The organism is Streptomyces sp. NPDC001492 (assembly GCF_053597275.1).
This window is the reverse complement of the sequence record NZ_JBSFHW010000003.1, coordinates 289,374-402,907: the sequence shown is the minus strand read 5'-3', so window position 1 is coordinate 402,907 and position 113,534 is coordinate 289,374. Positions and strand designations below refer to the sequence as shown.

The 113,534-nt window shown below is 70.9% G+C and carries 100 protein-coding genes and 2 pseudogenes (2 of these 102 cut by a window edge); 54 read left to right on the top strand and 48 right to left on the bottom strand.

The window, feature by feature from the left end; all coding sequences use genetic code 11:
• From ACWC1K_RS05965 to ACWC1K_RS05950, 4 genes are all read right to left on the bottom strand, one after another.
• Nucleotides 1–418, bottom strand: the beginning of a protein-coding gene (locus ACWC1K_RS05965) for a carbohydrate ABC transporter permease (protein WP_450829020.1). The gene continues 452 nt to the left of window position 1, outside the view; the window shows 418 of its 870 coding nt (coding positions 1–418); its start codon is at nt 416–418; its stop codon lies beyond the left edge, outside the window.
• A complete protein-coding gene (locus ACWC1K_RS05960; RefSeq protein ID WP_450829047.1) occupies nt 415–1,389 on the bottom strand; it encodes a carbohydrate ABC transporter permease in 975 nt (324 codons plus the stop codon). Before ACWC1K_RS05960 ends, ACWC1K_RS05965 begins: the two co-directional genes overlap by 4 nt.
• Nucleotides 1,390–1,423: 34 nt before the next feature.
• On the bottom strand, nt 1,424–2,701 hold the full coding sequence (locus ACWC1K_RS05955; RefSeq protein WP_450829019.1) for an ABC transporter substrate-binding protein: 1,278 nt from the start codon (nt 2,699–2,701) through the stop codon (nt 1,424–1,426).
• Nucleotides 2,702–2,765: 64 nt separating this feature from the next.
• Nucleotides 2,766–3,800 (bottom strand): carbohydrate kinase family protein, encoded by a 1,035-nt coding sequence (locus ACWC1K_RS05950; protein ID WP_450829018.1) that lies wholly within the window; start codon nt 3,798–3,800, stop codon nt 2,766–2,768.
• 129 nt (nt 3,801–3,929) lie between these two features.
• On the opposite strand from ACWC1K_RS05950, the gene ACWC1K_RS05945 reads away from it, so the two are divergent.
• The 4 genes from ACWC1K_RS05945 to ACWC1K_RS05930 all read left to right on the top strand — a co-directional run bounded on the left by ACWC1K_RS05945 (nt 3,930) and on the right by ACWC1K_RS05930 (nt 10,391).
• Entirely contained in the window at nt 3,930–4,694 is a 765-nt protein-coding gene (locus tag ACWC1K_RS05945) for a DeoR/GlpR family DNA-binding transcription regulator (protein WP_450829046.1), read from the top strand.
• Nucleotides 4,691–6,028 carry a 6-phospho-beta-glucosidase gene (locus ACWC1K_RS05940; RefSeq protein WP_450829017.1) on the top strand — a complete coding sequence of 446 codons (1,338 nt, stop codon included), beginning with the start codon at nt 4,691–4,693 and terminating at the stop codon, nt 6,026–6,028. Before ACWC1K_RS05945 ends, ACWC1K_RS05940 begins: the two co-directional genes overlap by 4 nt.
• A gap of 64 nt (nt 6,029–6,092) precedes the next feature.
• Nucleotides 6,093–9,137 carry an alpha-mannosidase gene (locus tag ACWC1K_RS05935; protein WP_450829016.1) on the top strand — a complete coding sequence of 1,015 codons (3,045 nt, stop codon included), beginning with the start codon at nt 6,093–6,095 and terminating at the stop codon, nt 9,135–9,137.
• Nucleotides 9,138–9,140: 3 nt separating this feature from the next.
• Nucleotides 9,141–10,391 carry an alpha-L-fucosidase gene (locus ACWC1K_RS05930; RefSeq protein ID WP_450829015.1) on the top strand — a complete coding sequence of 417 codons (1,251 nt, stop codon included), beginning with the start codon at nt 9,141–9,143 and terminating at the stop codon, nt 10,389–10,391.
• Nucleotides 10,392–10,398: 7 nt separating this feature from the next.
• On the opposite strand, the gene ACWC1K_RS05925 is transcribed toward ACWC1K_RS05930, so the two are convergent.
• The 3 genes from ACWC1K_RS05925 to ACWC1K_RS05915 form a co-directional block, all read right to left on the bottom strand.
• Nucleotides 10,399–11,136 carry a hypothetical protein gene (locus ACWC1K_RS05925; RefSeq protein WP_450829014.1) on the bottom strand — a complete coding sequence of 246 codons (738 nt, stop codon included), beginning with the start codon at nt 11,134–11,136 and terminating at the stop codon, nt 10,399–10,401.
• 131 nt (nt 11,137–11,267) lie between these two features.
• The gene (locus ACWC1K_RS05920) at nt 11,268–12,953 is read right to left on the bottom strand and encodes a carbohydrate binding domain-containing protein (RefSeq protein ID WP_450829013.1); all 1,686 of its coding nucleotides are present in this window, start codon (nt 12,951–12,953) and stop codon (nt 11,268–11,270) included.
• A gap of 213 nt (nt 12,954–13,166) precedes the next feature.
• Nucleotides 13,167–14,288: an ATP-grasp domain-containing protein gene (locus tag ACWC1K_RS05915; protein ID WP_450829012.1), complete on the bottom strand. Its 1,122-nt coding sequence runs from the start codon at nt 14,286–14,288 to the stop codon at nt 13,167–13,169.
• A gap of 267 nt (nt 14,289–14,555) precedes the next feature.
• Here ACWC1K_RS05915 and ACWC1K_RS05910 point away from each other — a divergent pair, with 267 nt between their 5' ends.
• Together ACWC1K_RS05910 and ACWC1K_RS05905 are read left to right on the top strand one after the other, a co-directional pair.
• On the top strand, nt 14,556–15,416 hold the full coding sequence (locus tag ACWC1K_RS05910) for a metallophosphoesterase family protein (RefSeq protein WP_450829011.1): 861 nt from the start codon (nt 14,556–14,558) through the stop codon (nt 15,414–15,416).
• Nucleotides 15,413–16,096, top strand: a complete 684-nt coding sequence (locus ACWC1K_RS05905; protein ID WP_450829010.1) for a 4'-phosphopantetheinyl transferase family protein — start codon at nt 15,413–15,415, stop codon at nt 16,094–16,096. The genes ACWC1K_RS05910 and ACWC1K_RS05905 overlap by 4 nt, the downstream gene beginning before the upstream one ends.
• Before the next feature lie 13 nt (nt 16,097–16,109).
• Here the strand turns inward: ACWC1K_RS05905 and ACWC1K_RS05900 are convergent, their stop codons facing one another.
• Nucleotides 16,110–16,337 carry a hypothetical protein gene (locus tag ACWC1K_RS05900; RefSeq protein ID WP_450829009.1) on the bottom strand — a complete coding sequence of 76 codons (228 nt, stop codon included), beginning with the start codon at nt 16,335–16,337 and terminating at the stop codon, nt 16,110–16,112.
• A gap of 222 nt (nt 16,338–16,559) precedes the next feature.
• On the opposite strand from ACWC1K_RS05900, the gene ACWC1K_RS05895 reads away from it, so the two are divergent.
• Nucleotides 16,560–17,603 (top strand): alpha/beta fold hydrolase, encoded by a 1,044-nt coding sequence (locus ACWC1K_RS05895; RefSeq protein ID WP_450829008.1) that lies wholly within the window; start codon nt 16,560–16,562, stop codon nt 17,601–17,603.
• A 194-nt stretch (nt 17,604–17,797) separates the two neighbouring features.
• Here ACWC1K_RS05895 and ACWC1K_RS05890 read toward each other — a convergent pair whose 3' ends face one another.
• Nucleotides 17,798–18,328 (bottom strand): toxin-antitoxin system, toxin component, encoded by a 531-nt coding sequence (locus ACWC1K_RS05890; RefSeq protein ID WP_450829045.1) that lies wholly within the window; start codon nt 18,326–18,328, stop codon nt 17,798–17,800.
• 32 nt (nt 18,329–18,360) lie between these two features.
• A complete protein-coding gene (locus ACWC1K_RS05885) occupies nt 18,361–19,014 on the bottom strand; it encodes a helix-turn-helix domain-containing protein (protein ID WP_351468443.1) in 654 nt (217 codons plus the stop codon).
• Between the two features lie 223 nt (nt 19,015–19,237).
• On the opposite strand from ACWC1K_RS05885, the gene ACWC1K_RS05880 reads away from it, so the two are divergent.
• Nucleotides 19,238–19,900 carry an MmyB family transcriptional regulator gene (locus tag ACWC1K_RS05880; protein WP_450829007.1) on the top strand — a complete coding sequence of 221 codons (663 nt, stop codon included), beginning with the start codon at nt 19,238–19,240 and terminating at the stop codon, nt 19,898–19,900.
• Between the two features lie 6 nt (nt 19,901–19,906).
• On the opposite strand, the pseudogene ACWC1K_RS05875 reads toward ACWC1K_RS05880, so the two are convergent.
• The 3 genes and pseudogenes from ACWC1K_RS05875 to ACWC1K_RS05865 form a co-directional block, all read right to left on the bottom strand.
• Nucleotides 19,907–20,262, bottom strand: a pseudogene (locus ACWC1K_RS05875) (hypothetical protein); the annotation flags it as partial.
• A 54-nt stretch (nt 20,263–20,316) separates the two neighbouring features.
• Nucleotides 20,317–20,844 (bottom strand): hypothetical protein, encoded by a 528-nt coding sequence (locus ACWC1K_RS05870; protein WP_450829006.1) that lies wholly within the window; start codon nt 20,842–20,844, stop codon nt 20,317–20,319.
• Nucleotides 20,845–21,342: 498 nt separating this feature from the next.
• Entirely contained in the window at nt 21,343–24,228 is a 2,886-nt protein-coding gene (locus tag ACWC1K_RS05865; protein ID WP_450829005.1) for an AAA family ATPase, read from the bottom strand.
• A 945-nt stretch (nt 24,229–25,173) separates the two neighbouring features.
• On the opposite strand from ACWC1K_RS05865, the gene ACWC1K_RS05860 reads away from it, so the two are divergent.
• The 14 genes from ACWC1K_RS05860 to ACWC1K_RS05795 all read left to right on the top strand — a co-directional run bounded on the left by ACWC1K_RS05860 (nt 25,174) and on the right by ACWC1K_RS05795 (nt 41,970).
• Nucleotides 25,174–27,207, top strand: a complete 2,034-nt coding sequence (locus ACWC1K_RS05860; RefSeq protein ID WP_450829004.1) for a WD40 repeat domain-containing protein — start codon at nt 25,174–25,176, stop codon at nt 27,205–27,207.
• A 450-nt stretch (nt 27,208–27,657) separates the two neighbouring features.
• Nucleotides 27,658–28,065: a hypothetical protein gene (locus tag ACWC1K_RS05855; protein WP_450829003.1), complete on the top strand. Its 408-nt coding sequence runs from the start codon at nt 27,658–27,660 to the stop codon at nt 28,063–28,065.
• A gap of 255 nt (nt 28,066–28,320) precedes the next feature.
• The gene (locus tag ACWC1K_RS05850) at nt 28,321–29,472 is read left to right on the top strand and encodes an NAD(P)/FAD-dependent oxidoreductase (protein WP_450829002.1); all 1,152 of its coding nucleotides are present in this window, start codon (nt 28,321–28,323) and stop codon (nt 29,470–29,472) included.
• Nucleotides 29,469–29,771: a (2Fe-2S)-binding protein gene (locus ACWC1K_RS05845; RefSeq protein ID WP_450829001.1), complete on the top strand. Its 303-nt coding sequence runs from the start codon at nt 29,469–29,471 to the stop codon at nt 29,769–29,771. Before ACWC1K_RS05850 ends, ACWC1K_RS05845 begins: the two co-directional genes overlap by 4 nt.
• Nucleotides 29,761–31,173 (top strand): FAD-dependent oxidoreductase, encoded by a 1,413-nt coding sequence (locus ACWC1K_RS05840; protein WP_450829000.1) that lies wholly within the window; start codon nt 29,761–29,763, stop codon nt 31,171–31,173. Before ACWC1K_RS05845 ends, ACWC1K_RS05840 begins: the two co-directional genes overlap by 11 nt.
• Nucleotides 31,170–32,060 carry a dihydrodipicolinate synthase family protein gene (locus tag ACWC1K_RS05835; protein ID WP_450828999.1) on the top strand — a complete coding sequence of 297 codons (891 nt, stop codon included), beginning with the start codon at nt 31,170–31,172 and terminating at the stop codon, nt 32,058–32,060. The genes ACWC1K_RS05840 and ACWC1K_RS05835 overlap by 4 nt, the downstream gene beginning before the upstream one ends.
• Before the next feature lie 18 nt (nt 32,061–32,078).
• Complete coding sequence (locus ACWC1K_RS05830) at nt 32,079–33,080, top strand: proline racemase family protein (RefSeq protein WP_450828998.1); 1,002 nt, start codon at nt 32,079–32,081, stop codon at nt 33,078–33,080.
• Between the two features lie 41 nt (nt 33,081–33,121).
• Nucleotides 33,122–33,793 (top strand): GntR family transcriptional regulator, encoded by a 672-nt coding sequence (locus ACWC1K_RS05825; protein WP_450828997.1) that lies wholly within the window; start codon nt 33,122–33,124, stop codon nt 33,791–33,793.
• Between the two features lie 57 nt (nt 33,794–33,850).
• A complete protein-coding gene (locus tag ACWC1K_RS05820; protein WP_450828996.1) occupies nt 33,851–34,846 on the top strand; it encodes a LacI family DNA-binding transcriptional regulator in 996 nt (331 codons plus the stop codon).
• Between the two features lie 109 nt (nt 34,847–34,955).
• On the top strand, nt 34,956–36,305 hold the full coding sequence (locus tag ACWC1K_RS05815) for an ABC transporter substrate-binding protein (RefSeq protein ID WP_450828995.1): 1,350 nt from the start codon (nt 34,956–34,958) through the stop codon (nt 36,303–36,305).
• A gap of 4 nt (nt 36,306–36,309) precedes the next feature.
• The gene (locus ACWC1K_RS05810; RefSeq protein WP_450828994.1) at nt 36,310–37,266 is read left to right on the top strand and encodes a carbohydrate ABC transporter permease; all 957 of its coding nucleotides are present in this window, start codon (nt 36,310–36,312) and stop codon (nt 37,264–37,266) included.
• Entirely contained in the window at nt 37,263–38,141 is an 879-nt protein-coding gene (locus ACWC1K_RS05805) for a carbohydrate ABC transporter permease (RefSeq protein WP_450828993.1), read from the top strand. The genes ACWC1K_RS05810 and ACWC1K_RS05805 overlap by 4 nt, the downstream gene beginning before the upstream one ends.
• A 30-nt stretch (nt 38,142–38,171) precedes the next feature.
• Nucleotides 38,172–39,752 (top strand): glycoside hydrolase family 13 protein, encoded by a 1,581-nt coding sequence (locus ACWC1K_RS05800; RefSeq protein WP_450828992.1) that lies wholly within the window; start codon nt 38,172–38,174, stop codon nt 39,750–39,752.
• A 76-nt stretch (nt 39,753–39,828) separates the two neighbouring features.
• Nucleotides 39,829–41,970 carry a discoidin domain-containing protein gene (locus ACWC1K_RS05795; protein ID WP_450828991.1) on the top strand — a complete coding sequence of 714 codons (2,142 nt, stop codon included), beginning with the start codon at nt 39,829–39,831 and terminating at the stop codon, nt 41,968–41,970.
• 110 nt (nt 41,971–42,080) lie between these two features.
• On the opposite strand, the gene ACWC1K_RS05790 is transcribed toward ACWC1K_RS05795, so the two are convergent.
• From ACWC1K_RS05790 to ACWC1K_RS05780, 3 genes are read right to left on the bottom strand one after another with little or no spacing between them, the layout of a single operon-like run.
• Complete coding sequence (locus ACWC1K_RS05790) at nt 42,081–43,016, bottom strand: PDR/VanB family oxidoreductase (protein ID WP_450828990.1); 936 nt, start codon at nt 43,014–43,016, stop codon at nt 42,081–42,083.
• Nucleotides 43,013–43,192 (bottom strand): hypothetical protein, encoded by a 180-nt coding sequence (locus tag ACWC1K_RS05785; RefSeq protein ID WP_450828989.1) that lies wholly within the window; start codon nt 43,190–43,192, stop codon nt 43,013–43,015. Before ACWC1K_RS05785 ends, ACWC1K_RS05790 begins: the two co-directional genes overlap by 4 nt.
• The gene (locus ACWC1K_RS05780) at nt 43,189–44,262 is read right to left on the bottom strand and encodes a Rieske 2Fe-2S domain-containing protein (RefSeq protein WP_450828988.1); all 1,074 of its coding nucleotides are present in this window, start codon (nt 44,260–44,262) and stop codon (nt 43,189–43,191) included. The genes ACWC1K_RS05785 and ACWC1K_RS05780 overlap by 4 nt, the downstream gene beginning before the upstream one ends.
• A 412-nt stretch (nt 44,263–44,674) precedes the next feature.
• Between ACWC1K_RS05780 and ACWC1K_RS05775 the strand changes: the two genes are divergently transcribed.
• The 3 genes from ACWC1K_RS05775 to ACWC1K_RS05765 all read left to right on the top strand — a co-directional run bounded on the left by ACWC1K_RS05775 (nt 44,675) and on the right by ACWC1K_RS05765 (nt 48,532).
• Complete coding sequence (locus tag ACWC1K_RS05775; protein WP_450828987.1) at nt 44,675–45,409, top strand: polysaccharide deacetylase family protein; 735 nt, start codon at nt 44,675–44,677, stop codon at nt 45,407–45,409.
• Nucleotides 45,410–45,560: 151 nt separating this feature from the next.
• On the top strand, nt 45,561–47,618 hold the full coding sequence (locus ACWC1K_RS05770; protein ID WP_450828986.1) for a phosphocholine-specific phospholipase C: 2,058 nt from the start codon (nt 45,561–45,563) through the stop codon (nt 47,616–47,618).
• 77 nt (nt 47,619–47,695) lie between these two features.
• Nucleotides 47,696–48,532: a phospholipid scramblase-related protein gene (locus ACWC1K_RS05765; protein WP_450828985.1), complete on the top strand. Its 837-nt coding sequence runs from the start codon at nt 47,696–47,698 to the stop codon at nt 48,530–48,532.
• A 17-nt stretch (nt 48,533–48,549) separates the two neighbouring features.
• Here the strand turns inward: ACWC1K_RS05765 and ACWC1K_RS05760 are convergent, their stop codons facing one another.
• Complete coding sequence (locus ACWC1K_RS05760; protein ID WP_450828984.1) at nt 48,550–49,515, bottom strand: hypothetical protein; 966 nt, start codon at nt 49,513–49,515, stop codon at nt 48,550–48,552.
• Nucleotides 49,512–50,354, bottom strand: coding sequence for a phosphatase PAP2 family protein (locus ACWC1K_RS05755; RefSeq protein ID WP_450828983.1), 843 nt, complete (start codon nt 50,352–50,354; stop codon nt 49,512–49,514). Before ACWC1K_RS05755 ends, ACWC1K_RS05760 begins: the two co-directional genes overlap by 4 nt.
• 229 nt (nt 50,355–50,583) lie before the next feature.
• Here ACWC1K_RS05755 and ACWC1K_RS05750 point away from each other — a divergent pair, with 229 nt between their 5' ends.
• Entirely contained in the window at nt 50,584–51,198 is a 615-nt protein-coding gene (locus ACWC1K_RS05750) for a TetR/AcrR family transcriptional regulator C-terminal ligand-binding domain-containing protein (RefSeq protein WP_450828982.1), read from the top strand.
• A 145-nt stretch (nt 51,199–51,343) separates the two neighbouring features.
• Here ACWC1K_RS05750 and ACWC1K_RS05745 read toward each other — a convergent pair whose 3' ends face one another.
• The 3 genes from ACWC1K_RS05745 to ACWC1K_RS05735 form a co-directional block, all read right to left on the bottom strand.
• Nucleotides 51,344–52,345, bottom strand: a complete 1,002-nt coding sequence (locus tag ACWC1K_RS05745) for a DUF2510 domain-containing protein (RefSeq protein ID WP_450828981.1) — start codon at nt 52,343–52,345, stop codon at nt 51,344–51,346.
• A 50-nt stretch (nt 52,346–52,395) separates the two neighbouring features.
• On the bottom strand, nt 52,396–53,550 hold the full coding sequence (locus tag ACWC1K_RS05740) for an anhydro-N-acetylmuramic acid kinase (protein ID WP_450828980.1): 1,155 nt from the start codon (nt 53,548–53,550) through the stop codon (nt 52,396–52,398).
• 289 nt (nt 53,551–53,839) lie between these two features.
• Nucleotides 53,840–55,120, bottom strand: a complete 1,281-nt coding sequence (locus ACWC1K_RS05735) for an MFS transporter (protein ID WP_450828979.1) — start codon at nt 55,118–55,120, stop codon at nt 53,840–53,842.
• 181 nt (nt 55,121–55,301) lie between these two features.
• Here ACWC1K_RS05735 and ACWC1K_RS05730 point away from each other — a divergent pair, with 181 nt between their 5' ends.
• The gene (locus ACWC1K_RS05730) at nt 55,302–57,986 is read left to right on the top strand and encodes an ATP-binding protein (RefSeq protein WP_450828978.1); all 2,685 of its coding nucleotides are present in this window, start codon (nt 55,302–55,304) and stop codon (nt 57,984–57,986) included.
• A gap of 20 nt (nt 57,987–58,006) precedes the next feature.
• Here ACWC1K_RS05730 and ACWC1K_RS05725 read toward each other — a convergent pair whose 3' ends face one another.
• The 8 genes from ACWC1K_RS05725 to ACWC1K_RS05690 all read right to left on the bottom strand — a co-directional run bounded on the left by ACWC1K_RS05725 (nt 58,007) and on the right by ACWC1K_RS05690 (nt 65,357).
• Nucleotides 58,007–58,798 carry an SDR family NAD(P)-dependent oxidoreductase gene (locus ACWC1K_RS05725; protein WP_450828977.1) on the bottom strand — a complete coding sequence of 264 codons (792 nt, stop codon included), beginning with the start codon at nt 58,796–58,798 and terminating at the stop codon, nt 58,007–58,009.
• An 80-nt stretch (nt 58,799–58,878) separates the two neighbouring features.
• The gene (pcaDC, locus tag ACWC1K_RS05720; RefSeq protein WP_450828976.1) at nt 58,879–60,000 is read right to left on the bottom strand and encodes a bifunctional 3-oxoadipate enol-lactonase/4-carboxymuconolactone decarboxylase PcaDC; all 1,122 of its coding nucleotides are present in this window, start codon (nt 59,998–60,000) and stop codon (nt 58,879–58,881) included.
• Entirely contained in the window at nt 59,997–61,331 is a 1,335-nt protein-coding gene (gene pcaB / locus ACWC1K_RS05715) for a 3-carboxy-cis,cis-muconate cycloisomerase (RefSeq protein WP_450828975.1), read from the bottom strand. The genes pcaDC and pcaB overlap by 4 nt, the downstream gene beginning before the upstream one ends.
• Complete coding sequence (pcaG, locus tag ACWC1K_RS05710) at nt 61,328–61,933, bottom strand: protocatechuate 3,4-dioxygenase subunit alpha (protein WP_450828974.1); 606 nt, start codon at nt 61,931–61,933, stop codon at nt 61,328–61,330. Before pcaG ends, pcaB begins: the two co-directional genes overlap by 4 nt.
• A 6-nt stretch (nt 61,934–61,939) precedes the next feature.
• Nucleotides 61,940–62,713 (bottom strand): protocatechuate 3,4-dioxygenase subunit beta, encoded by a 774-nt coding sequence (pcaH, locus tag ACWC1K_RS05705; protein WP_450828973.1) that lies wholly within the window; start codon nt 62,711–62,713, stop codon nt 61,940–61,942.
• Nucleotides 62,714–62,758: 45 nt separating this feature from the next.
• A complete protein-coding gene (locus tag ACWC1K_RS05700) occupies nt 62,759–63,961 on the bottom strand; it encodes a thiolase family protein (protein WP_450828972.1) in 1,203 nt (400 codons plus the stop codon).
• On the bottom strand, nt 63,958–64,602 hold the full coding sequence (locus tag ACWC1K_RS05695) for a CoA transferase subunit B (RefSeq protein WP_450828971.1): 645 nt from the start codon (nt 64,600–64,602) through the stop codon (nt 63,958–63,960). The genes ACWC1K_RS05700 and ACWC1K_RS05695 overlap by 4 nt, the downstream gene beginning before the upstream one ends.
• Complete coding sequence (locus ACWC1K_RS05690; protein WP_450828970.1) at nt 64,602–65,357, bottom strand: CoA transferase subunit A; 756 nt, start codon at nt 65,355–65,357, stop codon at nt 64,602–64,604. The genes ACWC1K_RS05695 and ACWC1K_RS05690 overlap by 1 nt, the downstream gene beginning before the upstream one ends.
• A gap of 211 nt (nt 65,358–65,568) precedes the next feature.
• On the opposite strand from ACWC1K_RS05690, the gene ACWC1K_RS05685 reads away from it, so the two are divergent.
• A complete protein-coding gene (locus ACWC1K_RS05685) occupies nt 65,569–66,033 on the top strand; it encodes a MarR family winged helix-turn-helix transcriptional regulator (protein ID WP_450828969.1) in 465 nt (154 codons plus the stop codon).
• Between the two features lie 11 nt (nt 66,034–66,044).
• On the opposite strand, the gene ACWC1K_RS05680 is transcribed toward ACWC1K_RS05685, so the two are convergent.
• Nucleotides 66,045–66,989 carry a DUF3048 domain-containing protein gene (locus ACWC1K_RS05680; protein WP_450829044.1) on the bottom strand — a complete coding sequence of 315 codons (945 nt, stop codon included), beginning with the start codon at nt 66,987–66,989 and terminating at the stop codon, nt 66,045–66,047.
• Nucleotides 66,990–67,252: 263 nt separating this feature from the next.
• On the opposite strand from ACWC1K_RS05680, the gene ACWC1K_RS05675 reads away from it, so the two are divergent.
• Nucleotides 67,253–68,443 carry a zinc-dependent alcohol dehydrogenase gene (locus ACWC1K_RS05675; RefSeq protein WP_450828968.1) on the top strand — a complete coding sequence of 397 codons (1,191 nt, stop codon included), beginning with the start codon at nt 67,253–67,255 and terminating at the stop codon, nt 68,441–68,443.
• Nucleotides 68,444–68,535: 92 nt separating this feature from the next.
• On the opposite strand, the gene ACWC1K_RS05670 is transcribed toward ACWC1K_RS05675, so the two are convergent.
• Entirely contained in the window at nt 68,536–69,606 is a 1,071-nt protein-coding gene (locus tag ACWC1K_RS05670) for an ATP-dependent DNA ligase (RefSeq protein ID WP_450828967.1), read from the bottom strand.
• A gap of 74 nt (nt 69,607–69,680) precedes the next feature.
• On the opposite strand from ACWC1K_RS05670, the gene ligD reads away from it, so the two are divergent.
• Both ligD and ACWC1K_RS05660 read left to right on the top strand, forming a co-directional pair.
• The gene (gene ligD, locus ACWC1K_RS05665) at nt 69,681–70,730 is read left to right on the top strand and encodes a non-homologous end-joining DNA ligase (protein WP_450828966.1); all 1,050 of its coding nucleotides are present in this window, start codon (nt 69,681–69,683) and stop codon (nt 70,728–70,730) included.
• A 106-nt stretch (nt 70,731–70,836) separates the two neighbouring features.
• On the top strand, nt 70,837–71,874 hold the full coding sequence (locus tag ACWC1K_RS05660; RefSeq protein WP_450828965.1) for a LacI family DNA-binding transcriptional regulator: 1,038 nt from the start codon (nt 70,837–70,839) through the stop codon (nt 71,872–71,874).
• Between the two features lie 50 nt (nt 71,875–71,924).
• On the opposite strand, the gene ACWC1K_RS05655 is transcribed toward ACWC1K_RS05660, so the two are convergent.
• Nucleotides 71,925–72,275, bottom strand: coding sequence for a helix-turn-helix transcriptional regulator (locus ACWC1K_RS05655; RefSeq protein WP_450828964.1), 351 nt, complete (start codon nt 72,273–72,275; stop codon nt 71,925–71,927).
• A 131-nt stretch (nt 72,276–72,406) separates the two neighbouring features.
• On the opposite strand from ACWC1K_RS05655, the gene ACWC1K_RS05650 reads away from it, so the two are divergent.
• Nucleotides 72,407–73,084 (top strand): ANTAR domain-containing protein, encoded by a 678-nt coding sequence (locus tag ACWC1K_RS05650; RefSeq protein WP_450828963.1) that lies wholly within the window; start codon nt 72,407–72,409, stop codon nt 73,082–73,084.
• Nucleotides 73,085–73,105: 21 nt separating this feature from the next.
• On the opposite strand, the gene ACWC1K_RS05645 is transcribed toward ACWC1K_RS05650, so the two are convergent.
• Complete coding sequence (locus ACWC1K_RS05645) at nt 73,106–73,891, bottom strand: VOC family protein (protein WP_450828962.1); 786 nt, start codon at nt 73,889–73,891, stop codon at nt 73,106–73,108.
• Nucleotides 73,892–74,104: 213 nt separating this feature from the next.
• On the opposite strand from ACWC1K_RS05645, the gene ACWC1K_RS05640 reads away from it, so the two are divergent.
• Nucleotides 74,105–74,350 (top strand): WhiB family transcriptional regulator, encoded by a 246-nt coding sequence (locus ACWC1K_RS05640; RefSeq protein ID WP_351468583.1) that lies wholly within the window; start codon nt 74,105–74,107, stop codon nt 74,348–74,350.
• 83 nt (nt 74,351–74,433) lie between these two features.
• Here ACWC1K_RS05640 and ACWC1K_RS05635 read toward each other — a convergent pair whose 3' ends face one another.
• The 3 genes from ACWC1K_RS05635 to ACWC1K_RS05625 all read right to left on the bottom strand — a co-directional run bounded on the left by ACWC1K_RS05635 (nt 74,434) and on the right by ACWC1K_RS05625 (nt 78,153).
• Nucleotides 74,434–75,408 (bottom strand): acyl-ACP desaturase, encoded by a 975-nt coding sequence (locus ACWC1K_RS05635; protein WP_450828961.1) that lies wholly within the window; start codon nt 75,406–75,408, stop codon nt 74,434–74,436.
• A 217-nt stretch (nt 75,409–75,625) separates the two neighbouring features.
• Entirely contained in the window at nt 75,626–76,402 is a 777-nt protein-coding gene (gene ddaH, locus ACWC1K_RS05630; protein WP_450828960.1) for a dimethylargininase, read from the bottom strand.
• 137 nt (nt 76,403–76,539) lie between these two features.
• Entirely contained in the window at nt 76,540–78,153 is a 1,614-nt protein-coding gene (locus tag ACWC1K_RS05625) for an ABC-F family ATP-binding cassette domain-containing protein (RefSeq protein ID WP_450828959.1), read from the bottom strand.
• A 297-nt stretch (nt 78,154–78,450) separates the two neighbouring features.
• On the opposite strand from ACWC1K_RS05625, the gene ACWC1K_RS05620 reads away from it, so the two are divergent.
• A complete protein-coding gene (locus tag ACWC1K_RS05620) occupies nt 78,451–79,122 on the top strand; it encodes a GOLPH3/VPS74 family protein (protein WP_450828958.1) in 672 nt (223 codons plus the stop codon).
• A gap of 248 nt (nt 79,123–79,370) precedes the next feature.
• Here the strand turns inward: ACWC1K_RS05620 and ACWC1K_RS05615 are convergent, their stop codons facing one another.
• Entirely contained in the window at nt 79,371–79,787 is a 417-nt protein-coding gene (locus ACWC1K_RS05615) for an SsgA family sporulation/cell division regulator (RefSeq protein ID WP_450828957.1), read from the bottom strand.
• Between the two features lie 250 nt (nt 79,788–80,037).
• On the opposite strand from ACWC1K_RS05615, the gene ACWC1K_RS05610 reads away from it, so the two are divergent.
• The 5 genes from ACWC1K_RS05610 (at nt 80,038) to mmpA (ending at nt 82,837) form a co-directional block, all read left to right on the top strand.
• On the top strand, nt 80,038–81,114 hold the full coding sequence (locus ACWC1K_RS05610; RefSeq protein ID WP_450828956.1) for a WD40/YVTN/BNR-like repeat-containing protein: 1,077 nt from the start codon (nt 80,038–80,040) through the stop codon (nt 81,112–81,114).
• 54 nt (nt 81,115–81,168) lie between these two features.
• Entirely contained in the window at nt 81,169–81,501 is a 333-nt protein-coding gene (locus ACWC1K_RS05605) for a plasmid stabilization protein (RefSeq protein WP_450828955.1), read from the top strand.
• Nucleotides 81,502–81,665: 164 nt separating this feature from the next.
• Entirely contained in the window at nt 81,666–82,358 is a 693-nt protein-coding gene (locus ACWC1K_RS05600) for an endonuclease V (protein WP_450828954.1), read from the top strand.
• Entirely contained in the window at nt 82,315–82,626 is a 312-nt protein-coding gene (locus ACWC1K_RS05595) for a hypothetical protein (RefSeq protein ID WP_450828953.1), read from the top strand. Before ACWC1K_RS05600 ends, ACWC1K_RS05595 begins: the two co-directional genes overlap by 44 nt.
• A gap of 67 nt (nt 82,627–82,693) precedes the next feature.
• The gene (gene mmpA, locus ACWC1K_RS05590; RefSeq protein WP_351468599.1) at nt 82,694–82,837 is read left to right on the top strand and encodes a morphogenic membrane protein MmpA; all 144 of its coding nucleotides are present in this window, start codon (nt 82,694–82,696) and stop codon (nt 82,835–82,837) included.
• Between the two features lie 14 nt (nt 82,838–82,851).
• Here the strand turns inward: mmpA and ACWC1K_RS05585 are convergent, their stop codons facing one another.
• Nucleotides 82,852–83,532, bottom strand: coding sequence for a GAP family protein (locus ACWC1K_RS05585; protein WP_450828952.1), 681 nt, complete (start codon nt 83,530–83,532; stop codon nt 82,852–82,854).
• A 168-nt stretch (nt 83,533–83,700) separates the two neighbouring features.
• Between ACWC1K_RS05585 and ACWC1K_RS05580 the strand changes: the two genes are divergently transcribed.
• Nucleotides 83,701–84,594: a YhjD/YihY/BrkB family envelope integrity protein gene (locus ACWC1K_RS05580; protein ID WP_450828951.1), complete on the top strand. Its 894-nt coding sequence runs from the start codon at nt 83,701–83,703 to the stop codon at nt 84,592–84,594.
• Nucleotides 84,595–84,709: 115 nt separating this feature from the next.
• Here the strand turns inward: ACWC1K_RS05580 and ACWC1K_RS05575 are convergent, their stop codons facing one another.
• Nucleotides 84,710–85,888, bottom strand: a complete 1,179-nt coding sequence (locus ACWC1K_RS05575; RefSeq protein WP_450828950.1) for a saccharopine dehydrogenase family protein — start codon at nt 85,886–85,888, stop codon at nt 84,710–84,712.
• A gap of 90 nt (nt 85,889–85,978) precedes the next feature.
• Between ACWC1K_RS05575 and ACWC1K_RS05570 the strand changes: the two are divergent.
• From ACWC1K_RS05570 to ACWC1K_RS05550, 5 genes and pseudogenes are all read left to right on the top strand, one after another.
• Nucleotides 85,979–86,360: pseudogene (locus ACWC1K_RS05570) on the top strand (MmcQ/YjbR family DNA-binding protein).
• Between the two features lie 122 nt (nt 86,361–86,482).
• Complete coding sequence (locus ACWC1K_RS05565) at nt 86,483–87,637, top strand: CaiB/BaiF CoA transferase family protein (protein WP_450828949.1); 1,155 nt, start codon at nt 86,483–86,485, stop codon at nt 87,635–87,637.
• Nucleotides 87,634–88,776, top strand: a complete 1,143-nt coding sequence (locus ACWC1K_RS05560) for an acyl-CoA dehydrogenase family protein (protein WP_450828948.1) — start codon at nt 87,634–87,636, stop codon at nt 88,774–88,776. Before ACWC1K_RS05565 ends, ACWC1K_RS05560 begins: the two co-directional genes overlap by 4 nt.
• Nucleotides 88,777–88,817: 41 nt before the next feature.
• Complete coding sequence (locus tag ACWC1K_RS05555; RefSeq protein ID WP_450828947.1) at nt 88,818–90,032, top strand: acetyl-CoA C-acetyltransferase; 1,215 nt, start codon at nt 88,818–88,820, stop codon at nt 90,030–90,032.
• A 50-nt stretch (nt 90,033–90,082) separates the two neighbouring features.
• Nucleotides 90,083–92,257, top strand: coding sequence for a 3-hydroxyacyl-CoA dehydrogenase NAD-binding domain-containing protein (locus ACWC1K_RS05550; protein WP_450828946.1), 2,175 nt, complete (start codon nt 90,083–90,085; stop codon nt 92,255–92,257).
• A 367-nt stretch (nt 92,258–92,624) separates the two neighbouring features.
• Here ACWC1K_RS05550 and ACWC1K_RS05545 read toward each other — a convergent pair whose 3' ends face one another.
• Nucleotides 92,625–93,383, bottom strand: a complete 759-nt coding sequence (locus tag ACWC1K_RS05545) for a MerR family transcriptional regulator (RefSeq protein WP_450828945.1) — start codon at nt 93,381–93,383, stop codon at nt 92,625–92,627.
• 220 nt (nt 93,384–93,603) lie between these two features.
• Between ACWC1K_RS05545 and ACWC1K_RS05540 the strand changes: the two genes are divergently transcribed.
• The gene (locus ACWC1K_RS05540; RefSeq protein ID WP_450828944.1) at nt 93,604–95,070 is read left to right on the top strand and encodes an amino acid permease; all 1,467 of its coding nucleotides are present in this window, start codon (nt 93,604–93,606) and stop codon (nt 95,068–95,070) included.
• A 347-nt stretch (nt 95,071–95,417) separates the two neighbouring features.
• The gene (locus ACWC1K_RS05535) at nt 95,418–96,320 is read left to right on the top strand and encodes a PfkB family carbohydrate kinase (protein WP_450828943.1); all 903 of its coding nucleotides are present in this window, start codon (nt 95,418–95,420) and stop codon (nt 96,318–96,320) included.
• Nucleotides 96,321–96,412: 92 nt separating this feature from the next.
• Here the strand turns inward: ACWC1K_RS05535 and ACWC1K_RS05530 are convergent, their stop codons facing one another.
• Nucleotides 96,413–97,900 carry a M1 family metallopeptidase gene (locus tag ACWC1K_RS05530; RefSeq protein WP_450828942.1) on the bottom strand — a complete coding sequence of 496 codons (1,488 nt, stop codon included), beginning with the start codon at nt 97,898–97,900 and terminating at the stop codon, nt 96,413–96,415.
• A 196-nt stretch (nt 97,901–98,096) separates the two neighbouring features.
• Between ACWC1K_RS05530 and ACWC1K_RS05525 the strand changes: the two genes are divergently transcribed.
• The gene (locus ACWC1K_RS05525; RefSeq protein ID WP_450828941.1) at nt 98,097–100,046 is read left to right on the top strand and encodes a Xaa-Pro dipeptidyl-peptidase; all 1,950 of its coding nucleotides are present in this window, start codon (nt 98,097–98,099) and stop codon (nt 100,044–100,046) included.
• Nucleotides 100,047–100,166: 120 nt separating this feature from the next.
• On the opposite strand, the gene ACWC1K_RS05520 is transcribed toward ACWC1K_RS05525, so the two are convergent.
• Nucleotides 100,167–101,123, bottom strand: a complete 957-nt coding sequence (locus tag ACWC1K_RS05520; RefSeq protein WP_450828940.1) for an FAD-dependent oxidoreductase — start codon at nt 101,121–101,123, stop codon at nt 100,167–100,169.
• Nucleotides 101,124–101,189: 66 nt separating this feature from the next.
• Between ACWC1K_RS05520 and ACWC1K_RS05515 the strand changes: the two genes are divergently transcribed.
• The 3 genes from ACWC1K_RS05515 to ACWC1K_RS05505 all read left to right on the top strand — a co-directional run bounded on the left by ACWC1K_RS05515 (nt 101,190) and on the right by ACWC1K_RS05505 (nt 104,540).
• Nucleotides 101,190–102,212 (top strand): oxidoreductase, encoded by a 1,023-nt coding sequence (locus ACWC1K_RS05515; protein WP_450828939.1) that lies wholly within the window; start codon nt 101,190–101,192, stop codon nt 102,210–102,212.
• Between the two features lie 120 nt (nt 102,213–102,332).
• Complete coding sequence (locus ACWC1K_RS05510; RefSeq protein ID WP_450828938.1) at nt 102,333–103,973, top strand: ABC-F family ATP-binding cassette domain-containing protein; 1,641 nt, start codon at nt 102,333–102,335, stop codon at nt 103,971–103,973.
• Nucleotides 103,974–104,063: 90 nt separating this feature from the next.
• On the top strand, nt 104,064–104,540 hold the full coding sequence (locus ACWC1K_RS05505) for a DUF1003 domain-containing protein (protein WP_450828937.1): 477 nt from the start codon (nt 104,064–104,066) through the stop codon (nt 104,538–104,540).
• Between the two features lie 292 nt (nt 104,541–104,832).
• On the opposite strand, the gene ACWC1K_RS05500 is transcribed toward ACWC1K_RS05505, so the two are convergent.
• The 3 genes from ACWC1K_RS05500 to ACWC1K_RS05490 form a co-directional block, all read right to left on the bottom strand.
• Entirely contained in the window at nt 104,833–107,238 is a 2,406-nt protein-coding gene (locus ACWC1K_RS05500; RefSeq protein ID WP_450828936.1) for a Tex family protein, read from the bottom strand.
• Nucleotides 107,239–107,337: 99 nt separating this feature from the next.
• Nucleotides 107,338–107,469: an LPFR motif small protein gene (locus tag ACWC1K_RS05495; RefSeq protein WP_260844787.1), complete on the bottom strand. Its 132-nt coding sequence runs from the start codon at nt 107,467–107,469 to the stop codon at nt 107,338–107,340.
• Nucleotides 107,470–107,851: 382 nt separating this feature from the next.
• Nucleotides 107,852–108,721: an SCO6745 family protein gene (locus ACWC1K_RS05490; protein ID WP_450828935.1), complete on the bottom strand. Its 870-nt coding sequence runs from the start codon at nt 108,719–108,721 to the stop codon at nt 107,852–107,854.
• 113 nt (nt 108,722–108,834) lie between these two features.
• Between ACWC1K_RS05490 and ACWC1K_RS05485 the strand changes: the two genes are divergently transcribed.
• Together ACWC1K_RS05485 and ACWC1K_RS05480 are read left to right on the top strand one after the other, a co-directional pair.
• Nucleotides 108,835–109,800 carry a GlxA family transcriptional regulator gene (locus ACWC1K_RS05485; RefSeq protein ID WP_450828934.1) on the top strand — a complete coding sequence of 322 codons (966 nt, stop codon included), beginning with the start codon at nt 108,835–108,837 and terminating at the stop codon, nt 109,798–109,800.
• Nucleotides 109,801–109,810: 10 nt separating this feature from the next.
• Nucleotides 109,811–110,446, top strand: a complete 636-nt coding sequence (locus ACWC1K_RS05480) for a DJ-1/PfpI family protein (RefSeq protein ID WP_450828933.1) — start codon at nt 109,811–109,813, stop codon at nt 110,444–110,446.
• Here the strand turns inward: ACWC1K_RS05480 and ACWC1K_RS05475 are convergent.
• Nucleotides 110,433–111,182 (bottom strand): enoyl-CoA hydratase/isomerase family protein, encoded by a 750-nt coding sequence (locus ACWC1K_RS05475; protein ID WP_450828932.1) that lies wholly within the window; start codon nt 111,180–111,182, stop codon nt 110,433–110,435. The two genes, ACWC1K_RS05480 and ACWC1K_RS05475, sit on opposite strands and share 14 nt — an antisense overlap.
• A 245-nt stretch (nt 111,183–111,427) precedes the next feature.
• Here ACWC1K_RS05475 and ACWC1K_RS05470 point away from each other — a divergent pair, with 245 nt between their 5' ends.
• The gene (locus ACWC1K_RS05470) at nt 111,428–111,940 is read left to right on the top strand and encodes an ATP-binding protein (RefSeq protein WP_450829043.1); all 513 of its coding nucleotides are present in this window, start codon (nt 111,428–111,430) and stop codon (nt 111,938–111,940) included.
• Between the two features lie 6 nt (nt 111,941–111,946).
• Here the strand turns inward: ACWC1K_RS05470 and idi are convergent, their stop codons facing one another.
• Together idi and ACWC1K_RS05460 are read right to left on the bottom strand one after the other, a co-directional pair.
• Nucleotides 111,947–112,540, bottom strand: coding sequence for an isopentenyl-diphosphate Delta-isomerase (gene idi / locus ACWC1K_RS05465; RefSeq protein ID WP_450828931.1), 594 nt, complete (start codon nt 112,538–112,540; stop codon nt 111,947–111,949).
• 255 nt (nt 112,541–112,795) lie between these two features.
• On the bottom strand, nt 112,796–113,534 hold the 3' portion of the coding sequence (locus ACWC1K_RS05460) for a cation diffusion facilitator family transporter (protein ID WP_450828930.1). Its footprint extends 203 nt past the window's final position; 739 of the gene's 942 nt are visible here — the last part of the coding sequence; its start codon lies beyond the right edge, outside the window — the gene reads right to left on this strand; its stop codon occupies nt 112,796–112,798.

The following is a 113,534-nucleotide window of genomic DNA, read 5'->3' as shown; positions in this document are numbered from 1 at the left end:
TGAACTGCGGCAGGATCGCCAGTTGCAGCGGCAGCATCATGAACAGCAGCAGCGTGCCGAACAGCAGCTTGCGCCCGGGGAAGTCGAACTTGGCGAAGGTGAAGGCCGCGAGGGAGTCGACGAAGAGCACCAGGACGGTGGTGACGGTCGCGACCATCACCGTGTTGAGCATCGACCCGAAGAAATCGATGGTGTTCAGCACATGCCGGATGTTCTCCAGCAGATGGGAGCCGAAGGTGAACTTCGGCGGGCTCTTGTAGATGTCCTGGGTGGTGTTGGTCGCCATGACGATCGTCCACGCGAAGGGGAAGACCGAGACCAGGACGGCCACGACGAGGATGATGTGCGCCGTGAGGCCCCTGGGGCGGCGCCGTCGCCTGCCGCCCGTGGCCGGCCTCGTGGTGTCGACGGCCGTCATGCCTTCCTCCCCCGTGTGGTGATGCGCCAGTTGACGGCGACGAGGATGATGATCAGTACGAAGAAGGCCCACACGATGGCCGCGCCGTAGCCGTAGTCGTTGTTGAGGAAGGCCGACTGGTAGAAGTACAGCAACGTGGTCAGACCCGCCTGGCCGGGACCGCCGAGGTTCGCGTTGGCGGCGTTGCTGCCGAACAGGACCTGGGGCTCGCTGAAGCTCTGCAGACCGTTGATGGTCGAGATGATGACGGTGAACAGGATGATCGGCCGCATGATCGGGATCGTGATCTGGAAGAACGTGCGGATGGGGCCCGCGCCGTCCATCTTCGCCGCCTCGTAGATCGAGTTCGGTATCGCCTGCAGGCCGGCCAGATAGATGATCATGTTGTAGCCGGTCCACTGCCAGGTCATCAGCAGCGCGATGACCAGCTTGATCAGCCACGGGTTGCTCAGCCACGGAACCGGCGAGATGCCGACCATGCCCAGGATCGCGTTGACCAGACCGAAGTTGTTGCTGAACACCGCGCCGAAGAAGATCGCCACGGCGACGATCGAGGTGACGTTCGGGACGTACAGCGCGATGCGGTAGAAGCCCTTGAAGCGGCGCACCGAGTGCAGCAGCGTCGCCAGCATCAGCGCGCCGAACAGGGTGGGCACGGTGGACAGCACCCAGATCACCAGGGTGTTGCGGATCGACAGCCAGAAGACCGGGTCGTCCCACAGGAACCTGAACTGCTGCAGGCCCACGAACTGCATGGTGCCCATGCCGTCCCAGCGCTGGAAGGCCAGGTACAGCGAGTAGAAGACGGGGAAGAAGGAGAACGCGGCGAAGATCAGGTAGAACGGCGAGATCGCCAGGTACTGCCGCCAGTACGCCAGCGGGCCGCGCCGCCTGGGCCGAGCGGAGCCCGCGGGCGGTGTGCGCCGCGGGCGGAACCGGGCCGGGCCCGGCCCGCCGAGGCGCTGTGGCACCTCGGCGGAGCCGGTGACCGGTGGGGACGTCACCTCAGCTCACCCCCTGCCGCCGGGCGATCTGCTTGGCCTGGCTGACGGCGTCCTTCCAGGCGTCGTCGGGCTTCTTGCCCTTGGCCTCGATGTTGGTCAGTTCCGTCTTGTAGGGGGCCATGACAGCGGCGTCGGCCGGGGCCTCGTACGCGATCGGCACGGCCTTGGCGGCCGGTCCGAAGACGTCGATGATCTTCTGTCCGCCGAAGAAGGCGTCGGGGCCCGTCATGGCCGGCGTGGTGTAGGCGGCCGGGGCGGCGGGGAAGATGGCGGCGTCGGTGAAGCCGCGGGCGTCGTTGGCGGGGCTGAGGATCCAGCTGATGATCTTGAACGCCTCTTCAGGGTTGCGGCACTGCCTGGGCAGGGCCAGGTAGGAGCCGCCCTGGTTGGCCGGTCCGACGGGCATCGCGCACACCCGCCACTTGCCCTTGGTCTGCGGAGCGGCCTGCTCGATGTCCAGAGCGTGCCAGGCCGCGCCGAGCTCGGTGAGGAGGGTCTTGCCGACGGCGGCGTTCCAGGTGTTGTCGTTGATCTTGGCGTCGAGGCCGAGGGTGTAGGGGCGCACCGACGTGGTCCATGCGGCGCGGATGTGGTCCTGGTCGCCGATGAAGTGGTTGTTCTTGTCGATGAACCGCTCGGTGCCCTGGCCGACGGTCATGTCGAACATGGAGCCGATGTTGTTGACCAGGTAGGTGCCGGGGTTCTTCTTCTGCAGCTCGGTGCCGAGCGTGAAATAGTCTTCCCAGGTCTTGACCAGGGCGGCGACCTTGTCGGGGTCGGTGGGCACCCCGGCCTTGGCGAAGAAGTCCTCGCGGTAGAAGAGCGCGGTGGGGCCGATGTCGATCGGGAAGCCGATCTGCTTGCCGTCCTTGGTCTGGGCGAGCTTGGTCTTCCAGTCCAGGTACTGGGACGAGAGCTTCTTGAAGCCGAGGTCGTTCAGGTCGAGGAAGCGGTCGGCGTTGGGCAGGAAGGACGCGATGTCCTCGCCCTTGATACCGGTGATGTCCGGCACGGAGGTGCCCGCGGCGATGGTGGTGGTGAGCTTCTGCTTGAAGTCGCCGCCTATGGAGGCGGAGGTCAGCTTGACCGAACTGCTGAAGTGGGTCTTCGCCTCCGCGACCACCTTGTCGCTGAGCGCGCCGCCCCAGTACCACAAGGTGAGGTCCTTGCCGTTCTTGGTGCCGCCCGAGCCCGAGCTGCCGCCGCATGCGACGGTCAGGCCGGAGGCGGCCGCGGTGAGCGCGGCGGCCTGGAGGAAGCCTCTACGAGAAAGGTCCACGGGTCACTCCTGTTGTTCCTGTTCGACGTGGAGAGGGGGTTCGAGGGGGGCAGTGCCGCCGTTCTCAGGCGTGGGGGCCGACGGGCGTATGGGCGGGCGGGGTGACGGGGGCGTGCCGCACGGGCGGTCCGGGGTCGGCCGGGATCCGGTCGGCCAGGAAGCCGTACGCGCGCCGCAGTCCGGGATCTTTCAGCGACCGCCACCAGCGGTCGACGCCGTACCAGCCGGGAGCGGCCAGCGCCCCGCCGTGGTGGCCGACGGACAGCCCGGCGGCGAGCACGGCGAACCGCAGCCGTTCCTCCAGGGGCCAGCCGCCGAGCGAGGCCGCGACGAAGCTCGCGCCGAAGACGTCGCCGGCGCCGGTGGCGTCCAGGACGTCGACGTCGAGGGCCGGGACCTCGGCGTACTCGCCCGTCGTCTGGTCGACGGCCACCGCGCCGTCCCCGCCGCGGGTGACCACGGCCACCGGCACCAGCTCGGAGAGCGTGCCGAGGGCTGCGACCGCGCTGTCGGTACGGGTGTAGGCCGTTGCCTCGGTCTCGTTGGGGAGGAAGGCGTGGCACAGCTTCAGCTGGTCGAGGAGGTCGGTGGACCACTCCTGGGTGGGGTCCCAGCCGACGTCGGCGTAGATCTGTGTGCCGTTCGCGGCGGCCTTCGCAAGCCACTCGCGCGGCTCGGCCTCGAGGTGCACGAGGGCGGTGCGCGCCTCGGGCGGGTCGCCCATCAGCGTGTCCTGCGAGTACGGGGGTTCCTGGCCGTGGGTGACCAGGGCCCGGTCGTGGCCGGTGGCGAGCGAGACGGTGACGGGGGTGGGCCAGCCGTCCGCGGTGCGGGAGAGCGAGAGGTCGATGTCCTCCTGGTCGCACAGGACGTCACGGCAGTACTCGCCGTAGAAGTCGTCACCGAAGACCGTGGCCAGCGAGGTGCGAAGGCCGAACCGGGACGCGGCCACCGCGAGGTTCGCGATGCCGCCGGGGCCGCAGCCCATCCCGCCCGTCCAGATCTCCTCGCCGGGCGTCGGCGGCTTCCCGAGCCCGGTGAGGACGAGGTCGTAGAAGAGCAGCCCGGTCAGGAGCACGTCGGGCCTGTCGTCGTCCACGCGAAACAGCCTCTCGTCAAAACTCGTCATTTTCGATGACCGGAATCGTGCGCTGATCCACGAGATTGGTCAATACCCGAGCAGAACTGAGCATGGATTTGATTGAAGATGACGAGTAGTGTTCACGCCGTGCTGGCAGAACGACGACACCAACTCATCCTGCGGGCCCTGCGCTCCGGCGGGCCCGCGGCTGTGACCGACCTCTCCGAGCAGCTGGGTGTGAGCCCCGCCACGATCAGGCGCGACCTGGTCAAGCTGGAGGAGGACGGTCTGCTCACCCGTGTGCACGGCGGCGCCGTCGTGGAGGAGGGCGACCAGCCCTTCGCCGAGGTCGCCGAGGTGCGCGTGTCCGAGAAGGACGCGATAGCCGAGCGCGCCGCCGCGATGGTCAAGGACGGCCAGTCGGTGCTGCTCGACATCGGCACCACCGCCTTCCGGCTCGCCCGCCAGCTGCACGGCCGCCGGCTCACCGTGATCACCAGCAATCTGGTGGTCTACGAGGAGCTCGCCGACGACGAGGGCATCGAGCTGGTGCTGCTCGGCGGCATGGTCCGCCGCGAGTACCGCTCCCTGGTCGGTTTCCTCACCGAGGACAACCTGCGCCAGCTGCACGCCGACTGGCTCTTCCTCGGCACCAGTGGAGTGCGCCCGGGCGGGCAGGTGATGGACACGACGGTCGTCGAGGTGCCGGTCAAACGCGCCATGATCAAGGCGAGCGACAAGGTCGTCCTCCTCGCCGACCAGGCGAAGTTCCCGGGTACGGGCATGGCGAAGGTCTGCGGTCCCCAGGACCTGGACGTGGTGGTGACGAACGCCCCGGTCGACCCGGCGACCCGCTCCTCCCTGGAGGAGGCGGGCGTCGAGGTGGTCGTGGCAGGAAAGGTGCAGGCGTGAAGCTGACGATTCTGGGCGGCGGCGGGTTCCGCGTGCCGCTCGTGTACGGGGCCCTGCTGGGCGACCGCGGCGAGGGCAGGGTCACCGAGGTCGTCCTGCACGACCTGGACGCGGGCCGGCTGTCCGCGGTGACCCGCGTCCTCGCGGAGCAGGCCGCGCAGGTCGCGGACGCCCCGGAGGTGACCGCCACGACCGACCTGGACGAGGCCCTGCGCGGCGCCGACTTCGTCTTCTCCGCGATCCGCGTCGGCGGCCTGGAGGGCAGGGCGAACGACGAGCGCGTGGCCCTCGCGGAAGGCGTCCTCGGCCAGGAGACGGTCGGCGCGGGCGGCATCGCCTACGGCCTGCGGACCGTGCCCGTGGCCGTGGACATCGCCCAGCGGGTGGCCCGTCTCGCCCCGGAGGCCTGGGTCATCAACTTCACCAACCCGGCCGGCCTGGTCACCGAGGCGATGTCCCGCCACCTCGGCGACCGCGTCATCGGCATCTGCGACTCCCCGGTCGGCCTCGGCCGCCGGATCGCCCGTGTCCTCGGCGGCAACCCGAAGGAGGCGTGGATCGACTACGTCGGCCTCAACCACCTCGGCTGGGTCCGCGGCCTGCACATCGCGGGCCGCGACGAGCTGCCGCGGCTGCTCGCCGACCCCGACCTGCTCGGCTCCTTCGAGGAGGGCAAGCTCTTCGGCGTCGACTGGCTCCAGTCCCTCGGCGCGATCCCCAACGAATACCTGCACTACTACTACTTCAACCGCGAGGCCGTCCGCGCCTACCAGCAGGCCGAGAAGACCCGCGGCGCCTTCCTGCGCGAGCAGCAGGCCCACTTCTACGAGGAGATGCGCGACCCCGGCGCCCAGGCCCTCGCCGCCTGGGACCGCACCCGGGCCGAGCGCGAGGCGACGTACATGGCCGAGAACCGGGAGACCGCGGGCGCGGGCGAACGCGACGCCGACGACCTCTCCGGCGGCTACGAGAAGGTCGCCCTCGCGCTGATGCGGGCCATCGCCCGCGACGAGCGCACCACCCTGATCCTCAACGTCCGCAACCGCAGCACCCTCTCGGTGCTCGACGCCGAGGCCGTCATCGAGGTCCCCTGCCTGGTCGACGCCAACGGCGGGCACCCGGTCGCCGTGGCCCCGCTGCCCGAGCACGCCACCGGCCTGGTCTGCGCCGTGAAGGCCGTCGAGCGCGAGGTCCTCGCCGCCGCCGAGTCCGGCTCCCGCACGACGGCTGTGAAGGCCTTCGCGCTGCACCCGCTGGTCGACTCCGTGAACGTGGCCCGACGGCTGGTCGAGGGCTACACGGCCGTCCACCCCGGCCTCTCCTACCTGAAGTAAGCTCCCGGCGGAAAGCGCTTTCCCGCATGGTGCGCCCTCGCCGCCCTCTCTCTGGAGACCTCTCATGCACGACGAACGCCGCCGGATCGAGGAGCGCGCCGAGCGCCTCCACAACCAGCGCATCAAGACCGCGATCTACGCGGCCACCGTCCCCCTGACGGTCGAGGCCTGGCAGGCGCCGGGCGAGCCGGTCCCCTTCGAGGAGGCCGCGGCCGCCTCGTACGAGCCCTTCGCGATGGGCACCCCGTGGGGTCCGCCCTGGGGCACGACCTGGTTCCGGATGCGCGGGCAGGTGCCCGCCGAGTGGGCCGGAAAGCGCGTCGAGACGGTCATCGACCTCGGCTTCACGGGCGACTGGCCGGGCAACCAGGCCGAGGCGCTGGTCCACCTCACCGACGGGACCCCCCTCAAGGCGGTCAACCCGCTCAACCAGTACGTGCCGATCGCCAACCCGGCCACGGGCGGCGAGGAGATCGACTACCTGGTCGAGGCGGCCTCGAACCCGGACATCCTGGCGAACAACTTCTCCGAGCCCACCCCTCTCGGCGATGTCCTGACGGCGGGCGACAAGCCGCTCTACACCTTCCGGCGCGCCGACCTCGCCGTCCTCGACGAGGAGGTCTTCCACCTCGACCTGGACCTCCAGGTCCTGCGCGAACTCATGGTCCACCTCGGCGAGCACGAACCCCGCCGCCACGAGATCCTGCACACCCTCGACCGGGCCATGGACGCCCTCGACCTGGACGACGTCTCCGGCAGCGCCGCCGCCGTCCGCGCGGTGCTCGCGCCCGTCCTCGCCAAGCCCGCCCACGCCAGCGCCCACACCGTCTCCGGCGTCGGCCACGCGCACATCGACTCGGCCTGGCTGTGGCCCATCCGCGAGACCAAGCGCAAGACGTCCCGCACCTTCTCCAACGTCACCGCGCTCGCCGACGAGTACGACGACTTCATCTTCGCCTGCTCCCAGGCCCAGCAGTACGAGTGGGTGCGCGACAACTACCCCAAGGTCTGGGCGCGCATCCAGGAGTCCGTGAAGAAGGGCCAGTGGGCGCCGGTCGGCGGCATGTGGGTCGAGTCCGACGGCAACCTGCCCGGCGGCGAGGCCATCGCCCGCCAGCTCGTCCACGGCAAGCGGTTCTTCATCGAGCACTTCGGCATCGAGACCAAGGGCGTCTGGCTGCCGGACTCCTTCGGCTACAACGCGGCCTACCCGCAGCTCGCCAAGCTGGCCGGCAACGAGTGGTTCCTCACCCAGAAGATCTCCTGGAACCAGACCAACACCTTTCCCCACCACACCTTCTGGTGGGAGGGCATCGACGGCACCCGCATCTTCACCCACTTCCCGCCGGTCGACACCTACAACGCCCGCTTCAGCGGCGCGGAGATGGACCGCGCGGTCCGCAACTACGCCGAGAAGGGCGCCGGTACCCGCTCCCTCGCCCCCTTCGGCTGGGGCGACGGCGGCGGCGGCCCCACCCGCGAGATCATGGAGCGCGCGCGCCGGCTCGCCGACCTGGAGGGCTCGCCCAAGGTCGTCGTCGAGCACCCGGACGACTTCTTCGCCAAGGCCCGCGAGGAGTACCCGGACGCCCCGGTCTGGAACGGCGAGCTCTACCTGGAGCTGCACCGCGCCACCTACACCTCCCAGGCCCGCACCAAGCAGGGCAACCGCCGCTCGGAGCACCGCCTGCGCGAGGCCGAGCTGTGGGCGACCACGGCCGCGCTGCACGCGCCGGGCTACTCCTATCCGTACGAGAAGCTGGACCGCCTGTGGAAGACGGTCCTCCTCCACCAGTTCCACGACATCCTGCCGGGTTCGTCGATCGCGTGGGTGCACCGCGAGGCGGAGGCCGAATACGCCCGTGTGGCACGGGAGTTGGAGGAGCTGACGGCCGAGGCGGTCGCCGCGCTGGGCGGTGGCACGGCCCGGGTCTTCAACACCAGCCCCTTCGACCGGGCCGAGGTCGTGCGCGCGGCCGAGGGCGGCCCGGCGTACGTCGAGGTGCCGGCGAGCGGCAGCGCTCCGCTCGCGGCCGCCGAGCCGCCGCAGCCGGTGACGGTGGCCGGACGGGTCCTCGACAACGGCCTGGTCCGCGTCGAGGTGGCCGAGGACGGCACGCTGGCGTCCGTACGGGACCTGCGGGCCGGCGGTCGCGAGGTCCTCGCCGACCAGGGCAACCTGCTCCGTCTGCACACCGACCTTCCGAACTACTGGGACGCCTGGGACATCGACAAGCACTACAGGAACCGCTACACCGACCTGCTGGACGCCGACTCGGTCACGGTCGTCGAGCAGGACCCGCTGCTCGGCGCCATCCGCGTGGAACGCAGCTTCGGCAAGGGCTCCAGGCTCACCCAGACGATCACCCTGCGCGCCGGCAGCCCCCGTATCGACTTCGAGACCGACATCGACTGGCACGAGGCCGAGAAGATCCTCAAGGCGGGCTTCCCGGTCGACATCCGGGCCCCGCACTCCTCCGCGGAGATCCAGTTCGGCCACATCCAGCGGCCCACCCACACCAACACCAGCTGGGAGGCGGCCCGCTTCGAGGTCTCCGGCCACCGCTGGGTGCACATCGCCGAGCCCGGCTACGGCGTCGCGGTCATCAACGACTCGACCTACGGCCACGACGTCTCCCGCACGGTCCGCGAGGACGGCGGTACGACGACCCGCGTGAGCCTCAGCCTGGTGCGCGCCCCGCGCATCCCGGACCCGGAGGCCGACCAGGGCCGCCACCGCTTCGTCTACTCCCTCCTGCCCGGAGCGAGCATCGAGGACGCGGTCGCGGAGGGCTACGCCCTCAACCTCCCGCTCCGGGTGGCGGATTCCGCGGGCGCGCCCGAGCCGGTCGTATCGGTGGAGGGCGAGGGCGTGACGGTCGAGGCGGTGAAGCTGGCCGACGACGAGTCCGGCGACGTGGTCGTCCGGCTCTACGAGTCCCGCGGCGGCCGCGCCCAGGGCACCCTGCGCACCGGCTTCCCGCTCGCCGGCGCCCAGGTCACCGACCTGCTGGAGCGCCCGCTGCAGGACGCGGAGCTCGTCGAGGGAGCAGTCCCGGTCACGCTGCGCCCCTTCCAGATCCTGACCCTCCGGCTGCGGAGGGGCTGACGGATGGCCGTGCAACCCTGGTTCACCGACGCCAAGTTGGGGATCTTCATCCACTGGGGGATCTACGCCGTCGACGGCGTCCAGGAGTCCTGGTCGTTCTACGACGACATCGTGCCGCACGACCGGTACATGTCCCAGCTGGAGCGCTTCACGGGCGCCAAGTACGACCCGAAGGCCTGGGCGGACCTGTTCGCCCGGGCGGGCGCGAAGTACGCGGTCCTGACGTCCCGTCACCACGACGGCGTCGCCCTGTGGGACACGGAGTACGGCGACCTCAACCTCGGCAAGGACTACCTCGGCCCCTACGCCGAGGCCCTGCGCGAGAAGGACCTCAAGGTCGGCTTCTACTACTCCCACTCCGACTGGAACCACCCCGACTACGCCTCCACGCGCAAGCCGGGCCGCCCGCCGGAACAGGAGGACAACCGCTATTCGGAGGTCGCGGCCGAGGACGAGGACCTGGAGGCCTGGGAGCGGTTCATCGCCTACCGCGACGGCCAGATCCGCGAGCTGGCCTCCCGCTACCGGCCGGACCTGATGTGGTTCGACGGCGAGTGGGACCGCAGCTTGGAGCAGTGGCGCATCCCCGAACTCGCCGCGCTCATCCGCTCGTACGTGCCCGACGTCGTCTTCAACGCCCGCATGCTCAGCGAGGGCGACTACGCGACGCCGGAGCAGGGCGCCCCCATCGTGCCGCCGGACGGCCCCTGGGAGCTGTGCCTGACGATCAACGACTCGTGGGGCTACCAGCACCACGACCACAACCACAAGTCGCTCGCCCAGCTGATCCGCTACTTCACGGAGACGATCGGCGGCGGCGGGAACCTCCTGCTGGACGTCGGCCCCATGGAGGACGGCACCATCCCGCAGCCCCAGGTCGAACGGCTGGAGGGCCTGGGGGAGTGGATCCGCAGGCACGCGGAGGCGGTGTACGGAACGGTGCGCGGCCTGCCCGCCGGGCATCACTACGGGCCCAGCACCCTCTCCGCCGACCGCCGCACCCTCTACCTCACCCTGTTCGACATCCCCCGTGCCGAGATCGGCGTCCGGGGCCTGGCGACAGAGGTCCGGAAGGTCACCGTGCTGGGGAGTGGCACCGAACTCGCCCACCGGGTGGTCGGCGGGCTGCACGACGCGGTGGGCGTGCTGTGGATCGACCCGCCGGCTGAGGCGGACCTCGATCCGTACGCGACCGTGCTGGCCGTGGAGCTGCAGGGAGAGCTGGAGCTGTACCGCGGTTCGGGCCGCTTCTGAGGCCCGCTCACATATAGCCGTCCCGGCTCTGATTGCGCTGCCGACGGGCTTCCCCACGAGCTCGCACGAACTCGGTGAGGGGAGCCCGTAGCGCGTAGACGGCGACCAGTGCGGTCGCGATACCGCCCGCCGTGATGAGCCAGTCCTTCATCGAGTCGATGCGGTGCGGCCACGTGTCGTGCACGGTCAGCCGGAGCCTGATCGGGGGCCGCAGGGTGTCGAGGGCGCGTTCCGTGTCGCCCTGGTAGGTGGTGACGCTGAGCGCAAGGTCGTAGTCGCCCGGTTCGTCGGCGGAAACGCTCCACTGCCACTCCGCGGTGTCGCCGGGCTGGGCGATGAACTGCTCCGGCTTCGAGTCGGTGAGCATGACCACCCGCACATTCCTGCTCCCGCAGGTCAGCGCGGCGCCCTCCACCCCGCCCACCTGGAAGGCCCGGGTCACCAGCGCGGCCTGAGCCGTACCCGACGACTTCTCCCCGCGGGCGGTGAGCAGCACGTCGTAGGTCAGGTTGCCGCCGACGGACATCGACACCGAAGGGTCGTAGGCGAGCGACCCGTTGAAGAGGTGCTTGCGGTCGCTCACGACCGAGGCCCGTAAGTCCGCCTGCCCGGGGCGCAGCCCCGGCGCCTCGCCACTGCCGCCGCGGCTGTAGTCGCCCCCACCGCAGGAGGCGAGCAGGGCGACGAGGCCGAGGGCGAAGAGGAACGACAGGCATCGGCCGGCAGTACTGCTCGTTCTCCTCACGCCTGCGCCGCCTCGGTCATGAACCGCCCCCGGATCCCGTGCCGTCGAGCCGCGGGAAGGCCCCCGCGGCGGGTAGGTCCAAGATTCTTCCCGCCGCGGGGGCCCGGGCGCCAGCCCTTCTTCCAGCCGTGTCAGCCGGTGAAACCGGCCGTGATGGAGGTGAACTGCCAGTTGTTCTGGCTGATTCCGGAGCAGTTGCTCACCACGCCGCCGCCCGGGCACGGCCGGTCGCGGTTGACCGACCAGAAGGCGAGCCGCGCGATGTGGTGGCTGTTGGCCCAGTCCTTGATCTGGGTCCAGATCGCCGGGGTCGTGGTCTCCTGCTGGTCGGACAGGCCGTTCATGCCGGAGATCCCGATGTGGGAGTAGGCAGTGGCGTCGTCCCAGCCGAAGGTCGACTTCAGCTTCGCCTTCAGGCCCTCCGCCGCGTTGACGGTGTTGCCGTACATGTCGGAGCCGCCGCCGAAGTCGAACGGCATGATCGTGAAGACGTCGATGTTGGCGCCGAGCGACTGCGCCTGCTCGATGAGCCGGTTGCCGTAGTACGTCGGGCCGGTCGTCGACGTGCCGAAGGTGACGATGGTCCGCAGGCCGGGGTTGTTGGCCTTGACCGTCTTCAGGGCAGTGAGGATCTTCGCCTGGACGGCCTCGTTCTCGAACTCGTCGGAGTTCTCGATGTCCATGTCGATCGCCTTCAGCGAGTAGGCGTCGATCACCTTCTGCAAGGCCCCGGCGAGCGCGCTCGCGGAGGAGCAGTTGGCGCCCAGCTTGCTGCCCTGCCAGCCGCCGAACGACGGCACGATGTCACCGCCGGCCGAGCGGATGGCGTTGATCGCGGACTGGTCGGCACCGCCGGTCAGCGGCCGGCTGCCGTCCCAGGCGGGAGTGCAGCCGCCGGAGTCGAGCACGAAGGCCATCGTGAACCACTTGACGCCGGTCGCGCTCATCACCGTCGACGGGCTCGGCGGATCGCCCCAGCCCTCGTACAGATAGGGCGCGGCCTGCTTGAAGCCGGTGCCGCCACCGCCGCCCGCATCCGTGGTGACGGACACGGAGTTGGACGCCCCGGAGGTGTTCCCGGCCGCGTCCCGCGCCTTGACGGTGAAGGTGTACGCCGTGCTCGGCGAGAGCCCGCTGACTGTGGCGGTCGTGCCGGAGACGCTGAGGACGTTGTTCGAGCCGCTGTAGATGTCGTACGCCGTGACGCCGACGTTGTCCGTCGAGGCGTTCCACTTCAGCGACACGCTCGACGAGGTCTTGCCGGTGGAGGTCAGCCCGGTCGGCGCGGTCGGCGCCTGGGTGTCCGAGCCGCCGCCCCCGCCGGGGCCGTCGAGGCTGATGTCGTCGGCGTAGTACGTCCCCTGGGCATACCAGCCGTGGACGTAGATCGTGGCGCTGGTCTGCGAGGCGCCGGTCGTGAAGGACACCGACAGCTGGCTGTACGCCGACGGGGACGTCGTCCACGTCGACGCACCGCCGTTCACGCCGAGGTAGACGTAGGACCCGCGCACCCACCCTTGAAGCGAGTACGTGGTGTTCGGCTGGACCGAGACGGTCTGGCTGCACTGCGCGTTGTCGCTCGAACTCACCGCTCCCGCAAGGGCCTTGGAGCCGCCGTGCACGGGGGAGGAGACGACCGAGCCGAGGCTGCCGGTGCAGGTCCAGGGGGAGAGGCTGCCCGACTCGAAGCCGGGATTGGTCAGGATGTTGGCCGCTTGGGCCGTACCGGGAAGGGCGATGGCTCCGGCGAGCGCGAGAGCAGCGGAGCCGAGCAGGGCAAGAAGCCGACGTCTGTGACGTCCGAGTGTGTTGCGCACGCGATCTCCCTGGGGAATGGGGGTGTTCGGGAGTGCACGGAGGTGCAGAGAGGTGCGCAACACAAGTTGGTATGGACCAATCTCGGTGTCAAGGCCTGGCGCCGAATTGGTCCATACCGGTGAGCTTCTTCAGGAGCGCGGGGCCGTATCGATCTGCGGCTCCGCCGCGTGGGCGCGACACAAGCCACACGCGGCCCGCTGCCGGCCGAAAGCCTAAAGCGGCAGGACCTGAGCCGAGACCTCGACGGAGTCAACAGGCGCAGGCACCGCCGGCAACAGAGGCTCCGCCTCAACCCTCTGCTGCGGCAGCGAAACCGCCCGCAGCGGCCGCGGCCCCGCCACCACCGTGTAGTCCTGCCCCAGGAACGGCGGCACCATCTCCCCGGGGTCCTCCCCGAGAGCCAGCTGCACGGCCGCCCAAGGCGCGTTGACCCCGCACAGCGACAGCTGGTGCAACCCGCCGGCGGGCCGCGTGTTGACATCCATCAGCACCGGCTCGTCACCGAACATCCGGAACTGGATGTTCGACAGATAGTGCAGCCCGAACCCCTCGGCGAGACGCCGCGCCGGCTCCAGCCACTGCTCGTGCAGGGTGAACCCGCGCCGCCGCCCGTTCTTGGTGCGCCCGATCGCCAGCCGCACCCGGTTGTCAGGACCGGTGAGGCAGTCCACCGAGACCTCCGGCTGCTCCAGACGCGGCATCACCAGCCAGTCGACGGGCTCGTCGGCCCGCTCCAGGGCCTCCACGACCAGATCCAGCGGCACATGCGGGCCCGGGAAGCCGTTGAGGTGAACGAGCGAGAAGGGGGTGCGCGTGATCACGCGGAAGCCCACGCCGCCCGCGCCGGACGCCGGCTTGAAGCACGCCTTGTGCCCGCCCGCCTCCAACTCCTCCACGGCGGCGACGAGTTCATCCGCGGTCCGCACCCGCCACCACGGCGGCACGGGCACCCCGATCGCCTGGACCGCCTCGTACGCGATCACCTTGTCGTGGAAGACGGCCACCGCCTCCGGAGGCGGTGCCAGCAGCGCCGTACCGACCGCCTCGAAGTCGGCGCGGTGCGCCACGATCGCCGACTGCTGCAACCGGGGCACGAACACGTCGATGCCGCGCCGCTGGCACTGGTCGAGGGCGTACTCGACGTACGCGGCCGGGGACAGGCCCTCCGGCTCCAGATCGGCGGTGTCGGCGGCGGCCAGCACGGGGGAGTCCGCGTCCCCGTGCGTCGCATGGATCTCGACGGCCCGATCGCTGGGATTTCGCCGCAGCTGATCCATGAAGAACACGTTCTCCGCGTACGTGCGGTTGAGCCAGACGCGTACGCGAGAGACCATGCAGGGCCGTCCTTTCACGGTTCGCGGGCAGGGCTGAGCAGCCCGTGCCCGGGCAGGGGAGTTGGAGGGTCACCAAACCGCCCTTGAATGAAGGGAATTTCATGGCGGTGGTGTTGGGGCGATCATACGGCCTCCCGGAGGCCGCGCGTGCAACGTACGTGTTACGGATTCACCGATCTTGCCGCCTTGTCGGTGAACCGGGAAATGTGTTCTCGTGGTCCCATTCGTGACGGCGTGGATGCGCTGCGTGGACGGAGGGGGCGGAACGTGACGTCGACGGCCGGTGGTGCCGCTCAGCTGCTGGCCATCAGCGACCTGCACATCGGATACGCCGAGAACCGCGCCCTGGTCGAGGCGATGCGCCCCGAGTCGGACGGGGACTGGCTGCTCGTGGCCGGCGACGTCTCGGAGAGCGCGGCCGACATCCGCTGGGCCCTGAAGACGCTGGCGAACCGCTTCCACAAGGTGATCTGGGCGCCGGGCAACCACGAGCTGTGGACCCATCCGAAGGATCCCGTCGCCCTGCGCGGCGTCGCCCGCTACGAGCACCTGGTCGCCATGTGCCGCGAGCTCGGCGTGACGACGCCCGAGGACCCCTACCCGGTGTGGGAGGGCGCCGGCGGCCCGGTGGCCGTCGCACCGCTCTTCCTCCTCTACGACTACTCGTTCCTGCCGGCCGGCTGCACCACCAAGGAGCAGGGCCTCCAGTACGCGCACGGCACCGGCATCGTGTGCAACGACGAGTACCTGCTGCACCCCGACCCCTACCCGAGCCGCGAGGCCTGGTGCCGGGCCCGGGTCGCCGAGACCGAGGGCAGGCTCGCCGCGCTCCCCGCCGACCTGCCGACCGTCCTGGTCAACCACTACCCGCTGGACCGGCACCCCTGTGACGTCCTGTGGCATCCGGAGTTCGCGATGTGGTGCGGCACCGAGCTGACCGCCGACTGGCACCGCCGCTTCCGCGTGGAGACCATGGTGTACGGGCATCTCCACATCCCGCGGACCACCTGGCACGAGGGCGTCCGCTTCGAGGAGGTGTCCGTCGGCTACCCCCGCGAATGGCGCAAGCGGCCGCAGCCGCCGGGGAGACTGCGCCGTGTGCTGCCGAAGGAGGTCGGGGTCCGGTGATCGAGGAGCTGCTGCCGGACGAGGTGGTGGCCGTGGAGGTGCACGGCGACGACGGGAGCGAGCCCGCGCCGCTGTACCCCGAGGAGGCGGAGGTCGTCGCGCAGGCGGTGCACAAACGCCGCCGCGAGTTCGCCCTCGTACGCGCCTGCGCGCGCCGCGCCATGGAGAAGCTCGGCGTGCCCGCCCAGCCCCTCCTGCCCGGCGAACGCGGCGCACCGGGCTGGCCGCCCGGCCTGGCCGGCAGCATGACCCACTGCGACGGCTACTGCGCCGCCGCGCTGGTCCGCACCACCGACCTGGCCTCCGTCGGCATCGACGCCGAACCCCACCGGCCGCTCCCGGGAGGCGTGCTGGACGCCGTGGCCCTGCCCGCCGAGGCGGCCAGGCTGCGCCACATGGCCGTGCGGCACCCCGAGGTCCACTGGGACCGGCTGCTGTTCAGCGCCAAGGAATCGGTCTACAAGGCGTGGTTCCCCCTCACCGGACTGTGGCTGGAGTTCACCGAGGCCGACATCGAGGTCTTCGTCGACCCCGACGAGCGGCTGCACGGCGGCTTCCGCGCCGAACTCCTCGTCCCCGGCCCACTGGTCGGCGGCCGCCGGCTCGGCCACTTCGAGGGCCGGTGGACCGTCCAGCGGGGGCTGGTGGCGACGGCGATCACCGTCTCGCACACGCGCTGACCCCCGCCGGCCGTCACGGCTCCGGGCACCAGCTCCGCAGCAGCCGGAAGAACTCCTCCTCGTTCCCCGCCAGTCCCGCGGCCGCCAGTGCCTGCTCCGCCTCGGCGAGCACGGCGGGCGGTACGACGGGTGGTCGAGAGGAGCCGGGGGGACCGTCGAACGCGGCTCGTACGGTGTGCAGGAGCCGCAGATAGGCCTGTACGGCGGTGCGCTCGCGGTCGGTCAGTACGGCTGTGGGCATCGGTCGGCTCTCCCCGTGTCGGCGTCGTCGGTCGCACCCCGCACAAGGGGGCGCGACTCCAGCTTGCCGCCCGCCACTGACAATGGGGTCCGGCCACCGGTCCGTTCGCCCGCTTAGCGGAGGCGAAACGTCCTCGAAATCCCTTGTGGGAAAGGAGTTCTACGCTGGAGGACAAGGGCTTTCGGCCGCCTGTGCGCGGCCCTGGAACGGGGAGGCGAGTGCGTGGCCGACGTCCCACGACGGCACCCGGTGCGCGCTGTACGGCTGCGCTCGGTGGGCGACGGAGAACTCGAGTTGCAGTACCGCATGGTGCACGGATACCGGCGCGCCTTCCGCATGGCCGGCGAGGGACCGGCGCTGGTGCTCATCCACGGCATCGGCGACTCCTCCGCGACCTGGGCCGAGCTGATCCCCGACCTGGCCCGCACGCACACCGTGATCGCCCCCGACCTGCTCGGGCACGGCGCTTCGGACAAACCGCGCGCCGACTACTCGGTGGCGGCGTACGCGAACGGCGTGCGGGACCTGCTCACCACGCTCGGCATCGAGTCGGCGACGCTGGTCGGGCACTCGCTGGGCGGGGGCGTGGCCATGCAGTTCGCCTACCAGTTCCCCGAGCGCACCGAGCGGCTCATCCTGGTGAGCGCGGGCGGGGTGGGACGCGAGGTCAACCCCGTGCTGCGGCTGGTCTCCCTGCCCGGTGCCCATCTGATGCTGTCCACGCTGCGGTTGCCGGGGATGCGGCTGCAAGTGGGGCTGGCGGTGCGTCTGATGAAGCTCCTGGACACCGACCTCGGCCAGGACGCACCCGAACTGCTCACCCTCGTCGACGCGCTGCCGGACGAGACCTCCCGCAACGCGTTCATCCGCACCCTGCGCGCGGTCGTCGACTGGCGCGGCCAGGTCGTCACCATGCTCGACCGGTGCTATCTCACCGAGGGCATGCCGACCATGCTGCTGTGGGGCGACCGGGACAGCGTGGTGCCGGTGCGGCACGCGTACGGGGCGCACGAGGCGATGCCGGGCAGCCGCCTGGAAATCTTCGAACAGGCGGGCCATTTCCCGTTCCACAGCGACCCCGCACGATTCGTGTCACTGGTCGAGGAGTTCACGGCGACCACGCGTCCGGCGGACTGGAGCCGGGAGCACTGGCGCGAACTGCTCGTCGGGGGGCGGCCGGGCACCACCGCGGGCCGGCCGGACACGGCCCGCAACCGCAAGGTGGAGCGGGATCTGAGGGAGGCGAGCGAGCGCAGTGCGACCTGACATGCCACCGCGGTACTCGCCCGAGGGAACACCCCTGGGGCGCACCGCTGACGACATCGGGTTCCGCACCGGCTACTCCACCGGGACCCCGCGGGCCCGCAAGCTGCGGTGGCGCATCAGGGACGTGCTCCGCCGGCCGGTGAGGAACAGCGGGTGGCGCCGCTGACGTGCGCACCCGTGCCGCTCGTCCGCCACTACCCCTGCGGCCCCAGATACCCCAACGACGCCTCGATCCGCCCCGCGAGATGATCGCGTTGCACCGGCCCCCGTACCCCTGGGCCCGCCAGCCAGGTACGGCACCTGCTGGCCAGCAGCAGGCCGAAGGACTCGGCCTCCTGCTCCTCGGCGAGGTCGAAACGGCTGCGGGCGGCCACCTTGCGGACGGTGTCCCGCAGGTCCGCGTCGTCGCTGAGCAGGCGGGCCGCGACCCGGGCGCCCTCGACATGATGGCCGCAGTGGCCGGCCTTCATGTGCCACAGCTCGTGGCCGAGGATCACCAACTGGTGGTCCGGCGCGGTCCGTTCCTCGATCACGACGAGGTCCTGGTCGGTCATGTCGAGCCACAGCCCGCTCGCTGTGCCGGTCGGGAAGGCGGCCGTGCGGAAGTGCACCGGGCGGCCGCGGCGTCTGCTCATCGCCGCGCACAGCGCGCCGTACAGGTCCTCGGGCGGTGCGGGAGCGGCAAGGGTGAGCTCCGCGACCAGCTCGCCGCACAAGCGGCGCATGTCCCTTCCGATGCCCACAGCTCTCCCCAGGCTCACGACTCGGGCCGCTTGACGCTCTCCAGGAGCATGTCCAGCCACTCCGCGACCTTGTCGCGGTGCTGGTCGGTGGGCAGTTGTGCGGCCCGCCAGGCGATTCCGCGCACGCCGTGGTCCTGCAGCAGCCGCTCCAGCGGGTCGTCGGCGGCCGCGGCCGCCTCCCGCTCGGCGAGTTTGTGCAGGAGTTCCTGCTCCGTGCTCTGGAGGGCGCCCGTGAGGGCTTCGGGGTCCTCGGCGGTGAGGAATCCGGCGTGCACCCGGAAGAAGCGCTGGATGGCGTCGCAGTGCTCCATGGTGGGGCGCCGGTCGCCGTTGATCAGCGCACCCGCCTGCTGGCGCGACATGCCCGCGCCGTCGGCGATCTCCTGCTGGGTGTACTTGCGCCCGTTGGGCTTGAGCCGGGTGCGCCGCAGCAGGTCGAGCCGCTGCAGAAACCGCTCCTGCACATCGGGCTCGCCAGCGGGACGGCCGCTGAGCAGGGCTCTGACCACGGGCTCGGGGACGCCGGAGGCGGCGGACAGACGGCCGGTGTCGAAGACCTCCGTGTGCGGTACGCCGAGCCGGTCGGCGAGCGCGGTGACGCGAGCGACGACGGCCGGCAGCGCAGCGGTCGTAGCCGTGGTGCCCGGACCCTCGAAGCCATCCGTCACCGACAGATCTCCTACGTTTCGCACAGGCTTCTCACAAGCGGTTGCCGTGAACTTGACGGAGATTACCGGGTAGTTCGAACTCACATCCAGGTGTCGCCACAACTGTGGCCAATTTCAGCCGTCAACAAGCATGAAATGCCACGATAGTTGACACGACTCGATCCGGGGCCGCAGGATCAAGGCGCCGCGTGAAGGCCGCAGAGGCAAGAGGGGTGACCTCCCGATGGCATATCAGGCAGGAGGGCAGCGTCCGGCACCGCGGCCCGTCCCCGAGAGTCTCGAGGCCCAGGCGTATCTGCAGGACTACGCCACCCTCCTGGAGGCCGTTCCGTTTCCCTCCGTCGTCCTCGACCACCGCTGGGACGTCGTTCTCTCCAACAATGCTTTCGCGTCACTTTTCCGTGAGGTGAGCCCGCATCCGACAGCGATGCCCGGCGACAACTTCCTCAGGTTCGTGCTGTTCCACCCGGACGCGGGCACGGTCCTCGGCGAGCACGAGTGCAGCTGGTGCCTGCCGATGCTCGCGCACTTCGCGGCCGCCGTCGAGCGTTACGGCCACGACCACGGACTGCAGTCCATCCGCCGTGACATCGCCCAGGACCCGATCATGGAGGCCGCCTACCGGCAGGGCCTGCCGCACTGGATCCGCGCGGTCGGCGAACAGGCCGTGGCACACGACGGCGCCGTACGCCCCCTGACGCACCCCGATCCGCGCTGGGGCGCCACCGACTGCCGTGTCGTGGACGAGACCCCGAGGACGCTGCAGGACATGGGGTACACGCGGATGACGCTGGTACTGCGCGAAACCCGCCCCGCCCGCCCCAGGGTGCGCGGGCCCCGGCATGCGGCGGCGCACCTGCGGGTGGTGCCGGCCCCCGAGGTCTGACCGGGATCAGCGCGGGGAGATCACCAGGACGAGCGGGACGTCCCGGCAGGGGACCAGCCGCAGTCCGCGAAACCGTCCGGGCCGCCCCCGCTGCAGCACGGCGGCGAAATCCGGCCCCTTCGTGAGGGGTCCCGCGAGATGGGCGGGGTCGGCGGAGGCGGCCACCCGCCCGCGGGCGTTCACCAGATGGGCAGGCCCGGGCAGCCTGCGCAGCATCGGCAGCACGGCCGCCTCGAAGTGCCGCAGATACACGTCCGCCGCGGCCACTCCGGCGAACCGCCCCTCCATCCGTACCGGCGCGGACAGCGTGAGGCTGCACTCGTCGGAGCAGAGGAGTCAACGTACGGCCCGGCAACCGCGCGTTACGAGGTCCAGCAGGAGCGGCCGTACATCGCCCTCGGAGCCGCGCTGCTCCGTTACGGCGTCGCGGGCCTGGGTTCCCCGGGTTCGCGTACCGCCGCCTCGTGGAGCTTCTCCATCTTCAAGCAGCCGGCGCCGTCCGGCTCGTTCCCTTCGAACACGACAATCACACTGCCGTCCCGCGCCGTCACGGTGACGCGCGTCCCCCAGTCGGCACTCTCCCCGCTCCCGCTCCGCCATTCCTTGCGGTGAAGGGTGAGCTCGGTCCAGCGGTAGGCCCGCAGGACGTCGCCGGTGGCCACCACGACTCCGCGCTGGAAGCAGTACAGCCGGGGGGTGGGGCCGCCCGTGCGCCGCTCGTACCGGGACACGAAACAGCAGCCGATCAAGAACACGGTCCAGAGTCCGCTGAGCGGGGCGAACCAGCCGTGCAACCAGCCACCCTCCCCCTTGAAGATGTGGACGAGATCGACCGTGGTGCCCCATCCCTGCAATACGCCAAGGGGCCCGGCGAAGGCCCACACGCGCGAAGAGGCAGGGCACGCGAACCGCACATAGCTGCCGTAGTCGGCGTCTTTCCCCATGGCCAGAGCCTTGTCCCGTTCGCGCACAACACTTCCCCCGGTTCTTGAAGCCCTGGACGGTTCAATGCCCGGCGAGAGGGGCGCCGAAGCTCAAGCCTCAGTCGGGCCTCTGACGTGTTGAAGCGGACCCAGATGCACGGTCTGCAGCCGTAACGTCCACGGTGCCGACCGGCATGGGCTCGCGTGACCTCATGCCGCCTCAACTCGAGCCGGCATAGCGGCGCGTCGTCGTCAACGCCGGAGCCGTCGGTCAGCTGATGCGCTGGTGCGACCCGTGGCCAGAACGTCGATTTGCCGTCGACGGCGCCAAGGGACTTGGCCGGCCCTCTCCCCTCTCCGCCCGGGCCGCGCGCAGGTCACCGTGCCGGTGGATCAGGCCGTGGCGGACGCCGGCGGAGCGGGCGGACGTAGGAGACGGTGATCTCCTCGCTGTCGCGACCAGACTGTCGAGGGCCCTGATCCCGCGACGGCGCAAGTGGACACGCTGAGACGCGTTGTTCATGCGCGCCGACCGAGGGCGGCACGCGTCATGAGGCCTGCCAGCGCTGATCGGGACGGCACGGAGGTCTTCCGGTAGATGGCTGAGAGGTGGGTCTCTACGGTACGGCGGCTGAGGTACAGCTTCGTCGCGATGGCCTGGTTGCCCAGTCCTTCGGCGACGAGCTCGGCTATCTCCCGTTCTCGTGCGGTCAGTTGGTCGAGCTCCGTGGGTGTGGGGGGAAGTTTTTCGGGTTGGGGGCGGACGAGTGCGGCCAGGTCGGACAGCAGGCGTGCGCCGCCTGTGTCGGCGATGCGGTGGGCTCGCTCCCACATCACCAGGGCGCGCGGACCGTCGCCGGCGGCCTGCGCCTGGGCGCTTGCCAGCAGCAGGGAGTACGCCTCCCAGAGTGTCGCGCCGGAGGGTACGTACGCCCGCGCGGCGCGCTCGAAGAGGTCCGCCGCCGCGCGGTTGTCGCCGTGATGCTGGGCGAGCGCGGCCTCGGCGCGCAGCGCCGCCCCGTGCTGGCCGCTCAGTCCCATCCGGTCGGCTTCCTGGACGGCCAGTGCGGCCCAGTGCGCGGCCTGCTCCGAGTCGCCTGTCGCGAGCGCGGTGCTGACGAGGGTGTCCAGCTGGCCGGGGCGTATTGAGGGCTGCAGTCGCAGGAGTTCGGGGCCGCCGGCTTTCAGGATCGACTCCTGCGCGCGGTGCGGATCGCCGTTCACGAGCGCCGTGTGGCCGAGCATGCACCTGGCCAGCGAAGCCCACCAGTGGCTGCTTCGGCCGACCGTGGCCACGGCCTCCTCTGCGGTCTCCAGCGCCCTGGTGTCACCCAGGGGACTGTGCACCAGCAGGATCAGTGCTTTGAAGCACAGGGTGAAGGCGAGGAGGTCGCTGCTGCCGATCGCGCGTGCGACGGACTCCGCTTCCTCGGCCGACTCCAGGGCGGACGACAGCTCGCAGGTGTTGAGGTGCACGAAGGCCTTGCTGCTCAACAGGTGGGGCAGAACGTGGACTTGGCCGCCGCGTCGGGCGATGTCCAGTCCGCGGTCGGCGTGGCGTTCCGCGTCGGCGTAGCGCTCCAGCAGGGCTTCCGCCCAGGCCAGCCACACCAGCGCTTCCCCCAGTTCCGTGAGGTGGGGGCCGGTCAGACAGTCCGCGATCCCGGCGGCGGCGTCGGCGAACGCTCGGGCGGCTGTCGTCTCCCCTTCGTAGGCCTCTCCCAAGGCCCCCAGGGCCAGAGCCCCCAGCTCTCCCGTGAGGTCGCCGTGGGCGCGAGCCACCGCGAGCGTCCGCTCGATGACGTGGCGTACGTCGGGATAGGAGACGGTGTTCAGGGCGGTCATGCCGAGCGCGAGCCCCAGGGAGACCACCTGGCGGGGCCCGGGAAGGGGGCTGCGGGCCAACTCCCGTTGCAACAGGGCGGTCGCCTCTGGGGAGTGACCGAGGTGCCGTTCCAACGCGGCGTACAACGCTACGGCGTCCCCGCGCAGCGATGTGTCGTCCTGCCCGGATCCGCTGATGAGCGTGTGCAGCAGGTCGCGGCTCTCCCGCAGACCGCCTCCCACGGCGAGGGCACGGGCGCGGGCCAGCGTCAACTCCCCACACTGCTGGGCGTATGCGGGTGTGGGAGGCATGAGCCGGAGTACGACGTCCAGCAGATGGGCGGCGGTCGCGGGCGCCGTATGGGTGAACTGGGCGGCCGCCTCGGTCAGTACGGCCGCCGCCGCGGGATCCCAGTCATGCAGCGACCGCTCGACGTGATGAGCGCGCTCGGCGGCGGACGCTCCGGCCCGCGCCAGTGCGTCCGCCGCGCCGCGGTGGATCGCGAGGCGGCGCGCTGCGGCGGTGTTCTCGTAGACCAGCGCCCGCAGCAGCGGGTGGCGCAGCATCCAGCGGCCGTCGGATCCGATGCGCAGCAGGTCGCGCCGGGCCAGTGCGTCCAGGCAGTCGTCGAGTTCGTCCGCCGTGGTGTGCGGGACCGTCAGAGCCAGCATGGCGGGTGTGGTGTGGGCGCCGAGGACCGCCACGGCTTCGACGGCGCGGCGCTGTGCCTCGGTCAGCGCGCTCAGCTCGTCCAACAGCAGGGAGGCAAGGCCGCTCGGCACGCCGGACGCGATGCCGTCGTGGGCCCGGGCGGTGGTGCCGGGCGACGACGCACCGCTCCGGTAGGCGTGCAGCAGGGAGCGGAGGTAGAGCGGATTGCCCTCGCTGGATGCGTAGATCTGCTTCGCGTCGGCCGGCGGCAGGTCAGGGGCGAGCGCCTCGATCGAGTCCCGCTCGGGCAGCGGCCCCAGAACCATCGGCAGTACGGCTGCGGTGTCGACGCCGCGTGTGAGGGCAGCGGCGAGGGAGGGCGGCGTCTGACGCTGCCGGCGAGCGACGAGCAGAAGCACCCGCCCGCTCACCGGGTGCCGTACCAGGTGGTCCAACAGCTCCAGGGAGGCGGGATCGGCCCAGTGCAGGTCGTCCAGGGCCATCACCAGCCCGCCGCGTTCCCCGAGCCCGGTCAGCACCTCGGCCACGGCACGGTAGAGGCCGAACCGGTCGCGGCTGCGCGTGCCCTGCGCACCGTCGACGCCCCGCAGCACGGGCATCGCCGCATCGGGTACGGCGCCCGAGTCGAGAAAGGCACGGTCGACGTCGGCGAACGCGTCTGTGAAGGTCTGGAACGGAGTATGCCGCTCGTACTCCGTGGCCCTGCCGCGTACCACGGCCAGCCCAAGCCGCTGCGCCCGCGCACAGACCTCGCTCAGCAGCCGGCTCTTGCCCATGCCTGCGTCGCCGGCGATGTCGACGACAGCGGGAACGCCGTCCTGCCCCAAACGACCGAGCACCGAGCTGAGCCGCTCGAGTTCCTCGGCTCTGCCGACCAGCGTCATCGCTGTCTCGTCCAACCCTGACACCAGTGGGTCTCCCGTCTCCAGCGAACACGACCAGGTCGTATCTTCATACATCCGCCATTGCGTGGACTCGCTCGACTTACGTGTTGGTTCCGTTGCTGGGGAGCGTCGACCCGCCGCGTCCGTCACGAATGGTGGAGAGCCGTCGGGCAGCGGTCGCCGTGTGGAGGCCCGGCCAGTTTCACGAGTCACCGGATCGCCCGGGCCGCTACCTCGGAGCCGGAGGCCGCAGCGGTCCGGTCCGGTCCGAAAGAGGTGCAAGCCCGGCAGTGTGCACGCCTGACGGCGCAACGTACGTGGTCCCTTACGTAGTTTTACGGTGTTCCCGTAAGGCGCCGCATATGACGCTTTCCCCTCGACATGACGCCGGTCCCCCTGGGCGCTGCCACGGTTCGGTGGATGTCATCCGAAGCACTTGCCGGATCCCTTGTGGGAGGCCTCAGCCCAGGCCTGCGGAACCCGCCCCCGTACAGCCCGGCTTGTCGGTCGGATTTCTGGACGCTTGTTCGGACGTCGAGTGCCGGGAGGGCACGTATATGTCGACCTTGAATGGAATCGGCACCACATATCTCGGTTACAGCCACCGCAACCGCGACGGCAGTCACTTCGCCACCAAGTGGTTCGTGCTGTGGGGCCTATCGGTGATCCCCCTCGGCCGGTACCGGCTGACCGTGGGCGACACGGTACTTACTCCGATGGGGAACGGCAGCAGGTCGGTCCGGCCCGGTCCGGCGATCCGGTCCGCGCCGAGGCGCTCGCCTGCCGCGCGACACGACGATCAGTAGATCAGCTGATCCGTGGGCGACGTACGACACCGTGCCGAACCGCACGTCACCTCGATCCGCCGGGCCACGGCGTACCTCCCGCGCGCACAGGTGCCTCGCTGGGAACGAAGGGCTGCCAACCCCTTGTCCCCTGTAGGTCAGCGCTGATTGTGAGAATCACTGCATGATTCCCAAGTTGTCCTTGCACAGCCCTCGTTGGCTCGACTTCGACGGAGTGACAGCCGAGGAGGTGAAAGCGCTCCTGGAGCAGATGGCTTCCACGGCTGCCGGCGGCACCGGCAGTGAATGGCGGCAGGCCTGGACGTACATGGCCGAAAGCCTGATGGATGACGGAATCGTGTCCGACGGGGCCTACGCGGCCCTGCCACATCTCGTCGAGGCGGCAGCGGCCCTGCCTCCGAGCCAGTCCGTGGATTTCTGGGTGGACCTGGGATTCATCGTGACCGCGGACTACAGGCCTCCCGTCCCGGCGGATCTCGAGGTGGGGTTCAGCGCCGCACTGCGTCTGGCCGAGCGGGCGGCCGCACAAAGCCTCCTTGCCGGGAACGCTCCCCCGGAGGTCTGCGCCCACCTCGTACTCTCCTGCGTGGCCTTCGCCGGCCACCACATGGGCGAAGCGCTGGGGCGGCTTGTCGATCCCAAGGAGAGCGGCCTCCTGTTGGTCTGTCCCGGGTGCGAGAGCGACACCGAGATCCCCGACTTCTTCGTGGACCCGGTGCGTCCGGCTTTCGAAGCCCCGGAGCTTCTTGAGCCCATCCATGTCCGCCAGGGAGAACACCCGTGGGGCGAGGTGGCCGCAGTGTTGCGGGAGGAGGCGCTGGGGGAGGGGTGGGAGCCCTTCCTGCGGGTGGCACGCCGAGTCGCGGAGGCGGGACTACCCTCCGAAGCACCGGGGCAGGCCGTGCTGTGCTTGGCCGCCGGTACGGTCGCGGTCACGGGCAGCCCGCCACAGGTGGGGAGGGAATGGGCCCGCGAACTGATGATGCTGACCGGGTACTTCCACTGCTGGGACTGCGAGCGGACATGGACGATCGCCGACGGGCTGACGGAGAACCCCGCCGGAGCGCACCCCCAGAACAATCTGACGACAACCGAGGCGGCCTCCGACGGGCCGGCTGCGACGGTGGAGTCCGCGGCGGCCGACCGGCCACATGAAGCGGCGACCCGGTTCCGACAGGACGGCAACGCTCTGCTCGCGGGCGACGGCTCCCCCTGGGGCCACATCTCGGTGTTCTCGGATTCCGAGGCCGGCGCAGCAGGGGGTGTCGACGCACTGACGGTAGTGACCCGCCCGGGTCGGCCACCCCTCGTGGCGGGAGGCGGGGACAGGGGCGTGGTGTGCCTGTGGAGCGTGGCCGACGGCCGACTCGTCCATGAACCGCTGCCAGGACATCCTGACCGCATCCGCTCCATGACCGCCCTGACTCTGCTTGACGGCCGCATCCTTCTGGCGAGCGGAGGCGACAGCGGGACCATCGCCCTGTGGAATCCGCTCACTGGGCAGCCGGTTCGCGAACCGGTCGGCGACTGGCCCGGCGGGGTCACCGGAATGTGTACGGCGACCGTCCCCGACGGTCGGACCCTGCTCGTCACCGCCACCCCCCGCGGCGCGGTGCGGTTGTGGGACCCACTCACCGGTGAGCCCGTCGGGCGCCTCAACCCCTATGGCAGTCCGATCCAGTCGATCACCGCCGTCCCGATCTCCGCCGGCCACACGCTGATCGCGGCCTCGGACACCGGGGGCCGCGTTCACGTGTGGGATCCGGCCGTCGACGACCCCTGGGAACGAGGCGCGGCCGTCCAGTTGAGCGCACAATCGCTCAAGGATGCCGATCACCGTGTGGCAACTGTGGCGGCCGTGCCCACACCTCACCGAACGGTGCTGGCCACCGGAGACAACCTCGGCGTGGTCATGCTGTGGGACCTTGCCACCGGTGCCCCGATCGGCGACGGTCTGCCGGCCTCGACAGGCACCGCCGGCCTACCGGTCATCACCGGCACCACCCTGCCCGACGGCCGCACTGTCCTGGTCACCGGCAGCAAGAGCGGGAACAGACTGCGGACATGGGAACCGGAATCCGGCGCGGTGCGACACATCGCCCTGGACGTGACGCTGACCTGCCTGGCCACCGCAGGCCCAGAACTGATCGTCGGACATGACCGTGGAGTCCTCAAACTCCCGCTCGCCAGGCAATGAACCGTTCGGCCGCGCAAGCATCTGTGCGCCACTCAGCCGTGGAACACGTACGCCTGCGCGGCGCCTGGTCGCCGCCTCGGATCCGACCGGTGGCTGCGCGGAAATCGCCCGACCGAGAGGCAACTGTCCCGGCTGCTACGACCGCCCGCGCACCGACACAAGCAACTCACCCCCAAGCCCGCGCAGAATGACCTCTGAGCCCCGTTCCGCTACGTGCACAAGTCAGTAATTTCCCCGGTGTATCCGGGGCTGCGTCTTGCGATCATGGCGCATTGCGTGCACCGGGTGTCGGTGCGGAGGGGGTAGTACATGAGGGTTTCCCAGAGGCGGCATGCTGCTCTGGAAGCGTGGGCGAAGGCGCCTGGGCCAGACACGCGGACACGAAGAGAAGGATGCTGTCCCGTGAACATGACGGTCCGCTCCCGTCCTGCCGTACGAGGTGTTCTCGTCATGACAGGCACGGCCCTGCTGCTCACCGCCCTCGCCGGGTGCTCCGAGGACAAGGAGACGATGGCGGGCTGGGTCAAGAACGGCAGCGAGAAACACGTGAGGGCCATCGCCACGGATTTGAAGACCCTGGTGGACGCGAGCGATCAGTCTACTGCGGACCCCACGATCGCGCGGCGCTGCACTCAGGTGCTCGATGACGTGAAGGCGGCGAAGGCATTCCGTGACCCGCCTGACAAGATCGTCAACACCAGTTGGCAGGAGACGCTCAATCGGGTCCAGACGGCCGCTTCCCACTGCCTGCGCAACGTCAAGACCGGCGGGGGATCGAGCCTCCCCGAGGCCATAGACGCGCAGACCTCTTTTGGCGTTTTCACCAGCGAGTTCGAGCGTGCCCTCAGTCAGTCCTGATCCTCGCTGTGCCCAGTGCCCGGCTCGCCGGTCAGGAGCCGGCGGATCCCACAACGAGCCGGGCTCCCCCAACCGCAGTACCCAACCGCACGCCGGACACCGATCCAGCAGCGTCACCTGATGCTCAGGGCACACCGCCGCACACGACAGCCTTCACCGCCGCCACGCTCAGCGGCCCCCCTTCGCTCAGCTGCGGCTGCGACCGGCCGTGCGCGCACCATGTTCAGGATCAGTGATATGTGACATAGTACTGTCGTGAGTCAGTCACTGACCTGCGATGTCGTGATCGTCGGAGCCGGTATGACAGGCGCCGCCTGCGCCCTCTACGCCTCCCGAGCCGGCCTGGACGTCGTCGTCGTGGACCGCGGCCCCGTGGCCGGCGGCACCACCGGGGCGGGGGAGGGCAATCTCCTCGTCTCCGACAAGGAGCCCGGCCCGGAACTCGACCTCGCCCTGCTCTCCCAGCGCCTGTGGGCCGAACTGGCGCGGGAGTTCGGGGAGGCCGTCGAGTACGAGGCCAAGGGCGGCGTGGTGGTGGCCACCTCCCCCGGCGGTCTCGCCGCACTGGAGGACTTCGCCGCCGGGCAGCGAGCCGCCGGAGTGACCGCCACGACAGCCACAGGCACCGAACTGTACGAACTCGAACCCCATCTGGCCCCCGGTCTGCCCGGCGCCGTCCACTACCCGCAGGACTCCCAGGTCATGCCCGCCCTGGCCGCCGCCCACCTCGTCCGGGCCTCCCGCGCGCGCCTGTTCACCGGACGGACGGTGACGGAGGTTCTGCGGACAACTGACGGGACGGTACGGGGAGTTCGTACCGACAGAGGTGACATCCACACTCCGGCCGTGGTCAACGCGGCCGGCACCTGGGGCGCCGAACTCGCCGCCCTCGCGGGCACCGGCCTGCCCGTCCTCCCGCGGCGCGGCTTCGTCCTCGTCACCGAACCGCTCCCGCGCATGGTCCACCACAAGGTGTACGCCGCCGACTACGTGGCCGACGTGGCCAGCGACTCGGCCGCGCTGCAGACCTCGCCGGTCGTGGAGGGCACGGCCGCGGGACCGATCCTGATCGGCGCGAGCCGTGAACGGGTCGGCTTCGACCGGTCGTTCTCGCTGCCGGCCCTGCGCGCCCTCGCGGCCGGCGCGACCCGGCTGTTCCCGTTCCTGTCCGACGTCCGCGCCATCCGCTCGTACGCCGGCTTCCGCCCGTACATGCCCGACCATCTGCCCGCCATCGGCCCCGATCCCCGCGTTCCGGGCCTCTTCCACGCCTGCGGCCACGAGGGTGCGGGCATCGGGCTCGCGACCGGCACCGGGCACCTGATCGCCCAGACCCTGACCGCGAAGACACCCGACCTGGACCTGGCCCCGTTCCGCCCCGACCGCTTCCCCGAGGAGACCCCGTGAGCTCCCCACTGGACCTGGCACAGGCCCACCCGCGCCCGGCTTTCCCGGTCACGCTGGACGGCCGGGAGATCGAGGCGCTGCCCGGCCAGACGGTCGCCGCCGCGCTCTGGGCAGCGGGGGTCACCTCCTGGCGCACCACCCGGGACGGAGGCCGCCCGCGCGGCGTCTTCTGCGGGATCGGCGTCTGCTTCGACTGTCTGGTGACCGTCAACGACCGCCCCAATCAACGGGCTTGCCTCGTTTCCCTCCAGCCGGGCGACGCGATCCGCACCCAGGAGGGGACCGGCCATGACGACTGACCGACCCCATCTCGCCGTCATCGGCGCGGGCCCGGCGGGCCTGGCCGCCACCGTGGCCGCCGCCGCGCACGGCGTGCGGGTCACGCTCCTCGACTCGGCCGCACGACCGGGCGGCCAGTTCTACCGGCAGCCCGCCGCCGAACTGCGCGCGCGCCGCCCCCAGGCGCTGCACCACGACTGGCGGACCTGGACGCGACTGCGGGACGGGCTCGACACATACGTAAAGGCAGGCGCAGTAACGCACTTGACGGACCATCACGTCTGGTTCGTCGAACGGCACGCGGGCCGGTTCACCGTGCACGCCCTGCTCGGCCCCGAGCAGGAGGACCCGGTCGCCGTGCACGCCGACGCCGTGCTCCTGGCCACCGGCGGCTACGAGAAGGTGCTGCCCTTCCCCGGCTGGACCCTCCCCGGCGTTCTCACCGCCGGCGGCGCCCAGGCCATGCTCAAGGGAACCCTCGCCGTGTCCGGACGCACCGTCGTGGTCGCCGGCACCGGGCCGCTGCTGCTGCCGGTCGCGACCGGCCTCGCCGCGGCCGGAGTGCGGATTGCCGCGCTGGTCGAATCCGCCGATCCCAGGGCGTTCGTACGACGGTCCCGGGCGCTCGCGGCCCAACCGGGCAAGCTCACCGAAGGGGCCGGATACGCCGTTCGGTTGCTGCGGCATCGCGTGCGCGTCCTCGCCCGGCACACCGTCGTCGAGGCACACGGCACCGAGCGGCTGGAGGCGGTGACCGTCGCCGCGCTCGACGGCGAGGGGCGGGTCCGTCCCGCGACCGCCCGCCGCATCGCCTGCGACACCCTCGCCGTCGGCCACGGCATGCTCCCGCACACCGACCTCGCCGAGACCCTCGGCTGCCGCCTCGACGGCATGAACGTGCAGGTCGACGGCGAGCAGCGCACCGATGTCCCCGGCGTATGGGCTGCGGGCGAGACCACCGGCATCGGCGGTTCGGCCCTCGCACTGGCCGAGGGCCACATCGCAGGACGCTCGGCCGCGGCCCGCCTCGCGGGCCGTGCACCGGACCCGCGCGAGTGGGCCGCGGCCACCAGGACCCGTGGCCGACTACGGGAGTTCGCCGCCACGCTCGACGCCGTGTACGCGCCGCCCGCCCACTGGAGCGAGCTGATCACCGACGACACCGTCGTGTGCCGTTGCGAGGAGGTCACCGGCTCCGCGATCCGCGAGGCCGTCGCGGAGCTCGGCGCCGGTGACGTCCGCACGGTGAAGCTGCTGACCCGGGCCGGGATGGGCTGGTGCCAGGGCCGGGTGTGCGCACCCGCGGTCGCCGGGCTCGCCGGGTGCCGACTCACCCCGTCCAGACGGCCCTTCGCCCGTCCCGTACCGCTCGGTGTCCTCGCCCGCGAGGACACACACCCCACCGGGAGAGGATCCTCATGACCGACCACCGTCCCTGGCGCGGAGTCCTCGTCGCCACCGCACTGCCGCTGAACGACGACCTCACGGTGAACCACGACAAGTACGCCGAGCACTGCGCCTGGCTCGTCGAGAACGGCTGCGACGGCGTCGTCCCCAACGGCTCGCTGGGGGAGTACCAGGTGCTCACCCCCGAGGAACGCGCCAAGGTCGTCGAGACGGCCGTCGCCGCGATCGGCGGGCAGCGGGTCATGCCCGGGGTGGCCGCGTACGGGTCCGCGGAGTCCCGCCGCTGGGCCGAGCAGGCCCGCGACGCCGGCTGCCACGCGGTGATGCTGCTGCCGCCCAACGCCTACCGCGCCGACGAGCGTTCGGTGCTCGCCCACTACGCGGAGGTCGCGAAGGCGGGCGTACCGGTCGTGGCGTACAACAACCCCATCGACACCAAGGTCGACCTCGTGCCGGAACTCCTCGCCAAGCTGCACGGTGAGGGGTACGTCCGCGCCGTCAAGGAGTTCTCCGGGGACGTCCGGCGCGCGTACCGGATCGCCGAACTCGCCCCGGAACTGGATCTGTTGATCGGCGCCGACGACGTCCTCCTCGAGCTGGCGATCGCGGGTGCGAAGGGCTGGGTGGCCGGCTATCCGAACGCCCTGCCCGCGGCGAGCGTGGAGCTCTACCACGCGGCCGTCGACGGCGATCTGACCACCGCGAACCAGCTCTACCGGCAGCTGCATCCGCTGCTGCGGTGGGACTCCCAGGTGGAGTTCGTCCAGGCGATCAAGCTGTCCATGGACATCGTCGGGCGGCACGGCGGGCCGGTGCGGCCGCCCCGTATGCCGCTGCTGCCCGAACAGGAGGCCGTCGTACGGGCGGCCACCGAGAAGGCCGTCGCCGCCGGACTCGCGTAACCCACAAGGAGGCAGGCCATGCGCAGCAGACTCGTCCTGCACGCCGTCGACTCGCACACCGAGGGCATGCCCACCCGTGTGATCACCGGCGGGATCGGGACCATCCCCGGCGCGACGATGAACGAGCGGCGGCTGTACTTCCGCGAACACCGCGACGACATCAAGCAGTTGCTGATGAACGAGCCGCGCGGGCACTCCGCGATGAGCGGTGCGATCCTCCAGCCGCCGGCCCGGGACGACTGCGACTGGGGTGTCGTCTACATCGAGGTGTCCGGCTATCTGCCGATGTGCGGGCACGGCACGATCGGCGTCGCGACCGTGCTCGTGGAGACCGGCATGGTCGAGGTCGTCGAACCGGTCACCACCATCCGCCTCGACACCCCGGCCGGAGTCGTGGTCGCCGAAGTGGCGGTGGAGGGCGGCGCGGCCAGGTCGGTGACGCTGAGGAACGTGCCGTCGTTCGCGGCGGGGCTCGACCGCAAGGCGACGCTGGCCGACGGGCGGACCGTCACCTACGACCTGGCATACGGCGGAAACTTCTACGCCATCCTCCCCCTGGACCAGTTCGGCCTCCCCTTCGACCGCGCCCGCAAGGACGACATCCTCGCGGCGGGGCTGGCGCTGATGGACGCCATCAACGCCGAGGACGAGCCCGTCCACCCCGAGGACCCGTCCATCCGCGGCTGCCACCACGTCCACCTGCTGGCCCCCGGCGCAGGCGCCCGCCACTCCCGGCACGCGATGGCGATCCACCCCGGCTGGTTCGACCGCTCACCCTGCGGCACCGGCACCAGCGCGCGCATGGCGCAGCTGCACGCGCGCGGCGAACTGCCCCTGCACACCGAGTTCGTCAACGAGTCCTTCATCGGCACCCGCTTCACCGGCCGCCTCCTCAGCACCACCGAGGTCGCGGGCCGCCCCGCCGTCCTGCCCAGCTTCACCGGCCGCGCCTGGATCACCGGAACCGCCCAGTACCTGCTCGACCCTGAGGACCCGTTCCCCGCGGGGTTCGTCCTGTAGCCGGCCCGATAATGTCCGGTAACCCAAGGAGGACGATCACGATGGCCCAGCAGCACCGCCCCTCCCTTCCCTCGCTCGGTGGCAGGAAGCCCAACTTCCGGGAGAAGGTCGTGGACGTGCTGCGGGCCGCGCTGATCTCCGGCGAACTGCGCCCCGGCCAGGTGTACTCGGCGCCGACCCTCGCCCCCCGCCTCGGCGTCTCCGCGACTCCGGTGCGTGAGGCGATGCTGGAGCTGGTGAAGGAGGGCATGGTCGAGATCGTCCCGAACAAGGGGTTCCGGGTCACCGAGGTCTCCGAGAAACAGCTCGACGAGTACACCCACATCCGGTCCCTGATCGAGATCCCGACGACCGTCGGCCTCGCGACCACTGCCGCCCTCGACGATCTGAAGGCGCTGCGCCCGCTCGCCACGGAGATCGTCACCTCGGCCACGCGCGGCAACCTCACCGACTACGTCGAGGCCGACCTGCACTTCCACCTCGCCCTGCTCTCCCTGGCCGGCAACGACCATCTCGTGGAAGTCGTCAGGGACCTGCGGCAGCGTTCACGCCTGTACGGACTGACGGCCCTGGTCGAGACCGGACGGCTGAAGGCCTCCGCCGAGGAGCACATCGAACTCCTCGACGCACTGCTCGCCCGCGACGCCGAGGCCGTGCGCGAGGTGATGACGCGGCATCTCGGGCACGTCCGGGGGCTGTGGGCAGCCCACTGACAGCCCGGAGCGCCCATCACGCAAGCCGCTTGCATTTCTTGCGCTATTCTTGCGCGTATGACGCGACGACTTGCTGAGGTGGCCAAGAAGGTCGGGGTCAGTGAGGCCACGGTCAGCCGGGTGCTGAACGGCAAGCCCGGGGTCTCGCAGGCCACCCGGCAGGCGGTGCTCAGCGCCCTGGACGTCCTCGGCTACGAGCGGCCCACGCAGCTGCGCGGCGAGCGCGCCCGGCTCGTCGGCCTCGTCCTGCCCGAGCTGCAGAACCCCATCTTCCCGGCGTTCGCCGAGGTGATCGGCGGCGCCCTCGCCCAGCTCGGCCTGACCCCGGTGCTGTGCACCCAGACCAAGGGCGGCGTCTCCGAGGCGGACTACGTGGAGCTGCTGCTGCAACAGCAGGTCTCCGGCGTGGTCTTCGCCGGCGGTCTGTACGCCCAGGCCGACGCCCCGCACGACCACTACCGGCGGCTCGCCGAGCGCAACATCCCGGTGGTGCTGGTCAACGCGTCCATCGAGGACCTCGGCTTCCCGGGTGTGTCCTGTGACGACGCGGTGGCGGTGGAGCAGGCCTGGCGCCACCTGGCCTCGCTCGGGCACGAGCGGATCGGGCTGGTGCTGGGGCCGGACGATCACGTTCCCTCGGCCCGCAAACTGGCCGCCGCCAAGACCCTCGGGGACCTCCCCGACGAGCATGTCGCGCGCGCGATGTTCTCCATCGAGGGCGGTCACGCGGCCGCCTCCCGGCTGATCGACCGCGGTGTCACCGGGTTCATCTGCGCCAGCGACCCGCTCGCCCTCGGTGTCATCCGGGCCGCCCGCCGCAAGGGACTGGACGTGCCGGGCCGGGTCTCGGTCGTCGGCTATGACGACTCCGCGCTGATGAACTGCACCGAGCCGCCCCTGACCACCGTCCGCCAGCCCATCGAGGCGATGGGCCGGGCGGCCGTGGAGCTGCTGAACGCGCAGGTCGGCGGTGGTTCCGTACCCATCGAAGAGCTTTTGTTCGAGCCGGAGCTGGTGGTGCGCGGATCGACCGCGCAAGCCCCTCGTCCCTGAGATCCGATTCTCTGTCGAATAATTACAGATTCTGCGCGACATCTTGCGGACCGATGTCGGCGGTGCTTGAGTGTGCGGCGCCCACCGCTCCTGCCACGAGGGGTCACCGATGAGAAGCACCGGGTTCCGCCGTACGTTCCTCGCGCTCAGCGTCTGTACTCTCGCCCTCGCCGCCTCCGCCTGCGGATCGGGCGGCGACGGCTCGGCGAGCGGAAAGACCCGTATCACCGTCAACTGCGAACCGCCCAAGAGCGCCAAGGTCGACCGCGGATTCTTCGAGCAGGACGTCGCCGCCTTCGAGAAACAGCACCCGGAGATCGACGTCGTCGCGCACGACGCGTTCCCCTGCCAGGACCCGAAGACCTTCGACGCCAAGCTGGCCGGCGGTCAGATGGAGGACGTCTTCTACACGTACTTCACCGACGCCAGGCACGTCGTCGACATCCACCAGGCGGCCGATCTCACGCCGTACATCAAGGAGTTGAAGAGCTACGGCACCATCCAGAAGCAGCTGCGCGACATCTACACCGTCGACGGGAAGATCTACGGCGTCCCGCGCACCGGCTACTCGATGGGCCTGATCTACAACCGCAGGCTCTTCCAGAAGGCCGGCCTCGACCCCGACAAGCCCCCGGCCACCTGGGACGAGGTCCGCGCCGACGCCAGGAAGATCGCCGCACTCGGCAACGGGACCGTCGGATACGCCGACTACAGCGCCCAGAACCAGGGGGGTTGGCACTTCACCGCCGAGCTGTACTCCCAGGGCGGCGACGTCGTCAGCGCCGACGGCAAGCAGGCCACGATCGACACCCCCGAGGGCCATGCCGTGCTGCGGAACCTGCACGACATGCGCTGGGCCGACAACTCCATGGGCAGCAAGCAGCTGCTGGTCATCAACGACGTGCAGCAGATGATGGGTTCGGGCAAGCTGGGCATGTATCTCTCGGCCCCCGACAACATCCCGATCCTGGTGAAGGAGAAGGGCGGCAACTACAAGGACCTCGCCCTCGGCCCGATGCCCGGCGGCAAGGGCACGCTCATCGGCGGCGACGGCTACATGTTCAACAAGCACGACACGCCCGCCCAGATCCGCGCCGGCCTGACGTGGCTCGACCACATGTTCCTCACCCCCGGCACGGGCTTCCTCGGCGACTACGCCCGCGCCAAGAAGGCGGACGCCCCGGTCGGACTGCCCGAGCCGCGCCTGTTCACCGGCGCCGCCGACACCAAGGACCAGCAGGTCAAGAAGGCCAACGCCAATGTCCCGGTGGAGAACTACCGGTCCTTCCTCGACGGCAACCACACCCTTCAGCTGAAGATCGAGCCGCCGGACGCCCAGCAGATCTACTCCGTCCTCGACTCCGCAGTCTCCGCCGTCCTCACCAAGAAGGACGCCGACATCGACCAGCTGCTGAAGGACGCCTCCGGCAAGATCGACGGCATCCTGGCGCGGGGCTGACGAGATGACGAAGACGGCCGAGCGGCAACCCGTGCGGACGGCCGCCGTCCACCCGGTCACGGCGCCGTCCCCGCTAGGGGGCCGGGGACGGCGCCGCCTCGCCGACCAGGTCCGCGCCTACGCCTTCCTCCTCGGCGGCCTCGTCTGCTTCGCCCTGTTCTCCTGGTACCCGGCGATCCGCGCCGTCGTGATCGCCTTCCAGAAGTACACGCCGGGCTCGCCGCCCGAGTGGGTCGGCACCGCCAACTTCGCCCGCGTCTGGCACGACCCCGAGTTCACGGCAGCCTGGCGCAACACGCTCGCCTTCACCCTGCTCGCCCTGCTGCTCGGCTTCGCGATCCCCTTCGTGCTGGCCCTCGTCCTCAACGAACTGCGCCACTGGAAGGCCTTCTTCAGGATCGTGGTGTATCTGCCGGTGATGATCCCGCCGGTGGTCAGCGCGCTGCTCTGGAAGTGGTTCTACGACCCCGGAGCCGGCCTCGCCAACGAGACACTGCGCGTCCTGCACCTGCCCACCTCGAACTGGTCCAACGGCACCGACACCGCCCTCATCTCCCTTGTGATCGTGGCCACCTGGGCCAACATGGGCGGCACCGTCCTGATCTACCTGGCCGCCCTCCAGTCCATCCCCGGCGAGCTGTACGAGGCCGCCGAACTGGACGGCGCCAACCTGCTCCAGCGCATCCGGCACGTGACGGTTCCCCAGACGCGTTTCGTCATCCTCATGCTGATGCTCCTGCAGATCATCGCGACGATGCAGGTCTTCACCGAACCGTTCGTGATCACGGGCGGCGGCCCGGAGAACGCCACGGTCACCGTCCTCTACCTGATCTACAAGTACGCGTTCCTCTACAACGACTTCGGCGGCGCCTGCGCGCTCAGCGTCATGCTCCTCGTGCTGCTCGGCGCCTTCTCCGCCGTATACCTGCGCCTGACGCGCTCCGGAGAGGAGGACGCGTGAACGCCACCCGCACCCTCGTCTCCCCGGCGACGCTCGCCCGGCCGCGCGGGAAGACCCTGTACTGGACGGTGTTCACCGTCGTCCTCGTCCTGTTCGCGCTGGCTTTCCTGTTCCCCGTCTACTGGATGGTGACCGGCGCGATGAAGTCACCGGACGAGGTGGCGCGGACCCCGCCCACGATCGTCCCCGAGCACTGGCGCCCGGGCGGCTACACCGACGCCTGGGACCTCATGCAGCTGCCGCAGCACCTGTGGAACACGGTGGTCCAGGCGGCCGGTGCCTGGCTGTTCCAGCTCGTCCTCTGCACGGCCGCCGCCTACGCCCTGTCCAGGCTCAGGCCCGCCTTCGGCAAGCTGATCCTCGGCGGGATCCTCGCCACCCTGATGGTCCCGGCCCAGGCCCTGGTCGTACCGAAGTACCTGACCGTGGCCGACCTCCCCCTGATCCACACCAGCCTGCTCAACGACCCCCTGGCCATCTGGCTGCCGGCCGTCGCCAACGCCTTCAACCTCTACCTGCTCAAACGGTTCTTCGACCAGCTCCCGCGCGACGTCCTGGAGGCCGCCGAGATCGACGGCGCCGGGAAGCTGCGCACCCTGTGGTCGATCGTGCTGCCGATGTCGCGGCCGGTCCTGGGGGTCGTGTCGATCTTCGCGCTGGTCGCCGTGTGGCAGGACTTCCTCTGGCCGCTGATGGTCTTCTCCGACACCGGGAAACAGCCGATCAGCGTGGCACTCGTCCAGCTGTCGCAGAACATCCAACTGACCGTGCTGATCGCCGCGATGGTGATCGCCAGCATCCCGATGGTCGCCCTGTTCCTGCTCTTCCAGCGGCACATCATCGCCGGGATCGGCGCGGGCAGCACCAAGGGCTGACGCCCTCCCTCCGACAGAAAGGCAAGCACAGTGGGACAGCCCCGCCATGCCCCCACGGAGTGGTGGCGCTCCGCCGTCATCTACCAGGTCTACGTCCGCAGCTTCGCCGACGGCGACGGCGACGGCACCGGCGACCTCGCCGGCGTCCGCGCCCGACTGCCCTACCTCGCCGAACTCGGCGTGGACGCCCTGTGGTTCAGCCCCTGGTACCTGTCTCCGATGAAGGACGGCGGCTACGACGTCGCCGACTACCGTGTGATCGACCCGGCCTTCGGTACTCTCGCGGAGGCGGAGAAGCTGATCGCCGAGGCCCGCGAACTCGGCATCCGCACGATCGTCGACATCGTCCCGAACCACGTCTCCGACCGGCACCCCTGGTTCCGCGCCGCCCTCCTCGGCGGCCCCGAACGCGAGCTGTTCCACTTCCGCCCCGGCCGCGGCGCCCACGGCGAACTCCCGCCCAACGGCTGGACGTCCCAGTTCGGCGGCCCCGCCTGGACCCGGCTGCCCGACGGCGAGTGGTACCTGCACCTCTTCGCCCCCGAACAGCCCGACCTCAACTGGGCGCACCCGGCGGTCCGCCAGGAGCACGAGGACATCCTGCGGTTCTGGTTCGAGCGGGGCGTTGCCGGAGTCCGCATCGACTCGGCCGCCCTCCTCGCGAAGGACCCCGCCCTGCCGGACTTCACCGAGGGCCAGGACCCGCATCCTTACGTCGACCGGGACGAACTCCACGACATCTACCGCTCGTGGCGTTCCGTCGCCGACGAGTACGACGGCATCTTCGTCGGAGAGGTCTGGCTCCCCGACACCGAACGCTTCGCGCGCTATCTGCGGCCCGACGAACTCCACACGGCCTTCAACTTCGCCTTCATGACCTGCCCCTGGGACGCGCGCAGGCTGCGTACGTCCATCGACGAGACCCTCGCCGAGCACGCACCCGTCGGCGCCCCCGCCACCTGGGTGCTGTGCAACCACGACGTCACCCGCACGGTCACCCGCTACGGCCGCACGGACACCGGATTCGACTTCGCCACCAAGGCCTTCGGCACCCCGGCCGACCTCGCCCTCGGCACCCGGCGCGCCCGCGCGGCCGCCCTGCTGTCACTCGCCCTGCCCGGCGCGGTCTACGTCTACCAGGGAGAGGAGCTGGGCCTGCCCGAGGCCGACATCCCCCTCGACCGCATCCAGGATCCGATGCACTTCCGGTCGCACGGCACCGACCCGGGACGCGACGGCTGCCGGGTGCCGCTCCCATGGGCTGCCGGGGCGCCGTATACGGGATTCGGCAGCCGTACGGAGCCCTGGCTGCCGCAGCCGGCCGGCTGGACGTCGTACGCCGTCGACCGCCAGGACGCGGACACCGGCTCGATGCTCGCCCTCTACCGCAGGGCCATCGAGCTGCGCCCCGTGTTCGGCGACGGACCCCTCACCTGGGAGCCCGCACCCGAGGGCGTCCTCGCCTTCACCCGGGCAGGTGCCCGGTGCCTGGTGAACCTCGCCGACACCCCCCTCGACCTTCCCGTCAGTTCCCCACTCCTGCTCGCCAGCGGTCCCCTGGACGCCGAGGGACGACTGCCGAAGGACACCGCGGTCTGGCTGCGCGCCTGAGCCGCACCGCACCCTCCCCGCTCTCCCCGCACCCCCACCCCGAAGGGATCAGCACATGCACAGGACTGTCAGGGGCATGCCATCAGCGATGGTCGTCGCCCTCTCCGCCGGTCTGCTCACCGCCACGGCCCCCGCCGCGCACGCGGCCTCCGGCGCCGCCCTGCCCTTCACCTCCGTCGAGGCCGAGTCGGCCACCACCACCGGCACCAGGATCGGCCCCGACTACACCCAGGGCGCCCTCGCCTCCGAGGCCTCCGGACGCCAGGCCGTACGTCTCGCCTCGGGCCAGCGCGTCGAGTTCACCGTGCCGCGCGCGGCCAACGCCGTGAACGTCGCCTACAGCGTTCCGGACGGCCAGAACGGCACGCTGAACGTGTACGTCAACGGCACCAAGCTCACCAAGACGCTCCCGGTGACCTCCAAGTACTCGTACATCGACACCAGTTGGATCCCGGGCGCCAAGACGCACCACTTCTTCGACAACTCCCGTCTCCTGCTGGGCCAGAGCGTCCAGGCGGGCGACAAGGTCGCCTTCGAGGCGACCGGCACTCAGGTCACCGTCGACGTCGCCGACTTCGAGCAGGTTGCCGCTGCCACCGCACAGCCCGCCGGGTCGGTCTCGGTCACCTCCAAGGGCGCCGACCCCAGCGGCAACGGCGACTCCACGCAGGCCTTCCGGGACGCGATCTCCGCCGCACAAGGGGGAGTGGTGTGGATCCCGCCGGGCGACTACAGGCTGACGTCCTCGCTCAGCGGCGTCCAGAACGTGACCCTGCAGGGCGCCGGCAGCTGGCACTCCGTCGTGCACACCTCCCGCTTCATCGACCAGTCGAGTTCCTCGGGCGGTGTGCACATCAAGGACTTCGCGGTGATCGGCGAGGTCACCGAGCGGGTCGACTCCAACCCGGACAACTTCGTCAACGGCTCGCTGGGGCCGGGCAGTTCGGTCTCCGGCATGTGGATCCAGCACATGAAGGTCGGCCTCTGGCTGATGGGCAACAACGACAACCTGGTCGTCGAGGACAACCGCATCCTCGACACCACCGCCGACGGCCTCAACCTCAACGGCAACGCGCACGGTGTCCGCGTCCGGGGCAACTTCCTGCGCAACCAGGGCGACGACTCGCTCGCCATGTGGTCGCTGTACTCCGCCGACACCGACTCCAGCTTCGAGAACAACACCATCTCGCAGCCGAACCTCGCCAACGGCATCGCGATCTACGGCGGCACCGACATCGCGGTCAAGAACAACCTGGTCTCCGACACCAACGCCCTCGGCAGCGGTATCGCGGTCTCCAACCAGAAGTTCCTCGACCCGTTCTCCCCGCTGGCGGGCACCATCACCGTCGACGGCAACACGCTCGTGCGCACCGGCGCGATGAACCCCAACTGGAACCACCCGATGGGCGCCCTGCGCGTCGACTCGTACGACAGCGCGATCAACGCCACCGTGAACATCACGAACACGACCGTCACCGACAGCCCGTACAGCGCCTTCGAGTTCGTGTCCGGCGGCGGGCACGGCTACCCGACAGGCAACGTCACCGTCAGCGGTGCGACCGTGAAGAACACCGGCACGGTCGTCGTCCAGGCGGAGACGCAGGGCTCGGCGAAGTTCAGCAACGTGCAGGCCACCGGGGTCGGCGCGGCGGGGGTCTACAACTGTCCCTACCCGTCCGGCTCCGGCACCTTCACCCTCACCGACGGCGGCGGCAACTCCGGCTGGAGCAGCACCTGGGCCGACTGCTCGACCTGGCCGCAGCCCGGCCAGGGCAACCCCGACCCCGACCCGAACCGGAACCTCGCCAAGGGCCGCCCGGCCACCGCCACCGGCTCGCAGGACGTCTACACGCCCGGCAAGGCGGTCGACGGAGATGCGAACAGCTACTGGGAGTCGACCAACAACGCCTTCCCGCAGTCCTGGACGGTCGATCTCGGCTCCACTCAGACCGTGCGCCGGCTGGTGCTGAAGCTGCCGCCGTCGACCGCCTGGGGCGCCCGCACGCAGACCATCACCGTACTGGGCAGCACCGACGGCTCGACCTACTCCACCGTCGTCGGCTCCACCGGCTACCGCTTCGACCCGGCGACCGGCAACACGGCCACCGTCTCCCTGCCCGCCGACACCAGCCTGCGCCATCTGCGGCTGACCGTCAGCGCCAACACGGGCTGGCCCGCAGGGCAGTTCAGCGAGGTGGAGGCCTATCCGACTCCTTGACCGTGTTCTGCGGGGCCACCGGGTGTGCAACCGGCGCGCCCCCTGACGGCTGCTGCGTCAGGGGGCGCGCCATCGTCGATCCGTCGATTAGGAGCGTGCCGACCTCGGGATCACAGGTCCAGCACGAGCTTCTTCCCACGGCAGCGGGACACACAGATCATCATCGTCTCCCCGCTCTGCTGTTCCTCGGCGCTGAGCACCGAGTCCCGGTGGTCCGGGGTGCCGTCGAGGACATCGGTCTCGCAGGTGCCGCAGGTGCCCTCCGTGCAGGAGAACAGCACCTCCACACCGGCCGCACGGACGGCATCCAGCACGGAGACGTCCGGCGCGACCGTCACCGTACGGCTGCTCCGTGCCAGCTCGACCTCGAACTCGGTGTTCCCGCCGTCCTCCTGGGCCTTCGGCGAGAACCGCTCGACGCGCAGTCGCTCGGCCGGGCAGCGCTCCTCGACCGCGTCCAGCAGTGGTCCGGGACCACAGCAGTAGACGAGTGTGCCCTCGGGCAGGTCGTCCAGCACCGAACCGAGGTCGAGGAGCCCGGTCTCGTCCTGCGGACAGACCTTCACCCGGTCGCCGTACCGCTCCAACTCCTCCGTGAAAGCGATGGAGTCGCGGGTGCGGCCGCCGTACAGCAGCGTCCACTCGGCGCCCGCGGCCTCCGCCGCGGCCAGCATCGGGAGGATCGGGGTGATGCCGATCCCGCCCGCCACGAACCGGTAACGCGGCGCACCCTCCAGCCGGAAGTGATTGCGCGGCCCGCGCACCCGGACCTTGTCGCCCCGCCCCACCTGCTCGTGCACATGGGCGGATCCACCGCGCCCGTCCGGCTCCCGCAGCACGGCGATCCGCCACACCGAGCGGTCCGCGGGGTCCCCGCACAGCGAGTACTGCCGCTCCAGCTCCGGACCGAGCACGACGTCGACATGCGCGCCCGGCTCCCAGGCCGGCAGGTCCTCGCCGAGCGGGTGGCGCAGGGTGAGGGCGAGCACGCCGTCGGCAGCGAATTCCCGGCTGTCGACGACGAGTTCGGCTTCGTACACGGTCATGAGCTGTTTCCTCGTGGCGTGGCGGGCTCGTGTCCTTCGGGGTGGCCGAGCATCCACTCCCACATCTCGACCGGGTCCTGGGCGCTGTGCTCGGCGCCGCAGTGACAGGTGCCGTGCAGGATGTCGGTGCCCGGCAGCCAGTCGATGCGGTAGATCTCGCCCGTGGAGCTGCTCACAGGACCTTCTCCACGGGCTTGTCGCCCTCCTCGACCAGCCGCGCGAGGATACGGCGGGCGGCGAGGCCGCCGGTGTCGATGTTGATGCTGAGTTCCTGGTACCCGGTCCGCTCCGTGCCGAGCGTCCTGTGCAGCAGGTTGAGCGCGACCACGTCCTGCATGACCACGGTGTGGTTGTTGCTCCGCATGAACTCGGTGACCTCGGCGTCCTCCGTCGCCCAGTCGCGCGAGACGGCCCAGAAGTCGTACACCTTGCCGTCCGTCGACGGGGTGATCGCGTAGGTGATCTCGGTGTGGAAGCCGTTCGGGTCGCTGCCGTCGGCCTCCGGCAGCACGCCCACCGGCGCGATCCTGCTGTGCAGCAGATACAGACAGGGCGCGTGGTACTCGATGTCCTGCCAGCGGGTGATGCGGCCCTGGATGCCGGTGGAGTTGGCATAGAACGGCGGGCACTCGGCGTCGTCCATGTGCCGGCTCACCCGCACGATGCCCGCGCCCTCGTCGACCTCGGTGGTGATCGGCGTCTCGGCGACCTCGGGGGTGCCGATGTAGCCGCCGTGCAGATACGTCTCGTGGGAGAGGTCGAGGAGGTTGTCGACCAGCAGCCCGTAGTCGGCGTCGATGGGCTCCATGCCGCGGACGGTGACCCAGCCGGGCCCGTCGAGGTGCCGGGCCCGGGGGATGGTCTGCGCGTCGGCGAGGGCCGGGTCGCCGATCCACACCCACACCAGGGAGTCCAGCTCGACCACGGGGTAGGAGGCGACCCGGGCGGTGCGCGGGATGCGCTTCTGGCCGGGCACGTACACGCAGGTACCCGTCGTGTCGTAGGTGAACCCGTGGTAGCCGCACACGAGTTTGTCGCCGTCCAGCCGGCTGGGCTTCTCGTGCAACGGGAACCGGCGGTGCACACAGCGGTCGGCGAGCGCGACCGGCGTCCCGTCCTCCTCCGTCCGGTAGAACACGAGCGGTTCACCGAGGATCGTCCGGCCGAGCAGCTCCTCGCGCCCGACCTCGTGGCTGTAGGCGGCGACGTACCACTGGTTCCTGGCAAAGGCGGTCATGTGAGGCATAGGGGTTCCCGTCCCTGTCGGCGGGGCGCCGTCGCCCCGCGTGCCGTGGTTGGACTCAGATTCGTGACGGCCGCGGTGGGCGCGCAAGGCGGCTTCTGCCAGGCGGAAGGGGTTCCGTGAAAGGGCTGGTCGGAGGTGTCCGGGGAATTCATCAGCAAAGGATTCTTGGGCAAGGCTTGTCCGGTCTGCGGGGGGCGGCGAGTGTGCGCTGCCTAGCATTGCCGCCGTGCGTACGGGCGGGTGGGAGTGGATGAGTACGAGTCGACGTATGGTGCTGGCGGCCCTGGCCGGGGGAACTCTGGTCGGATGTACGGCACCGAAGGAGGCATCAAAGGCGCAAACGGCTCCCTCTGCCCCCTCCGCCATCCCGCCCTCCGCGGCCCCGCCCTCCTCCGCTGCCCCTTCGCCCTCGGTGAGGGCCAGGCCGGCCCGCCTGCCCACCGCGACCCGCGCCGAGATCGTCGCCCGCTACGGTCACGCCGTGCCCCACACCTGGGGCTTCGACGGGCCCGGTGTGGTGCACCGGCTCCCCGCCGGTCATCGGGGCACAGCGCTGACCTTCGACGCCTGCGGCGGCCGGGGCGGCAGCGGCTACGACCGCGTCCTGATCGACTTCCTGCGCAGGCGGGAGATACCGGCGACCCTCTTCATCAACTCCCGCTGGATCGACGCCAATCCGGCCGTCTTCCGCCGACTGGCCGCCGAGCCGCTGTTCGAGATCGCCAACCACGGCACCCGCCACCTCCCCCTCTCCGTGACCGGCCGCTCCGCCTACGGCATCCCCGGCACCCGTGACGCCGCCGAGGTCTACGAGGAGATCGCCGGCAACCGGGCAAGGCTCACCCGTCTGCTGGGTCGCCCGCCGCGTTTCTTCCGCTCCGGCACCGCGTACTGCGACGACGTCGCGGCCGGGATCGTCACCGCCATGGGCGAGCGGTTCGCCGGCTTCTCGGTCAACGGCGACGCGGGGGCCACCTTCAGCCCCGAGCAGGTCCGCACGACGGTGGGGTCCGCGCCCGCGGGCTCCGTCGTCATCTGCCACATGAACCATCCGGAGGGCGGTACGGCCGCGGGCATCACCGCCGCGGTACCCCGACTGCTGGCCCTCGGCCACACATTCGTACGACTGTCGGACGCGCTGCCCTGAGTGCACGGGCCGCGGCACATCTCCCGTACCGACGACTTTCACATGGGCGCCACCGGACCCTTCCCTCACGTTTGGTGCTCTTGGAACACTCGCAGCGCGCGCAATCCGTCATGTTCCGGCCATCCGCACCAGGATGAGAGGCAATCAACCCATGCCCGAAGTCAATCGGCGCCGATTCCTGCAACTCGCGGGCGCGACCACCGCCTTCACCGCCCTGTCGAACAGCATCCAGCGCGCCGCCGCGCTGCCCGCGAACCACCGCACGGGATCCATCGAGGACGTCGAGCACATCGTCGTCCTGATGCAGGAGAACCGCTCCTTCGACCACTACTTCGGCACCCTCAGAGGCGTTCGCGGCTACGGCGACCCGCGCCCCGTGGTGACCCGGCAGGACGGGAAGCCGGTCTGGTACCAGGCGGACGCGAGCGGCAAGGACATCCTGCCCTTCCACCCGGACGCCGACGACCTGGGCCTGGCCTTCATCCAGGACCTCCCGCACGGCTGGAACGACGGACATGCCGCCTTCAACGGGGGCACGTACGACAAGTGGGTTCCCTCCAAGGGCTCCACGACGATGGCGTACCTGACCCGCGAGGACATCCCGTTCCACTACGCGCTCGCCGACTCCTTCACCATCTGCGACGCGTACCACTGCTCGTTCATCGGCTCGACCGACCCGAACCGCTACTACCTGTGGACCGGTTACACGGGCAACGACGGCCAGGGCGGCGGCCCGGTCCTCGGCAACGACGAGGCCGGCTACAGCTGGACCACCTACCCCGAGCGCCTGGAGAAGGCGGGCGTCTCCTGGAAGATCTACCAGGACGTCGGCGACGGCCTCGACGCGAACGGCGGCTGGGGCTGGATCCAGGACGCCTACCGCGGCAACTACGGCGACAACTCCCTGCTCTACTTCAAGCAGTACCAGAACGCCCAGCCCGGCAGCCCGCTCTACGACAAGGCCCGCACCGGCACCGACGCCCGCAAGGGCGAGGGCTTCTTCGACCAGCTCAAGGCCGACGTCAAGGGCGGCAAGCTGCCGCAGATCTCCTGGATCGTCGCCCCCGAGGCCTTCACCGAGCACCCCAACTGGCCCGCCAACTACGGCGCCTGGTACGTCGCCCAGGTCCTCGACGCGCTCACCTCCGACCCGAAGGTGTGGGCGAAGACGGCCCTGTTCATCACGTACGACGAGAACGACGGCTTCTTCGACCACCTCGTCCCGCCGTTCGCACCGGGCTCCGCGGCCCAGGGCAAGTCGACGGTCGACGTCGGCCCGGACCTGTTCAAGGGCAGCAGCAGCCACCCCGCCGGCCCCTACGGGCTCGGCCAGCGGGTGCCGATGATCGTCGTCTCGCCCTGGAGCAAGGGCGGTTACGTCTGCTCCGAGACGATGGACCACACGTCGATCATCCGGTTCATGGAGCGTCGCTTCGGCGTGCACGAGCCGAACGTCTCGCCCTGGCGGCGGGCGATCTGCGGTGACCTGACCTCCGCGTTCGACTTCTCCCGCACCGACACCAAGCCGGTCGCCCTGCCGGGCACCGACGGCTACCGGCCGCCGGACCACAACCGCCACCCCGACTACGTGCCGACCCCGCCCGCCAACCCGGTCCTGCCCAAGCAGGAGCGCGGCCTGCGCCCGGCGCGTCCCCTCAAGTACGCCCCGCACGTGGACGGTTCGGCGGACACGGCCTCCGGGAAGTTCACCCTGACCTTCGCCTCCGGAGCGAAGGCGGGCGCCGCCTTCCTGGTGACCTCCGGCAACCGCAGCGACGGGCCCTGGAGCTACACCACCGAGGCCGGCAAGACCGTCTCGGACGCCTGGAACTCGGCGTACTCGAACGGCTCGTACGACCTGTCGGTGCACGGCCCGAACGGCTTCCTGCGCGTCTTCAAGGGACCGAACAAGGTGGCGGGGCCCGAGGTCACGGCCCGCCACAGCGGCGACGACATCGAGCTGACCTTCACCAACAAGGGCTCCGGCACGGTCCGTCTGAAGCTGACGGGTGGATACGGCCGCAAGCCCCGGACCTTCACGGTGCGGCCCGGAGCCACGGTGAAGCACACCGTCGACCTCGCCGCGAGCCGGCGCTGGTACGACCTCACGGTCACCTCCGAGGCCGACGCGAGGTTCCTGCGGCGGTTCGCCGGACATGTGGAGAACGGGCAGCCGGGAGTGAGCGACCCGGCGATCATCACCGGGTGAACTGCCGTGTAAGGGCTGCCGAACAGCGGATCGCGGGGACTGGCCAGGGGCTGGTGGGGCCGGGGTAATGTGCCCCGGTGACCACGCATTCGAACACTCCTGCAGGCTGGTACCCGGATCCGCACGGAGCGCCCCGGACTCTCCGCTACTGGGACGGCGCCCAGTGGACCCAGCACACCAACACGGACCAGCAGCAGGCACCTCAACAGCAGGTGCCGCAGCAGCAGGTACCGCCGCAGGCCGCCGGGCCGGACCCGCGTGTGCAGCGTCAGGTGCAGCAGCAGGCCGGGGTCGCCGCCGGCGGCCCCGGCGGCGGCAGCCTGTTCACCGAACCGGTCCTGGTGGTCAACCAGAAGGCCAAGCTGATCGAGCTGACCAACGAGTACAAGGTCATGGATCAGAACGGCAACCAGATCGGTTCGGTGACGGAGGTCGGGCAGAGCACGCTGAAGAAGGTGGCCCGCTTCGTCTCCAGCCTCGACCAGTTCATGACCCACCGGCTGGAGATCCGGGACGCCCACGGCCAGCCGCAGCTGGTGCTGACGCGGCCCGCCAAGGTGTTCAAGTCCCGTGTCCTGGTGTCGCGTCCGGACGGTTCGCCCGTCGGCGAGATCGTCCAGCAGAACATGATCGGGAAGATCAACTTCGCGATGAACGTGGACGGCCGGCAGGTCGGTGCGATCAAGGCGGAGAACTGGCGGGCGTGGAACTTCGCGATCGTCGACCACGCGGACAACGAGGTCGCCCGGATCACCAAGACCTGGGAAGGTCTTGCCAAGACGATGTTCACGACTGCGGACAACTATGTACTGCAGATTCACTACAAGCTGCCCGAGCCGCTGCTGAGTCTTGTCGTGGCGACGGCACTTACCGTGGATACGGCGCTGAAGCAGGACTCTCGCGGGCTGGGATGACCGCCCCCGAGCGGTGCTCACAGGGGTGTGAGGTGTCCCGGATCTGAAGGCTGCCGGGGCACCAACGCCGGTTCGGCTGTCGCCGTTTCCGGCCGTAGCGCCAGGACCGCCGCCACCGGGTGCTCCTCGTCGACCGTGACGACCGGAGCGGCAGAAGCGACCGGAGCAGGCGTCGCCCGGGTCAGGAGTACGACGCCCGAGGACGCCAGGGCCGCGCCCGCGAGAGCCAGGAGGATGCCCTCCGGGCCGCCGCGGAGGCCCTGGCCGAGGAGGGTGAGGCCGATCACCGAGGCTGCCACCGGGTTGGAGAGCGTCACCATGGCGAGGGGCGCGCCGAGGCCGCCCCGGTAGGCCGTCTGGGAGAGCAGCAGTCCGCCGGCCGCGAAGGCGGCCACCAGGACCGCCACCAGGACGACCTGGAGGCTCAGTGCGGACCCGGACCGGTCGGTCGCGGCCACCGTCACGGTCTGCGTGAGCGCCGACGCGACACCCGAGGCGAACCCGGACGCCGTGGCGTGCCGCAGGCCCGGACGGGCTCCCGGCCGCGACAGCAGCCCGATCAGCGCGGCCGTGGTGCCCGCGACCGCCAGTGCCTCGGTCAGGCTCAGCACCTGCTCGGGCGCCGACCCGGACGCGGTGACCAGCAGCGCGGCCAGCCCGGCCAGCGTCAGCGCGGTGCCCCGCCACTCGGTCGCGCTGACCCGACGCCCGGCGGCCCGCGCCCCCATCGGCACCGCGGCGACCAGCGTGAGCGCGCCGAGCGGCTGGACCACGGTGAGCGGGCCGTACTTGAGGGCCACGACGTGCAGCAGCGCCGCGCCGGCGTTGAGCCCGACCGACGCCCACCAGGCGCCCGTGCCCAGCAGTCGCAGTGTGCCGGTGCCGGAGCTGCGGGAGGCGAGCCGCTCCTGGGCCACCGCGGCGGCCGCGTAGGCGACGGCGGAGACCAGGGAGAGGGCGACGGCGACGAGGGTGGCGGTCATCGGCCCGCTCCTGCGAGGACGTGGTCGTCGGCGACGGGGGCGGCGAGCTTCTCGCTGCCGCGCCCGGCCGTGGTGACGGTGTGGTGCGGCGAGCGAAGCGAGATGGGGGTCCCCCCGGACGACGTCTGGGGGAGGACCAGCGCCAGGGCGCCGCCGAGCATGGCGGTCGCGACGATCGCGTCGAGCCAGTAGTGGTTCGCCGTGCCCACGATGACGAGGAGAGTCACCAGCGGGTGCAGCAGCCACAGCCAGCGCAGGCGGGACCGGGTCGCCGCGATCAGGCCGATCGCGACCATCAGGGCCCAGCCGAAGTGCAGGGACGGCATCGCCGCGAACTGGTTGGAGAGGTGGTCCGAGGACGGCGGGCCGTAGACCGAAGGCCCGTACACGTGCGCCGTGTCGACGAGGCCCGTGGCGGCCAGCATCCGCGGCGGTGCGAGGGGGAAGACGAAGGGCAGCACCAGGGCCGCCGAGGTGACCGTGGCGAGGACCCGGCGGGCCCACACGTAGTGCGCGGGGCGCCGCAGGTAGAGCCAGACCAGGAAGGCCGCGGTGGCCGGGAAGTGGACGGTCGCGTAGTAGGTGTTCGCGAGGTGCACCAGGGTGTCGCTGTGCAGCAGTACGGACTGCACCGAGCCCTCACCGGGCAGATGGAGCGTCCGTTCCAGGTCCCACACGCGGTGCGCGTTGCGCAGCGCCTCGCCGGTGTGGCCGGTCGCCAGCTGGCGGCCGAACTTGTAGACGAGGAAGAGCCCTGCGACGAGCAGGAACTCCCGGACGACCGGAGGCCGCGCTATCGCGTCGGTCTCTCCTTCTGCAGGCTCGGTGCGGGCATTCATCCCCCGGCCCCTTCGCTGACGGTGGTGCGTGTGCTGGTACGTGGTGAGACCCGGGCCGGAGCCCGAACTCATCGGTACGCTCGCGTGCCGAAACGAAAGCGTTCCGATACGGCAGTGTACCGATACGCGGCCGTTCCGGTACACTGGCGTATCGATTGAGGTACGACACACTGGAAGCCGGGAATAAAGCGCGTATGAAGCCGGCGCTCGGAGTGAGGGAGAAGAGCAGATGACGTCGCAGGCCGCGGACGGACCGCAGACGGTCGCCGCCTCGCGCCGCTCCAAGATCACGCGCGAGCGTGAGCAGGAGTTCTTCGACGCCGTCCTCGAGCAGATCCGCGAATGCGGATACGAAGCCGTCACCATGGAGGGGGTCGCCGCCAGCACGCGGTGCAGCAAGTCCACGCTGTACCGGCAGTGGAAGACCAAGCCCCAGTTCGTGGTGGCCGCCCTGCGCTCCCGCCGCAAGGCCCGCTTCGAGGGCATCGACACCGGATCGCTCGCGGACGACCTGCGCGAGGCCGCGCGGGCCGTGGGCCGCTGGTCCCAGAACGACACCAAGCTGCTGCAGGCCCTCGGGCACGCCGTCACCCAGGACGCCGACCTCGCCAAGGCGCTGCGGGAGGCGCTCGTCGACCCGGAGATCGCCGCGCTGAAGGAGATTCTCCAGCGCGGGGTCGAGCGCGGCGAGATCACCGCCGGCCATCCGGCGCTGGAGTACATCCCGGCGCAGATGTTCGGCGTCGTACGCGCCCGCCCCGTCGTGGACGGCGAGTACGCGGACCCGGACTACCTGGTCCGCTTCGTGGAGGCCGCGGTGCTGCCGGCACTGGGTCTCACCTGAGAATCAGGTTGCCGTCCATGGGATGACTGGACGGTGACCTGCTCGCGCCGCACCGTGGGGACGGGGGCGGCGCGCACCCCCGGCCGGGTGGGGTTCCTCTTGAGCGGAGGGGCGCCCCACCCGGCCGACCGGTGTCCGGGGCGGTTCACACCGTCTGGCCGCTGCCGCCGCCGGTCGAGACCTTGATGCCCTTGGTGATGTCGTCGATGACCGACTGCTTCTCGGCGACGTCCACCCCGAAGCGGACCACGACGAGCTGCGCGGGGTTGGCGGGGGAGGGGAAGGCGAGCGACTCGACATAGCCGTCGGAGCCCTTGCTGGTGATCGCCTGCCAGCGGACCAGGTAGCCCTTCTGCCCGGCGACGGTGACCGACCTGGAGTCGAGCACCTTGTGCGAGGTGATCGAGCCGTAGGTCTTGCCGCCGTAGGACTGCTCGGCGTTGGCCTCGATGTCGGCCTTCGCGACCTCCTCGGCCGTGCTGCCGGCGGTCTTCAGGAGCGCGGCCGGCGCCGAGAACGCGCCGCCCTTGGTGCAGGTCTGCGAGGTGTCCCCGGGGCACTTGTAGGAGTCGTTCGACGTGATCGAAGCGCCCGCCGGGAGCTGCTGGCCGTACCAGTCGGCCGGAATGGGCAGGCTGATCCCGCTGATCGGGTCGGACACCGAACCGCTCTTGATCTTCGGAGCCTCGGACTGCCCGGGGCCGGGCGACTGGCTCCCGCCCGAACCGCCCGAGCCACCGTTCCCGCCGCCCGGGCCGCCCGGACCCTGCTGCGAGTTGACGTTGCCGCCCGAACCGTCGTTGCCCGCCAGCGCGTACACGCCCACACCGATGCAGGCGAGGACGACCACGGCCGCCCCGACGGCGATGATGCCATTGCGCAGACCGCGCCGCGGAGCGGCCGGCGGCTGGGCGGGACAGGCCGGATGGCCGGGGTAGGCCGCATAGGCCGGGACCGCCGGAGGGACGGGGCTCGCCGGATCCGGTCCGGCCGTCGGCGTCTGCGCCGGGGGACCCCATACGGCGGCCGACCCCGCGGGGCGGGTCCGGTCCGTCCATGCCTTGCCGTCCCACCAGCGCTCGGTGGCGGGAGCCTCACTTGTCTGCCCGGGGTCGGGATACCACCCGGGAGGAGTCACCTGCGTCATGCCCCCACCGTATGAGGCCTCGGTGAAAGCGCGATGAGAGGATTCCGGCTTCAGGCCACCGTCAGCCGTTCGGGCGCCCGCGCGCCCGGCGGCGGCAGCCGCAGCCCGTCCCGCCCGGGTGTGATCGAACCGAGCACGCTCGCATGCCGTGCCCCGGTGCTCGCGGGCTCGCTGCCCGCCAGTCCGTGCGCGGTCAGGAACCCGAGCACGGCGAACGCGTACGCCTCCTTCGCGTCCGACGCCAGCCCCAGTTCGTCGGAGGCGCGCACCGGAATCCCCGCCAGCCGCTGCCCCAGCATCCCCATGAGCACCGGGTTGCGGACCCCGCCGCCCGAGGCGATCACCTCGGTGGCGCCCAGGGTGAGCGCGGCGTCCGCGACCGTCCACGCCGTGAGCATGGTCAGCGTGGCGACCACGTCCTCGGCCCTCAGCGTCCCGAAGCCGGCCAGGGCGTCGTGCAGATAGCCGAGGTGGAACAGTTCCTTGCCCGTCGTCTTGGGTGCGGGCAGCGCGTAGTACGGCTCCTCCAGCAGCCGCCGCAGCAGCGGCTCGTGGACGGTGCCGCGCGCGGCCAGCGCGCCGTCGACGTCGTAGGCCATGGTCCCGCCGCTGAACCCCCGCGCCGCCGCGTCGATCAGCGCGCATGCGGGTCCGGTGTCGAAGGCCGTGCCGTCGGGGCCGGTGAGGTTGGCGATACCGCCGAGGTTGAGGGCGACTGGGGTGCCCGGGCGGCCGCGCAGCCACAACAGGTCGACCAGGCCGACCAGGGGCGCGCCCTGGCCGCCCGCGGCGATGTCCCGCGGCCGGAAGTCGGCCACCACCGGCAGCCCGGTCGCCTCGGCGATCCAGGCGGGCTGCCCGAGCTGCAACGTGCCGCGCACCTTGCCGCCGTCCGCCCAGTGGTAGACGGTCTGCCCGTGCGAGGCCACCAACTCGGCCTGCCCACCGCACAGTTCACGGTCCGCACGCAGGGCCGCCGCCGCGAAGGCCTGCCCGATCCGTGTGTCGAGCCGGCACACGTCCGCGAGCGAGGTGGCAGCCGGCGGCAGCGCGGCCGCGAGCGCCTCCCGCAGCTCCTCGTCGTATTCGTCGCTCACCATCCCCAACGGCTTCAGTACGAGGCTGCCGCCGTCGAGGCTCAGATCGGCCGCCGCCGCGTCGATGGCGTCGTAGGACGTGCCCGACATCAGGCCGATCACCCGCATCCGACCCACCCCGCCTTCCGTCCCGGTGCCGTGGTCAGGGCGAGGAGGCTTGGCATGCGAACCTTCACCGCGCGGGCCCGCCGGCTCGTGCTGCCGTGTCGCAAGGCTTCCGGCGGTGGGGCGAGGTCGGAGGAGAGCGCCGGTGTGAGGACGTCCTGCGCTTTTGCCGGCGGCGTCGGGCTTTTCCTTCGCATTCGCTCACCTTGCCTTCCGTTGCGGTGCCGTGGTCGGGGTGGGGATGCCTGGCGCTGTCGCCGGCGGTGTCAGGCCGCCTTTCCTTCGCATCCGCTCAATCCGCCTTCCGTTTCGGTGACTTGGCCAGGGCGAGGACGCTCACCGAGCACGTCGCCGCCGCGTAGTACCCGGGGATGTCGACGCTCCCCGTCCGCTTGACGGTTTCCGTAATGATGAGCCCGGCGCAGCCGGAGAAGACGGCATTCGAGAGGGCGTAGGCGAGTCCCAGGCCCGTGCAGCGCACGTTCGTGGGGAAGAGTTCCGAGAGCATCGCAGGTCCCGGCCCCGCCATCAGCCCCACCACCGCTCCCGCCCCGAACACCGCCGCACCCTTCACGGTGTTCGAAGGCCCCGGGTCCTGAAGGAGGTCGAGCAGCGGCACGGACAGGAACACCACGAGCAGCGCCCCCGTCAGCATGACCGCCCGCCGCCCCACCCGGTCGCTGAGCAGGCCCGCCGGGACGATCGTGACCGCGAAGCCCAGGTTGGCCGACACGGTGGCGATCAGCGCCTGCTGGAAGCCGGCGCCCAGCGTGCTCTGCAGATACGACGGCAGCACGACCAGGAAGGTGTACCCGGCCGCCGCCCAGCCCATGATCCTGGCCGCGCCCAGCGCGATGGCCCCGGCGACCTCCCCCGGAGAAAGCCTCACGGCCTCGGCCTCCCGGCGGAACGCCGGCGTCTCCGCCAGCCGCAGCCTCAGCCACAGCGCCGCCAGCCCGAGCGGCAGAGCCAGCAGGAACGGCACCCGCCAGCCCCAGTCGCCCAGCTGCCGCCCGGTGAGCAGGGTCGCGGACAGGGCCGCCACCCCCGCACCGCCCAGCAGCCCGAGTGCCACCGTGAACGACTGCCACGACCCGTACAGTCCACGCCGCTCCGGCGGTGCGAACTCGGTCATCAACGCCACCGCCCCACCGAACTCCCCACCCGCCGACAGCCCCTGAAGCACCCTCAGAAGCGTCAGCAGCCACGGAGCGAGCCCCCCGACGGCCGCATACGTCGGCAGCGCGCCGATCAGCGTCGTCGCGACCGTCATCAGCACGACCACCAGGATCAGCACCGGACGCCGTCCGATCCGGTCGCCCAGCCGCCCGAACAAGGCAGCCCCGACCGGCCGGAAGAAGAACGCCAGCGCAAACGACGCGTACGTCCTGACCAGAGCCTCGACCTCGCTGCCGCCCTCCGGGGTGAAGAACCGCGCCGCGATCACGGTGGCGAAGCAGCCGTAGACGCCGAACTCGTACCACTCGACGAAGTTGCCCACCGACCCGGCCGCCAGGGCCCGTACCGCAGACGGATCCCGCACGGCCCCGCGTTGTCCGAAAAACAGCGTCATTTCAGCGCCTTTTGACTGTCGGTTACCTTCAGAGAGGCAGATGACGGGCTTCACGCGTCGCCTGCCCGCACCTGCTGTCACCCATCACGGCAACAGCTACCCGGACCCCCCTCCACTTCTGCAATTCGACGGCTACGCTCGATGTCTGTACGTCATTCGGGCGACTTCGGGAGGTAGCGGGATGACGGAGGTCCGGCCCATGGAGGCCGCCTCGGCCTCCCTGTGGGAGCGCGAGGAGGAGATCGCCGCCGTCAAGCGGGCGGTCGACACGCTGTGCGCCGACCGCTCGTCCTCGGGCAGCCTGCTGGTGGTCCGGGGCGAGGCGGGACTCGGCAAGACCGCCCTGCTGGCCGAGACCCGCCGCATCGCGGAGCGGCGCAACTGCACGGTGTGGTCGGCCCGCGGCGGCGAGACCCTCAGGTCCGTTCCCTTCAACGTGGTACGGCAGTTGCTGCAGCCCGCGCTGGTGTCCCTGATGCCGGAAGAGGCCCGCGAGTACCTCGGCGACTGGTACGACATCGCGGGCCCCGCCCTCGGCATCACGGAACCGGGCGAACGCCAGGCCGACCCGCAGGGCGTCTGCGACGGCCTGGTCGCCGGAGTGCGCCGACTGGCCCGCCGCGACTGGCCGCTGGTCCTGCTGATCGACGACGCGCACTGGGCCGACCAGGAGACGCTGCGCTGGCCCGCCGCGTTCGCCGAACGCCTCGACGACCTGTCCGTCCTCGTCGTCGTGGCCCGCCGGCCCGGCGAGGTCAGCGGCGAGAGCGCCCGCCACCTCGAAGCGATCGCCGCCGCCTCGGGTCACCCCGACGCCAACCTGAACGCCCTCACCCCGGACGCCACCGCCGGCCTCACCCGCGCCACCCTCGGCGCGCACGCCGACGCCCCGTTCTGCCGCGAGGTCTGGGCCGTCACCGGCGGCAACCCCTACGAGACCGTGGAACTCCTCGCCAAGGTCCAGGACAGCGAGCTGGAGCCGACCGAGAGCGCGGCCGCCGAACTGCGCGCCCTCAACCGCTCGGCCCGCGGCGGCGGCCTCGTCGCCCGCCTCGAGGAACTCGGCATCGAAGCCACCCGGTTCGCCTGGGCGGCCGCCATCCTCGGCACCGGCATCTCCGTCGACCTGGTCGCCGAGCTCGCCACCATGGACCACGACGAGGCACTGCGCTGCGCCGAACTGCTCCAGGGCGCCCGCATCCTCACCGAACCGGACCCGGCGAGCGCCCAGTCCGACGACGGCGACCTGGAGTTCGTGCACCCGCTGATCGCCACCGCCGTCTACAACTCCATCCCGGACGCCCTGCGCACCGCCATGCACGGCATCGCCGCCCAGGTCGTCACCGAGTCCGGACGCGGCGCCGCCATGGCCTCCCGGCACCTCCTGCAGGTGCACCCGGACGACGACGAGGAACTCGTCGAACAGCTGCGTGAGGCAGCCCGCGAACACCTCGCCGTCGGCGCCCCCGACGCGGCCCGCCGCTGCCTGGAGCGCGCCCTGCTGGAACCGCCCCTGCCCGAGGTCCACGCGCGCGTGCTCTACGAACTCGGCTGCGCCACCCTCCTGACGGCACCCGCCACCACCATCGACCACCTGCAGTCCGCGCTCGGCATGCCCGGCCTCGACGGCGACGAGCGGGTCGACGCCGTCTTCCGCCTCTCCCAGGCCCTCCTCCACAACGACCAGATGGAGGAGGCCGTCCGCACGGTCGAGGCGGAGGCCGCCCGGCACGCGGAGGGACCCGCGAAGATGCGGCTGCAGGCCGTGCAGTACATGTGGGAGAGCCTCTACGCGGGCGAGACGACCTCGCAGGGCCGCTCCCAGCGCCTCGCCGAGCTCGCCTCGACCTGTACCGGCCGCGACAACTCCGAGCGCGCCCTGCTCATGCTGCGCGGCTTCGACGCCCTGATCCGCGGCGAGAGCGCGGAGGAGGTCGTCGCACTGTGCGACCGCGCCCTCGTCAACGGCCGCCTCGCACCCGGGCTCGGCTGGACCGACACCGAGTGGGGCATCGAACTCCTGCTGATGCTCGGCAACTCCTACACCTACACCGACCGCCTCGACCGCGCGGAAAGCCTCTACAACGAGGCCCTGCGCACCTACGAGTCGGCCGGCTGGAGCGGCGGCCACCTCGCCCTGGCCCACGCCCACGTCGGTATCGGACACCGCAGGCGCGGCCGGCTGCGGGAGGCCGAGGCGTCCCTGCGCGAGTCGCTGCGCCTGGCCGAGCGCGTCGGCCGCGGACTGCCCCTGTACTGGTGCGTCACCTGCAACCTCGTCGAGGTCCTGCTGGCCCGAGGCCATGTCGACGAGGCCTGGGCGATCGCCGACCAGTACGGCTTCGTACCGCCCTACACCTCCAGCATGGTGATGCCGGATCCGCGGTCCGTGCGCGGCCGGCTGCTGATCGCCGTCGGCCGTACCCAGGACGGCATCAACGAACTGGAGGAGGCCGAGAAGGCCGTGGCCGCCCGGGGTCACCACAACCCGGTGCTGGTCCCCTGGGCCCTCGACCTCGCCCGGGCCCTGGCCTCCGAGGACCCGGCCCGAGCGGCTCGGCTCGTCGCGGACACCCGCCGGCAGGCCGAGCTGTTCGGCACGGACACCGCCATCGGGGAGGCGCTCAGGTGCGCTGCCGCGCTGGAGACCGGGCAGCGGGCCGTCCGGCTGCTGGCACAGGCCGTGGCCTATCTGGAGGCCTCGCCCTGCCAGTACGAGCATGCGGCGGCACGCATCGAGTACGGGATCGCCGCGAGGTCTGTCACCGAGCTGAACCGGGGGCTGGCCCTGGCCCGTTCGTGTGGGGCGGACGGGTTGGTGGCGCAGGCCCGGGTGGCGCTGGAGAGCGGGCTGGGGGTGCGCTGAACGGTGGCCCTGAAAAGCCGTTACAGCGCCAGGAGTTGGTCGGTGACCGTCGACAGACGTTTCTGTACCTCTCGGTCGTACGTCGACTCGTGTGCCCGCGACCGGCTCGTTCCGTCGAAGTAGCCGCCCGTGCCCAGGTCCTCGGTCGCCAGCGCCAGTACGCCCGGGGCGCCGTCCGCGACCGTGTTCCAGGGGGTGACTCCGCCCTCGCGGACCATGGCCGTGTCCATGAAGGTGGCCGGATGCAGGACGTTGACCGCGACGCCGGTGTCCGCCAACTCCTCGGCCAGGGAGAAGGTGTGGGCGGCAAGGGCGAACTTGGCGCGGCGGTAGGCGGCGAAGCCGTCGTACCGCCGCCTGAATTCGATGTCGTCGAAGTCGAGGGGGTCCTGGCCGACCGAGCCGACGTTGACGATCCGGGCGGGTGCGTTCGCGCGCAGTACGGGGAGCAGGGCACGGGTCAGCACCACCGGTGCCAAGTAGTTCACGGCGAGGCGCAGTTCGTGGCCGTCGGCGCTCAGCTCACGCCCCGTGCCGGGCGCGCCCGCTCCCACCCCCGCGTTGTTGATCAGGACGTCGAGGTCGGGGTGGGCGTCGGCGACGTGCGCCCCCAGTTCGCGCACCTGCGCCAGCGAGGCGAGGTCGGCGACGAAGCCCTCCGCGTCGCCCTCGGTGCGCAGCTCCTCGACCAGCTGCTCCGTACGGCCCGGATCCCGGCCGTGCGCCAGGACGACGTGGCCGGAGCGGACCAGCTCGAAGGCGACGTGGCGGCCGAGGCCGGAGGTGGCGCCGGTGATCAGGATGGTGGACATGCCTCCACCGTAGGCGCGCGATGCAGGCATGTGCGAGGTGCTGCTGAAGCTACGACCAGCAGGGTCACCCTCGGGTCCCGCTAGAGGTCGTCCTCCTCCGCCAGCACCCGCTGGGCCGCCGCGAACGCCGAGTTCGCCGCCGGGACCCCGCAGTACACGGCCGTCTGCAGCAGTACGGCGCCGATCTCCTCGGGGGTGAGCCCGTTGCGCCGGGCCGCCCGCACATGCATGGCCAGCTCGTCGTAGTGCCCGTGTGCGACCAGCGCCGTCAGTGTGATCATGCTGCGTTCGCGGCGGCTGAGCGTCGGATCGGTCCAGATCTCGCCCCAGGCGTAGCGCGAGATGAAGTCCTGGAAGCGGGCGGTGAAGGGCGTCTGCCGGGCCTGCGCCCGGTCCACGTGCGCATCGCCGAGCACCTCCCGCCGTACCTCCATACCGCGCTGGGCAGCTGCGCCGAGGTGGGCCCGGAGGGCGGTCAGCACGGCTTCCGGGCACTGGGCGGGCGCCAGATGCGCGGCGTGCGGAAGCTCGACCAGCGTGGAGCCGGGCACGGCGTCCGCGATCTCCCGCAGATGCGGTGGAGGCGTCGCCTTGTCCTCGCGCCCGGCGATCAGCAGCGTGCGCACGGAGATCTCCGGGAGCCTCTCGCGCAGGTCGAAGGAGGCCAGCGCGTCGCAGCAGGCGGCGTACGCCTCGGGGTCGGCCTCCGCCTGGTCGCGCACCAGTTCCGGCACGGTGAAGCCGGGCGTGAACCAGCGCGCGTCGGCACTGGCCACGAGCGAGCCCAGCCCCTCGCGCCGCACCAGCTCGGCCCGCTCCTGCCACGGCTTCGCGCCGTTGAAGTGGGCGGAAGAACAGATCACGGCCAGGGAGGACACCCGCTCCGGGTGGTGGAGGGCAAGATGCAGTCCGACGGCACCGCCGAGCGACACCCCGGCGTACCCGAACCGTTCGATGCCCAGCGAGTCCGCGAGCGCGAGCACCAGATCGGCGAGGTCGCCGACGGTCGCGCCGGGAGCGATCAGACCGGCCGCCGACCCGCCGTGCCCCGGCAGGTCCCAGCGGACGACCCGGTGGGTGATGGACAGCTCGGGTGCCACCTTGTCCCACAGCGCGTACGACGTCCCGAGCGAGGGGCCGAGCAGCAGCGGGGGAGCGGAAGCGGGCCCCTCGGCACGGTGGTTGAGGAGTTTCTCGGTCAACGTCGCTCCAGGGCACGGTCGGTGAGGACTCCGGCGGAGCCGGTGTAGCGGGCGGGATCGGTGAGCTCGTGGACGTCGACGTCCTTCAGCTCCGGTTCTTCGGCGAGCAGTTCGGCCAGCGGCCGCCCCTCGCTGAAGGTGCGCTTGGCCAGGTCCGTGAGCAGGGCCTTGGCGCGGGCGCGGCCGAGCACGGGGGCCAGCTCCGCGGACAGCCGCTCCGAGACGATCAACCCGTGGGTCAGGTCCAGGTGTGCGCGCATGACGTCCGTGTGCACGCGCAGCCCCTCGGCCAGTTCGGCGGCGTCCCGGGCCGCGCCGCCGACCAGCCGCAGCAGCTCCCGCAGCGGTTCCCATTCGGCGTGCCAGGCCCCGGCCGGGCGCTCGTCCTCGGCGGCCAGCGATCCGTAGAGGGTGGCCGCGAGCTGCGGAGCCCGCCGGGCCGCGGCCGCGATCAGCGTGGACCGTACGGGGTTCGCCTTGTGCGGCATGGCCGACGAGCCGCCGCCGCTGCCCTCCGCGACCTCGGCGACCTCGGTACGGCCGAGCGTCAGTACGTCCGCGGCGACCTTGCCCAGCGCCCCGGCAGCGAAGGCCAGGCAGCCGGCGAGGTCGGCGATCGGTGTGCGCAGGGTGTGCCAGGGCAGGAGCGGCTCGCGAAGCCCGAGTTCGTGGGCGTAGGCCGCCGTCAGGGCCTGCGTGTCCCGGGCGCCGTACACGGTGAAGGCCGCCAAGGTCCCCGCGGCGCCGCCGAGTTGGACGGGCAGCGAGTCCCGTACGGCCTTGATGCGGTCGCGTGCGTCGAGGGTGAGCGAGCGCCAGCCGGCCGCCTTCAGCCCGAAGGCCGTCGGTACGGCGTGCTGGGTGAGCGTCCGTCCCGGCATCGCGGTGTCGCGGTGGTCCGCGGCGAGCCGCGCCAGCGCCCGTTCGGTGCGGCCGAGGTCGGCGAGGACCAGGTCCAGCGTGCGCGTGGCGACCAGCATCGTCGCCGTGTCCATGATGTCCTGGCTGGTCGCGCCGCGGTGGACATAGGGACCGTACTCCTCGCCGACCGCCTTCGTGAGGTCGGCGACCAGGGGGATGACCGGGTTGCCCCCCGCGCGGGCACGCTCGGCGAGGGAGCGTACGTCGAAGCGGGCGGCGACGGCCGCCTCGGTCACCGCGGCTGCCGCCTCGGAGGGTGCGAGGCCGAGAGCGGACTGGGCCCGGGTCAGGGCGGCCTCGGCGTCGAGCAGGGCCTGCAGAAAGGCCCTGTCCCCGGTCGCGGAGGCGGCGGGGGAGCCGGCCCACCCGGGGGCGAGCAGGCCGGTGTCGTCGAAGCCGGCAGAAGTCACTGGAACTCCAGGAAGACCGTCTCGCCTTCGCCCTGAAGGCGGATGTCGAAACGGTATGTGCCCTTGCCGTCGTCCGTCGCGATCAGCGTGCCGCGTCGCGCCTCCGGCACCTGGGACAGCACCGGGTCGGCGGCGAGCGCCGCCTCGTCACCCGGCAGATAGATCCGGGTGAACAGGTGCACCAGCAGCCCGCGCGCGAACACGCACACGCTGAGGTACGGCGCACTCCGCCCGCGCGCGCCGGGCCGCAGCGTCCGCGCGTACCAGTGGCCGTTGGCATCCGTCTGGATGCGTCCCCAGCCGGTGAACTCCACGCCGTTGCGGCCCAGGTAGCCGCCGCTCGCCGGGTCGCGCCGGATCGAACCGTCCACCTGCGGGATGTTGCCGTCGGGGTCGGCGCCCCACAGCTCCACGAAGGCGTCCGGCAGCGGGTTGCCCTCTCCGTCGTGGATGTACCCCTGGACGGTGATGGTGTCCGGGTGGCCGACCGGGGCGATGTCACCGCCGCCGGGGAAGGGCAGGGCATGGCCGTAGAAGGGGCCGACCGTGTGCGAGGGGGTTGGCAGCACGGTCTCGGGACGGCTTGTGTCGATCTTCGTCATGGCAGGTCAGCGCCCTTCTTCGATCCAGGTGGCCTGCGGCCCGTCGAGCACGATGTCCCAGTGGTAGCCCATCGAGAACTCCGGCACCGACAGGTTGTGGTCGTAGGTGGCGACCAGCCGCTGCCGGGCCGCGTCGTCCGTCACCGACTGGATGATCGGGTCGTAGGGGAACAGCGGGTCGCTCGGGAAGTACATCTGCGTCACGAGCCGCTGGGTGAACGCCGTGCCGAAGAGCGAGAAGTGGATGTGCGCCGGCCGCCAGGCGTTGAGGTGCTGACGCCACGGGTACGGGCCCGGCTGCACGGTGGTGAAGTGGTAGTGCCCGTCGTCGTCCGTCAGTGTGCGGCCGACGCCGGTGAAGTTCGGGTCCAGCGGGGCGTCGTGCTGCTCGCGCTGGTGGGCGTAGCGGCCGGCCGAGTTGGCCTGCCAGATCTCGACGAGCTGACCACGGATCGGACGGCCGTCGCGGTCGAGCAGCCGCCCGGAGACGGTGATGCGCTCGCCGATCGGCTCGCCGGTGTGCTGCCGGGTGAGGTCGTTGTCGATCTCGGTGATGTCGCGCTCCCCGAAGGCGGGGGAGGAGAGCTCCACCAGTTCCGGGTCCTTCGTCACGTCGATGGTGATCGGCGGCTGCTTGGGATGCCGCAGGACGGACGAGCGGTACGGCGCGTAGTCGCGTCGCGGCTGGTGCTCCACGGGCGCGCCGTCGGCGATCCGCTTCTCGTACGCGGCGTGCTCGGCCGCGATCTCCTGGTCGATGTCCTGCTGGGTGAGAGTCATGGGGGTCCCTGGGGCTTCCTGGGTGTTCTTGACGCCTGGGTGTTCTTAACGTTCGAGGACGAGGGCGAGGCCCTGGCCGACGCCGATGCAGAGGGTGGCGACGCCGGTGCCGGAGCCGCGGCGGGCGAGCTGGTGCGCGACGGTCCCGGCGAGCCGGGCACCGGAGGCACCGAGCGGGTGGCCGAGGGCGATGGCGCCGCCCTGCGGGTTGAGGATCGCGGGGTCGAACTCGGGCCATTCGGCGACGCAGCCCAGCACCTGGGCGGCGAAGGCCTCGTTCAGCTCCAGCACGGACAGATCGGCGAAGGTCCTGCCCGCCTTGGCCAGGGCCCGGTTGACCGCCTCGACCGGGGCGAGGCCGAAGTAGTGGGGGTCGACGGCGTTGACGCCGGTCGCGGAGACTCGGGCCAGCGGCTCGCGGCCGACCGCTTCCAGGCCCACCTCGTCGACCAGCAGCAGCGCGGCGGCGCCGTCGTTCAGGGGCGAGGCGTTGCCCGCGGTGACCGTGCCGTCGTCCTTGCGGAAGGAGGGCTTCAGCTTGGCCATCGCGACGAGGGAGGCGTCCGGCCGGACGCACTCGTCGGCGGCGAAGGCGACCGGGTCGCCCATGCGCTGCGGGATGGCGACGGGCGCCAACTCGGCTTCGAACAGGCCCTGTTGCTGAGCCTGGGCCGCCTTGCGGTGGGACGCGAGGGCGAACTCGTCCTGCTGCTCCCGGCTGATCTTGTGCTTGTCGGCGATCAGTTCGGCGGACTCGCCGAGCGGGATGGTCCACTGCGGGTCCATCTTCGGGTTGACCATGCGCCAGCCCAGCGTGGTGGAGTACAGCTCGGTGTGGGCGGCGGGGAAGGGCCTGTCGTTCTTGGGCAGCACATACGGGGCGCGGGTCATCGACTCCACGCCGCCGGCCACGGCGATGTGGGCGTCACCGACCGCGATGGCGCGGGCGGCCTGGATGACCGCCTCCAGGCCGGAGGCGCACAGCCGGTTGACGGTCACCCCGGGCACGGAGGTCGGCAGCCCGGCCAGCAGGGCGGCCATGCGGGCCACGTTGCGGTTCTCCTCACCCGCCCCGTTCGCGTTGCCGAAGTACACGTCCTCGATCCGGGAGGGTTCCAACTGCGGTGTCCGGGCGAGGAGTTCACGGATGGCGTGGGCGGCCAGGTCGTCCGGGCGGACGGCGGCGAGGCCGCCGTTGTAGCGACCGATCGGGGTGCGCACGGCGTCGACGATGTAAACGGTGTTCACAGCAGGTCCTCCGCAACGGTCAGCTCGGCGCCGGTCTTGGCGACGATCTCGTCAACGGCCACACCGGGGGCGACCTCGGTCAACACCAGCCCGTCCTGCGTCACGTCGATCACGCCCAGGTCCGTGATGACTCGGTTCACACATGCCTTGCCTGTGAGCGGCAGCGTGCACTCCTCAAGGATCTTCGCCGAGCCGTCCTTGGCCGTGTGCGTCATGACGACGATGACCGTACGAGCACCGTGGACCAGGTCCATCGCCCCGCCGATGCCGGTGATCAGCTTGCCCGGAATGGCCCAGTTGGCCAGGTCGCCCTTCGCGGACACCTGCATCGCGCCGAGCACGGCCACGTCGATGTGCCCGCCCCGGATCATCGAGAAGGACAGCGCCGAGTCGAAGAAGGACGCCCCCGGCAGGACGGTGACGGTCTCCTTGCCCGCATTGATCAGGTCCGGGTCGACCGCGTCCTCGGTGGGATAGGGGCCGGTGCCCAGGATCCCGTTCTCGGACTCCAGCACCACCTCCACTCCCGCCGGCAGGTGGTTGGGGATCAGCGTCGGCAGCCCGATGCCGAGGTTGACGTACTGCCCGTCCTCCAGCTCGCGCGCGGCCCGCGCGGCCATCTGCTCGCGTGTCCAGGCCATCAGCTGCTCACCGTCCGCTGCTCGATCTTCTTGTCGCCGGCCTGCTCCGGTGTCAGGGCCACCACGCGCTGCACGAAGATCCCCGGCAGATGCACCGCGTCCGGATCGATCTCGCCGGGCTCCACCAGTTCCTCCACCTCGGCGATCGTGACCCGCCCGGCCATCGCGGCCAGGGGGTTGAAGTTGCGGGTGGACTTGTTGAACACCAGGTTCCCGTGCCGGTCGCCCTTCGCCGCCCGCACCAGCGCGAAGTCGGTGCGGATGCCCCGCTCCAGCACATACTCCGTGCCGTCGAACTCCCGCACCTCCTTCGGCGGCGAGGCCAGCGCGACCCCGCCCTCGCCGTCGTAGCGCCAGGGCAGCCCGCCGTCGGCGACCTGGGTGCCCACCCCGGCCGGTGTGTAGAAGGCCGGGATCCCGGCCCCGCCCGCCCGCAGCCGCTCCGCCAGCGTGCCCTGCGGGATCAGCTCCACCTCCAGCTCTCCGGCCAGGTACTGCCGTGCGAACTCCTTGTTCGCCCCGATGTAGGAGCCGGTCACCCGAGCGATCCGCCCCGCCGCGAGCAGCACCGCGAGCCCCGTCTCCATCGCCCCGCAGTTGTTGGAGACCACGCTCAGCCCGGACACGCCCCGCTCGTACAACGCCCCGATCAGCACGTTCGGCACACCGCTCAGCCCGAACCCGCCCACCGCCAGCGATGCACCCTCCGGCACATCCGCCACGGCCTCAGCGGCCGTGGCGACCACCTTGTCCATCCGTGAAGCCCCATCCCGTCCGAGCGCCCGGTCACGAATTAATCAGGGCACTGAGCATTTCCGTGAAGTTTCCTTCACGCTGCCACCGGAGCCGCCGGACGTCAAGACCCCGAAGAACAGCAAGGTCAGTAGCCGCCTTCGGCTCTACAGACAGTCGACTGCACGACAGGTATCGTTCAGTGCACCAACGAATTCGACCTCGGGAGCGCGCATGGCCGCGGTGGACCTCACCACCCACCCCGGGCACCTGGCCCGGCGGCTGCAGCAGGCCCACTACCTGCTGTGGAACACGATGGTCTCGGAGGAGATCACCTCGCCGCAGTTCGCGGTCCTCAACGCGCTCGTCGCCGAGCCGGGCCTGGACCAGCGCACGGTGGGGGAGCGGGTGGGCCTCGACCGGTCGACGATCGCCGAGGTGATCAGCCGGCTCGGGCGCCGGGGGCTGCTCGACAAGGTGCGTGATCCACACGACGGCCGCCGTTTCCTGCTGCGCCTGACCGAGGACGGCGTGCGCACCCACCGCAAGCTGACCGTGCGCACGGCCCGGATGAACCAGGTGTTCCTGGCCCCGCTGTCCGCCGAGGAGCAGGCGGTGTTCTTCGACCTCATCCGGCGGGTCGCCGATGCGGCCGAGGGGCTCCGCAACCCGGCGGAACCCCTCGTGGCGCCGGGCTGAGCGCACCGGGCCTACCGCGGTGCCTTGGCCAGTACCACCCATACCTGACCCTTCGCGAAGCCGACCGGCTTTCCGTCGTTCGTCGTGAACCGCGTGCCGTCGGTGGCCTTCCCGCGCTGCCAGTTGACGTCGTAGACCCGTCCGTCGCGCAGCACCTGTGCCTTCCCCGAGCCGACCGTCCGGGTGTACGGCGTGTTGCTGCCGAGGCGGTCGTGGAAGGCCGACTGGCGCACCTTCACGTACTGCACGACGACCGTCGCCGGCGCCACCCGCTTTCCGTCGGCCGTCGTGGTGGGTCTGCCGTCCATCGCGACCAGGTAGCGGTGCAGGTCCGCGGACCAGGTGAAGGTGAAGCCGGCGGCCGGGAAGCGGATGGTGCGGGTGTTCTCCGGTCTGCCGCCGGCCGGTGCGGCGCCGTAGTGGAAAACGGTGGTCAGGGCCTTCGCGCCCGGTGGGGACGACATCAGGCGGGCGGGGCGCAGGAAGAGGTTGTGCGGGGCGGGTCTGCTGGTTCCGCGGTAGTAGGCGCCGGGTGCCTTGTCGGGCGGCTCCGCCCGCAGGGGGGCGCTGTTGATCAGCGGCAGCAGCTTGTGCTGCGCCCCGGAGAAGGCGAGCGTCGGATCGTGGAACTGGCGCAGCAGCTCCAGGTCCGACTCGCGGGCGCTGCGCACCGGCCCGACGGCCTTAGGCAGGGTGCTCGCGTACACCGCCATCAGGCGGCTCAGCCCGCCCTCGACCTGTTCCGCGTACACGACGTCCGCCGAGTCGAGCCCTGTCTGGGGCCGGGCCTCGGGCGCGTTGTCGATCTTCACGGCGAGTACGGGTGCGCCGCTGCCGGTCTCCTTCGGCTGCCGGGGGGCCTGCGTCCGGCCGCGTCCGTCCTGCGCCGGGCCGTGCTGGGTGCAGCCCGCCGCCAGCGCGGCCGTCGCCGTGGCGGCCAGCAGCGCCACTGTCATCGAGGCGCGTCGCGGACGCGCCAACCGTCCCGTGCTCACCGTGGCCACCACATCCCGTGTCAACGATTGTGCGCTTATACGTTCATTGATGCCCATACCCGCTCGGCTCTGATCGCGCGCGTTCGATACGCCCATTGGCCCTGACCCGTACCGGGCCCGGTTTCGGGCCGTGCTCCCGATCCCGCTTCGGGGAGCGGCCGGACGGGTACCCGGGCCGCACCGCAGGAGCAGACACACCTGTGCGATGGAGGGAGCGCCACGCGATGAAGGCTTTGACCTGGCAGGGAAAGCGGGACGTACGGGTGGAGGAGATGCCCGATCCGAGGATCGAGGAGCCGACCGACGCCGTCATCCGCATCACCTCGACGGGGCTGTGCGGCTCCGATCTGCATCTGTACGAGGTGCTCACACCGTTCATGACACCGGGCGACATCCTGGGACACGAACCGATGGGCATCGTCGAGGAGGTCGGGGCCGCGGTGCCGGACCTCGCGGTGGGCGACCGGGTGGTGGTGCCGTTCCAGATCGCCTGCGGCAACTGCTGGATGTGCCTGACCGGGCTGCCGACGCAGTGCGAGACCACACAGGTGACCGGCGAGGGCATGGGCGCCGCCCTCTTCGGCTACACCCGCCTGTACGGCGCGGTGCCGGGCGCCCAGGCCGAGTACCTGCGCGTGCCACAGGCGCAGTACGGGCCGATCAAGGTCCCGGAGGGGCCGCCCGACGACCGATTCGTCTATCTCTCCGACGTCCTGCCCACCGCCTGGCAGGCGGTCGAGTACGCGGGGATCCCGGAGGGCGGCAGCATCGCCGTGCTCGGTCTCGGGCCGATCGGAGACATGGCCTGCCGTATCGCCCAAGTGCGCGGCGCCGGACGGGTGTTCGGGGTGGACCTGGTCGGCGAGCGGCTGCGCCGGGCGAAGGCGCGGGGCGTGGAGACGTACGACCTGCGGAGCTTCGACAGCGAGAAGGAGCTCGTTCAGGCGATCCGTGACGAGACCGACGGGCGCGGCCCGGATGCCGTGATCGACGCGGTCGGCACCGAGGCCCACGGCAGCGCGGCCGCACGACTGGCCCAGCAGGCCTCGGCGCTGCTGCCCCGCAAGCTGGCCGGCCCGCTCGCCGAACGCTTCAGCATCGACCGCCTCGCCGCCCTGCACACCGCCATCGAACTGGTCCGCCGCGGCGGCACGCTCTCCCTCGTCGGCGTCTACGGCGGCACGGCCGATCCGATGCCCCTGCTCACCATGTTCGACAAGCAGATCCAGATCCGCATGGGCCAGGCCAACGTGCGCCACTGGAGCGACGAGATCCTCCCGTATCTGACGGACGAGGACCCCCTCGGCGTGGACGACTTCGCCACCCACCGCCTGCCGCTCACCGACGCCCCGCACGCCTACGAGATGTTCCAGCGCAAGCAGGACGGCGCGGTCAAGGTGCTCATGACACCGTAGGAATTCCAGCGTGTCCGGCGTTTGAGGACGAGGCCGTTCAGGCCGATACGGGGGTCAGGGGGCGGAGCCCCCGGGCGGCACGGCACCGCCGGTCAAGCCCCGCCCCCGAAGACCTCCGCCAGGTCGTACCGCACCGGCTCCTCCAGCTGCGCATAGGTGCAGCTCTCCGGGGTGCGGTCCGGGCGCCAGCGGCGGAAGCGGGCCGTGTGCCGGAAACGCGCCCCGTTCTCCATGTGGTCGTACGCCACCTCGGCCACCCGCTCCGGTCGCAGCGGCACCCAGGACAGGTCCTTCTTGCCCGACCAGCGGCTCGGAGCGCCGGGCAGCCGGGCCGTCTCGTGCGCCGTCTCGTCGGACCAGGCCGCCCAGGGGTGCCCCTCGGCGTCCTCCATCCGCAGGGGCTCCAGTTCCTCGATCAGCTCCGCGCGCCGCTTCATCGGGAACGCCGCCGACACGCCCACGTGCTGGAGGGCGCCCCGGTCGTCGTAGAGGCCGAGCAGCAGTGAGCCCACGATCGGGCCGCTCTTGTGGAGGCGGTAGCCGGCGACGACGACGTCCGCCGTGCGCTCGTGCTTGATCTTGTACATGGCGCGCTCGTCCTGGAGGTAGCGGCCGGTGAGCGGCTTGGCGATGACGCCGTCCAGGCCTGCCCCCTCGTACTGCTCGAACCAGCTCCGCGCCACGTCGATGTCGGTCGTGGCCGGCGCGAGGTGGACCGGCGCGGTGACTTCGGCCAGCGCCCGCTCCAGCAGCGCCCGCCGGTCGGTCAGCTGCACGTCCAGCAGCGACTCGTCCGCCAGGGCCAGCAGGTCGAAGGCCACGAACGACGCCGGGGTCTTCTCCGCGAGCATCCGCACCCGGGAGTCCGCCGGGTGGATCCGCTCGGTGAGCGCGTCGAAGTCGAGGTGGCCCTCGCGCGCGATGACGATCTCCCCGTCCAGCACGCACCGCTCGGGCACCCGCTCCTTCACCGCGGCCACCAGCTCGGGAAAATACCTGGTCAGCGGCTTGCCCGTACGGCTGCCGAGCTCGACCTCGGTCCCGTCGCGGAACACGATCGCCCGGAAGCCGTCCCACTTCGCCTCGTAGTGCATGTCCGGCGGAATCCTCGCCACCGACTTGGCGAGCATCGGCTTCACGGGCGGCATCACGGGCAGATCCATGCGTCTGATTCTGCTCGCATACGTCATGTGCCGCCCGGTATGCGAGGTGTGCGAGGTGCGCCTACCGTGGCCGCATGGGCGAAGCGGTGGAACTGGAAGCGGGCGGCCGCACCGTGCGCCTGTCCAGCCCGGACAAGATCTTCTTTCCGGAGCGCGGTTTCACCAAGCTGGACCTCGCCCGGTACTACATCGCGGTCGGCCCCGGCATCCTGCGTGCCCTGCGCGACCGGCCCACCACCCTGGAGCGCTACCCGGAGGGGGTGACCGGCGAGAACTTCTTCCAGAAACGGGCGCCCAAGAACATGCCCGACTGGATCCCGACCGCCCACATCACCTTCCCCAGCGGCCGCAGCGCCGACGAGATGTGCCCCACCGAGGAGGCCGCCGTCCTGTGGGCCGCCCAGTACGGCACGCTCACCTTCCACCCCTGGCCGGTGCGCCGCGACGACGTCGACCGCCCCGACGAACTCCGCATCGACCTCGACCCGCAGCCCGGCACCGACTACGACGACGCCGTCCGCGCCGCCCACGAACTGCGCTCCGTCCTTGACGAGTTCGGCGGGCTCAAGGGCTTCCCGAAGACCTCCGGCGGTCGCGGACTGCACGTCTTCGTGCCGATCGAACCGCGCTGGACCTTCACCCAGGTGCGCCGCGCCGCCATCGCCGTGGGCCGGGAGCTGGAACGCCGGATGCCGGATCAGGTGACGATCAAGTGGTGGAAGGAGGAGCGGGGCGAGAGGATCTTCATCGACTACAACCAGACCGCCCGCGACCGCACCATCGCCTCCGCCTACTCCGTACGGCCCCGCCCGCACGCCCCGGTGTCGGCGCCGCTGCGCTGGGACGAGGTCGGGGTCGCGCACCCGCAGGACTTCGACATCGCGACCATGCCCGCGCGCTTCGCCGAACTCGGCGATGTGCACGCGGACATGGACGACCGGCGCTTCTCGCTGGAGGCCCTGCTCGAACTCGCCCGCCGTGACGAGCACGACCACGGGCTCGGGGATCTGCCGTACCCGCCCGAGTACCCCAAGATGCCGGGGGAGCCGAAGCGGGTGCAGCCGAGCAGGGCGAAGAAGGCACCCCCTGCTGAGACGCCTCCGCCGGATCCCGCAACTCCTTGATCCGGACGTCCCGGTAGGGAACGACGGCATCCGAGAGCGCTCTCACGGCGCTGTCCGCCCGGAGCTATCCTGATCGGCAACCGCCGAGCAGGAGCAGGAGCCCGAAGTGACCGACACAGCGCCGCGCCCCACACTGGAGGCCGTGGCCGCCCGGGCGGGCGTGTCCCGGGCGACCGTCTCACGCGTGGTCAACGGCGGCGACGGAGTCAGGGAACCCCTGGTCGCGCGGGTCCGGCGGGCGGTGGAGGAGCTCGGCTACGTGCCCAACCAGGCCGCCCGCAGCCTCGTGACCAGACGGCACGACGCCGTGGCCGTGGTCATCGCCGAGCCGGAGACCCGCGTCTTCGCCGACCCCTTCTTCGCGCTGCAACTCAGGGGCATCAGCAAGGAGTTGACGGCTCACGACAACCAGCTCGTGCTGCTGCTCACCGAGGGCCGCGACGACCACGCCCGCGTCGGCCGCTACCTCGCCGGGGGCCACGTCGACGGCGCGCTCGTCTTCTCCCTGCACCTCGACGACCCGCTGCCCGGTCTCATCCAGCACGCGGGTGTGCCGACCGTGTTCGGCGGGCGGCCCGGCTGGAGCGACGGCCGCAGCGGGGTGGTGTACGTCGACAGCGACAACCGCGGCGGCGCCCGGGAGGCCGTACGCCATCTCGTCGGTCTCGGCCGTACCCGGATCGCGCACATCACCGGACCCCTCGACCAGACGTCCGCGGCGGACCGTCTCGACGGATTCCGGGACGTCATGGTCGACGCCGACCCCCGGCTCATCGTCGAGAGCGACTTCACCCCGGCGGGCGGTGAGCGGGCGATGCGGGAACTCCTGGAGCGCCGCCCCGACCTGGACGCCGTGTTCGCCGCCAACGACCTCACCGCGGCGGGTGCGCTGCGCGTACTGCGTGAGCGCGGGCGGCGGGTGCCCGACGACGTCGCCCTGATCGGCTTCGACGACATGCTGCCCGTCGCCGAGCAGACCGATCCGCCGCTGACGACCGTCCGTCAGGACATCGAGCAGATGGGCAGGCTGATGGCCCGGCTGCTGCTGCGCCGCCTCGGCCCCGGCTCCACCGACGAGGGCGTCGCAGGCGCACCGGGCGGCGTGGTCCTGCCGACGACACTCGTGCGGCGGGCCTCGGCCTGAGCCGCATGCGTCTGCGCCGTGCGCGGGCAGCTCTGCCGGCCGTGGTGCCGTCAGGTCGTGGCGTGGGACCGCGTGCTGCTGGGTGAGCTGGTGGAGCGGTCCGCCTCGTCCTGCACGAGCAGGGAGAGCAGCGCTGCCACGGTCAGTCCGGCCTCGGCGGGATGGCGCAGGACCTTGCCGGGATCGATCCGGTAGGTGTTGGTCCGTCCCTCCTTGGTGTGGGAGAGATAGCCGGCTTCTTCGAGGTCGGAAATGATCTTCTGGACGGCGCGTTCGGTGAGGCGGCAGCGTGCTGCGATGTCGCGGATCCGGGCGCTGTGGTTGTCGGCGATGACGGCCAGTACGCGCGCGTGATTCGTGATGAACGTCCATCCGGTGTGTGGCTCGGGCACTCCATCCATGCTCCAACTGTAGCGACTCACTATTCGCGCATTCAAAAGCACGTACTTAATTTCATGTATTTCTTGACGTGTGCGGGGGAAGAGGGGAACCTTGGGAGCGGAGATGGACGAGCACTCGAGGGAGAGAGGCCATGCCGGAGCCTGCGCAGTCCGCGCAGACATGCCTGGTGACGATCGACGTGGTGCCGGACGGCGACCGCAGGACCGTCCGGGTGCGCGGCGAACTCGACCACGGCGGCCGACAGCTCGAACATGACCTGACCGAGGCCCTGGACAGCTCGGCGAGCGGTGTCGACCTGGACCTGAGCGAGATCGGTTTCTGCGACTGCTCCGGTCTCAACCTTCTCCTCGGTCTGCGGCGCAGGGCCCTCGACGCGGGCAAGACGGTCACGATCCGGGCCAGCGGCCCTTCGGTCGACCGGCTGCTGGAGCTGACCGGCGCCCGGGAGCTGTTCGTGCACCCCGGCTCCGATGCCGATGGCACCGAGCCGGAGGACGCCGTCGGCGACCTGAAGGCGCCCGAGGCGGTCGATCAGGAGCTGCGCAAGGAGGTCGCCGAGCTGCGAAGGGCGATGCAGACCCGGCCCGCCATAGATCTGGCCCGCGGCATCCTGATGGCCTCCTTCAGCCTGAGCCCCGAGGTGGCCTGGACCGTGCTCGTCATGGCCTCCCAGAACACCAACACCAAGTTGCATGTCCTGGCCCAGGACCTGGTCGGCACCGTTCAGGGCACGCCGCTGCCCGAGGAGGTGCAGCAGCAACTGGCGGCCGCGGTCGCCCAGGTGCGCGCGACCGTCCCGCTGGCATGACCCTCCGGCGTCCTCGTCACCTCATGTCTGCGGCGGTGCGCTCTTGATCACCGCGAAGCGGGCGCCGTAGGGGTCGGCGAGTTTGGCGAAGCGGCCCACGCCCTCGATGTCGGTGGCGGGGACGCGGACCTCGCCGCCCAGTTCCCGTGCCCTGGCGACCGTGGCGTCCGTGTCGGCGACCTCGAAGTACGGCAGCCAGTAGGCGCGGTCCTCCGACGGGTCCTCGGCGAGCGGGACGATGCCGCCGAACATGGAGTCCTCGCCGCCCCCGGCGGGGTTGACGGTGGTGTACGTGCCACCCGGGAAGTCCACCGCCGCCGTCTCCAGGCCCAGCGTCTCGTGGTAGAACCAGGCGGCCGCGGCGATGTCCGGGGTGTACAGCTCGACCCAGGCCAGCGCCCCCGCCTCGTTCGCCACGTCCACGCCCTTGGTACGGCCGGGCTGCCAGATGCCGAAGGGCACGCCCGCCTTGTCGGCGAGGATCGCCATGTGTCCCTCGCCCATCACGTCCATGGGTGGCATCAGCACACTGCCGTGCGCCTGCTCGGCCGCCTTGGCGGTGGCCTCGGCGTTCCCGCTCTGGAAGTACACGGTCCAGGACGGCGGGCCCTGCTCGGGCGTGGTCTGCACTCCGCCCGCCGCGGTCCTCCCGTCCAGCTGGAAGAAGCCGTATCCGCCGGCGTCCGGCCCCGCCGACCGGAACCGCCAGCCGAAGAGGCCGCCGTAGAAGGAGATGGCGCCGTCGATGTCGGAGGTGCCGACGTCGAGCCAGTTGGGAGCGCCGTTGACGAAACGGGTGGTGAGCATCTTCGCCCTCCTCGCAAGGGTCCCGTTCTCTGCACTGCCGAGTCTTGCACCGCCCACTGACAATCGCTGCCGGAGTGCTCTTTCGCCGCCTTCCGCGCGCCGCCGTGCGCCGTGGAGGTCCGGGGCGCCACCATCAGGGTGGCCGAAGGCCCCGTCGGCGGCGTTGATGACGCGTTGATCGAACGTTTTTCGGTCCGCGGCACGATCTCGTCCATGCACATCGACACCATCACCCCGGCCGACTCCGCCTGGCAGGCCCAGGCGCTGTGCGCGCAGACGGGGGCGGACTTCTTCTTTCCCGAGCCGGGCAGCTCGGTGCGTGAGGCGAAGCGCATCTGCGGCATGTGTGAGATGCGCCCGGCCTGCCTCGAGTACGCCCTGCAGAACGACGAACGCTTCGGCGTCTGGGGCGGCCTGTCGGAGAAGGAGCGCCTCGCGCTCCGGCGGACCGCACACTGACGCGGCCGGTACGCGCGTGCGTACCGGCCGCGTCCTGGCCCGTGGCCTCTGGCCTGTGGCCGGGCCTGCGATCAGGTGTGCCGTCAGGCTCCGGCGCGCGCCGCCATGCGCGCCTTGCGGGCCGCCAGCTTCTCGTCGAACTTCAGGGCTTCCGCGTCCAGCCCGCCCAGGAACAGGCCGAGCTCGTCCTGGGCCTGCTGCCCCTCGGGGCCGAGACCGTCGATCTCCATGACCTTCAGGAAGCGGAGGACCGGCTGAAGCACGTCGTCGTGGTGGATGCGCAGGTTGTAGACCTCGCCGATCGCCATCTGCGCGGCGAACCGCTCGAAGCCGGGCATGCCGTGGCCGGGCATCCGGAAGTTCACCACGACGTCCCGGACCGCCTGCATGGTCAGGTCGGGAGCCAGCTCGAAGGCGGCCTTCAGGAGGTTGCGGTAGAAGACCATGTGAAGGTTCTCGTCGGTCGCGATCCGCGCCAGCATGCGGTCGCAGACCGGGTCGCCGGACTGGTGGCCGGTGTTGCGGTGCGAGATACGGGTCGCGAGCTCCTGGAAGGCGACGTACGCGACCGAGTGCAGCATCGAGTGGCGGTTGTCCGACTCGAAGCCCTCGCTCATGTGGGCCATGCGGAAGGCTTCCAGCTTGTCCGGGTCCACCGCGCGCGAGGCGAGCAGGTAGTCGCGCATCACGATGCCGTGCCGGCCCTCCTCGGCGGTCCAGCGGTGCACCCAGGTGCCCCAGGCGCCGTCACGGCCGAACAGCGAGGCGATCTCGTGGTGGTAGCTGGGCAGGTTGTCCTCGGTGAGCAGGTTCACCACCAGCGCGATCCGGCCGATCTCGGTGACCTTGGACTGCTCCTTGTCCCAGGCCTCGCCGTCCTCGAACAGGCCGGGGAAGTTACGGGCGTCCGACCAGGGCACGTACTCGTGCGGCATCCAGTCCTTGGCGACCTTCAGATGCCGGTTGAGTTCCGTCTCGACCACTTCCTCCAGTGCGTACAGCAGCTTGGCGTCGGTCCAGACGGCGGGGCTGCCGAGGTGCGGGGAAGTGATCGTCACGGGAACTCCAGGGGGACGCGCAACACAGGGGGACGGACCGGCGAGCGGTGCCGGAACCTACGGGATCGTAGGCTACGAAACCGTAGGTTACGAAGCCGTAGGTTAAGCCCGGTGTAAGAGATCCCTGATCAGGCCGTGTTTCGTAGGACTTCCAAGGAAGGCCGAAAAGCCCCAGGATCCGCAGGTCCCGGGGCTGGAAGGGTGAGCGGCACACTCGTCAGGCGTACAGCTCCCGCAGTCGCACCGAGAGACATGTCACACAGCCCTCGAGCTTCTCGAACTCGCTGATGTCCACCACGACCGGATCGTGACCGAGGTCGGCGAGCAGCTCCGCCGACTTCGGCGCGCTCGCCGCCATCAGCAGCTTGCTGCCGCCGAGCAGCACCACGTGCGAGCCCGACTCCTCGGGCACCGACAGGAAGCGCGGGAACAGCGACGGCCGGTCCAACTTGGGGATGTTCCCGATGACCGTCCCGTCGGGCAGCGCCGTGACCGCCGACTTCAGGTGCAGCACCTTGCTCACGGGTACGGCCACGACCCGCGCCCCCAGCGGCTCGAAGGCGGCCCGCAGCTGCTGGACGCCGGCCGCGTTGGTGCGGCCGCCCCGGCCGACGTAGATCGTGTCGCCGACCTTCAGCACATCGCCGCCGTCCAGGGTGCCCGGCTCCCAGATCCAGTTCACCGAGCAGCCGAGGCGGGCGACGGCCTCCTCGACGCCGGCCGTCTCGTCCCGCCGGGACTCGGCCCCGGGCCGGGTGATCAGCGCGACGTTCTTGTACATGACGACCGTGTCCTCGACGAACACCGAGTCCGGGCAGTCGTCCTCCGGGTCCACCTCGACCGTCTCCCAGCCGTGCTCGCGCAGGGCCTCGACATACGCCTCCCACTGCTCGACCGCGAGATCGAAGTCGACCTTCTCCCGCTCGATGTGCGTCACCAGTCCTTCGGCGAGGCGGGGGCTCGGGCGGCGGACGAGGGCCTTCTTGCTGGGCACGACGGGACTCCGAATCGGCGGGACGGCAGACCGGGCGCCCAAGACGCGACACCCGGTCCGCCATCATGCAACCCCGATCCACGACGGCAAAACCCTCGTTGCCAGGCTGTGCCCCTCCTGAGATGCGGGGTCGGGAGCTATCCGATCGCCTCCGGCGTGGTCTCCCGCAGTTCGCCGTCCAGCAGCAGCCACCGGGTGATCCCGATCGACTCCAGGAACGGCAGGTCGTGGCTGGCCACGATCAGCGCCCCTTCGTACGACTCCAGGGCCGACGTCAGCTGCCGCACGCTCGCCATGTCGAGGTTGTTCGTCGGCTCGTCGAGCATCAGCAGCTGCGGTGCCGGTTCGGCCAGCATCAGCGCGGCCAGGGCCGCCCGGAAGCGTTCGCCGCCGGACAGGGTGGCCGCCTTCTGGTCGGCGCGGGCGCCCCGGAACAGGAAGCGGGCAAGGCGCGCCCGGATCCGGTTGTTGGTGGCGGTCGGCGCGAACCGGGCCACGTTCTCGGCGACCGACAGCTCGCCGTCGAGCACGTCGAGGCGCTGCGGCAGGAAACGCAGCGGCACGTGCGCGTGCGCCTCGCCCGCCACCGGCGCCAGCTCCCCGGCGATGGTGCGCAGCAGCGTCGTCTTGCCCGCGCCGTTGCGCCCGATCAGCGCCACCCGCTCCGGGCCGCGCAGATCCAGCCCACCGGCCACACGTGCGCCGTACGCCAGCCGGAGATCCATGAGGGTCAGGACGGTGCGGCCCGGCGGTACCGCCGTGTACGGCAGGTCGACGCGGATCTCGTCGTCGTCCCGTACGGCCTCCACCGCCTCGTCGAGCCGCTCCTTCGCCTCGCTGAGCCGCTCCTCGTGCATGATGCGGTGCTTGCCCGCGGACTCCTGCGCCGCGCGCTTGCGTGCCCCCATGACGATCTTCGGTTCGCGCTTCTGGTCCCACATCTTCTGCCCGTACCGTTTACGGCGGGCCAACTTGACCTGGGCGTCGACCAGTTCGCGCTTCTGCTTCCTGAAGTCGGCCTCCGCCACGCGCACCATCCGCTCGGCCGCCTCCTGCTCGGTGGCGAGAGCCTCCTCGTACGCGGAGTAGTTGCCGCCGAACCAGGTGACCTCCCCGGAGCGCAGATCGGCGATCTGGTCGACCAGTTCCAGGAGTTCGCGGTCGTGGCTGACCACGATCATCACTCCCGGCCAGGACTCGACGGCCGCGTACAGCCGCCGGCGCGCGTACAGGTCGAGGTTGTTGGTCGGCTCGTCCAGGAGCAGGACGTCCGGGCGGCGCAGCAGCAGTGCGGCCAGCCGCAGCAGTACCGACTCGCCGCCCGACACCTCGCCGATGGTGCGGTCCAACTCGATGTGCCCGAGGCCGAGTTCGCCGAGCGTGGCGAGCGCGCGCTCCTCCACGTCCCAGTCGTCGCCGACCGTCTCGAAGTGCTCCTCGGCCACGTCGCCCGACTCGATGGCGTGCAGCGCGGCGCGCTGCGCGGCGATGCCGAGCGCCTCGTCGACGCGCAGGTGCGTGTCGAGCGTGACGTTCTGCGGGAGGTAGCCGACCTCGCCCGCGACGCGCACGGCGCCGTCGGCCGGGGCGAGTTGACCGGCGATCAGCTTCAACAGGGTCGATTTGCCGGATCCGTTGACGCCGACGAGCCCCGTCCTGCCGGGGCCGAAGGAGACATCGAGGCCCTCGAAGACGGGGGTGCCGTCGGGCCAGGTGAAGAACAGGGACGTACAAGTGAGGGAAGTAGACATACGGGCCTCGCGGTTGCTTGGTGCGGTCAGGGGCAAACGCGTAGAGAGACACCGAAGACCACGGCGGGAGAGGAGAGCCCGGAGGCACGAAAAAGGCCTGCTCCGTCAGGACGGCTCGAACGCCGAGGTCGCACGCAGCGCACACACCTCACGTGTGTGACACGGTGTCTCAGGACCTCAGACGAGCAACGTCCTTCTCCAATCGACGGCAACAGAACCGCTGTACACCGTAGGAGGCGGTCGGCGGGCTGTCAACGGATTAACGTGACCCCGCCCTCACCGCATGAAGGAGTCCCCGTGCCCAACGGCCCGCTCTCACTGCCCGCCCGGCTCTACCTGCTGGCCTGGGACACCGACACCGGCGAACTCACCGCCGCCGCCCGCCTCCACCACCTGGTGCGGGCCGGCGCCCTCACCGAACTGGCCCAGCGCGGTCTGCTCGTGGACGAGGACGGCATCGCCACCCCGGCCGACATGGACTCCCTCACCGGGGACGCCGTCCTCGACGGGCTCCTGGAACTGGTCCGCGAGTCCCGGCCGCACCGCTGGCAGGCCTGGGTGACGCTGCACGCGCGCGTGACGCTCGATGCCGTACGGGAGCAACTGACGGCGGGGGGCTGTCTGCGGGCGGAGCGCAAGCGGGTGCTCGGGGTCTTCCCCAGCGTGGAGCACGTGCTGGCGCGGGCGGACGTCGTGGACGCGCTGCGTGAGGAGGCGCGGGAGGTGCTGGAGGGCCCGGTGCCGGTTGCGGAGGTCTCCGAGCGGGACGCTGCCGTCGTCGCCCTCGCCGCAGCCGCGGAGCTGCCCACCCTGGTGCGGGGCAAGGACCGCAGCCGTCACCACGCGCGCGTGGCGGAGCTGGCGGAGCGCAGCGGGGCGGCGGCGCCCGCGCTGCGGAAGGTCGTCACCCAGGTGCACACGGCCCTGACCGCGTCCCTGACGGCGGTGGCGACGGCGACGGGCAACTGAGCCGGCCCCGGCGCGGGCAGGTCACGCCCTGGTCCACCGCGCCGCGCGGGAGCTGTTGGGGGCGGGGACGTACGGGGCGCGGGAGGGAGGCCTGAACTGGAGCGAGCGGAACACAGTGCCGGCGGCGCGCTGACCGCCCCCAGGGGGCGCGGGGCTGTACCAATGTGCGGCTCCGCCGCGTGGGCGCGACCAGCCACGAAGCACCCGCAGACGACACCCGGCCTATCGCACCCCCACACGCGCAGCGCTCAGCAGGCGTCCCGGATCAGCTCCGCCAGGTCATGGTCCAGATCCATCTGCAGATGCTCCAGCCCCACCGGCACCAGCGCACTCGTGGCGTCGAGGAACCGGCGTATCTCGTGCGACCGGACGTGCACCACGGCGGTGCCCTCGGGGGCGTGGAACTCCAGGACGGTGCGCTCGTAGCCGTACGGCCGCACGCGCACGTCGCCGTGGCCCTCGGGCTCGTGCAGACCGGCCGCGAGGAGTTCGCGGGCGAACGTCCAGCAGACCTCGACGCCCTCCAGCGTGGCCGGCGCCGGGAAGGTCATACGGACCGCGAACGGGTCGCTGCGGTCGTAGTGCAGCTTCGCCGGGATGCTCGGCATGCGCGGCGCGGCGGCGACGAGGCGGGCCTCCACGGGTTGTTCGATGACGGTGGACAACGCCTTGCTCCCTTGTGACGTCTGGGCGGACTTCCGGGTGGATTGGGCCGGGCACTGCTAGAGACGCTGGAATCAGCCAATCCGTGCACACCGAATTCGAGTGACCTGCGTCACCGCTTTCATGCACAGGAGTGACGCAGTCCATTTCCCGTGCACCGATGGGCAGTTGTGGCGAGGGCCGCCATCTGGACGGGGTACCGGGCGTCGGATAGCTTCGCCCGCCATGAGGCGTATGGGGAACACGCGACGAATGAGGCGCACTTTTCGGACAGTGGCCGCAGGGGCGGTGTGCTCGGCGGCGCTGGCCGCCCTGACCGCCGTACCCGCACAGGCACAGCAGCCCGGGCCCCGGGAACCGCACTGGGAACTCAAGGACACCGGCGCGACCGGTGTGCGCTTCCGGGGGCTGTCGGCCGTCAGCCGGGACACCGCCTGGGTGGCCGGAACCGGCGGCACCGTGCTGCGCACCACTGACGGCGGGGCGAGCTGGCGGAACGTCTCGCCGCCGGGCGCCGGCGAGCTGCAGTTCCGGGACATCGAGGCGTTCGACGCACACCGCGCCGTGGTGCTGGCCATCGGCGAGGGCGAGGCCTCCCGCGTGTACCGCACCGACGACGGCGGCACGACCTGGACCGAGTCCTTCCGCAACACCGACACCAATGCCTTCTACGACTGCCTCACCTTCTTCGACCGCCGCCACGGCCTCGCCATGAGCGACCCGGTGGACGGCAGGTTCCGCATCCTGTCGACCGGTGACGGGGGCCGCTCCTGGAAGGTGCTTCCGAGCGAGGGCATGCCGGCCGCGCTGGACGGGGAGGCGGGCTTCGCGGCGAGCGGGCAGTGCCTGGTGGCCTCCGGCCCCTCCGACGTCTGGCTGGCCACCGGCGGCGGTGCACGCGCGCGCGTGCTGCACTCCGCCGACCGCGGGCTCACCTGGACCGCCACCGACACACCGGTCCCGGCGGGCGACCCGGCGAAGGGCGTCTTCGCGCTCGCCTTCCGCGACCGCACCCACGGCCTCGCGGTCGGCGGCGACTACCGCCCCGACCAGGCCTCCCCGCAGGCCGCGGCCCGCACCTCCGACGGCGGCCGCACCTGGCAGACCGCCGTCACCCCACCGCCCGCCTACCGCTCCGGCGTCGCCTGGCTCCCGCACAGCCGCACCGCGGCCCTCGCGGTCGGCCCCACGGGCACCGACCTGACCACCGACGGCGGCCGCACCTGGCGGACCGTCGACACCGGCTCGTACGACACCGTGGACTGCACGGCGGACCTGGGCTGCTGGGCGGCGGGGGAGCAAGGAAGGGTGGCTCGTCTGGAGCGGTGACGCATGGAGTGAATGCGGGTACTCGGTCGCGGACTGCGAAGGGAGTGAGCGAGCATGCCCGCAGGTTCCAGCTCCAAGCGTGAGCGCCAGTACGAGCACATCAAGAAGAGCGCGCAGGACCGGGGTGAGAGCACCGGACGTGCCAAGGAGATCGCGGCGCGGACGGTGAACAAGGAGCGTGCCCGGTCCGGCGAGTCCAAGTCCGCCAGCCGCAGCTCCACGAAGGACATGTCATCCGGCAGGCGCGGGGGCCAGCGGTCCGGCCAGGGCTCCCAGGGCCCCACCCGCGACCAGCTGTACAACGAGGCCAAGCAGCGCGGTATCGAGGGCCGTTCGAACATGAACAAGGACCAGCTGCAGCGCGCGCTGAACGCGAAGAAGAGCTGAGTCGCGCGGCTCAGCCGGACGTCCCGGTACTGCTCCGGCGACGGTGCCGTCCGTGAGCTGCTCGTCGCGGGGATTCGTGCGCCCGCGGTGCAGGTCAGCGGCCGCCACGAACATGATCGCGAGCCTGCGCCGCCCGCTCCGGGCGCCGTAGGCTCGTCGCCACCATGACGACCGTACGCATGCCCGCGGGCTGGCCCGCGACCGAGGAACAGGCCCGCGCCGTACAGGACGAACTGCGCGCCCGGGTGGTGCTCGACGAGCCGGGACCGCCGCCCGGCAGCGGCCATGTCACCGGTGTCGACGTGGCCTACGACGACGAGCGGGACCTCGTCGCGGCCGCGGCGGTCGTCCTGGACGCGGCGACCCTGGAGGTCGTCGCACAGGCCACCGCGGTCGGGCGCATCTCCTTCCCGTACGTCCCCGGCCTGCTCGCCTTCCGTGAGATCCCCACGGTCCTCGCCGCCCTGGAGGCCCTGCCGTGCCCGTCGGGCGTGGTCGTCTGCGACGGCTACGGCCTGGCCCACCCGCGCCGCTTCGGCCTCGCCAGCCACCTCGGCGTCCTGACGGGCCTGCCCACCATCGGTGTCGCGAAGAACCCCTTCACCTTCACCCACGACGACCCGGACACCCCGCGCGGCAGCACCTCGCCCCTCCTCGCCGGCACCGAGGAGGTCGGCCGCGCGCTGCGCACCCGCGACGCCGTCAAGCCGGTCTTCGTGTCCGTGGGCCACCGGATGAACCTCGACAACGCCTGCGCCCACACGCTGGCCCTGACCCCGAAGTACCGCCTGCCGGAGACGACGCGCGGGGCGGATGCGTTGTGCCGACGGGCGTTGCGGGAAGCCACCCCGAGGTAACCAACCCCGCGAACTCCAGGGCCGCCTCGATCTCCGGCGTCCGCCCCTGCCCTGCGGCCGCCGCCCGGAGCACACGGCCCGCCCAGGTCACCGGCAGCGGATCCTGTTCCGCCTCGCGGAGCTGGTCGGCAAGGTCGCCCACAACGAGGCCGGGCCTCCGCCGTTCTTCGACCACCACACGGGGTGGCAGATCGGCCCCCTCGCCTGCGTGCGGGACCGGATCGCGGACGCGCTGGGCGAGCGGCCGCCGGAGCCGTTCGACGGGTGATCTGAGTACCCGCACTGAGTACCCGTACGGATGTGGGTGCGGTGCGCCGGTCGGCAGGCTGTGCCGCATGACGACGCACCGTGCTCCGAAGCCCCTCGCCGATCCCAACCGTCCCGTCGAGCGTGCCGTGACGGCCGCGCTGGTCCTTGCCGTGCTCGCGGGGCTCGGCTGGATCGCCGGGATGCTCTACACGGTGGCGGGGTGGTCCTAGCTCCCGCCCTGACCTCACTGGGCCAGCGCGTAGGCACTCTTTCCCGCCAGCAGCAGGCCGACCACGACACTGCCGTACACGATCGCCTGTTCCGCATGGCCCTGCATCCAGGAGCGCAGTTCCCGCAACCGGTGCTGGGCAGACGCCGGCTTGAAGACCACATACAGCTCCGCGGCGAGCAGAGTGGCGGTCGCGACGACGCAGTACGCGACCAGTATCAGCCAGGTCGTGGGGTCGGAGCCGTCGGCGTCCAGCACGGTCACGGCGCCGGCGGCGACGAGGCCCCACGGCTGGAGGAGGATGGCCAGTCCCGCCGCCGGCCAGAGTGCGCCCCGGTCCATCCGGGAAGTGAGGAAGGAAGACGACCTGCCCTTCGGGGGCGAGGCGACGGTGCGGGACGGTTCGTGGCGAGCGGCCCTTCGGCGCCTGTGGAGGCCGTACACGACCAGCGACACTCCGATGGCGACCTTGATCGCGAGGTTTGCCGTGGACGGAGTCGACCTCGGCTCCGGGGGCTTCCCGCCGGTCACGGTCAGGACCAGGGCGATCACCGCGACGAAACACGTCATCCATCCCGAGATGAACGCGAGTCCCGTCCGAACGCCTCTGACGGATGCCACCACCAGGACGAACGCCATGAGGGGGAGCGGGTCGAGCGTGATGGCGAGGGCGATGAGCAGGAGATCGAAGACCATGGGCGATCCCATCAGGCACCGTACGCATCGAGCCTAGGCACGGCTGTGACCCACCGCATCTCATGTGACGGTTGAGCCGAACTTGCCCCGTGCCCGCGGCAGGGTGCCGTGCCCCGCTTCGTCGCGCACTCTGGAGAGGGAAGGGGCGACGATGGAGACTCGCGGCTGATGCGGCGCGTGGATACGGGCGTGGACTCGCGCGCGCCACGGCGGCCTGGCCGTCTCGGGCAACTGACGGCCTGGCTGAAAGCCGTCCACGCGCGCCTGGAGATCCGCTTCCCCGTCATCACAGCACTTCTGGACCGCATGGTGGCGGTGAACATCTTCGACTCCGCCACCCGCATCGCGGCGCAGTGTTTCCTGACCGCGGTCCCGTTGCTGTTCGTGCTGTCCGCGTACGCGCCCGAGTCGGTGCAGACTCAGGTCGTCAAATCAGTCAGCGCCGTCTTCGGTCTGAGCGGGCAGTCGAAGGCCGAGGTGGAGCAGTTGTTCCAGCCACCGAGCGACAACGTGCGCCAGGCGATCGGCGTGGTGGGCGGGCTGATGGTGCTGCTGTCGGCCACCGCGGTGAGCCGCGCCGTGCAGCGGCTGTGCAAACGGGCCTGGCTGCTGCCCCCCGGAAGAACGAAAGTCGCTCCGTGGAGGTGGCTCGCATGGATCGCCCTGTGGCTCTGTGCGCTGGTCGCGCAAGGGCTGTCGCGGGACGGGTTCGGCCTGGGGGCCTGGCTGGGAATCCCGATCGTCCTGTTCGTGCAGGCGGCCATGTGGTGGTGGACCCAGCACCTTCTGCTGGGCGGAGCCGTCCGCTGGGCGCCCCTGCTGCCGGGGGCCGTCCTCACGGCGATCGCGATCAGCTGTCTGTCCGTGGCCGCACACTTCTACATGCCGCGGGCGCTCAACCGGGCACTGTCCGACTACGGTTCCGCGGGTTCGGTCTTCGTCATGCTGTCCTGGCTGATCGTCGTGTCCGTGGCCGTCGCCGTAGGGCTCAGCGTGGGCGCCGTACTGTCCCAGGAGCCCTTCCTGCGCCGCCGCCTCGGAACCCCGACGTCGCCCCCCTGACGACACCTGCCGGGAAAGCCCCGTCAGGTGTTTCCAGGGGAGGGCCTCGTCAGGGGAGCGGCCTGCGATCAGGCGCGCCCGTCCCGCGCGCGCTCGCGCCTCGAGGACTGCCGACTCACCGGCTGGACGCCACCCGGAAGGTGATCCCCGCCCGCCGCAGCCGTTCCGTGAGCGCGTCGCCCATCGCGACCGCCGTGGTGACCTGGCCCGCCGTCGGCGGCAGGTCGTCGAAGGCCAGCGACAGCGCCGACTCGGCGAACATCTTCGCCGTCTCGTCGTAGCCGGGGTCGCCGCCCGCGACCTCCGTGAGTACCTGCCGGCCGCCGCCCTCGCCCACGAAGCGGACCCTGAACCAGCTCTTCGCCCGCTTCTCGGCGCCCGGCCCCTCGCCGGGCTTGAGCCGGCCGGACAGCCAGCGCCGCGCGGGCGGCAGCTGGGCGGCCGCGAAGAGGCCGCCGACGGCCGCGATCCCGCCCACGGCGACGGGCAGATGCCGTACCGCCGCGTAGTGGCGGTAGCGGAAGTCGGGGCCGTAGCGCTCCAGGGCCTTCGCGGAGCGGCCCACGATCTGCGCGTCGATGGTCGGCAGCGGCAGCGCCCACGCGCCGACCTCCTTCGCGAACCGCGGTGCACCCGTGGGTGCGGCGGCGCGTCGCCCCACCAGGCGCGGCTCGTGCCGCCTGCGGTCACGCTCGGCGGCCAGCATCGGCCGCACCCGCGAGAACTGGTTGAGCGCCGACGCGAACGTCCCGCCGGAGAACGTGGCGTCGGCCGTCACGAACCCGTCCACCGTCAACGGCACCCCCTCGGGCAGCTGCCGCACGGTGAAGTACGCGCCCAGGTCGTGCGGGATCGAGTCGAACCCGCAGGCGTGCACCAGCCGCGCACCGGTCTCACGCGCGCGTGCATCGTGGCGGACGTACATGAGGTCCACGAACTCGGGCTCACCGGTGAGGTCGAGATAGTCCGCACCGCTGTCCGCACAGGCGGCGACCAGCTCCTCGCCGTAGGTCACATACGGTCCCACCGTCGTGGCCACCACGCGCGCGTGGTCCGCGAGTGCGCGCAGCGACGCCGGATCGCTCACGTCCGCCCGCAGCAGCCCGACCTTCCCGTTGCCGGGCAGCCGCTCGCGCAGCTGCTCCAGCTTCTGCTCGCTGCGGCCCGCGATCGCCCAGCGCAGGTCGTCGGGCGCATGCGCGGCGAGGTACTCCGCGGTGAGCGTCCCGACGAAGCCCGTGGCTCCGAAGAGCACGATGTCGTACGGACGGTCCGTCCTGTTCAGCCTGCTCATGACACCTCTCGCTCCGCAGCACGCGCCGTTGTCGGTGGCCGAGGCTAGCGTGAAGAGTGCGGAGCCCGACGACGAGCCCGGAGGTAAGCGGTGACCGTGCCCGAAAGCGCCGTGAAGAAGTGGGAGAAGGTGCGTGAATTCGCCCTCGGGCTGCCGGGCGCCGTCGAGGAGCACCCGTGGGGCGAGACCGTGGCGAAGGTCAACAGGAAGGTGTTCGTGTTCCTGGGCGTGGACGACGGCAGTCATCCGCCGGGCCTCACGGTGAAGCTCAGGGACGAGGCCGCGCACGCGCACGCCCTCACCTCCCCGGGCGCGGAACCCGCCAGGCTACGGGCTGGGCAGGGCCGGCTGGGTCCGCATCCCGCTCGCGGAGCAGGGCGCCCCGGCGGCGGATCTGCTGTGCGACTGGGTGGAGGAGAGCTACCGGGTGATCGCACCGAAGCGGCTGATATCCGACCTGGAGGCACGCTGATCCGCGTGCCTTCTCCGGCACGACTTGGCTAAGCGCTTGCTCTCCCAGGTCTTGTGTCCGCTGGAACGTGTTCCTAACATCACTAGTGTTACAGCAGTTGTGTCACAACCCCTGGGGACTGCATGGCAGAGGCAAAGACGCCTGGACACGGCCCGCTTTCCGGCGTGCGCGTGGTCGAACTGGCCGGTATCGGGCCCGGCCCGTTCGCCGCCATGCTCCTCGCCGACCTGGGCGCCGACGTCGTCCGTGTGGACCGCCCCGGCGGTGTCGGGCTCGCGATCAACACGGAGTACGACCTCACCAACCGCAACAAGCGCTCGGTGATCGTCGACCTGAAGTCCGCGGACGGCCCCGAGCGCGTCCTCGACCTCGCCGCGCGCGCCGACATCCTCATCGAGGGCTACCGCCCGGGAGTGGCCGAACGCCTCGGCGTCGGCCCCGAGGCCTGCCACGCCCGCAACCCGAAACTCGTCTACGGCCGGATGACCGGCTGGGGCCAGCAGGGCCCCCTCGCGCACCGCGCCGGTCACGACATCGCGTACATCGCCCTCACCGGCACCCTCGGCATGATCGGCAGCCCCGACGAGCCCCCGGCCGTCCCCGCCAACCTCCTAGGCGACTACGCGGGCGGCTCCCTCTACCTGGTCGTCGGCGTCCTCGCCGCCCTCCACCACGCGCGCGCGGGCGGCACCGGCCAGGTCGTCGACGCCGCCATCGTCGACGGCACCTCCCATCTCGCCGCGATGATCCACGGCATGCTCGCCGCCGGCGGCTGGCAGGACCGCCGCGGCGCCAATCTCCTCGACGGCGGCTGCCCGTACTACGGCACCTACGAGACGGCCGACGGCAAGTACATGGCGGTCGGCGCCCTGGAACCGCAGTTCTACGACGAGTTCGTGCGCATCCTCGGCATCCCGGAGCACGCCGACGTCCGCAAGGACTGGACCCGCTGGGGCGAGCTGCGCGAGGCGGTCGCGGCCGGCTTCACATCCCGCACCCGGGACGAGTGGACGGCTGTCTTCGAGGGCTCCGACGCGTGCGTGGCGCCCGTGCTGTCCCTGCGAGAGGCCCCGCACCACCCCCACCTGGCCGCCCGCGGCACCTTCACCGACCACGGCGGCATCACCCAGCCCGCCCCCGCCCCCCGCTTCTCCGCCACCCCCACGGCCGTACGCACCGGCCCCGCTCAGCCCGGCGCCGACACCGCCGGCGTGGCACGCGACTGGGACGTACCCGACCTCCTGAAGGACCAGGAACTCATGAAGGGCTCCGAATGAAGCGGCAGATCTTCGCCCCCGAGCACGACGCGTTCCGCGCGACCGTGCGTGCCTTCCTGGCCAGGGAGGTGCTGCCGTACTACGAGCAGTGGGAGAAGGACGGCATCGTCTCCCGCGACGCCTGGCGGGCGGCCGGCAAGCAGGGCCTGCTCGGACTCGCCGTGCCCGAGGAGTACGGGGGCGGCGGCACCTCCGACTTCCGCTACGCGACCGTACTCGCCGAGGAGTTCACCCGCGCGGGCGCTCCCGGGCTCGCCCTCGGCCTGCACAACGACGTCATCGGCCCGTATCTCACCGGCCTCGCCACCGACGAGCAGAAGCGCCGCTGGCTGCCCGGCTTCTGCGACGGGACGATCATCACCGCCATCGCCATGACCGAGCCGGGCGCGGGCTCCGACCTCCAGGGCATCCGTACGCACGCCGAGGACCGGGGCGACCACTGGCTGCTGAACGGCGCCAAGACGTTCATCTCCAACGGGATCCTCGCCGACCTGGTGATCGTCGTGGCGAGGACCACCCCGGAGGGCGGCGCGCACGGCCTGTCGCTGCTCGTCGTCGAGCGCGGCGCGGAGGGCTTCGAGCGCGGGCGCAACCTCGACAAGATCGGCCAGAAGGCGCAGGACACGGCCGAACTGTTCTTCACCGACGTGCGCGTGCCCAAGGAGAACCTGCTCGGCACGCTCAATGGCGCGTTCGGCCATCTGATGACCAACCTCGCCCAGGAGCGCCTCAGCATCGCCGTCGCCGCGATCGCGGCCGCCGAGCACCTGCTGGAGATCACCACCGAGTACGTCAAGGAGCGCGAGGCCTTCGGCCGGCCGCTCGCCACCAAGCAGCACATCCGCTTCGAGATGGCCGAGATGGCCACCGAGTGCGCCGTCACGCGCGCGTTCCTCGACCGCTGCGTAGAGGAGCACTCGGACGGCCGGCTCGACGCGGTGGACGCCTCCATGGCCAAGTGGTGGGCGACCGAACTGCAGAAGCGGGTCGCCGACCGCTGCCTCCAGCTGCACGGCGGCTACGGCTACATGACCGAGTACCCGGTCGCCCGGGCCTTCACCGACGGCCGTATCCAGACCATCTACGGCGGAACCACCGAGATCATGAAGGAGATCATCGGCCGTTCCCTGCTGGGCTGAAGCTCATCGCCCGGCCCACCCTCACCCCGAAAGGCCTTCCAGTGAGCACCGAAGCGTACGTGTACGACGCGATCCGCACCCCGCGCGGCCGCGGCAAGGCGAACGGCTCCTTGCACGGCACCAAGCCCATCGACCTGGTCGTCGGACTCATCCACGAGATCCGCGGCCGCTTCCCGGGCCTCGACCCGGCGGCCATCGACGACATCGTGCTGGGCGTCGTCGGCCCGGTCGGCGACCAGGGCTCCGACATCGCCCGCATCGCCGCCGTCGCCGCGGGCCTCCCGGACACGGTCGCCGGCGTACAGGAGAACCGCTTCTGTGCGTCCGGTCTGGAGGCTGTCAACATGGCCGCCGCCAAGGTCCGTTCGGGCTGGGAGGACCTGGTCCTCGCGGGCGGTGTCGAGTCCATGTCGCGGGTGCCGATGGCCTCCGACGGCGGCGCCTGGTTCAACGACCCGATGACCAACCTGGCCGTCAACTTCGTGCCGCAGGGCATCGGCGCCGACCTGATCGCCACCATCGAGGGATTCTCGCGGCGTGACGTCGACGAGTACGCGGCGCTCTCGCAGGAGCGGGCGGCCACGGCGTGGAAGGAGGGCCGCTTCGACCGCTCCGTCGTCCCGGTGAAGGACCGCAGCGGTCTGACGGTCCTCGACCACGACGAGCACCTGCGCCCGGGCACCACCGCCGACTCCCTCGCCAAGCTGAAGCCGTCCTTCGCGGACATCGGCGAGCTGGGCGGCTTCGACGCGGTGGCCCTGCAGAAGTACCACTGGGTCGAGAAGATCGACCACGTCCACCACGCGGGCAACTCCTCCGGCATCGTCGACGGCGCCTCGCTGGTCGCGATCGGTTCGAAGGAGGTGGGGGAGCGGTACGGACTGCGCCCGCGCGCGCGGATCGTCTCCGCCGCCGTCTCCGGCTCCGAGCCGACCATCATGCTCACCGGCCCGGCGCCCGCCACCCGCAAGGCTCTCGCCAGGGCCGGACTGACCATCGACGACATCGACCTGGTCGAGATCAACGAGGCCTTCGCGGCGGTCGTCCTGCGCTTCGTGAAGGACATGGGCCTGTCTCTGGACAAGGTCAACGTCAACGGTGGTGCGATCGCCCTCGGCCACCCGCTCGGCGCGACCGGCGCCATGATCCTCGGCAGCCTCGTCGACGAACTGGAGCGCCAGGACAAGCGCTACGGCCTCGCGACCCTCTGCGTCGGCGGCGGCATGGGCATCGCCACCATCGTCGAGCGCATCTGAACCCCCGGCGGAACCAAGCGACTTCAGAGACTTCTACGGAGACCCCCGTCATGACGCAGAGCACCACCATCCGCTGGGAACAGGACCGCACCGGCGTCGTCACCCTCGTCCTCGACGACCCGAACCAGTCCGCGAACACCATGAACCAGGCGTTCCGCGACTCCCTGGCCGTGATCACCGACCGCCTGGAGGCCGAGAAGGACTCCATCCGCGGCATCATCCTCACCTCCGCCAAGAAGACCTTCTTCGCCGGCGGCGACCTGCGCGACCTCATCCGCGTCACCCCCGAGACCGCGCAGGACCTCTTCGACGGCGGCCTGGCGATCAAGCGCAACCTGCGCCGCATCGAGACCCTGGGCAAGCCGGTCGTCGCCGCGATCAACGGCGCGGCCCTGGGCGGCGGCTACGAGATCGCGCTCGCCTGCCACCACCGGGTCGCGCTCGACACCTCCGGCACGAAGATCGGCTGCCCGGAGGTCACCCTCGGCCTGCTCCCCGGCGGCGGTGGCGTCGTGCGCACCGTACGCCTGCTGGGCATCGCCGACGCGCTGCTGAAGGTGCTCCTGCAGGGCACCCAGTACAACGCGCAGCGCGCCCTGGAGAACGGCCTGATCGACGACGTGGCCGCCACGCAGGACGAGTTGCTCGCCAAGGCCCGCGCCTTCATCGAGGCCAACCCCGCCTCGCAGCAGCCCTGGGACAAGCCCGGCTACCGCATCCCCGGCGGTACCCCCGCCAACCCCAAGTTCGCCGCCAACCTGCCCGCCTTCCCGGCCAGCCTGCGCAAGCAGACGAACGGCGCGCCCTATCCGGCGCCGCGCAACATCCTCGCGGCTGCCGTCGAGGGCTCCCAGGTCGACTTCGAGACGGCGCAGGTCATCGAGGCGCGCTACTTCGTGGAGCTGGCCGCGGGCCAGACGTCCAAGAACATGATCCAGGCCTTCTTCTTCGACCTCCAGGCCGTCAACTCCGGCGCCAACCGCCCCAAGGGCATCGAGCCGCGTCCGGTCCGCAAGGTCGCCGTCCTCGGCGCCGGGATGATGGGCGCGGGCATCGCGTACTCGTGCGCCCGCGCGGGCATCGAGGTGGTCCTGAAGGACGTGTCGCTCGAGGCGGCCGTCAAGGGCAAGGGCTACTCCGAGAAGCTGTGCGCGAAGGCGGTCTCCCGGGGCCGTACGACGCAGGAGAAGGCGGACGCGCTGCTGGCCCGCATCACGCCGACCGCCGACCCGCAGGACGTGGCGGGATGCGACGCGGTCATCGAGGCCGTGTTCGAGAACCCCGAGCTCAAGCACAAGGTCTTCCAGGAGATCCAGCACATCGTCGAGCCGGACGCGCTGCTGTGCTCCAACACCTCGACCCTGCCGATCACCGCGCTGGCCGAGGGAGTGGAGCGCCAGTCGGACTTCATCGGTCTGCACTTCTTCTCGCCCGTGGACAAGATGCCGCTGGTGGAGATCATCAAGGGCGAGCAGACCGGCGAGGAGGCCCTCGCCCGCGCCTTCGACCTGGTCCGCCAGATCAAGAAGACCCCGATCGTCGTCAACGACTCCCGCGGCTTCTTCACCTCCCGCGTCATCGGCCACTTCATCAACGAGGGTGTCGCGATGGTGGGCGAGGGCATCGAGCCCGCGTCCGTCGAGCAGGCGGCGGCGCAGGCGGGCTATCCGGCGAAGGTCCTCTCCCTGATGGACGAGCTGACCCTCACACTCCCGCGCAAGATCCGCAACGAGTCGAAGCGGGCCGTGGAGGAGGCGGGCGGCACCTGGCCGACGCACCCGGCCGAGGCGGTCATCGACCGCATGGTCGACGAGTTCGGGCGCACGGGGCGCAGCGGGGGAGCGGGCTTCTACGACTACGACGAGGCCGGCAAGCGGGTGGGGCTGTGGCCCGGGCTGCGCGAGCACTTCACCCGGCCGGGGCATGAGATCCCGTTCCGGGACATGCAGGAGCGGATGCTCTTCTCCGAGGCGCTCGACACGGTGAAGCTGCTCGAGGAGGGTGTGCTGACGTCGGTGGCCGACGCGAACATCGGCTCCATCTTCGGGATCGGGTTCCCTGGCTGGACGGGCGGTGTCCTGCAGTACATCAACGGCTACGAGGGCGGGCTGCCGGGCTTCGTGGCCCGCGCGCGTGAGCTGGCGGACCGGTACGGGGAGCGGTTCGCGCCGCCTGCGCTGCTGGTGGAGAAGGCGGAGAAGGGGGAGCGGTTCACGGACGCGTGACCCTCGCGGCGGGGGGTGCGCGGAGGGTGTTTCGCCCCCGCCGCCCCTACCCGGGGCCGGCCCCCGGACCCCCGCTCCTCAAACGCCGGAGGGGCTGATTTTTGCCGGGCGGGGTCTGATCTTTTCAGCCCGTCCGGCGTTGGAGGACGAGGCCGTTCAGGCCGAAAGCGGGGGTCTGGGGGCGGAGCCCCCAGGGGACGGGAATGGGTAGGGGCGGCGGGGGCGAGAACCGCTTCGTACCGCTCACCGACACGGCCCCCGTGCTGCCCGGCCAGGGACACCACACGCCGACCCGCGAAAGGCTCGCACGGTTTGCGGCATCACGGTCAACGCGAGTGGGTTCCTGACCGGGCAGACGCTCAACGTGTCAGGAGGGCCGGCCTTCCTCTGAGACTGGGACGCCTTCCTCCGAGGCGGAGAGCGAGGCGTCGAGCCACTGGTGCACCTCCTCCTTCAGCGACCGCTGGAAGGTCGTCAGCAGCGCCTGCACCACGATGGGCTGCATGTGCGCCGACAGCGACTTCACGTCCTGCTCCGCCCGCTGAGACACCTCGCCCCGGAACAGCTGCGACAGCTCGTGCGCGGCGGCCCGCGAGTGCTCGATCAGCACCCTGCGTGCCGCGAGGATCGCCTCCTCGGACAGCGGTACGTCGAGGAGCTGCACGGCGAGCCGGAGCAGTCCCGAGTCGACGCGGTACGAGTCCCCGTCGCGCCCGATCACATTCATGGCGCACAGCCGCTCGATCTCGTCCTCGGTCAGCGGCCGCCCCGCCCGGCGCCGCAGCTCGGCCGCGCTCACGGTCTCCACGGTGTCCGGCGCCCAGGACGCCACCACGGCCCGGTGGATCGCCAGATCGTGGTGGCTGAGGCCGGGCGGCAGCTGCGCCATGTAGCGCTCGATCGCCGCCAGCGTCATGCCCTGGTACTGGAGTTCCTCGATGAGCGCCAGCCGGGCCACGTGCTGCTGCCCGTAGTGGCCGACCCTGCGCGGACCGATCACCGGCGGCGGCAGCAGACCCTTGGTGCCGTAGAAGCGGACCGTGCGGACCGTGACGCCGGCCCGCGCGGCCAGTTCGTCGATCGTGAGCGTCGGCTCCGCGGTGTCGCTGTCGGTGTCGGTCGTCATGTGCAGCAGTATCGCTGTCACACCAGTACTGCGAAACCCGGTACGCGTGGCCCGTGAGGCTTGTGAGAAGTACCGCTGTGTGATCCACGCCATCGCATGCGCTCCGCCACCTGGGGGAAGGTGCCGCGTTGGTCCGCGTCTTCCACCGAAGAGGGCCGACCGAGTACGTCCGGACACCCGAGCGCGACCCGCTCGGGCGCACCAGAGAGTGGAACCACCTGTGAGCAAGGACGCCGTGGACACGGCACAGGCCGCCACCCGGACCGACGCGGCCAAGGCGCCCGCGGACGCGGGCGATGCCGGCTACAGCAAGGACCTCAAGGCCCGCCACGTCAACATGATCGCCATCGGCGGCGCCATCGGCACCGGCCTCTTCCTGGGCGCGGGCGGGCGCCTGCACAACGCGGGCCCGGCACTCGCGCTCGCCTACCTGGTGTGCGGGATCTTCGCCTTCTTCGTGGTGCGGGCGCTGGGCGAGCTGGTCCTGTACCGCCCGTCCTCCGGTTCCTTCGTGTCGTACGCGCGCGAGTTCCTCGGGGAGAAGGGTGCGTACGTCGCCGGCTGGATGTACTTCCTGAACTGGTCGACGACGGGAATCGCCGACATCACGGCGATCGCGCTGTACACGCACTACTGGAGCATGTTCACGAGCATCCCGCAGTGGGCGCTCGCCCTGATCGCGCTGGCCGTCGTTCTCGCCGTGAACCTGATCTCGGTGAAGATCTTCGGCGAGATGGAGTTCTGGTTCGCGATCATCAAGGTGGCCACGCTCGTCGGCTTCATGCTGATCGGCATCTTCCTGCTGGCCACCCGGCACGAGGTCGGCGGCCGGACCCCGGGCCTGTCCGTGATCGCCGATCACGGCGGCGTCTTCCCGCACGGCGTGATGCCGGTCGTCCTCGTCATGCAGGGCGTGATCTTCGCGTACGCCGCGCTGGAACTGGTCGGCGTCGCCGCGGGCGAGACCGCCGAGCCGGAGAAGGTCGTCCCGCGCGCGGTGAACTCCATCATGTGGCGGGTGGCTCTCTTCTACGTCGGCTCGGTCGTCCTGCTGGCCCTGCTGCTGCCGGGTTCGGTGTACTCGGCGGACGAAAGCCCCTTCGTCACGGTCCTGTCGAAGATCGGCATCCCGGCGGCGGGCGACGTGATGAACCTGGTGGTCCTGACGGCCGCGATGTCCTCGCTGAACTCGGGCCTGTACTCCACGGGCCGCATCCTGCGCTCGATGGCGACGGCGGGCTCGGCCCCCAGGTTCACGGCGCGCATGAACCGCAGCCAGGTCCCCTACGGCGGCATCCTGCTCACCTGCGCGGTGTGCGTGCTCGGCGTCGGCCTCAACTACCTCATGCCGAGCCAGGCCTTCGAGATCGTGCTGAACGTGGCCTCCCTCGGCATCGTCTCGACCTGGGTGATCATCATGATCTGCCACCTGGTCTTCGTCCGCCGCGCCAAGGCGGGCCTGGTCACCCGCCCGTCCTTCCGCCTGCCCGGCAGCCCGGTCACGGAGATCACCACGATCGCCTTCCTGCTCGCCGTGCTCGCCCTGATGTGGAACGACCCCGAGGTCGGCCGCACGACCCTCCTGCTCATCCCGGTGATCGCCGCCATGCTGGTCGCCGGCTGGTTCGCGGTCCGCCGCAGGGTCGTACGGGCCGGCGACCGGGAACTGACCGAACTGACGACGTAGCAGGCCAGGCCCACTGTCAGTGGCATCGCCTACGGTGGCGTCATGTCGGAGATCATCCATGTCCGGGGTGACGCCACCGTTGCGTCCGCATGGCGCCACTGCCCGGAGCCGGAGGGGGCGTACGGTCAGGGATGCGCCCTGAAGGCCCGGGGAACTGCGTGACCAGCCACCCACCAACCTGCAGCCACCCAACGTCCGGTGGGCCCACGGCGATATAACCTGCCAACCCGGCAGAGCGTCTCAGCGGGCTGCCGGAGGCACATGTCCCGCATCGAACCGCTGATCACGGAGCGGCTCGTGAGGCGGGACATCAAGGTCACCGTCTACGACGATGGGGAGGGCCAGAGGTGAGCCGTGAAACCGACGTCCTCGTGCTGGGCGGAGCCGGCGTGGACACCATCGTGTACGTGCCGGAGCTTCCGTTGCCGTACGCCGACAGCTACATGATCGAGTCCGGGATCCGCACCCGCGCCGGACAGACCGGTGACCTCGTGGCCCTCGGGCTCAACGCCCTCGGCCTGCGCGTCCATCACCTCGACATGCTCGGCGACGACCCCGAGGCCGACCTCGTCCGTGCCCTGCACCGGGACAACGGCATCGCGCTCACCGCCGTCCCCCACCCCGCCGGCACCAAGCGCGCGGTCAACCTCGTCGGCCCCGACGGCAGACGCCTGTCGCTGTACGACGTGAGCCGCACACAGGGCGAGGGCCGCTTCCCGCAGGACATGGTGCGTGCGCTGGCCGGTGCGAGCCGCCATGTCCACGTCGCCATCACCCAACCCTGCGCCGATGCCTTGCCGCTGCTGCGTGAGTCGGGCGCGACCGTCTCCACCGACCTGCACGACTGGGACGGCAAGAACCCGTACCACGAGCCGTTCGCGCAGGCGGCGGACGTCGTCTTCCTCTCCGCCACCGCCCTGTCCGACCCCGAGCGCACGATGCGCCGCATCGCCGACCGGGGCCGGGCCCAGGTGGTCGTCGCCACGGCAGGCGCGAAGGGCGCGTACCTGCTGGCCGACGACGAGCTCACCCACATACCGCCCGCCACGCCACCCGCACCGGTGGTCGACTCCAACGGCGCGGGCGACGCCTTCGCGGCGGCCTTCCTCTACGGCTGGCTGAACCGCGAAACCCCCACACGCAGCGCCGTGTACGGCACGATCGCGGGAGCCCACGCCTGCACGGTGCCGTCCACGGAGGCGGAGGCGATAGGCCGCGAGGAACTCCTGGCAAGGGGAGCGCCCCTTTAGGGGCGCGGGGCCGTCACATCAGCGGCTCCGCCGCGGGGCGCGACCAGCCACATCCGGCCCGCGGTCCCCACACCTCCGAACCCGGCAAACGCTCAGTGCGCGTCGTTCGTAGCCTCGATCTTCTTCCACGACTTCGGTTGCGCGGTGCCGGCCGCCGACTTGGCCATCGCCGCCCCCTTCGCCGCGGGAGCGCTCGGCTTGGTCGGCTGGAACAGCCACGTGTCGAACAACGAGGCGAGCGACTTCCCCGACACCTGCTCGGCGTAGGCCTGGAAGTCGGCGACAGAAGCGTTGCCGTACGCGTGCGTCTGCGGCCACCCCTTCAGAATGGCGAAGAACGCATCGTCGCCGACCGCGTTCCGCAACGCCTGCACCGCCAGCGCCCCCCGGTCGTAGACAGCGATGTCGAACTGGTTGTCAGGACCGGGGTCGCCCGGCTTGACCGTCCAGAACGCGTCGTCCGCGGGGTGCGAGGCGTACACGTAGTCGGCGAGCTGCTGGGTCGTGCCCTCGCCCTCGTGCTCCGACCACAGCCACTGCGCGTACCGCGCGAAGCCCTCGTTGATCCAGATGTCCTTCCAGCCCTTCAAGGACACGCTGTCGCCGTACCACTGGTGCGCCAGCTCGTGCACGACCACCGAGGTGTTGGAGCCGTTCGCGAACTGCTTCGGGCTGTAGTACACGCGGGTCTGCGTCTCCAGCGCGTACCCGGTGGTCGTGTTGGGCACGTACCCGCCGGCCGAGCTGAAGGGGTACGGCCCGAAGTAGCCGCTCAGCCAGTCCACGAGCTCCCCGGTGCGCTCCACGCTCGCCCGCGCGGCCCCGTCGTTGTCGCCGAGGTCCTTGCTGTAGGCGTTGACGACCGGCACACCGCCCTCGGAGGTGCTGGTCGTGATGTCGAACCTGCCGACCGCCAGCGTGGCCAGATAGGTCGCCTGCGGCTTGTTCTCCCGCCAGTTGTAGCGGGTCCAGCCGAGCTTCGAACTCGTCGACTGCAGCGTGCCGTTGGAGATGACCTGGGTGCCGTCCGGCACCGCCACCGACACGTCGTAGGTCGCCTTGTCGAGCGGGTGGTCGTTGCTCGGGAACCACCACCAGGCCGCCTCGGGCTCGTCCGCCGCGACCGCCCCGTCCGGCGTGCGATGCCAGGCATTGAAGCCGTACGCGCTCTTGGTGGACGGCACTCCGCTGTAGCGGACCACCACGGTGATCGGCGTGCCCTTGGCCAGTGGCGTCTTCGGCGTCACCACCAGCTCGTGCTGGCCCGAGGTCGCGAAGGACGCCTTGACGCCGTTGACCCGCACCTCGCTGACGTCCAGCAGGAAGTCCAGGTCGAAGCTGGACAGATCCTGCGTCGTCCTGGCCGAGATCGTCGCCGTACCGCCCACCTCGTCCGTCGCGGGCTGGTACTGGAGCCGCAGGTCGTAGTGGGAGACGTCGTATCCGCCGTTGCCGTAGGCCGGGTAGTAGGGGTCGCCGATGCCCGGTGCGCCGGGGGAGTAGCTCGCGGCCGACGCCGGGATCGCCAGCATCAGGGACGCGGCAGCGAGTGCGCCCGGCGTGAGGATTCTGCGGTGCACGAAAGCTCCAAGTCGTAGGAGTACGCGGTCTGTTCGGAGCCTATTCAGTCCCTGTGTCCCCGGGCATGTCCATGGCCCCATGTGTCACACGATCGCCATTCGGCCGCCATGAGCAGCCGCCCCCGCTTCCCCATGGACCTCGCAGGCGTCCGATTGCACTCTTCTGTACGGGAGTTGACCGTTGTACCGTCCGCGCATGCCCATACGCATGCGCTTCACGACCTGGAGACCGCTCGCAGCGGCGGCCGTCGCCGCCCTCATGGCAGCGTTCCTCACCCCCGCGGCGGCTCACAGTGCCCCGCGGGAGAGCAAGGCCGTCTACTCCTACGACAACGCCATCCGCGAGGCCGTATGGGTGGACACCGGACTCGACGGGGACGGCGACGGCAAGGCCGACCGGGTCGCCGTCGACATCGTCCGCCCCCGCGAACCCGCCCAGCAGGGCCGCAAGGTCCCCGTCATCATGGACGCCAGCCCCTACTACTCCTGCTGCGGCCGCGGCAACGAGAGCCAGAAGAAGACGTACGACGCGAACGGCGACGTCGTCCAGATGCCGCTCTTCTACGACAACTACTTCGTACCCCGCGGCTACGCCTTCGTCGGCGTCGACCTCGCCGGCACAAACCGCTCCGACGGCTGCGTGGACGTCGGCGGCCGCAGCGACATCCAGTCCGCGAAGGCGGTCGTCGACTGGCTGAACGGCCGGGCCAAGGCGTACACGACGCGCACCGGCACCACGACGGCCAGGGCGGCCTGGACCAACGGGAAGACCGGCATGATCGGCAAGAGCTGGGACGGCACGATCGCCAACGGCGTCGCCGCGACCGGCGTCAAGGGCCTCAGGACCGTCGTCCCGATCAGCGCCATCTCCTCCTGGTACGACTACTACTTCGCCAAGGGCGCCCCGCTCTACGACTCCGGCCCCGACTGGCTCTCGAACTACGTCGACAGCCCCGACGCGCAGGCCAAGTGCGCCGCCGTCCAGAAGAAGATCGTCGACGGAGCGCCGCGCACGGGCGACTGGACGCCGTTCTGGACCGAACGCGACTACGTCAGAAACGCGAGCAAGGTGCGAGCCAGCGTCTTCCTCGTGCACGGCATGCAGGACCTCAACGTCCGCACCAAGCACTTCGGCCAGTGGTGGGACGCCCTCGCCAAGAACGGCGTCGAGCGCAAGATCTGGCTCTCCCAGACCGGCCACGTCGACCCCTTCGACTTCCGCCGCGCCGCCTGGGTCGACACCCTGCACCGCTGGTTCGACCACGAACTCCTCGGCTACGACAACGGCATCGACCGCGAGCCCATGGCCGACATCGAACGCCACCCCGACCAGTGGGTGACCTCGCGGTCCTGGCCCCCGAGCGGCACCCGCGGCACGACCCTGCGCCCCGACCAGGGCACCCGGGCGGGCGTCGGCACCCTCGGCCTCACCAAGGGCGACGGCACCGAGACCTTCACCGACAACCCGCAGCTGAGCGAGACCGACTGGGCCGCGAAGATCGACACGTCGACCCCCGACAAGGCCGGCTTCGTCACCCAGCCCCTCACTCACGACCTGCGCCTCTCAGGCTCCTCCAAGGTCACCGTCACCGCGACCCCCACCACGAAGACGGCCCACCTCTCCGCCGTCCTCGTGGACCTCGGCCCCGACACCATCCGTGACTACGCCGACTCGGCGGAGGGCATCACCACCCTCACCGACCGTACCTGCTGGGGCGCAAGCACCGCGGGCGACAGCGCCTGCTTCAAGACCACCGAGGCCAAGAAGACCGCCGTCGACTACACGGTGTTCAGCCGCGGCTGGGCCGACCTCGGCAACTACGCCTCCGACCGCAAGGGCGTCCCGCTCACCCCGGGCAAGGCGTACACCATCACCCTGGACCTCGCGGCCACCGACCACGTCGTCCCGGCCGGCCACCGCCTCGCCCTGATCGTCGCGGGCACCGACAAGGACCTCATCGACCCCCCGACCGACAAGCCGACGCTCACCCTGGACCTGACCCACACCTCGGCCAACGTCCCGCTGGTCGGCGGCGCGGCGGCATTCGCGCGTGCCACCTCCGGCAAGGCGCCGACCGCACCCGCGGCAACGACGCTGAACGGCGTCCCCGCCCCAAGCACCACCCACCGCATCCCCATCGGCTGAGCGGGCTGCGCAAAGTCCCTACGGCTCAGCAACGGCTTTTGGGGGCGCGGGGAACTGCGCGACCAGCCACGACGGCGCAGCAGACGATGAACAACCCGTCGTGGCACCGCCCGCGGAGCGCTAGGCGGCCGGGCAAGCCAACCCGGCCGCCTCCCCCGCACATCCCCAGGCCACGGTCACCCCGGCCCCGCCATGCCCATAGTTGTGCACCAACACCCGCCCCCCGGGCAGAACTTCCCGCTCCAGCCGCACAGCGAACCGCGCGGGCCGCAGTCCAACCCGGTGCTCCAGAACCCGCGCCCCCGCGATCTCGGGCCGCAGCGCCGCACACCGCCGTACGATCGCCTCGGCCACCGCGGGATCCGGCGCCGTCGACCAGGCATCCTCCTCGGCCGTACCACCCAGCAGCAGCCGCCCAGGCTGAGGAAAGAAGTACGCCATCTCCCCCTCCGCGTCCGTGGAAGTGAGCCACGTGCGGATGCCGGGGTTCTCCACCACCACCAACTGCCCGCGCACGGGCCGCACGGACGCATCCGGCACCAGCGAACGTGCCCCCAGCCCGGTGCAGTTGACGACCACCGGCGCGTCGACCTCCGCGAAGCCGGTGACCGTACGCTCCTCGACCACCCCACCCGCCTTCACCAACCGCTCCCGCAGCCACGGCAGATGAGCCGACATGTCGATGAGCGGCAGCCGCGCCCACAGTCCGCTCCCGGCGTACTCCTCTGCTGTCGACGCCCGCAGCCCGGGCACCCGGGCGGCCGCCCATGCCTCGGCCCGGTCGAGATCCGCCTCGCCCAGTACTCCTTCGACCATGCGTACGCCGGTCGTCTCGGGCCGCGTCGCCAACTCCTCGTACACATCGAGGGATTGGAGTGCCCAGGCGCGCGCCCGCGCGACCGGCTCGATCCGGTACGGCCACCACAGCGCGCCCGCAACCGCCGAGGTGGTCGCCTCCAGGGGATCCCGCGTCCACACCCGCACCCGTACACCGCGCTCCGCGAGGACGACGGCCGTCGTCAGCCCTATGACCCCGGCGCCCACCACGATGACATCGTTGTTCCGCACGCTCTCCACGCGGGGACGTTAGCGGAATATGTCATGCCGTGCTCAGACAGCTCCCACTCTGGGGATACTCACAGCATGTCTGCCGAGTACGCGACCTTCGGCCTGGCACCGGCGATGCGTGCCGGTGGAGTCCTCGCCAACGGTGACTACCAAGTGCACCGGGACTTCGTGGACTTCATCGTCGACGGACGCCCGCTGCTGTTCCGGCTCTCCGACCTCGACGCCGTCTCCCCGCTCGCCTCCGACATCCCGCCCGCGATCTTCACCGAACAGGTCCGCAGCCTCCTCCTGGAGGCGGACCCACCGCTTCCGGGCGGCCGTTACGTCATCTACGGCTGCCCCGAATGCGCCGATCTGGCCTGCGGCGCGGTCACCGCGATCATCGAGCGGGACGGAGAGGACTACATCTGGCGGGACTTCGCCTGGCAGACCGACGAACACGCCGACCTCGAACTCAACGGCTACCACGGCATCGGACCGTTCCGCTTCCACGGCGCCGAGTACCGCGAGGCGCTGGCCGCCCTCCTCGACGGCGAGTCCCCGGGCGCCCGCCGCCGGGTCCTGCTGATCGGCGCGCGGGTCGCCGTCCTCGCCAAGCTGGCCGCCGCCCTGCGCACGATCGGCATCGGCGCGGACATCGCCCATGACGCCGACGGCGTCCCCGCCGACGAACTGCGCGCCTACGGGGCCGTCGCCTTCGGCCGCGCCGTCACCCAGGAGGAGCGCACCGCCGTACGCCGCTCCTTCGAACAGGCGGGCGTCGACGTGGTCTACGTCGAGGGCCTCGCCCCGATCGTCCCGCTCCTCGTCGCCCAGATCGAACACGCCCTCGACCGCAGTCCGACCGAGCAGCGCCGTCTGACCCGCCTGGTGGCGGCCGCCGGCGAGGCGGGCGTCGAGGTCACCTCACCCTGCCGGGTCCGCCTCACCGCGTACCGCCTCGACCGCCTCTACCGCACCCACACCCACGAGATCTTCGACGGCGTCCTCGAACCGGGCAGCCACCGCATCGCCCTGGACGCCAAGGCGGTGAAGGGCGAGTCGTTCGTGGTGGCACGGACGGCGGGGAGTGTGCTGGTGGAGGCGATGGCGCGGTAGCGCTCCGCTCTCTCGGCTCCGCTCGAGCGGGGGACCCCCATCGGGCGGAGCCGCAGACCGACACTGCCCGCGCCCTTCGGGGGCGCGTCCGACGTGAGCCGCCCATTAGGATCGCCCCCTGTGACCGCCACTCTCGTCGCCAAGAACCTAGCCGCCGGCCACGGCGACCGCTCCCTCTTCTCCGGGCTCGACCTCGTCGTCGCGCCCGGAGACGTGATCGGGCTGGTCGGCGCCAACGGCGCGGGCAAGTCCACGCTGCTCAAGATGCTCGCGGGGCTGCTCACACCGGAGGAGGGGGAGCTGAGGCTCTCCCCGCCGACCGCGACCGTCGGACACCTCCCGCAGGAACCGGAGCGGCGCCCGGGCGAGACCGTCCGGGAGTTCCTCGCCCGCCGTACCGGCGTCGCGGAGGCGCAGCGCGTGATGGACGAGGCGACACAGGCCCTGGTCGCCGGCGCACCGGGCGCCGACGACGCGTACGCGACGAGCCTGGAGCGCTGGCTCGACCTGGGCGGTGCCGACCTGGACGAGCGGTCCGAGGAGGTCGCCGACTCCCTGGGCCTGGCCGTGGACCTGGACCAGCCGATGACGTCCCTGTCCGGCGGCCAGGCGGCACGCGCGGGCCTCGCCTCCCTCCTCCTCTCCCGCTACGACGTCTTCCTCCTCGACGAGCCGACCAACGACCTCGACCTGGACGGCCTGGAGCGCCTGGAGCGGTTCGTGACGGGCCTGCGCGCCGGCACCGTCGTCGTCAGCCACGACCGCGAGTTCCTCACCCGCACGGTCACCAAGGTCCTCGAACTCGACCTCGCCCAGCAGCAGATCACCCTCTACGGCGGCGGCTACGAGGCCTACCTGGAGGAGCGGGACGTCGCCCGGCGGCACGCCCGCGAGGACTACGAGGAGTACGCCGACAAGCGCGCCGCCCTCCAGGACCGGGCCCAGATGCAGCGCTCCTGGATGGACAAGGGCGTCAAGAACGCCCGCCGCAAGGCGAGCAACGACAACGACAAGATCGGACGGAAGTTCCGCAGCGAGGCCAGCGAGAAGCAGGCCGCGAAGGCCCGGCAGACCCAGCGCATGATTGAGCGGCTCGACGTGGTCGAGGAGCCCCGCAAGGAGTGGGAGCTGCGCATGGAGATCGCGTCGGCCCCGCGCTCGGGCGCCGTCGTGGCCACCCTGCGGGACGCGGAGGTGCGGCGCGGCGACTTCACCTTCGGCCCGGTCTCCCTGCAGATCGACTGGGCGGACCGGGTGGCGGTGACCGGGGCGAACGGCGCCGGCAAGTCGACCCTGCTGGGCGCCCTGCTCGGCCGGATCCCCCTGGACGCGGGCGACGCGAGCCTCGGCTCCGGCGTCCTGGTCGGCGAGGTCGACCAGGCCCGCAAGCTGTTCCACGGCCCGGAGGCCCTGCTCGACGCGTTCTGCGCCGCCGTACCCGACACCGAGCCGGTCGAAGTGCGCACGCTGCTGGCCAAGTTCGGCCTGAAGTCCGAACACGTCCTGCGCCCGGCGGCGACCCTCTCCCCGGGCGAACGCACACGCGCCGCCCTGGCGTTGCTGCAGGGCCGGGGCGTCAACCTCCTCGTCCTCGACGAGCCGACCAACCACCTCGACCTGCCGGCCATCGAACAGCTGGAGTCGGCCCTCGACGCCTACGAGGGCACCCTCCTCCTGGTCACCCACGACCGCCGCATGCTGGACGCGGTCCACGTGAACCGGCGGCTCGAGGTGGCGGACGGAAAAGTCACGGAGCGCTGAACAGGCGGGTGGCGTCCGTCGCGGCTCGGGCGCGACCGGCCATGAGGGCGCCGCAGGTGATCGAGGCACATCGCGTCACAAGGAGGGGCCATGGGTTCTGAGGCGAAGCGGCCGGCCGTGCGGATCGTGCACGAGCAGGACGTCCTTGGACGGATGCGCGGGACCCAGGACCGGATCGCGGACGCGATCACCGCCTTCGCCGGGACCATGACCTTCGTCTATCTGCACACCCTGTGGTTCGCGGTGTGGATCGTGTGCAACGAGGGGGCTTTCGGCAAGGGGGCGGTCTGGGACCCGTACCCCTTCGGACTGCTCACCATGATCGTCAGCCTGGAGGCGATCTTCCTGTCCACCTTCGTGATGGTGAGCCAGAACCGGCAGGCCGCCCGCGAGAACGTCCGCGCCGACCTGGACTTCGAGACCAATGTGCGCTCGGAGGTGTGGGCCGTGCACATCGGCCGTTCCCTCGGTGTGGACCCGGCGGAGGTCGAGCAGCGCGTGCAGGAACTGCTCGCGGAGAACCGGGCCCGGATGAACGGCACCCCGCCGCCCCCGCAGCAGAGCTGAGCGGGCCGGCTCACATCCAGTCTCCGCTCCGCCGTGACCACCAGCCGCCGGGTCACGAAGCCCCGGGGTCGTCTCTGGCTCGTAGGAGATCCAGCACGGCTCCGGAACGGTCTCCACGGCCCGGTCGCGGGCCCCGCGACCGGCTCTCTCCGAGCTGGACCCAGGCGGTCTCGTACCCCGGCTCTCGGACACCCAGGGGCGCGGGGGCCGTCACATCAGCGGCTCCGCCGCGGGGCGCTACCAGCCACGACCGGCCCGCAGCTCCCCACGGCATCCCGCCGGAGACTCAGGCTCAGCGCTTACCCTTCGGATCGAGCAACCCCGCCCGGCGCAGAGCATCGGCCATCGCACTGTTGGCCGGCGCCGCCGCCTGGCGCGAACCGCCGCCCTGCCCGCCACGACCGCCGCCCTGCCCGCCACGACCGCCGCCCTGACGCTGCTGCTGCTGCCGCTGCTGAGGCGGACGCGCTCCCCGCTGCCGGCGCTCGCCGCCGTCGCCCTGCGGCGCGGCCTCGTCGTCGAGCCGCAGCGTCAGCGAGATCCGCTTGCGCGGAATGTCCACGTCCAGCACCTTCACCTTGACGATGTCCCCCGGCTTCACCACGTCCCGCGGGTCCTTGACGAACGTCTTGGACAACGCGGAGACATGCGCCAGACCGTCCTGGTGGACACCGACGTCGATGAACGCACCGAAGGCCGCCACATTCGTGACCACGCCCTCCAGGACCATCCCGGAGGCCAGGTCGGAGATCTTCTCGACGCCCTCCTTGAAGGTGGCCGTCTTGAACGCGGGCCGCGGGTCGCGCCCGGGCTTCTCCAGCTCCTTGAGGATGTCGGTGACGGTCGGCAGACCGAACGTCTCGTCCACGAACGCATCCGGCCTCAGCGAACGCAGCACGCCCGTGTTGCCGATGAGCGACGCCACCTCCTGCCCGGAGGTCTTCACCATGCGCCGCACGACCGGGTAGGCCTCCGGGTGCACGCTGGAGGCGTCCAGCGGGTCGTCGCCGCCGCGGATCCGCAGGAAGCCCGCGCACTGCTCGTATGCCTTCGGGCCGAGCCGTGCCACGCTCTTGAGCTGCGTACGCGACTTGAAGGGGCCGTTGGCATCGCGGTGCGCCACGATGTTCTCGGCAAGCCCGGAGGTGATGCCGGAGACCCGGGCGAGCAGCGGGGCCGAGGCCGTGTTGACGTCCACGCCCACGCCGTTCACACAGTCCTCGACCACCGCGTCCAGCGAGCGCGACAGCTTCACCTCGGACAGGTCGTGCTGGTACTGGCCGACGCCGATCGACTTCGGGTCGATCTTCACCAGCTCGGCCAGGGGGTCCTGGAGGCGGCGCGCGATGGAGACGGCGCCGCGCAGCGACACGTCCATGTCGGGCAGCTCCTGCGAGGCGAACGCGGAGGCCGAGTACACGGACGCGCCCGCCTCGGACACCATCACCTTGGTGAGGCCCAACTCGGGGTGCCTGGTAATGAGTTCACCCGCCAGCTTGTCGGTCTCGCGGGACGCCGTGCCGTTGCCGATCGCGATCAGCTCGACCGCGTGTTCCTTCGCCAGGCGGGCCAGCTTGGCGATCGCCTCGTCCCACTTGTTCGCCGGGACGTGCGGGTAGATGACGTCCGTGGCCACCACCTTGCCGGTGGCGTCGATGACGGCGACCTTCACGCCCGTACGGAACCCGGGGTCCAGGCCCAGGGTCGCGCGCGTGCCGGCCGGGGCGGCGAGCAGCAGGTCGCGCAGGTTCGCCGCGAACACCTGGACGGCCTCGTCCTCGGCGGCCGTGCGCAGCCGGAGGCGCAGGTCGAGGCCGAGGTGCACCAGGATGCGGGTGCGCCAGGCCCAGCGGACCGTGTCCGTCAGCCACTTGTCGGCGGGACGGCCGCGGTCGGCGATCTGGAACTTCGCGGCGACGATGCCCTCGTAGGACGAGGGGCCGTCGGTGGGTTCCTCCGGCTCCAGGACGAGGTCGAGGACCTCCTCCTTCTCGCCGCGCAGCATCGCGAGGATGCGGTGCGAGGGCAGTTCGGTGAACGGCTCGGCGAAGTCGAAGTAGTCGGCGAACTTGGCGCCCGCCTCCTCCTTGCCGTCCCGCACCTTGGCGGCCAGCCGTCCGCGCACCCACATGCGCTCGCGCAGCTCGCCGATCAGGTCGGCGTCCTCGGAGAACCGCTCGGTGAGGATCGCACGGGCGCCGTCCAGGGCGGCCTGCGCATCGGCCACGCCCTTGTCGGCGTCGACGAACGCGGCGGCCGCGGCCAGCGGGTCGACCGTCGGATCGCCGAGCAGCCCCTCGGCGAGCGGCTCCAGCCCGGCCTCGCGGGCGATCTGCGCCTTCGTACGCCGCTTGGGCTTGTACGGCAGGTAGATGTCCTCGAGCCGCGCCTTGGTCTCGGCGCCGCGGATCTGCGCCTCCAGCTCCGCGGTCAGCTTGCCCTGCTCGCGCACCGACTCCAGAATCGCGGTCCGCCGCTCCTCCAGTTCCCGCAGATAGCGCAACCGCTCCTCGATCGTGCGCAGCTGCGCGTCGTCGAGCATCTCGGTCGCTTCCTTGCGGTAGCGGGCGATGAAGGGCACCGTCGAACCGCCGTCGAGCAGCTCCACGGCAGCCCTGACCTGCCGCTCCCGTACGCCGAGTTCCTCGGCGATCCTGCCTTCGATGGTCCCGACTGCGCTGGACCCGGGTGTCGTCACGATCCCGTACCGCCTTCTCACTGAGGTTGCGCCGCAATTGTGGCAGGCGGCACCGACAGTCGGGGATCAGGGCGGCAACCGGCGAGGCGGACGGCGGGATCAGGCCCGGTGGCCCCGCGCGGAACCCGAGGCTCCGCCGAAGAGCCGGGCCAGCGCCCGGAAGGGCAGTGTGACGACGGTGGCGATCGCGCCGCCGATCTGTCGCAGCACGTCTGCAATGGCGCGGAACACGAATTTCCCCTTTCCGTTCCCGGTTTCCGCCCGGCCGAGGCGGCCGGGCGAGGTCCGGGTACCCGTCTTTCGCCGGCCCTTGCCGATCAGATCCGCGGGGTGGGCCTCGGCGAAGAGTGCGGCCCACGCAATCCCGAGCTTCGTCGGCTGAGCGAGGGTTTCTGCCTGGGGCTCGTCAGCGCTTGCCGATCGGATCGGCGGGGTGGGCCTCGGCGGCGGGTGCGGCCCGGGCGAGGTCTGTCCCGTGCTCTGTCGGCTGGGTGATGTCCACTGCCTGGGTCTCGTCAGGGCTTGCCCATGAGATCGGCGGGGTGGGCCCCGGCGGCTTGTGCGGCCCGCGCGAGGCCTCTCCCGTCGGGTGATGCCCTCTGCCTGGGGCTCGTCAGCCCTTGCCGATCAGATCCGCTGGATAGGCCCCTGCCGCGAGTGCGGTCCGGGCGAATCCCGCCCCCAGCTCCGTCAGCCGGGCGACGTCCTCCGCCCCCAGGTGCTCGTACGGCGCCCGGTCCAGGCGGTCCGTCTCCGTCTCGATGTGCGCCCGCAGCGCGACGCCCCGCTCCGTCAGCTCGCCCGCCCCGTCCAGCAGCCCGCGCTCCCGCAGCCGCCCGCAGGCCGCGTCCCAGTCCTCCTGCTTCCAGCCGCGGCTGCCGAACACCCACTTCGGTGTCATGCCCTTGCCTGTCGCGGTGTGGGTCACCACGGCCTCCAGACCGTCCAGCTCCGCGGACATCAGGACGGCGAGATGCCCGTCGCCCCGGTGCTCACGCAGCAGCGTGGTGGCGTGGAAGTACGCCAGATGCGGCTCGTCGGGCACCGGCAGGTCGGCGTAAGCCGAGTACAGCGGCCGGGCGGGGCGCGAACAGGCCTCGGCCGCCCGCAGCGCCAGCCGCGCCGCCTGAGCCATCTCCTCGGACGCCACGGTGTCCTCGCCGAGCAGGCGGCGCAGGGTCGCATCGACGGCACGCGCGCGTGCGGCCAGGATCTGCGCGGGCGAGGCGCTCTCCCACACGGCGGGCACATACCGGGCCACGAGCTCGTACTTGTAGTTGTAGAAGGTCGCCGTCACCGTGCCGGCGCCGACCGGGCCCAGCGCGGCCGCCCGCGCGGCGAGGTTGACGGCCCTCGGGTGCGTGATGCCGAGAGCGCCCAGCTCCCTGCCCAGGTCGGGCGAGAAGTAGTACGTCGCGTGCAGGGAGTTGAGCGCGTTGTGGCAGCGGCGACCGGCATGCGGATCGAGGGCGGCAGTAGTCATGACGGGCAGGTTACCGACTGGTCGGTACGGGCTCCAGTGCCGTACGCCGGATGGCAGGAAAGGTGGGGAACTCGTCCTTGCCGCCATCCGTCCGGCTGCCAAGAATCGTGGGTATGCCGCAGCGAACCGTCCTGCTCGTCCTCTTCGACGGCGTCCAGAGCCTCGACGTCACCGGCCCCCTGGAGGTCTTCGCGGGCGCCGAGCTGCACACCCCGGGCACCTACCGCCTCCGTACGGCCTCCCTGGACGGCGCCCCCGTTCGCACCTCCAGCGGCCTGACCCTCGTACCGGACCACGGCCTCGCGGACGCGCCCGCCCCGCACACCCTTCTCGTGCCGGGCGGCCAGGGCACGCGCCGTCCGGTGCGCGACCCCCGGCTGAGCGACTGGCTGCGCACGAACGGCCCGCGCGCGGAGCGCCTCGTCTCCGTCTGCACCGGCGCCATCCTCCTCGCGGAGGCGGGCCTGCTCGACGGGCGCCGCGCCACGACCCACTGGGCGTACTGCGACAAGCTCGCCCGCGACCACCCGGCCGTCGAGGTCGACCCCGACCCCATCTATGTGCGCGACGGACACGTCTTCACCTCGGCCGGTGTCACCTCGGGCATCGACCTCGCGCTGGCCCTGGTGGAGGAGGACCTGGGCCGGGAGGCCGCGCTGGCCATCGCCCGCCACCTGGTCGTCTTTCTGCGCCGGCCCGGCAACCAGGCCCAGTTCAGCGCGCAGCTCGCCGCACAGACCGCCCGGCGCGAGCCGCTGCGCGAAGTCCAGCAGTGGATCAATGAGCACCCCGACGGCGACCTCGACGTCGAGTCCCTCGCCGCCCGTGCCGCCCTCTCGCCCCGCCACTTCGCCCGCGCCTTCCAGGCGGAGACCGGCATGACCCCCGGCCGCTATGTCGACCGCGTCCGCCTCGAACACGCCCGCCGTCTCCTGGAGGACACGGCCGACGGCGTCGAGGAGATCTCCCGCGCCAGCGGCTACGGCACCCCCGAGGCCATGCGCCGCGCCTTCGTCAGGACCCTCGGCACGGCCCCGGCGGAATACCGCCGCCGCTTCCGTCCCGCATCCACCCGCTGAAAGGACCCCGATGCAGATCGCCATCGTGCTCTTCGACCGCTTCACCGCCCTCGACGCCGTGGGGCCGTACGAGACCCTCGGGCGCCTTCCGGACGCGGAGACCGTCTTCGTCGCCGAACGGACCGGTCCCGTCCGTACCGACACCGGAAACCTCGCGATCGTCGCCGACAAGACCCTGGCCGAGGTGGAGCGCCCCGACATCGTGATCGTCCCGGGGGGTCCGGGACAGACCCCGCAGATGGAGAACGAGACCCTCCTGGACTGGCTGCGCACCGCCGACGCCACCAGCACCTGGACGACATCGGTGTGCACGGGCTCCCTGCTCCTCGCCGCGGCCGGCCTGCTGCGGGGCCGCCGCGCCACCTCCCACTGGCTGGCCCTGGACTTCCTGAAGCAGTTCGGCGCCGAGCCCACGGGGGAGCGGGTGGTCCTCGACGGCAAGTACGTCACCGCGGCCGGTGTCTCCTCCGGCATCGACATGGGCCTGACCCTGCTCGGGCGGATCGCCGGCGAGGAACACGCCCAGGCCGTCCAGCTGTTGACCGAGTACGACCCGCAGCCGCCCTACGACGCCGGCTCCCCCGAGAAGGCGCCCGCGCACCTCGTCGAGGAGTTCCGCTCCAAGAGCCGCTTCATCCTGACGTAGTCCAGGTGAAGCGCGGCTGCCTGCGCTCCAGGAACGCGGCGACCCCCTCCACGGTGTCGCCGCTGCCGCGCGCCTGCTGCGTCCAGTACGCGTCCCGGTCGGCGCGCCCGTTCGCGAACTCCTTCGCCGCAGCCTGCGTGAGCTGCGAACGGGACACCAGGATCCGGGTGAACTCGGCGACCCGCTTGGCGAGTTCACCCTGCGGCAGCACCTCGTCGACCAGACCGGTGCGCAGCGCCCGTTCCGCGTCGATCAACTCGCCGGAGAACAGCAGGTACTTGGCGGCGGCCGGACCGACCAGCGCCACCAGACGGCGCGTGGAGGAGGCCGGATACACGATCCCCAGCTTCGCCGGCGTCACCCCGAACAGCGCCCCCTCCATGGCGAAGCGCAGATCACAGGCCGCCGCCAGCTGCGACCCGCCGCCCACGCAGTGCCCGCGGATCGCGGCCAGCGTCGGCTTCGGGAAGGCGGCCAGCGCCTCCTCGGCCCGCACCGCGAGCCCCTGCGCCTCCTCCGGCGACCCCTGCAGCGTGGAGATGTCGGCCCCCGCGCAGAACGTGCCGCCCTCGCCGGTCAGCACGAGCGCCCGTACGCCCGGGTCGGCCGCGAGGGTGTCGAGCAGCGGCGGCAGCGCGGCCCACATCGCGGCCGTCATGGCGTTGCGCTTCGCCGGGTGGTGGATGACGACGGTGGCGACCGAGTCGGTGACGCTGTGCAGCAGCTGGGGCTCCATGGCCGGATGCTAGCCGCCGCGCCGGTCGCGTGATCAAGAAGGGGGCGCCCTAACCCGTACAACCCGAAGAGTTCGCGAAGTCGGCTGAAGCGTGACAGGAGCAGTCCCACAACTGACCGTGTCATACGCCAACGGTCATAAGTGCTCGATACCTGCTGACTTGTGTTCAGTCATCCGGAGTGCCGTGGGTCGTTCCCAACACTCGACGTGTGGTGACAATCGAGCGCAAGGGTGGCGACCGGACGATGGACAACCATGGGCGCGGGTCCGGCCCACGCCCAGAAGGCGGCGCTTACGAGCCCCGCGACCCGGGGCCGCCCGCGGACCCGCTGCCGTACGAAGGCGTCTGGCGGTTCACCGCCCCAGCCATCGAGGCCTCCGTCCCGCAGGCGCGGCACGCCGTGCGGGACCTGCTCCACCGCCAGGGGGTGCCCGTCTCCGACGATCTGGTCCACGCCCTGCTGCTGATCGTCTCGGAGCTGGTCACGAACGCCGTCCGGCACGCGGCGCTGCTGTCGCCGATGCTCGCCGTGGAGGTCGCCGTCGGCGCCGAGTGGGTGCGGGTGTCCGTGGAGGACAACCACCCCTACCGCCCGACCGCTCTGGAGACCGACCACAGCGGCGAGGGCGGCCGGGGGCTGCTCCTGGTCAGCGAGGTCGCCCGGGAGGCGGGAGGGGTGTGCGACGTCGAGCACACGTCGAGCGGCGGCAAGGTGATCTGGGCCGCCCTGCCGCTCAAACCCCTGCGGGTGCTCTGACGGAGGTCACCAGCCGGCCGACGGGCCGGTCAGCTCCCTGACGGCCGGTCGGGCCGCGTCCAGCACGGTCATGAACCAGGACGAGAAGGTGTCCTTGGCGTGCCGCTCCGCGAGCTCCGCGGGCGTCACGAAGGCCGTGGCGCCGACCTCCTCCGGGTCCGGCCGCAGCGGCGACTGCACCATCCCGACGAACAGGTGGTTGTACTCCTGCTCGACCAGGCCCGAGTCGGGGTCGGGGTGGTTGTAGCGGACCGTGCCCGCCTCGGCGAGCAGCGAGGGGGACACGCCCAGCTCCTCGTACGTGCGGCGGGCCGCCGCCGCGAAGGGCGCCTCGCCGGGGTAGGGGTGGCCGCAGCAGGTGTTGGACCACACGCCGGGGGAGTGGTACTTGCCCAGGGCCCGCTGCTGCAGCAGCAGTCTGCCGCGCTCGTCGAAGAGGAAGACGGAGAAGGCGCGGTGCAGCTGCCCCGGCGGCTGATGGGCGGCGAGCTTCTCCGCGGTGCCGATCGTGACGCCGTTCTCGTCGACCAGTTCCAGCAAAATCGCGTCTGCGGCGCCGTTCGACGGAGTGTGCGTCGCGGTGGCAGGTGTGATCGGCATACCCATCCTTCACATCGGTCTTCGCGCCCCAAGTCTGCCGTACGAATCCGGCACTCCCGGCACTTCGCGGCACGCCCGCATGTCCCGCGCGCGGCGCGGGCACGGCCGTCACCGGTTGAAGACCGGAAGAGGGGCCCGGTAGTTGATCGTGCCCCTGGCGGTCGGCGGGGAACCGTCCGGGGCGACGCTGTGAGGCTTAACGACGCCGGGTCACGCCGGACGGCTGCATTCCGGCCAAGCTGCGGCGCACCTGCCTCAATGGCACACCCTCGCCTCGTGTTCCGCGTGCCCGCCCGGTTCCAGCTGGAAGGTGCAGTGCGCCACGTCGAAGTGGTCGCCGAGGCACTCCTGGAGCTCGTGGAGCATCTTCTCGTGGCCGATGGCGCTGAGGACGTCGGAGCGCACCACGACGTGCGCGGAGAGCACCGGCATCCCCGACGTGATCGTCCAGGCGTGCAGGTCGTGGACGTCCTCGACCCCGTCCAGGTCCAGGATGTGGGCGCGTACGTCCGCCATGTCGACGTCCCGCGGGGCTGCCTCCAGCAGGACGTCCAGGGTCTCGCGGAGCAGCTTCCAGGTGCGGGGCACGATCATCAGGCCGATCACCAGCGAGGCGATCGGGTCCGCGGCCTGCCAGCCGGTCGCCAGGATCACCAGCGCCGAGATGATCACGGCGAGGGAGCCGAGCGCGTCCGCCGCCACCTCCAGGAACGCGCCGCGCACGTTCAGGCTCTCCTGCCGGCCGCGCACCAGCAGCGTCAGCGAGATCATGTTCGCGACCAGACCGATCGCACCGAACACGATCATCAGCGCGCCCGCGGTGTAGGCCGGGGTGAAGAACCGCTGGATCGCCTCGTACAGGACGTAGCCGCCGACGCCGAGCAGCAGCAGACAGTTGGCGAGCGCCGCGAGGATCTCGGCGCGGGCGTACCCGAAGGTGCGGTTGCCGCTCGGCGGGCGGCCCGCGAAGTGGATCGCCAGCAGCGCCATGCCC

Excerpts from the sequence above, each read along its gene's own strand:
- ACWC1K_RS05820 (WP_450828996.1), top strand. The coding sequence starts at position 33,851 with ATGACGCGACGACTTGCTGAGGTGGCCAAGAAGGTCGGGGTCAGTGAG.
- ACWC1K_RS05860 (WP_450829004.1), top strand. The coding sequence starts at position 25,174 with ATGATTCCCAAGTTGTCCTTGCACAGCCCTCGTTGGCTCGACTTCGAC.
- ACWC1K_RS05935 (WP_450829016.1), top strand. The coding sequence starts at position 6,093 with ATGCACGACGAACGCCGCCGGATCGAGGAGCGCGCCGAGCGCCTCCAC.
- ACWC1K_RS05830 (WP_450828998.1), top strand. The coding sequence starts at position 32,079 with ATGCGCAGCAGACTCGTCCTGCACGCCGTCGACTCGCACACCGAGGGC.
- ACWC1K_RS05600 (WP_450828954.1), top strand. The coding sequence starts at position 81,666 with ATGACGACCGTACGCATGCCCGCGGGCTGGCCCGCGACCGAGGAACAG.
- idi (WP_450828931.1), bottom strand. The coding sequence starts at position 112,540 with ATGCCGATCACACCTGCCACCGCGACGCACACTCCGTCGAACGGCGCC.
- ACWC1K_RS05645 (WP_450828962.1), bottom strand. The coding sequence starts at position 73,891 with ATGCTCACCACCCGTTTCGTCAACGGCGCTCCCAACTGGCTCGACGTC.
- ACWC1K_RS05695 (WP_450828971.1), bottom strand. The coding sequence starts at position 64,602 with ATGGCCTGGACACGCGAGCAGATGGCCGCGCGGGCCGCGCGCGAGCTG.
- pcaH (WP_450828973.1), bottom strand. The coding sequence starts at position 62,713 with ATGACTCTCACCCAGCAGGACATCGACCAGGAGATCGCGGCCGAGCAC.
- ACWC1K_RS05560 (WP_450828948.1), top strand. The coding sequence starts at position 87,634 with ATGAAGCGGCAGATCTTCGCCCCCGAGCACGACGCGTTCCGCGCGACC.
- ACWC1K_RS05840 (WP_450829000.1), top strand. The coding sequence starts at position 29,761 with ATGACGACTGACCGACCCCATCTCGCCGTCATCGGCGCGGGCCCGGCG.
- ACWC1K_RS05835 (WP_450828999.1), top strand. The coding sequence starts at position 31,170 with ATGACCGACCACCGTCCCTGGCGCGGAGTCCTCGTCGCCACCGCACTG.
- ACWC1K_RS05685 (WP_450828969.1), top strand. The coding sequence starts at position 65,569 with ATGGCCGCGGTGGACCTCACCACCCACCCCGGGCACCTGGCCCGGCGG.
- ligD (WP_450828966.1), top strand. The coding sequence starts at position 69,681 with ATGGGCGAAGCGGTGGAACTGGAAGCGGGCGGCCGCACCGTGCGCCTG.
- ACWC1K_RS05855 (WP_450829003.1), top strand. The coding sequence starts at position 27,658 with ATGACAGGCACGGCCCTGCTGCTCACCGCCCTCGCCGGGTGCTCCGAG.
- ACWC1K_RS05565 (WP_450828949.1), top strand. The coding sequence starts at position 86,483 with ATGGCAGAGGCAAAGACGCCTGGACACGGCCCGCTTTCCGGCGTGCGC.
- ACWC1K_RS05475 (WP_450828932.1), bottom strand. The coding sequence starts at position 111,182 with ATGGAGCCCCAGCTGCTGCACAGCGTCACCGACTCGGTCGCCACCGTC.
- ACWC1K_RS05505 (WP_450828937.1), top strand. The coding sequence starts at position 104,064 with ATGGGTTCTGAGGCGAAGCGGCCGGCCGTGCGGATCGTGCACGAGCAG.
- ACWC1K_RS05730 (WP_450828978.1), top strand. The coding sequence starts at position 55,302 with ATGACGGAGGTCCGGCCCATGGAGGCCGCCTCGGCCTCCCTGTGGGAG.
- ACWC1K_RS05625 (WP_450828959.1), bottom strand. The coding sequence starts at position 78,153 with ATGTCTACTTCCCTCACTTGTACGTCCCTGTTCTTCACCTGGCCCGAC.
- ACWC1K_RS05870 (WP_450829006.1), bottom strand. The coding sequence starts at position 20,844 with ATGGGGAAAGACGCCGACTACGGCAGCTATGTGCGGTTCGCGTGCCCT.
- ACWC1K_RS05825 (WP_450828997.1), top strand. The coding sequence starts at position 33,122 with ATGGCCCAGCAGCACCGCCCCTCCCTTCCCTCGCTCGGTGGCAGGAAG.
- ACWC1K_RS05745 (WP_450828981.1), bottom strand. The coding sequence starts at position 52,345 with ATGACGCAGGTGACTCCTCCCGGGTGGTATCCCGACCCCGGGCAGACA.
- ACWC1K_RS05485 (WP_450828934.1), top strand. The coding sequence starts at position 108,835 with ATGCCGCAGCGAACCGTCCTGCTCGTCCTCTTCGACGGCGTCCAGAGC.
- ACWC1K_RS05725 (WP_450828977.1), bottom strand. The coding sequence starts at position 58,798 with ATGTCCACCATCCTGATCACCGGCGCCACCTCCGGCCTCGGCCGCCAC.
- ACWC1K_RS05610 (WP_450828956.1), top strand. The coding sequence starts at position 80,038 with ATGAGGCGCACTTTTCGGACAGTGGCCGCAGGGGCGGTGTGCTCGGCG.
- ACWC1K_RS05525 (WP_450828941.1), top strand. The coding sequence starts at position 98,097 with ATGCCCATACGCATGCGCTTCACGACCTGGAGACCGCTCGCAGCGGCG.
- ACWC1K_RS05515 (WP_450828939.1), top strand. The coding sequence starts at position 101,190 with ATGTCTGCCGAGTACGCGACCTTCGGCCTGGCACCGGCGATGCGTGCC.
- ACWC1K_RS05890 (WP_450829045.1), bottom strand. The coding sequence starts at position 18,328 with ATGCGCCGCTTGTGCGGCGAGCTGGTCGCGGAGCTCACCCTTGCCGCT.
- pcaG (WP_450828974.1), bottom strand. The coding sequence starts at position 61,933 with ATGACGAAGATCGACACAAGCCGTCCCGAGACCGTGCTGCCAACCCCC.
- ACWC1K_RS05690 (WP_450828970.1), bottom strand. The coding sequence starts at position 65,357 with ATGGACAAGGTGGTCGCCACGGCCGCTGAGGCCGTGGCGGATGTGCCG.
- ACWC1K_RS05670 (WP_450828967.1), bottom strand. The coding sequence starts at position 69,606 with ATGGATCTGCCCGTGATGCCGCCCGTGAAGCCGATGCTCGCCAAGTCG.
- ACWC1K_RS05735 (WP_450828979.1), bottom strand. The coding sequence starts at position 55,120 with ATGACGCTGTTTTTCGGACAACGCGGGGCCGTGCGGGATCCGTCTGCG.
- mmpA (WP_351468599.1), top strand. The coding sequence starts at position 82,694 with ATGACGACGCACCGTGCTCCGAAGCCCCTCGCCGATCCCAACCGTCCC.
- ACWC1K_RS05790 (WP_450828990.1), bottom strand. The coding sequence starts at position 43,016 with ATGACCGTGTACGAAGCCGAACTCGTCGTCGACAGCCGGGAATTCGCT.
- ACWC1K_RS05550 (WP_450828946.1), top strand. The coding sequence starts at position 90,083 with ATGACGCAGAGCACCACCATCCGCTGGGAACAGGACCGCACCGGCGTC.
- ACWC1K_RS05900 (WP_450829009.1), bottom strand. The coding sequence starts at position 16,337 with ATGCCCACAGCCGTACTGACCGACCGCGAGCGCACCGCCGTACAGGCC.
- ACWC1K_RS05640 (WP_351468583.1), top strand. The coding sequence starts at position 74,105 with ATGCACATCGACACCATCACCCCGGCCGACTCCGCCTGGCAGGCCCAG.
- ACWC1K_RS05750 (WP_450828982.1), top strand. The coding sequence starts at position 50,584 with ATGACGTCGCAGGCCGCGGACGGACCGCAGACGGTCGCCGCCTCGCGC.
- ACWC1K_RS05605 (WP_450828955.1), top strand. The coding sequence starts at position 81,169 with ATGCCCGCAGGTTCCAGCTCCAAGCGTGAGCGCCAGTACGAGCACATC.
- ACWC1K_RS05585 (WP_450828952.1), bottom strand. The coding sequence starts at position 83,532 with ATGGTCTTCGATCTCCTGCTCATCGCCCTCGCCATCACGCTCGACCCG.
- ACWC1K_RS05755 (WP_450828983.1), bottom strand. The coding sequence starts at position 50,354 with ATGAATGCCCGCACCGAGCCTGCAGAAGGAGAGACCGACGCGATAGCG.
- ACWC1K_RS05740 (WP_450828980.1), bottom strand. The coding sequence starts at position 53,550 with ATGCGGGTGATCGGCCTGATGTCGGGCACGTCCTACGACGCCATCGAC.
- ACWC1K_RS05580 (WP_450828951.1), top strand. The coding sequence starts at position 83,701 with ATGCGGCGCGTGGATACGGGCGTGGACTCGCGCGCGCCACGGCGGCCT.
- ACWC1K_RS05650 (WP_450828963.1), top strand. The coding sequence starts at position 72,407 with ATGCCGGAGCCTGCGCAGTCCGCGCAGACATGCCTGGTGACGATCGAC.
- ACWC1K_RS05915 (WP_450829012.1), bottom strand. The coding sequence starts at position 14,288 with ATGGTCTCTCGCGTACGCGTCTGGCTCAACCGCACGTACGCGGAGAAC.
- ACWC1K_RS05780 (WP_450828988.1), bottom strand. The coding sequence starts at position 44,262 with ATGCCTCACATGACCGCCTTTGCCAGGAACCAGTGGTACGTCGCCGCC.
- ACWC1K_RS05795 (WP_450828991.1), top strand. The coding sequence starts at position 39,829 with ATGCCATCAGCGATGGTCGTCGCCCTCTCCGCCGGTCTGCTCACCGCC.
- ACWC1K_RS05770 (WP_450828986.1), top strand. The coding sequence starts at position 45,561 with ATGCCCGAAGTCAATCGGCGCCGATTCCTGCAACTCGCGGGCGCGACC.
- ACWC1K_RS05810 (WP_450828994.1), top strand. The coding sequence starts at position 36,310 with ATGACGAAGACGGCCGAGCGGCAACCCGTGCGGACGGCCGCCGTCCAC.
- ACWC1K_RS05680 (WP_450829044.1), bottom strand. The coding sequence starts at position 66,989 with ATGACAGTGGCGCTGCTGGCCGCCACGGCGACGGCCGCGCTGGCGGCG.
- ACWC1K_RS05675 (WP_450828968.1), top strand. The coding sequence starts at position 67,253 with ATGAAGGCTTTGACCTGGCAGGGAAAGCGGGACGTACGGGTGGAGGAG.
- ACWC1K_RS05470 (WP_450829043.1), top strand. The coding sequence starts at position 111,428 with ATGGACAACCATGGGCGCGGGTCCGGCCCACGCCCAGAAGGCGGCGCT.
- ACWC1K_RS05930 (WP_450829015.1), top strand. The coding sequence starts at position 9,141 with ATGGCCGTGCAACCCTGGTTCACCGACGCCAAGTTGGGGATCTTCATC.
- ACWC1K_RS05490 (WP_450828935.1), bottom strand. The coding sequence starts at position 108,721 with ATGACTACTGCCGCCCTCGATCCGCATGCCGGTCGCCGCTGCCACAAC.
- ACWC1K_RS05480 (WP_450828933.1), top strand. The coding sequence starts at position 109,811 with ATGCAGATCGCCATCGTGCTCTTCGACCGCTTCACCGCCCTCGACGCC.
- ACWC1K_RS05815 (WP_450828995.1), top strand. The coding sequence starts at position 34,956 with ATGAGAAGCACCGGGTTCCGCCGTACGTTCCTCGCGCTCAGCGTCTGT.
- ACWC1K_RS05545 (WP_450828945.1), bottom strand. The coding sequence starts at position 93,383 with ATGACGACCGACACCGACAGCGACACCGCGGAGCCGACGCTCACGATC.
- ACWC1K_RS05760 (WP_450828984.1), bottom strand. The coding sequence starts at position 49,515 with ATGACCGCCACCCTCGTCGCCGTCGCCCTCTCCCTGGTCTCCGCCGTC.
- ACWC1K_RS05880 (WP_450829007.1), top strand. The coding sequence starts at position 19,238 with ATGGCATATCAGGCAGGAGGGCAGCGTCCGGCACCGCGGCCCGTCCCC.
- ACWC1K_RS05575 (WP_450828950.1), bottom strand. The coding sequence starts at position 85,888 with ATGAGCAGGCTGAACAGGACGGACCGTCCGTACGACATCGTGCTCTTC.
- ACWC1K_RS05655 (WP_450828964.1), bottom strand. The coding sequence starts at position 72,275 with ATGGATGGAGTGCCCGAGCCACACACCGGATGGACGTTCATCACGAAT.
- ACWC1K_RS05595 (WP_450828953.1), top strand. The coding sequence starts at position 82,315 with ATGCGTTGTGCCGACGGGCGTTGCGGGAAGCCACCCCGAGGTAACCAA.